108 protein-coding genes, 1 tRNA gene, 1 other RNA gene and 2 riboswitches (1 of these 112 cut by a window edge) are annotated in these 115,343 nt (G+C 43.2%); of the genes, 26 read left to right on the top strand and 84 right to left on the bottom strand.

What is annotated here, in order from left to right:
• Positions 1–60 precede the first annotated feature (60 nt).
• Positions 61–450 carry an LAGLIDADG family homing endonuclease gene (locus tag NYE23_RS22235; RefSeq protein ID WP_341081199.1) on the top strand — a complete coding sequence of 130 codons (390 nt, stop codon included), beginning with the start codon at positions 61–63 and terminating at the stop codon, positions 448–450.
• Positions 451–824: 374 nt separating this feature from the next.
• Here NYE23_RS22235 and NYE23_RS22240 read toward each other — a convergent pair whose 3' ends face one another.
• Both NYE23_RS22240 and NYE23_RS22245 read right to left on the bottom strand, forming a co-directional pair.
• Positions 825–4,340: a DEAD/DEAH box helicase gene (locus tag NYE23_RS22240; RefSeq protein ID WP_341081201.1), complete on the bottom strand. Its 3,516-nt coding sequence runs from the start codon at positions 4,338–4,340 to the stop codon at positions 825–827.
• On the bottom strand, positions 4,333–5,205 hold the full coding sequence (locus NYE23_RS22245; protein WP_341081203.1) for a hypothetical protein: 873 nt from the start codon (positions 5,203–5,205) through the stop codon (positions 4,333–4,335). The genes NYE23_RS22240 and NYE23_RS22245 overlap by 8 nt, the downstream gene beginning before the upstream one ends.
• A 334-nt stretch (positions 5,206–5,539) precedes the next feature.
• On the opposite strand from NYE23_RS22245, the gene NYE23_RS22250 reads away from it, so the two are divergent.
• Positions 5,540–6,127, top strand: coding sequence for a hypothetical protein (locus NYE23_RS22250; RefSeq protein WP_341081205.1), 588 nt, complete (start codon positions 5,540–5,542; stop codon positions 6,125–6,127).
• Between the two features lie 896 nt (positions 6,128–7,023).
• Here NYE23_RS22250 and ssrA read toward each other — a convergent pair.
• From ssrA to secG, 5 genes are all read right to left on the bottom strand, one after another.
• Positions 7,024–7,360, bottom strand: a transfer-messenger RNA (tmRNA) gene (gene ssrA / locus NYE23_RS22255).
• 152 nt (positions 7,361–7,512) lie between these two features.
• A complete protein-coding gene (gene smpB, locus NYE23_RS22260; protein ID WP_009331807.1) occupies positions 7,513–7,980 on the bottom strand; it encodes an SsrA-binding protein SmpB in 468 nt (155 codons plus the stop codon).
• A 149-nt stretch (positions 7,981–8,129) separates the two neighbouring features.
• Positions 8,130–10,454, bottom strand: a complete 2,325-nt coding sequence (rnr, locus tag NYE23_RS22265; protein WP_341081207.1) for a ribonuclease R — start codon at positions 10,452–10,454, stop codon at positions 8,130–8,132.
• A gap of 36 nt (positions 10,455–10,490) precedes the next feature.
• Positions 10,491–11,237, bottom strand: coding sequence for an alpha/beta hydrolase (locus NYE23_RS22270; RefSeq protein ID WP_341081209.1), 747 nt, complete (start codon positions 11,235–11,237; stop codon positions 10,491–10,493).
• A gap of 179 nt (positions 11,238–11,416) precedes the next feature.
• Positions 11,417–11,650, bottom strand: a complete 234-nt coding sequence (gene secG / locus NYE23_RS22275) for a preprotein translocase subunit SecG (RefSeq protein ID WP_035329304.1) — start codon at positions 11,648–11,650, stop codon at positions 11,417–11,419.
• Positions 11,651–11,851: 201 nt separating this feature from the next.
• Here secG and NYE23_RS22280 point away from each other — a divergent pair, with 201 nt between their 5' ends.
• Positions 11,852–12,766, top strand: coding sequence for a nuclease-related domain-containing protein (locus NYE23_RS22280; RefSeq protein ID WP_341081213.1), 915 nt, complete (start codon positions 11,852–11,854; stop codon positions 12,764–12,766).
• Positions 12,767–12,924: 158 nt separating this feature from the next.
• Here the strand turns inward: NYE23_RS22280 and eno are convergent, their stop codons facing one another.
• The 9 genes from eno to NYE23_RS22325 form a co-directional block, all read right to left on the bottom strand.
• A complete protein-coding gene (gene eno / locus NYE23_RS22285; RefSeq protein ID WP_341081214.1) occupies positions 12,925–14,220 on the bottom strand; it encodes a phosphopyruvate hydratase in 1,296 nt (431 codons plus the stop codon).
• A gap of 64 nt (positions 14,221–14,284) precedes the next feature.
• Positions 14,285–15,820 carry a 2,3-bisphosphoglycerate-independent phosphoglycerate mutase gene (gene gpmI / locus NYE23_RS22290; protein ID WP_341081216.1) on the bottom strand — a complete coding sequence of 512 codons (1,536 nt, stop codon included), beginning with the start codon at positions 15,818–15,820 and terminating at the stop codon, positions 14,285–14,287.
• Positions 15,813–16,574 carry a triose-phosphate isomerase gene (tpiA, locus tag NYE23_RS22295; RefSeq protein ID WP_341081217.1) on the bottom strand — a complete coding sequence of 254 codons (762 nt, stop codon included), beginning with the start codon at positions 16,572–16,574 and terminating at the stop codon, positions 15,813–15,815. Before tpiA ends, gpmI begins: the two co-directional genes overlap by 8 nt.
• Before the next feature lie 72 nt (positions 16,575–16,646).
• Positions 16,647–17,831, bottom strand: a complete 1,185-nt coding sequence (locus NYE23_RS22300) for a phosphoglycerate kinase (protein WP_341081219.1) — start codon at positions 17,829–17,831, stop codon at positions 16,647–16,649.
• A 258-nt stretch (positions 17,832–18,089) separates the two neighbouring features.
• Positions 18,090–19,097, bottom strand: a complete 1,008-nt coding sequence (gene gap / locus NYE23_RS22305; RefSeq protein WP_341081221.1) for a type I glyceraldehyde-3-phosphate dehydrogenase — start codon at positions 19,095–19,097, stop codon at positions 18,090–18,092.
• 45 nt (positions 19,098–19,142) lie between these two features.
• Positions 19,143–20,165, bottom strand: coding sequence for a sugar-binding transcriptional regulator (locus NYE23_RS22310; protein WP_341081222.1), 1,023 nt, complete (start codon positions 20,163–20,165; stop codon positions 19,143–19,145).
• 135 nt (positions 20,166–20,300) lie between these two features.
• Complete coding sequence (locus NYE23_RS22315) at positions 20,301–20,549, bottom strand: glutaredoxin family protein (protein WP_341081224.1); 249 nt, start codon at positions 20,547–20,549, stop codon at positions 20,301–20,303.
• Between the two features lie 17 nt (positions 20,550–20,566).
• Positions 20,567–21,898, bottom strand: coding sequence for an RNA polymerase factor sigma-54 (rpoN, locus tag NYE23_RS22320; protein ID WP_341081225.1), 1,332 nt, complete (start codon positions 21,896–21,898; stop codon positions 20,567–20,569).
• 353 nt (positions 21,899–22,251) lie between these two features.
• Positions 22,252–22,323: transfer RNA gene (locus NYE23_RS22325), tRNA-Arg, on the bottom strand.
• A 306-nt stretch (positions 22,324–22,629) separates the two neighbouring features.
• On the opposite strand from NYE23_RS22325, the gene clpP reads away from it, so the two are divergent.
• Positions 22,630–23,235 carry an ATP-dependent Clp endopeptidase proteolytic subunit ClpP gene (gene clpP / locus NYE23_RS22330; protein WP_341081228.1) on the top strand — a complete coding sequence of 202 codons (606 nt, stop codon included), beginning with the start codon at positions 22,630–22,632 and terminating at the stop codon, positions 23,233–23,235.
• Positions 23,236–23,277: 42 nt separating this feature from the next.
• Here clpP and NYE23_RS22335 read toward each other — a convergent pair whose 3' ends face one another.
• The 13 genes from NYE23_RS22335 to NYE23_RS22395 all read right to left on the bottom strand — a co-directional run bounded on the left by NYE23_RS22335 (position 23,278) and on the right by NYE23_RS22395 (position 37,643).
• On the bottom strand, positions 23,278–23,535 hold the full coding sequence (locus NYE23_RS22335) for an HPr family phosphocarrier protein (RefSeq protein WP_009331822.1): 258 nt from the start codon (positions 23,533–23,535) through the stop codon (positions 23,278–23,280).
• 40 nt (positions 23,536–23,575) lie between these two features.
• On the bottom strand, positions 23,576–24,514 hold the full coding sequence (gene whiA, locus NYE23_RS22340; protein WP_341081230.1) for a DNA-binding protein WhiA: 939 nt from the start codon (positions 24,512–24,514) through the stop codon (positions 23,576–23,578).
• 119 nt (positions 24,515–24,633) lie between these two features.
• On the bottom strand, positions 24,634–25,611 hold the full coding sequence (locus tag NYE23_RS22345; RefSeq protein ID WP_341081233.1) for a gluconeogenesis factor YvcK family protein: 978 nt from the start codon (positions 25,609–25,611) through the stop codon (positions 24,634–24,636).
• Entirely contained in the window at positions 25,608–26,501 is an 894-nt protein-coding gene (rapZ, locus tag NYE23_RS22350) for an RNase adapter RapZ (RefSeq protein ID WP_341081235.1), read from the bottom strand. Before rapZ ends, NYE23_RS22345 begins: the two co-directional genes overlap by 4 nt.
• 27 nt (positions 26,502–26,528) lie before the next feature.
• Complete coding sequence (locus NYE23_RS22355) at positions 26,529–26,987, bottom strand: 8-oxo-dGTP diphosphatase (RefSeq protein ID WP_035329286.1); 459 nt, start codon at positions 26,985–26,987, stop codon at positions 26,529–26,531.
• A gap of 348 nt (positions 26,988–27,335) precedes the next feature.
• Positions 27,336–28,286 (bottom strand): thioredoxin-disulfide reductase, encoded by a 951-nt coding sequence (gene trxB / locus NYE23_RS22360; RefSeq protein ID WP_341081239.1) that lies wholly within the window; start codon positions 28,284–28,286, stop codon positions 27,336–27,338.
• A gap of 127 nt (positions 28,287–28,413) precedes the next feature.
• Complete coding sequence (locus tag NYE23_RS22365; RefSeq protein WP_341081241.1) at positions 28,414–29,913, bottom strand: tetratricopeptide repeat protein; 1,500 nt, start codon at positions 29,911–29,913, stop codon at positions 28,414–28,416.
• A gap of 462 nt (positions 29,914–30,375) precedes the next feature.
• Positions 30,376–31,839: an alanine/glycine:cation symporter family protein gene (locus NYE23_RS22370; protein WP_341081244.1), complete on the bottom strand. Its 1,464-nt coding sequence runs from the start codon at positions 31,837–31,839 to the stop codon at positions 30,376–30,378.
• 142 nt (positions 31,840–31,981) lie between these two features.
• Positions 31,982–33,484, bottom strand: coding sequence for an aldehyde dehydrogenase family protein (locus tag NYE23_RS22375; protein ID WP_341081246.1), 1,503 nt, complete (start codon positions 33,482–33,484; stop codon positions 31,982–31,984).
• A gap of 20 nt (positions 33,485–33,504) precedes the next feature.
• Complete coding sequence (dapA, locus tag NYE23_RS22380) at positions 33,505–34,398, bottom strand: 4-hydroxy-tetrahydrodipicolinate synthase (protein ID WP_341081248.1); 894 nt, start codon at positions 34,396–34,398, stop codon at positions 33,505–33,507.
• 31 nt (positions 34,399–34,429) lie between these two features.
• Positions 34,430–35,383: a proline racemase family protein gene (locus NYE23_RS22385; protein ID WP_341081250.1), complete on the bottom strand. Its 954-nt coding sequence runs from the start codon at positions 35,381–35,383 to the stop codon at positions 34,430–34,432.
• On the bottom strand, positions 35,380–36,417 hold the full coding sequence (locus tag NYE23_RS22390; protein ID WP_341081253.1) for a proline racemase family protein: 1,038 nt from the start codon (positions 36,415–36,417) through the stop codon (positions 35,380–35,382). Before NYE23_RS22390 ends, NYE23_RS22385 begins: the two co-directional genes overlap by 4 nt.
• Positions 36,417–37,643 (bottom strand): NAD(P)/FAD-dependent oxidoreductase, encoded by a 1,227-nt coding sequence (locus NYE23_RS22395; protein ID WP_076258971.1) that lies wholly within the window; start codon positions 37,641–37,643, stop codon positions 36,417–36,419. The genes NYE23_RS22390 and NYE23_RS22395 overlap by 1 nt, the downstream gene beginning before the upstream one ends.
• Before the next feature lie 164 nt (positions 37,644–37,807).
• On the opposite strand from NYE23_RS22395, the gene NYE23_RS22400 reads away from it, so the two are divergent.
• From NYE23_RS22400 to NYE23_RS22415, 4 genes are all read left to right on the top strand, one after another.
• Entirely contained in the window at positions 37,808–39,418 is a 1,611-nt protein-coding gene (locus NYE23_RS22400; protein ID WP_341081257.1) for a sigma-54 interaction domain-containing protein, read from the top strand.
• Positions 39,419–39,494: 76 nt separating this feature from the next.
• On the top strand, positions 39,495–39,770 hold the full coding sequence (locus NYE23_RS22405; protein WP_061793390.1) for a (2Fe-2S)-binding protein: 276 nt from the start codon (positions 39,495–39,497) through the stop codon (positions 39,768–39,770).
• Positions 39,763–40,095 carry a (2Fe-2S)-binding protein gene (locus NYE23_RS22410; protein WP_076258977.1) on the top strand — a complete coding sequence of 111 codons (333 nt, stop codon included), beginning with the start codon at positions 39,763–39,765 and terminating at the stop codon, positions 40,093–40,095. The genes NYE23_RS22405 and NYE23_RS22410 overlap by 8 nt, the downstream gene beginning before the upstream one ends.
• The gene (locus NYE23_RS22415) at positions 40,092–41,330 is read left to right on the top strand and encodes an NAD(P)/FAD-dependent oxidoreductase (RefSeq protein WP_341081260.1); all 1,239 of its coding nucleotides are present in this window, start codon (positions 40,092–40,094) and stop codon (positions 41,328–41,330) included. Before NYE23_RS22410 ends, NYE23_RS22415 begins: the two co-directional genes overlap by 4 nt.
• Positions 41,331–41,361: 31 nt before the next feature.
• Here the strand turns inward: NYE23_RS22415 and hisIE are convergent, their stop codons facing one another.
• From hisIE to hprK, 13 genes are all read right to left on the bottom strand, one after another.
• Complete coding sequence (gene hisIE / locus NYE23_RS22420) at positions 41,362–42,003, bottom strand: bifunctional phosphoribosyl-AMP cyclohydrolase/phosphoribosyl-ATP diphosphatase HisIE (RefSeq protein ID WP_341081261.1); 642 nt, start codon at positions 42,001–42,003, stop codon at positions 41,362–41,364.
• Complete coding sequence (gene hisF / locus NYE23_RS22425; RefSeq protein ID WP_206840175.1) at positions 42,000–42,758, bottom strand: imidazole glycerol phosphate synthase subunit HisF; 759 nt, start codon at positions 42,756–42,758, stop codon at positions 42,000–42,002. The genes hisIE and hisF overlap by 4 nt, the downstream gene beginning before the upstream one ends.
• Positions 42,752–43,489, bottom strand: coding sequence for a 1-(5-phosphoribosyl)-5-[(5-phosphoribosylamino)methylideneamino]imidazole-4-carboxamide isomerase (hisA, locus tag NYE23_RS22430; RefSeq protein WP_341081264.1), 738 nt, complete (start codon positions 43,487–43,489; stop codon positions 42,752–42,754). The genes hisF and hisA overlap by 7 nt, the downstream gene beginning before the upstream one ends.
• Positions 43,486–44,124: an imidazole glycerol phosphate synthase subunit HisH gene (hisH, locus tag NYE23_RS22435; RefSeq protein WP_341081266.1), complete on the bottom strand. Its 639-nt coding sequence runs from the start codon at positions 44,122–44,124 to the stop codon at positions 43,486–43,488. Before hisH ends, hisA begins: the two co-directional genes overlap by 4 nt.
• A complete protein-coding gene (gene hisB / locus NYE23_RS22440; RefSeq protein WP_341081269.1) occupies positions 44,125–44,712 on the bottom strand; it encodes an imidazoleglycerol-phosphate dehydratase HisB in 588 nt (195 codons plus the stop codon).
• A 15-nt stretch (positions 44,713–44,727) separates the two neighbouring features.
• The gene (hisD, locus tag NYE23_RS22445; protein WP_341081271.1) at positions 44,728–45,999 is read right to left on the bottom strand and encodes a histidinol dehydrogenase; all 1,272 of its coding nucleotides are present in this window, start codon (positions 45,997–45,999) and stop codon (positions 44,728–44,730) included.
• A gap of 16 nt (positions 46,000–46,015) precedes the next feature.
• The gene (hisG, locus tag NYE23_RS22450) at positions 46,016–46,660 is read right to left on the bottom strand and encodes an ATP phosphoribosyltransferase (protein WP_341081272.1); all 645 of its coding nucleotides are present in this window, start codon (positions 46,658–46,660) and stop codon (positions 46,016–46,018) included.
• Complete coding sequence (locus tag NYE23_RS22455; RefSeq protein WP_341081274.1) at positions 46,657–47,841, bottom strand: ATP phosphoribosyltransferase regulatory subunit; 1,185 nt, start codon at positions 47,839–47,841, stop codon at positions 46,657–46,659. The genes hisG and NYE23_RS22455 overlap by 4 nt, the downstream gene beginning before the upstream one ends.
• A gap of 220 nt (positions 47,842–48,061) precedes the next feature.
• On the bottom strand, positions 48,062–48,613 hold the full coding sequence (locus tag NYE23_RS22460) for an acyltransferase (RefSeq protein ID WP_341081276.1): 552 nt from the start codon (positions 48,611–48,613) through the stop codon (positions 48,062–48,064).
• Positions 48,610–49,257 carry a pyrophosphatase PpaX gene (gene ppaX / locus NYE23_RS22465; protein WP_341081277.1) on the bottom strand — a complete coding sequence of 216 codons (648 nt, stop codon included), beginning with the start codon at positions 49,255–49,257 and terminating at the stop codon, positions 48,610–48,612. Before ppaX ends, NYE23_RS22460 begins: the two co-directional genes overlap by 4 nt.
• Positions 49,247–50,194: a nucleoside recognition domain-containing protein gene (locus NYE23_RS22470; protein WP_341081279.1), complete on the bottom strand. Its 948-nt coding sequence runs from the start codon at positions 50,192–50,194 to the stop codon at positions 49,247–49,249. The genes ppaX and NYE23_RS22470 overlap by 11 nt, the downstream gene beginning before the upstream one ends.
• A 19-nt stretch (positions 50,195–50,213) precedes the next feature.
• Positions 50,214–51,038 carry a prolipoprotein diacylglyceryl transferase gene (lgt, locus tag NYE23_RS22475; protein ID WP_341081281.1) on the bottom strand — a complete coding sequence of 275 codons (825 nt, stop codon included), beginning with the start codon at positions 51,036–51,038 and terminating at the stop codon, positions 50,214–50,216.
• Between the two features lie 123 nt (positions 51,039–51,161).
• The gene (hprK, locus tag NYE23_RS22480; RefSeq protein ID WP_035329270.1) at positions 51,162–52,097 is read right to left on the bottom strand and encodes an HPr(Ser) kinase/phosphatase; all 936 of its coding nucleotides are present in this window, start codon (positions 52,095–52,097) and stop codon (positions 51,162–51,164) included.
• Positions 52,098–52,444: 347 nt separating this feature from the next.
• Here hprK and NYE23_RS22485 point away from each other — a divergent pair, with 347 nt between their 5' ends.
• The 7 genes from NYE23_RS22485 to NYE23_RS22515 all read left to right on the top strand — a co-directional run bounded on the left by NYE23_RS22485 (position 52,445) and on the right by NYE23_RS22515 (position 59,728).
• On the top strand, positions 52,445–53,824 hold the full coding sequence (locus NYE23_RS22485; RefSeq protein WP_341081284.1) for a PTS transporter subunit EIIC: 1,380 nt from the start codon (positions 52,445–52,447) through the stop codon (positions 53,822–53,824).
• Between the two features lie 290 nt (positions 53,825–54,114).
• Complete coding sequence (locus NYE23_RS22490; protein ID WP_341081286.1) at positions 54,115–55,185, top strand: DUF871 domain-containing protein; 1,071 nt, start codon at positions 54,115–54,117, stop codon at positions 55,183–55,185.
• Positions 55,185–56,084 carry an N-acetylmuramic acid 6-phosphate etherase gene (gene murQ / locus NYE23_RS22495; RefSeq protein ID WP_341081287.1) on the top strand — a complete coding sequence of 300 codons (900 nt, stop codon included), beginning with the start codon at positions 55,185–55,187 and terminating at the stop codon, positions 56,082–56,084. The genes NYE23_RS22490 and murQ overlap by 1 nt, the downstream gene beginning before the upstream one ends.
• A 186-nt stretch (positions 56,085–56,270) precedes the next feature.
• On the top strand, positions 56,271–57,461 hold the full coding sequence (gene nagA / locus NYE23_RS22500; RefSeq protein ID WP_341081288.1) for an N-acetylglucosamine-6-phosphate deacetylase: 1,191 nt from the start codon (positions 56,271–56,273) through the stop codon (positions 57,459–57,461).
• The gene (gene nagB / locus NYE23_RS22505; protein ID WP_341081289.1) at positions 57,458–58,192 is read left to right on the top strand and encodes a glucosamine-6-phosphate deaminase; all 735 of its coding nucleotides are present in this window, start codon (positions 57,458–57,460) and stop codon (positions 58,190–58,192) included. Before nagA ends, nagB begins: the two co-directional genes overlap by 4 nt.
• Positions 58,193–58,224: 32 nt before the next feature.
• Positions 58,225–58,956 (top strand): GntR family transcriptional regulator, encoded by a 732-nt coding sequence (locus NYE23_RS22510; protein ID WP_076257478.1) that lies wholly within the window; start codon positions 58,225–58,227, stop codon positions 58,954–58,956.
• 106 nt (positions 58,957–59,062) lie between these two features.
• The gene (locus tag NYE23_RS22515; protein WP_341081292.1) at positions 59,063–59,728 is read left to right on the top strand and encodes an N-acetylmuramoyl-L-alanine amidase; all 666 of its coding nucleotides are present in this window, start codon (positions 59,063–59,065) and stop codon (positions 59,726–59,728) included.
• A 40-nt stretch (positions 59,729–59,768) separates the two neighbouring features.
• Here the strand turns inward: NYE23_RS22515 and NYE23_RS22520 are convergent, their stop codons facing one another.
• The 9 genes from NYE23_RS22520 to NYE23_RS22560 form a co-directional block, all read right to left on the bottom strand.
• Entirely contained in the window at positions 59,769–60,128 is a 360-nt protein-coding gene (locus tag NYE23_RS22520) for a phage holin family protein (protein ID WP_048009336.1), read from the bottom strand.
• Between the two features lie 3 nt (positions 60,129–60,131).
• Positions 60,132–60,326: a PspC domain-containing protein gene (locus NYE23_RS22525; protein WP_341081297.1), complete on the bottom strand. Its 195-nt coding sequence runs from the start codon at positions 60,324–60,326 to the stop codon at positions 60,132–60,134.
• Positions 60,327–60,375: 49 nt separating this feature from the next.
• Positions 60,376–61,485: a DUF4097 family beta strand repeat-containing protein gene (locus NYE23_RS22530; RefSeq protein WP_341081298.1), complete on the bottom strand. Its 1,110-nt coding sequence runs from the start codon at positions 61,483–61,485 to the stop codon at positions 60,376–60,378.
• Between the two features lie 23 nt (positions 61,486–61,508).
• Positions 61,509–61,823: a hypothetical protein gene (locus tag NYE23_RS22535; protein WP_341081300.1), complete on the bottom strand. Its 315-nt coding sequence runs from the start codon at positions 61,821–61,823 to the stop codon at positions 61,509–61,511.
• A 196-nt stretch (positions 61,824–62,019) separates the two neighbouring features.
• Entirely contained in the window at positions 62,020–62,364 is a 345-nt protein-coding gene (locus NYE23_RS22540) for a hypothetical protein (protein ID WP_035329260.1), read from the bottom strand.
• A gap of 306 nt (positions 62,365–62,670) precedes the next feature.
• Positions 62,671–63,384: a DUF459 domain-containing protein gene (locus NYE23_RS22545; RefSeq protein ID WP_341081302.1), complete on the bottom strand. Its 714-nt coding sequence runs from the start codon at positions 63,382–63,384 to the stop codon at positions 62,671–62,673.
• Between the two features lie 133 nt (positions 63,385–63,517).
• Positions 63,518–66,394 carry an excinuclease ABC subunit UvrA gene (gene uvrA, locus NYE23_RS22550; protein ID WP_341081304.1) on the bottom strand — a complete coding sequence of 959 codons (2,877 nt, stop codon included), beginning with the start codon at positions 66,392–66,394 and terminating at the stop codon, positions 63,518–63,520.
• 7 nt (positions 66,395–66,401) lie between these two features.
• On the bottom strand, positions 66,402–68,381 hold the full coding sequence (gene uvrB / locus NYE23_RS22555; RefSeq protein WP_048009341.1) for an excinuclease ABC subunit UvrB: 1,980 nt from the start codon (positions 68,379–68,381) through the stop codon (positions 66,402–66,404).
• A gap of 394 nt (positions 68,382–68,775) precedes the next feature.
• On the bottom strand, positions 68,776–69,012 hold the full coding sequence (locus NYE23_RS22560) for a DUF2198 family protein (protein ID WP_061792326.1): 237 nt from the start codon (positions 69,010–69,012) through the stop codon (positions 68,776–68,778).
• Positions 69,013–69,158: 146 nt separating this feature from the next.
• Between NYE23_RS22560 and NYE23_RS22565 the strand changes: the two genes are divergently transcribed.
• Positions 69,159–69,434, top strand: coding sequence for an alpha/beta-type small acid-soluble spore protein (locus NYE23_RS22565; RefSeq protein ID WP_341081307.1), 276 nt, complete (start codon positions 69,159–69,161; stop codon positions 69,432–69,434).
• A gap of 156 nt (positions 69,435–69,590) precedes the next feature.
• Here the strand turns inward: NYE23_RS22565 and NYE23_RS22570 are convergent, their stop codons facing one another.
• From NYE23_RS22570 to NYE23_RS22590, 5 genes are all read right to left on the bottom strand, one after another.
• Positions 69,591–70,799 (bottom strand): M20 family metallopeptidase, encoded by a 1,209-nt coding sequence (locus NYE23_RS22570; protein WP_341081824.1) that lies wholly within the window; start codon positions 70,797–70,799, stop codon positions 69,591–69,593.
• A 25-nt stretch (positions 70,800–70,824) separates the two neighbouring features.
• Complete coding sequence (locus NYE23_RS22575) at positions 70,825–71,652, bottom strand: MetQ/NlpA family ABC transporter substrate-binding protein (protein ID WP_341081309.1); 828 nt, start codon at positions 71,650–71,652, stop codon at positions 70,825–70,827.
• 18 nt (positions 71,653–71,670) lie between these two features.
• Positions 71,671–72,321 carry a methionine ABC transporter permease gene (locus NYE23_RS22580; RefSeq protein ID WP_035329251.1) on the bottom strand — a complete coding sequence of 217 codons (651 nt, stop codon included), beginning with the start codon at positions 72,319–72,321 and terminating at the stop codon, positions 71,671–71,673.
• Positions 72,311–73,342, bottom strand: coding sequence for a methionine ABC transporter ATP-binding protein (locus NYE23_RS22585; protein ID WP_341081312.1), 1,032 nt, complete (start codon positions 73,340–73,342; stop codon positions 72,311–72,313). The genes NYE23_RS22580 and NYE23_RS22585 overlap by 11 nt, the downstream gene beginning before the upstream one ends.
• A gap of 158 nt (positions 73,343–73,500) precedes the next feature.
• Positions 73,501–73,602, bottom strand: a riboswitch (SAM riboswitch).
• A gap of 102 nt (positions 73,603–73,704) precedes the next feature.
• A riboswitch (SAM riboswitch) is annotated at positions 73,705–73,803 on the bottom strand.
• A gap of 72 nt (positions 73,804–73,875) precedes the next feature.
• Positions 73,876–74,790 carry a DMT family transporter gene (locus NYE23_RS22590; protein ID WP_445662626.1) on the bottom strand — a complete coding sequence of 305 codons (915 nt, stop codon included), beginning with the start codon at positions 74,788–74,790 and terminating at the stop codon, positions 73,876–73,878.
• 132 nt (positions 74,791–74,922) lie between these two features.
• On the opposite strand from NYE23_RS22590, the gene pdxR reads away from it, so the two are divergent.
• Both pdxR and NYE23_RS22600 read left to right on the top strand, forming a co-directional pair.
• The gene (gene pdxR, locus NYE23_RS22595; protein ID WP_341081316.1) at positions 74,923–76,347 is read left to right on the top strand and encodes a MocR-like pyridoxine biosynthesis transcription factor PdxR; all 1,425 of its coding nucleotides are present in this window, start codon (positions 74,923–74,925) and stop codon (positions 76,345–76,347) included.
• A gap of 126 nt (positions 76,348–76,473) precedes the next feature.
• Positions 76,474–77,889 carry a PAS domain S-box protein gene (locus tag NYE23_RS22600; RefSeq protein ID WP_341081317.1) on the top strand — a complete coding sequence of 472 codons (1,416 nt, stop codon included), beginning with the start codon at positions 76,474–76,476 and terminating at the stop codon, positions 77,887–77,889.
• Positions 77,890–77,920: 31 nt separating this feature from the next.
• On the opposite strand, the gene NYE23_RS22605 is transcribed toward NYE23_RS22600, so the two are convergent.
• Together NYE23_RS22605 and NYE23_RS22610 are read right to left on the bottom strand one after the other, a co-directional pair.
• Entirely contained in the window at positions 77,921–78,676 is a 756-nt protein-coding gene (locus NYE23_RS22605) for an NRDE family protein (RefSeq protein WP_341081320.1), read from the bottom strand.
• Positions 78,677–78,776: 100 nt separating this feature from the next.
• A complete protein-coding gene (locus NYE23_RS22610) occupies positions 78,777–79,880 on the bottom strand; it encodes an AI-2E family transporter (protein ID WP_341081324.1) in 1,104 nt (367 codons plus the stop codon).
• 245 nt (positions 79,881–80,125) lie between these two features.
• Here NYE23_RS22610 and NYE23_RS22615 point away from each other — a divergent pair, with 245 nt between their 5' ends.
• Positions 80,126–80,296, top strand: coding sequence for a hypothetical protein (locus NYE23_RS22615; RefSeq protein ID WP_341081326.1), 171 nt, complete (start codon positions 80,126–80,128; stop codon positions 80,294–80,296).
• A 74-nt stretch (positions 80,297–80,370) separates the two neighbouring features.
• Here the strand turns inward: NYE23_RS22615 and NYE23_RS22620 are convergent, their stop codons facing one another.
• On the bottom strand, positions 80,371–80,922 hold the full coding sequence (locus tag NYE23_RS22620; RefSeq protein ID WP_341081327.1) for a hypothetical protein: 552 nt from the start codon (positions 80,920–80,922) through the stop codon (positions 80,371–80,373).
• A gap of 139 nt (positions 80,923–81,061) precedes the next feature.
• On the opposite strand from NYE23_RS22620, the gene NYE23_RS22625 reads away from it, so the two are divergent.
• Both NYE23_RS22625 and NYE23_RS22630 read left to right on the top strand, forming a co-directional pair.
• Positions 81,062–82,165, top strand: a complete 1,104-nt coding sequence (locus tag NYE23_RS22625; RefSeq protein ID WP_341081328.1) for a glycosyltransferase family 4 protein — start codon at positions 81,062–81,064, stop codon at positions 82,163–82,165.
• Between the two features lie 12 nt (positions 82,166–82,177).
• Complete coding sequence (locus tag NYE23_RS22630; RefSeq protein ID WP_341081330.1) at positions 82,178–83,353, top strand: glycosyltransferase family 4 protein; 1,176 nt, start codon at positions 82,178–82,180, stop codon at positions 83,351–83,353.
• Here the strand turns inward: NYE23_RS22630 and NYE23_RS22635 are convergent.
• From NYE23_RS22635 to NYE23_RS22680, 10 genes are all read right to left on the bottom strand, one after another.
• Positions 83,346–84,506, bottom strand: coding sequence for a glycosyltransferase (locus NYE23_RS22635; RefSeq protein ID WP_341081331.1), 1,161 nt, complete (start codon positions 84,504–84,506; stop codon positions 83,346–83,348). The two genes, NYE23_RS22630 and NYE23_RS22635, sit on opposite strands and share 8 nt — an antisense overlap.
• The gene (locus tag NYE23_RS22640) at positions 84,503–85,216 is read right to left on the bottom strand and encodes a glycosyltransferase (RefSeq protein ID WP_341081334.1); all 714 of its coding nucleotides are present in this window, start codon (positions 85,214–85,216) and stop codon (positions 84,503–84,505) included. The genes NYE23_RS22635 and NYE23_RS22640 overlap by 4 nt, the downstream gene beginning before the upstream one ends.
• On the bottom strand, positions 85,123–86,598 hold the full coding sequence (locus tag NYE23_RS22645; RefSeq protein ID WP_341081337.1) for a sugar phosphate nucleotidyltransferase: 1,476 nt from the start codon (positions 86,596–86,598) through the stop codon (positions 85,123–85,125). Before NYE23_RS22645 ends, NYE23_RS22640 begins: the two co-directional genes overlap by 94 nt.
• A gap of 259 nt (positions 86,599–86,857) precedes the next feature.
• Positions 86,858–88,051: a PDZ domain-containing protein gene (locus tag NYE23_RS22650; protein ID WP_341081339.1), complete on the bottom strand. Its 1,194-nt coding sequence runs from the start codon at positions 88,049–88,051 to the stop codon at positions 86,858–86,860.
• Between the two features lie 182 nt (positions 88,052–88,233).
• Entirely contained in the window at positions 88,234–89,685 is a 1,452-nt protein-coding gene (locus tag NYE23_RS22655; protein WP_341081341.1) for a S41 family peptidase, read from the bottom strand.
• A 259-nt stretch (positions 89,686–89,944) separates the two neighbouring features.
• The gene (locus NYE23_RS22660) at positions 89,945–91,312 is read right to left on the bottom strand and encodes a murein hydrolase activator EnvC family protein (protein WP_335686935.1); all 1,368 of its coding nucleotides are present in this window, start codon (positions 91,310–91,312) and stop codon (positions 89,945–89,947) included.
• A 157-nt stretch (positions 91,313–91,469) separates the two neighbouring features.
• Positions 91,470–92,363: a permease-like cell division protein FtsX gene (gene ftsX / locus NYE23_RS22665; protein WP_048009812.1), complete on the bottom strand. Its 894-nt coding sequence runs from the start codon at positions 92,361–92,363 to the stop codon at positions 91,470–91,472.
• Positions 92,353–93,039: a cell division ATP-binding protein FtsE gene (gene ftsE / locus NYE23_RS22670; protein WP_341081347.1), complete on the bottom strand. Its 687-nt coding sequence runs from the start codon at positions 93,037–93,039 to the stop codon at positions 92,353–92,355. The genes ftsX and ftsE overlap by 11 nt, the downstream gene beginning before the upstream one ends.
• Positions 93,040–93,430: 391 nt before the next feature.
• A complete protein-coding gene (gene cccB / locus NYE23_RS22675) occupies positions 93,431–93,784 on the bottom strand; it encodes a cytochrome c551 (RefSeq protein ID WP_048009814.1) in 354 nt (117 codons plus the stop codon).
• 52 nt (positions 93,785–93,836) lie between these two features.
• Positions 93,837–94,703, bottom strand: a complete 867-nt coding sequence (locus NYE23_RS22680; protein WP_335450614.1) for a YitT family protein — start codon at positions 94,701–94,703, stop codon at positions 93,837–93,839.
• Between the two features lie 281 nt (positions 94,704–94,984).
• Here NYE23_RS22680 and NYE23_RS22685 point away from each other — a divergent pair, with 281 nt between their 5' ends.
• Positions 94,985–95,503, top strand: a complete 519-nt coding sequence (locus NYE23_RS22685; RefSeq protein WP_335450611.1) for a hypothetical protein — start codon at positions 94,985–94,987, stop codon at positions 95,501–95,503.
• Positions 95,504–95,592: 89 nt separating this feature from the next.
• Here NYE23_RS22685 and prfB read toward each other — a convergent pair.
• The 7 genes from prfB to NYE23_RS22720 form a co-directional block, all read right to left on the bottom strand.
• A protein-coding gene (gene prfB, locus NYE23_RS22690; RefSeq protein WP_341081361.1) for a peptide chain release factor 2 occupies positions 95,593–96,706 on the bottom strand; the annotation gives its coding sequence in 2 pieces (ribosomal slippage) (positions 95,593–96,633 and positions 96,635–96,706; 1,113 coding nt in all).
• A gap of 126 nt (positions 96,707–96,832) precedes the next feature.
• Positions 96,833–99,346 (bottom strand): preprotein translocase subunit SecA, encoded by a 2,514-nt coding sequence (gene secA / locus NYE23_RS22695; RefSeq protein ID WP_341081362.1) that lies wholly within the window; start codon positions 99,344–99,346, stop codon positions 96,833–96,835.
• A 500-nt stretch (positions 99,347–99,846) separates the two neighbouring features.
• On the bottom strand, positions 99,847–100,902 hold the full coding sequence (locus NYE23_RS22700; RefSeq protein ID WP_341081364.1) for a YecA family protein: 1,056 nt from the start codon (positions 100,900–100,902) through the stop codon (positions 99,847–99,849).
• 328 nt (positions 100,903–101,230) lie between these two features.
• Positions 101,231–102,070, bottom strand: a complete 840-nt coding sequence (locus tag NYE23_RS22705) for a DUF1028 domain-containing protein (protein WP_341081367.1) — start codon at positions 102,068–102,070, stop codon at positions 101,231–101,233.
• A gap of 12 nt (positions 102,071–102,082) precedes the next feature.
• Positions 102,083–102,613: a chromate transporter gene (locus NYE23_RS22710; RefSeq protein WP_163144171.1), complete on the bottom strand. Its 531-nt coding sequence runs from the start codon at positions 102,611–102,613 to the stop codon at positions 102,083–102,085.
• A complete protein-coding gene (locus NYE23_RS22715; RefSeq protein ID WP_335450593.1) occupies positions 102,610–103,185 on the bottom strand; it encodes a chromate transporter in 576 nt (191 codons plus the stop codon). Before NYE23_RS22715 ends, NYE23_RS22710 begins: the two co-directional genes overlap by 4 nt.
• 180 nt (positions 103,186–103,365) lie before the next feature.
• Positions 103,366–104,976, bottom strand: coding sequence for a gamma-glutamyltransferase family protein (locus NYE23_RS22720; RefSeq protein WP_341081371.1), 1,611 nt, complete (start codon positions 104,974–104,976; stop codon positions 103,366–103,368).
• A gap of 477 nt (positions 104,977–105,453) precedes the next feature.
• Here NYE23_RS22720 and NYE23_RS22725 point away from each other — a divergent pair, with 477 nt between their 5' ends.
• The 4 genes from NYE23_RS22725 (at position 105,454) to NYE23_RS22740 (ending at position 109,142) form a co-directional block, all read left to right on the top strand.
• The gene (locus tag NYE23_RS22725; protein ID WP_335450587.1) at positions 105,454–105,843 is read left to right on the top strand and encodes a sporulation protein; all 390 of its coding nucleotides are present in this window, start codon (positions 105,454–105,456) and stop codon (positions 105,841–105,843) included.
• Positions 105,844–106,078: 235 nt separating this feature from the next.
• Positions 106,079–106,357, top strand: coding sequence for a YkvA family protein (locus tag NYE23_RS22730; RefSeq protein WP_341081373.1), 279 nt, complete (start codon positions 106,079–106,081; stop codon positions 106,355–106,357).
• Positions 106,358–106,490: 133 nt separating this feature from the next.
• Positions 106,491–107,465, top strand: coding sequence for a BMP family lipoprotein (locus NYE23_RS22735; RefSeq protein WP_341081376.1), 975 nt, complete (start codon positions 106,491–106,493; stop codon positions 107,463–107,465).
• A 15-nt stretch (positions 107,466–107,480) separates the two neighbouring features.
• Positions 107,481–109,142, top strand: a complete 1,662-nt coding sequence (locus NYE23_RS22740; RefSeq protein ID WP_341081377.1) for a methyl-accepting chemotaxis protein — start codon at positions 107,481–107,483, stop codon at positions 109,140–109,142.
• A 213-nt stretch (positions 109,143–109,355) separates the two neighbouring features.
• Here the strand turns inward: NYE23_RS22740 and hpf are convergent, their stop codons facing one another.
• The 8 genes from hpf to NYE23_RS22780 all read right to left on the bottom strand — a co-directional run.
• Positions 109,356–109,913, bottom strand: coding sequence for a ribosome hibernation-promoting factor, HPF/YfiA family (gene hpf, locus NYE23_RS22745; RefSeq protein ID WP_341081378.1), 558 nt, complete (start codon positions 109,911–109,913; stop codon positions 109,356–109,358).
• Positions 109,914–110,142: 229 nt separating this feature from the next.
• Entirely contained in the window at positions 110,143–110,343 is a 201-nt protein-coding gene (locus NYE23_RS22750) for a YjfB family protein (protein ID WP_341081379.1), read from the bottom strand.
• A gap of 27 nt (positions 110,344–110,370) precedes the next feature.
• The gene (locus NYE23_RS22755) at positions 110,371–110,757 is read right to left on the bottom strand and encodes a hypothetical protein (RefSeq protein WP_341081381.1); all 387 of its coding nucleotides are present in this window, start codon (positions 110,755–110,757) and stop codon (positions 110,371–110,373) included.
• 10 nt (positions 110,758–110,767) lie between these two features.
• Entirely contained in the window at positions 110,768–111,112 is a 345-nt protein-coding gene (locus tag NYE23_RS22760; protein WP_341081383.1) for a flagellar protein FliT, read from the bottom strand.
• Positions 111,112–111,513 (bottom strand): flagellar export chaperone FliS, encoded by a 402-nt coding sequence (gene fliS / locus NYE23_RS22765; protein WP_341081386.1) that lies wholly within the window; start codon positions 111,511–111,513, stop codon positions 111,112–111,114. Before fliS ends, NYE23_RS22760 begins: the two co-directional genes overlap by 1 nt.
• An 18-nt stretch (positions 111,514–111,531) precedes the next feature.
• Positions 111,532–113,655 (bottom strand): flagellar filament capping protein FliD, encoded by a 2,124-nt coding sequence (fliD, locus tag NYE23_RS22770; protein ID WP_341081388.1) that lies wholly within the window; start codon positions 113,653–113,655, stop codon positions 111,532–111,534.
• Between the two features lie 14 nt (positions 113,656–113,669).
• Positions 113,670–114,029 carry a flagellar protein FlaG gene (gene flaG, locus NYE23_RS22775; protein ID WP_341081389.1) on the bottom strand — a complete coding sequence of 120 codons (360 nt, stop codon included), beginning with the start codon at positions 114,027–114,029 and terminating at the stop codon, positions 113,670–113,672.
• Between the two features lie 239 nt (positions 114,030–114,268).
• Positions 114,269–115,343, bottom strand: the 3' portion of a protein-coding gene (locus NYE23_RS22780) for a flagellin (RefSeq protein ID WP_341081826.1). It continues 416 nt past the right edge of the window; only the last 1,075 of its 1,491 coding nucleotides appear in the window; the start codon falls outside the window, past its right edge; the stop codon is at positions 114,269–114,271.

The following is a 115,343-nucleotide window of genomic DNA, read 5'->3' on the forward strand; positions in this document are numbered from 1 at the left end:
AGTTTATGTTATAATCAAAAAAGGGAACGTATATTCTTATTTTACACTGGGGGATGGGAAATGGAAAGTTTTGAAGCAGCTTATATTGCAGGAATTATTGACGGTGAAGGAACAATCACTCTAACCAGGATACATGCGAGTGAGCATCGCCGGCCCTGTATAACAATAGCATCTACTGATAAGGAGCTGTTAGTCTATATACATACATTAACAGGCGGGACAATAATTAATAAAAAGAATTACAAGCCGGGTATTCACAAAAATTCTTTCTCTCTGAATATTAAACAAAAGGAACAAGTTATGTTCGTACTAAAACAAGTATCACCTTATTTAAGAGTGGATAAAAAGAGAAATCGGGCTTTATGGATCCTTGATAATTATGAAAGAGTAACTCCGAGAAATGGTAAATATGATGTAGAGAAGTTAAGACAGAAGATTTTACTTTTTTAAGATATTAAATGACTGTGACGTAAACCATAACCTTTCCACGCTTAGAGCCACTTGACTTGACGACACTTTTCAGGCAAATATTCAATTTCCCTTCATTGAACATTTTCAAGCTTCTAATATTTCAAAGGATATCTTCATCGAAATAATCTCCCCTTAATAACTAATTAATTCATTATATAACAATAAATATACGTGTACTATAACAAGAGGTTCAATTAATTCTAGAAATCAGAAAGTTCCATCACCCTAATCTTATAATGTTCTCATTTAAAATAGCGCTTCCCATCAAGTGGAAAGCGCTTTATCAAAATTGCAAAGTAAATTTACTAAGAACATTAGATAATTCAATTAATTTATTGACTCATTCATATTTTTTATATACTTTTTAATATCATATATGCCGCATCTAATATTTCATTTTCTTCATGTGTAGTGGTTGCAAATTCTAATTGATTATTAAGCCACTCTCTCTTTAATTGAAGTACGTTTTTTCGAGAGGTTTCTTCATCAACAAATTCATCTAATGGAAGAATAGATCCCAATTTATGGGCAACTATTCTATTTCTTAAACCATAACTGTACCAATAAAAGGTAGAGTGATCTTTTAAACCATTTTTGATTACTAATGGGAGAACATTTAAACTAAAAGGAAGTACTTCATCTTTAAATAGACTTTCTTCCAATATTGATACCATTAATCCAGCGTAACTTGCAACAGTCTCGATTTGTTTTTTAACTAGAGATATTGTATCTGGAATTGGCTTCCCAGCCGTTCTTGTATACTCCACCATTCCATCTATATGTAAATAGTTTCTTGCTATTTCAGCGAAGCTCCTGCCTTCCATAAACATCCAAGTAATATATGAAAACTCATCCCAATAACTATCCCAATTGTCAGGCTTATTCCATATCGTATCTTTATCAATGATATTACCAACAGTTTGAGCCATTTTATTAATAAATGTGGGCTTTTGAGTAATGTTATTTGGCAGTAATTTTTTAATAAAATAAGGATGTAAGTTTTTCATACACTCAAATAGAAAGTCCTTCCAATTTCTTATATCCCATTCAAGTATTTCTTCTTTTCTATTATTGTGCAATATACTAGATACAATTCTTATGAAAGAATTGGTTGTAAAGAAATCAAAACCAGCTTTCCTTGCTACATCTATTGCCCATTCAGGTGCATTAGCATTTTTTAGGAATTCATTTCTTATACTATTTATATTATTAGTTGCTACAATTAAATCTTCTTCATCTATTATTTGCCCCATAGTTGAAACTGCATAGGTTTTACTAATTATTTTTTTTGTTTTTTCTATTTCTTCTTGCTCATTATTGAAAGTTAACATTGACATAAGGGTAAGTTCTTCTAAGGAGGCTCTATCAGCTTGTATTGAACCATCAATAACATTATATAAAAATTGACCTAAAGGACTTTTCACTCTTATGGATGCATCATTATCCTTTAGTACATCTATGGCCGAAATTGTTGAGATAATATCGTCATTGACCTGCTTATATAAAATTGGTTCGTTAGGGACAATGATACTAAAGCTTTGGTTGGAAAACCCCGCTCTTCCTGCTCTGCCAATTGCATTCAATATAAGAGCCTTTGATCTTCGTCGAGCTTCAGGAGTATTCGCCTCCCTAATATCACCGATTCTCGTACCCGCAACTACAACAGCAATAGAAGGTAAGTTCAGACCCTGAGCTAGAGTACCTGTAGCAAATAAAAGTTGTATTCTTTGATTTACAAATGCACGTTCTACAGCTTCCTTTTCAGTCTCTAACATATATGAAGTGTGAACTCCAACCCCGTTAATTAAAAAATTCTTCACCTCAGAACTAGTGCCTAATTCCTTTTCTGCTAAGAATAATAGGCTTTTTTCTATCTCATTAAGATTATTAGTCTCTTCATGATTAAGATTAATATCCTTTGCTAATGTAAATGGATAATGCCTATTAGTTGGGATAAATACAAGAGTAGGAATCCCATTTTCTGCAAATGATATTCCCAGTGATCTAGAGGTTGTGTTTACCCAACTTGTTGCTCCAACTCCATATCTCCAAGTATTATTATTATCCTTTGTTCTAGACAGCTTATATTTTGCCTTGAAATTTGTATGCAATAGAGAATAGTCATTATAGTCATTTTTCCATACCCCAGAAAGAGAATACAATATTGATAATGCAGGTTCAAAACTCTCATTTTTCCTATGAGCAGGTAATTCGTTAAGTTTATCTCTTGCCGCTTTTAGTTCAATGTTAAAAGTATTATATTCAACTCCAACCGCCCCTCTTAGGGAACGGGTAGGCTTCCATGAAATAGAACTGATTTTCGAATCCTTACTAGTCACATTTTTTAACCAATCTGAAAGATCACTTGGATTATTTAACATAGCAGACATTAATACAAATTTGATATTATTATTAATTGCAATAATTTGTCCAAGAACCAAATCAACCGTTGCTCCCCTAGTTCCTTCTCCTAGTAAGTGACATTCATCAAAAACACATAATGAACAATTATTAAAAATTTCTGGGGAAATCCTTAACGACATTGCACATTTTTCGGGAGTCATTACAGCTACAAACCTATTTGGATTTTCAATTTCATTTAGTAATTCATTTTCTAGTTTTGTATATTCATCACCACCAACAAAGCTTCTAATATCAACTGATCCATAGAACTGAAGATTTTTTTTTAAATCTCTCTTTATTTGGTGGACCAAAGCATTTGTGGGAGCTAAATATAAAACCCATCCATTTGATAAAGATTGTGTAACTGCAAGCTCTGCAATAAAACTCTTACCACTTCCAGTAGGCTGATTTACTATTGTATGTTTATTAGGTCCGGGCAAACATTCGGCAATGAACTCCTTTGCTGATTCCCAAATAAATGGTCTAGAATTTATTTCATGATTACCTTTTACTCTTCCTTTTAGATATGTTATAAAATCCAAAGGGGCGGTTTGAGGTATTGGTGTGTGATGAAATAAAGATCTCTTTGATGTTTCTTTTATCATTACCATGAGAACCTTTGAAAAGTGATACATTTCTGGGTAAAGTGCATATTTATTTTTATACGAACTGTGATTAATTTTTGTGAGTATCTCTAATGAATTCGTTAAACCTTCTTCCATATCACCTGTTAGCCAATCGATATAATATAAAATCGAATCCCCTATGAGTGAATACATTTGAATTTTATTTTCATAAATTAAATTCCTTAAAGATTTTTTGTAAAGCTTATCCTTAAATATCGGTTTATTACGGTTAATAGACCATAAATTGTTTTTTACCAATGAAAGTAGATTATTAATAAACCACTTCTCAATTTGAAATAACTCGTCTCCATTTTCGTTATTCTGTAAGTTATTTAACCCTTTAACTACTTCATTTATTTCGGTCTGAGCATTAGCATCGTAACCGGAAATTAAATATAACAAAGCTGCCTCAGTTCTTGTATATATGAATTCATTTGAAAACATAAGCCCTATGGTTTGTTCTATTTCTTGGCTTAATAATGTTGCAAGTAATGAAAGGGACTCAGCTGCTACAAATGATGCAGATTTTATACTTTCTTCATCATCAATATTATCAAATATCGCACTGCTCTCTAATGTATCACCTAAACGCCTTAACTCATGATATAACTCGTTATATATACTAGAAGATTCCTGTTCAATTTCCTCTTCAATTTTGTCTATCTCTTCTTCACTTAAAATATCAAAATCTATAGTCTTAAATTCATCTTGAACTAAACCTAATTTTATTTTGATAGAGTATATATATGCTTTTGATAATGTCCTTCTACATTCCTCTATATTAAAATCTGGTAGATCGGGTAAGTTGTTGAATAAATGAAAAGAGTAATTATCAAACATCTGAAAACTCCCCTACAAAATTTCTCATTTCATCCGCTAAGCAATCAAAAAAATCATCAAAACCTTCGATTGCTAAAGGTATAATTAATCTTTTTTCAATTGGGACTCTTAATGATCCTAGAGTTTTATTTCTATTTTTAGACCAATCCTTAATAATAGACTTATCATAAATAGGAGTTGTTAAAAAACATTTTTCATTATTCCAAAATCCATGAGTTGCCAATTCTGATAACTCTTTTGGCAAGAAATTTCTTAATATCTGCACTTGTGATCGAATCCGTTTTCCCGTCTTTCTATTGGTATCAACACCATCAAAGAATTTCATAGCATTAGATATTGCCTTATTAGGATTAAGTTTGTAGGCTTTACATTCCCCTATAGTTAAGCCCAGTGTTCCGGATTGATATAAAGCAGTTAGATCTAACCCTTTATCTTTTGGGTCATCATGAACTAATCCTACAGCTAGAATCTCTCCAACAGGATGTATATTATTAACTTTATTTGATATGAACAACAAAAGATGTATCAAAGCTTCAGCTAACCAAGGGTTTCTTTCATCTTCTTTAAAATCCTGATTAAGATTATTAGTTTCTCCTATTGTATCTAATACACTTTCTACTATCTCTTCAATCCCTACTTCTGTATACTCTATTAAATCTGCTCTAACTTGAAGATTAGCCTCTATTGCATTCGCAATTAGCGCAACCATATATACAGCAATACTTCGAATCACCGTGGGTTCATTTTCTATACCTGTAATCATAATTGCATGATGGGATTTTGTCTTTATGATATTAACACTAATTTTCGAGACAACTAATTCAATTTCAGACTCAACCAATTTTTCTAATTGTTCTTGATTCATAACCTTCTCCTAATATAGTTATTAATTATAGAATTTAGTTATTACTATATATGTCCTTATTTATAATTGTACCATTACAGCGTAATTATTGTTAAGATTTGTAAAAATTCGCGAGTATACGTTACACAGTGAGATCAAAGATTAATAATAGTTTTATAATATAGAATGATCACTTAAATCTTGTTCGAAAAATTTAAAATAAAGTTTGATTTAAATTTTGTTTTTACAGCATTTTTCTTTAACTATAGAGGCAGGCTAATTTAAGAAGGAAACGGTCTATCCACCGTCGAATTTAATTAAATAAAAACTAACTCTTTTATAAAAGGTGGGGCATATGGGTAGAATCGGACCAATTATTGAGAAGGGGAAAAAAGTAGGAAAACTAATTATAGAAAACCGCAAAGAAATTACGGCAACAATAACTGCTTTGAGTGCTGGGGGCAAGGTTATAAAGGAAAATATTGATAAGAAGAAAGAAGCAAACAAAATAGAAGAAAAATTACATCATAGGAAAGTACGTTATAATCAATATAAAAAAATACTAATGGAATTGGATAACAAAAACAGAAACGAGCTTTTTCAATATATACTTGAAGTAGAACAATTTATTCAACAGATAAAAAATGAAGAAAATAAGGAACTCGGAGTAAGAAAGCCTATTCATAAAAATAGAATTAAAAATTGGAATGATATTCTTATTCAAATTAAAGATAAAATGGATGCAAAAGATTATCTCGAATTTATTAAAATTTATAACAACCCAAATTATCATAGTGAATATTTTCAAGGTTTTGAGGGTGTTGCTGAGAAATTTAAAAAACTAAATAATCGAGAAAATTATGATGATTTATTGAAATATATTGCAGAAATAACAAATAGAGGGATTGTACAAATCAAAAAGGATTTTTCACTAACCGACTAAAATAATGGCAGTTTGCTCTTTTTTCAGAAAGGTATATCAATTGACCAATTATTTATAAATTTTTTGCAGCAGTTAAGATAAAGAACCATACAAAATACTAAATAAAACCCGTGAGGCTTTTTCAATTAATAGGGGCATTTCTACAAGAAGGATAATGCTTCTTTGATTGAAGTTATTATTGTAATGAACAGGGTAAATTAAAACAAATTGGATCGATCATATATGGAGGGCATTAAATGGCTATCAAGACATTTACTGATGTATTAAAAATATCTCTTTAATATTATTTTTGACAACGCAAACGGTACAAATTGCACAAGAAAAGTTGTTCCTTTGTCACAGAAGAATGATTACTAGTCATGGGAAGAACGGAAATTATAGCGCATAGAGTATTTTGAGGATATTCGAGATGCTTCCTTAGTCCTTGTAAGTGCCAGAATCAGGAAAAATAGACTAGCTTCATACTGCATTAACGAGTAGCTTTAATTCAACAAGAAATAATAAAGCATAAAATTTCCTAAAAAAAATAAAGTATAAAGTTTCCAAACGGAAATTTTATGCTTTACGTCACAATAACAAATAAAAAACCACCAAATATGTATTTGGTGGAGACGGTGGGACGTGCACTTCCATGCTTTCGACATGGCACTGACTATATCTTGAACCTGTCTTTACAGGTCCTTCGGCGTATTATGCGAAATATAAATTTACCTGATGATCAGGCAGGATTCCGCATCCTAGTACTACCACTTCTGTGGCAGCCTATAAGTCGATACACGGCTGTTGGATTGCTCCACATACCGCTCGGCATTGCCTTATCGCCAGTCAGGCGACTTAGGTTTCACCGATAAAGCCGAATTTTCACTTGTGTGTTGCCACACAAGGCGACTAATAATTAATCGAACCCACGTCCAGAAATATCGGCACTTAAGCTTCTACGAGTGTAGTCGATATATTCGCGATTCGCTGATCCTTATGCCTATCGACGGGCGTCCGGCCAGCTAGCCTGGTTGTTCTCTTCCTTCATCCTCAGGCGGTGGAATCCGGCGTAGCCCACTAAGAGTGAGTCCGCTACCCTACCACATGGGCGATGGAGGGGCGAACCGCTAAAGGCCTATTAGGCAGCTAAAGCGAAGTTGTTTTGAGTTTTGCCAGTTATTGGCTTTGACGTTTTAACGAGGCCGATCCCCTCGACTCGCAACCTAAGCTCGAACTATCCCTGTCGAATCCGTAGCGTCCCCATTATAATAGGTCTGCGCCGAATCTTATTCAGCACGCTGACGTTCGGATAAGCTCGAAATAGATGAGCTAAAGTTTGTGTCACTCGCTGTGACAATTACTATTATAGCACACTGAGCAAATTTTTCAATTGTAAGGTTCTGGATTTACATTTTCTGCCTTTCACGGAAAGCACGCTCAACCTCACGCTTGGCTTCTTTCTTTTTCAGATCTTCACGCTTGTCATATTTCTTTTTACCCCTCGCCAGGCCAATTAAAACTTTTGCATAACCATTCTTGAGGTACATTTTTAATGGAACGATCGAGTAGCCGACTTCCTTCGACTCACCAATCAGCTTGCTGATTTCTTTTCTGTGCAGCAGAAGCTTTCTGGTCCTTAGCGGATCGTGATTGTAGCGGTTACCCTGCTCATAAGGACTGACATGCATGCCGAAAAGATAGATTTCATTGTTTTGAATTCTTGCATATGAGTCCTTCAGATTCACCTTTCCCGCTCGGATCGATTTAATCTCCGTCCCCTGCAGAACAATTCCCGCTTCATATGTTTCTTCTATAGCATAGTCATGATAGGCCTTTTTATTTTGCGCAACCATTTTGCCAGTTCCTTTTGGCATGTTGTATCCCCCTTTGCTCCCCTTTCCTGTTATCAGGAAATGCAGCATCCGTTCTCTAGCGGTTCCTCTATTATAGCAAAATTGCGTGCCCCTCTCAACGCGGAGCCCTGCCGGGAAGGAAAGAGAGAGCCTTTAAGGCCCTCCCGCTTTTACCGCTTCTTTTTCTTCCGCTTTGCTTTTGGCGCATTTTCGTAATGCTTTTTCTCTTTTTTCTTTCTTGGGCCGCCTGAACTGTTTCCTTTGCCCTGATCAGACTTCCCTCTGCGCGGCTTTTTCTCGGTGCTGCCTGTCTTGAACACCTTAGGCGCTTCCCGAGTTTCCCGTCTGCGGGTTCCCTTCATGCCGACGATTTCAAAATCAATTGAGCGTTCGTCTTTGTTTACATTAACGACACGGACTGTAATCTCGTCGCCAATGCGGTAGACATTGCCTGTACGCTCCCCGATCATCGCCATCTGGCGCTCGTCATAGCGGTAATAATCGTCTGTCATATAGCTGACATGGATAAGTCCTTCAATCGTGTTTGGAAGCTCGACAAACATGCCAAAGTTTGTAACAGAGCTGATGATTCCATCATATTCCTCGCCGATTTTATCAGCCATATATTCCGCTTTCTTCAATTCATCTGTTTCGCGTTCTGCTTCAACTGCACGGCGCTCCATATTGGAAGAGTGCTCGGCAATATCAGGCAGCTGTACGTTCCACTTTTCCCTTGTCGCCTGATCCAGCTTACCTTCAATTAGGTAGGTACGGATTAGTCTGTGGACAATTAAGTCCGGGTAACGGCGGATCGGTGATGTGAAGTGTGTGTAAAACTCTGTTGATAACCCGAAGTGCCCAAGACTCTCTTCAAAGTATTTCGCCTGCTGCATAGAGCGCAGCATCACTGTGCTGACAACCATTTCTTCCGGTTTTCCCTGAACCTCTTCAATGATTTCCTGAAGGGCCCGCGGGTGAACGGAATTAGCTGTTCCTTTTACGATATAGCCGAAGTTTGTGATAAACTCGAAAAATCTTCTGAGCTTATCTTCCTTCGGATCTTCATGGATACGGTAAATGAACGGTACATCCATCCAATGGAAGTGCTCAGCAACAGTTTCATTGGCTGCGAGCATAAACTCTTCAATCAGGCGCTCTGCAATCGAGCGTTCGCGCAATGCGATTTCTGTCGGGTTGCCCTCTTCATCCACAATGACCTTCGCTTCTTTAAAATCAAAGTCGATGGCTCCGCGATGCATTCTCTTTTTACGCAGGATCAGAGAAAGCTCCTTCATCAGTTCGAACATCGGCACAAGCGATTGGTACCTGTTGATAAGTTCTTCGTCCTGCTCTTCTAAAATCTTATTCACATCTGAATAAGTCATCCGTTCCGTTGTTTTAATCACACTCTGGAAAATCTCGTGATTCACCACTTCTCCATCCGATGTGATTTCCATCTCACAAGAAAGGGTAAGCCGGTCGACTTTCGGATTCAATGAGCAAATGCCATTTGATAAGCGATGCGGTATCATCGGGATGACCCGGTCCACTAAATACACAGAGGTTGCCCGCTCTTCCGCTTCCCTGTCAATCGGGGAATCCTCACGGACATAGTATGTGACATCGGCAATATGAACGCCAAGCTTGTAATTGCCGTTATCCATTTTTTTAACCATTACTGCATCATCAAGATCCTTTGCATCTGCACCGTCTATTGTGACAATAACTTCATTTCTCAAGTCACGGCGGTTTTCAAGTTCACTTGGATCAATCGTATCCGGCGTTTCCTCAGCCTGCTTAAGCACCTCATCCGGGAACTCAAGCGGAAGGCCATGCTTGTGAATAACAGATAGGATATCCACACCCGGGTCATTTTTATGCCCAAGTATGTCGATAACCTCTCCTTCTGCACTCTTTCTGCCTTCTGGATAAGTGGTCAGTTTTACAACGACCTTATGCCCTTCAACCGCACCTTTTGATGCTGCTTTGGGGATAAAAATATCGCTGGCAAACTTTTTATCATCCGGAATAACAAATCCAAAGTGCTTGCTTTCCGTATAGGTTCCGACAATTTGTGTCACACCGCGCTCTAAGATGCGGACAATCGTACCTTCCCGCCTCTGGCCAGAACTCTCAGACGTCACACGGGCCAGAACAATATCGCCATTTAAGGCGTTGTTAGTTTCATTGGGCGGAATAAATATGTCATCCATTCCCTGCTCTTCCGGAATAACAAAGGCAAATCCCTTTGCATGGCCGGAAAGCTTCCCGCGGATAAGATTCATTTTTTCAGGCAGGCCATAGCGATTGCTTCTCGTTCTGACGACAAGCCCTTTTTCCTCCATGACAACAAGCGCCTTAACGAAATCTTTGAAGCCTGTGGAATCCTCAATTCCAAATGCAGCTTCAAGCTCCTGAACCGTCAATGGCTTATAGGCTTCATCCTTCATATAATGAAGCAGCTTATCGATCAGCTGTTGTATATTATTTTCCATATCTTCATCCCTCCTCAGGGAGATTTTCTTTTGTCATTATTCTTCCCAATCAAGCGTTTCTAAAAACTCATAAACATCTTCATGCAGCTGGTCACGCTCTTTATCCAGAGTTATTACGTGCCCGGATTCTTCGTACCACTTGAGCTGCTTTAAGTCATTCTCCACTTCATTGAATATGATGTTGGCACTATCCGTGTTGATCATATGGTCATGTCGTGCCTGTACCACAAATGTCGGAGAGTAAATCATATCCACATGATTGCGCACATCCGCGATCAGCTCCTGGAGTGCCTTTAATGTATTCATCGGTGTTTTCTGGAACTCTTCCATTTCCTGCTCAATTTGGTCTTCCAGCTTTCCTTCAAGTCTTTTATATTCTCTTGCGTAGCTCAGAATTCCTTCATACATGACTTCTTCACTTTTTATGTACATAGGTGCGCACATCGGGACAATACCCTTTACAGGTACAGTGTAACCCAATTTAAGGGAAAATACGCCGCCAAGTGAAAGTCCGGCCACTGCAATTTCTTTATGTCCCTTGTTTTTTAGAAATTCGTACCCTTCCATCACATCTTTCCACCAGTCTTCCGGGCCTGTATGAACAAGCTCTTCGGGCGGAACCCCATGTCCCTTATATTGCGGTGCATGGCAGGTATAGCCCTTAGTTTCGAGAAACCTTGCCATCATTCTGACATCTGCTGTATTTCCGGTAAAACCATGCAGCAGCAGGACTGCTCTTTTTCCATTTCCAAATGTAAACGGTTTTGGTGCAACAACTCTCATTGATAAAACTCCTTTTACCTTATGATTCCTATAATTTTATTAATCAAACGTTTGATTGAATCTGCATTCCTTATTTTTAGCAAACAGCGGGGGAACATGCCAATAAAAAGCTTTCTTAAGCGAAAACTGCCGAAGAAAAATAAAAGCCTGACCTTCTGAAGGCCAGGCGCTGCGTTCATTTATATCGCAAAATAAGAAACTAAAACAGTAAGTACAAAGAATAAGACAGAAAGAACAACCGTGATGCGGTGAAGAACCAGATCAATACCGCGTGCTTTTTGTTTTCCAAAAAGCTGCTCAGCTCCCCCTGAAATGGCACCGGAAAGACCTGCGCTTTTACCAGACTGAAGGAGTACAACTACAATAAGGCCAATCGAAACAATGACTAAAAGGGTAATCAATAATGTATGCATGAAGCCACCTCCTGAAAACGTACAATCACATTATTCTTAATTTATCACATATTGGTTGTATAAACAATAAGATTTTGGCAGGACCTGTTAGCTGGAAGGACTTTTATAGCAGTTGAGAGAATTTGTATTGTGAAAGGACTGATGCCTGTGATAGTAAAAGAACGAAAGGTTCCTGATTTTATAAGAAGTATGGAGGTACTGTTGAGAAGGCTGCCAGGAACGCATTCGAAAAGAGCATTAATTGAAAATGATCTAATCAAGCGGAGAGCTGGTTTTCGTGGAGAAGAAGCTGTAGATTATTTCTTAAAAGATTTAGCCGGGTTCATAATCCTGAAGGATATTCGGCTTTCCAACGAATACGGCGGCTTCTATCAAATCGATGTGCTACTACTATGTTCAAACTTCCTTATTATCCTCGAAATTAAGAACATCTCCGGCACTATTTATTTTGACCCCACATTTAATCAGCTGATTCAGAGCAAGCATGAGAATGAAAGAGGGTTTCTTGATCCATTGATACAAGCTGAAAGACAGCAAAAGGAACTTGCAAAATTGTTGGCTGATAGAAAGATTCGCACACCGATTGAGTACCTTGTTGTAATCAGCAATCCTTCTACTGTTATCAAGACTTCCTCTTATCACAAAATGGCCTTAGAAAAGGTGCTGCATGCGAGCCATTTGAGAGAAAGGATAGAAAAGCTAAAAGTGAAATATCCAAAAGAGAAATTAACATACAGAGAGATCAGAAAGTTAAGCAGAGCTATTATTAAAGAACACACTCCTGCTAATTACAATGTTCTGAAATACTATGACATTGATATAAAAGAGATTATCACCGGGATTCAATGTTCTGCCTGCAGCAAATTTTCAATGAAAAGGATGCGAGGCACCTGGAAATGCGGCAGTTGCCATTCTGCTGATAAGGAAGCACATATTAGAACCCTCCATGATTACCTTCTTTTAATCAGTTCCTCCATAACGAATCAGCAATTTCGGGAATTCACCCATCTATCCTCCTCAAATATTGCGAAAAAGCTGCTTACTGGGATGAAACTTCCCTATTCAGGTTCATTTAAGGACAGAACCTATCAATTGTCTGCCGATTTTTTTGAATGACTTCATTTTACCGGCCGAAAATGATTGTTTACCGGCCAATATTTAATATTTACCGGCCAAAACTGGAAAAATACCGGCCAAACTGCCCCATTTACCGGCCAAGCCAAAAAGGCCATCAAAAAACAGCCGCCCCACCCGGGACGGCTGCACAAGCAAGATTACTTGCTCAAGTTATAGAAAGATTTTAAGCCATCGTATACAGCTAAATCGCCAAGCTCGTCTTCGATGCGAAGAAGCTGGTTGTATTTTGCGATACGGTCTGTACGGGACATTGAACCAGTTTTGATCTGGCCAGCGTTTGTTGCAACAGCGATGTCAGCGATTGTCGCATCTTCTGTTTCACCGGAACGGTGGGAAACAACTGCAGTGTAGCCGGCACGCTTCGCCATTTCGATTGCTTCGAAAGTTTCTGTTAATGTACCGATTTGGTTTACTTTGATCAGGATTGAGTTGCCTACGCCCTGCTCAATTCCTTGAGCAAGCTTCTTCGTGTTTGTAACGAACAAGTCGTCACCAACAAGCTGAACTTTTCCGCCGATGCGGTCAGTTAATAGCTTATGGCCTTCCCAGTCGTTTTCGTCAAGACCATCTTCAATTGAGATGATTGGGAACTCGTTTACAAGCTCTTCGTAGAAGTTAACCATATCTTCTGAAGATAAACCAGTGCGGCCTTCGCCTGCAAGATCGTATTTGCCAGTTTCTTTGTTATAGAACTCAGAAGAAGCAACGTCCATTGCAAGGTAGATGTCTTTGCCAGCTTCGTAGCCAGCGTTAGAGATCGCTTCGATGATAACTTCAAGAGCTTCACGGTTAGAACCAAGGTTTGGAGCGAATCCGCCTTCGTCACCTACAGCAGTGTTAAGACCTTTGCCAGATAAAACTTTTTTCAATGAATGGAATACTTCAGCACCCATGCGGATGGCTTCCTTGAAAGTAGGCGCTCCTACAGGCATGATCATGAATTCCTGGAAGTCCACGTTATTGTCAGCATGAGATCCGCCGTTGATGATGTTCATCATTGGTGTTGGAAGCTGCTTCGCGTTGAAGCCTCCAAGGTAACGGTATAAAGGTAGTCCTACAGACTCAGCAGCTGCATGTGCACAAGCCATGGATACGCCAAGGATTGCGTTAGCGCCAAGCTTTCCTTTGTTTTCCGTTCCATCTAACGCGATCATTGTGCGGTCGATGCCAACCTGGTCTGTTACGTCCAAGCCGATTACAGCTTCTGCAATCAGGTTGTTCACGTTGTCTACCGCTTTTTGAACACCTTTTCCAAGGTAGCGGGACTTGTCGCCGTCACGAAGTTCTACTGCTTCGTGCTCACCAGTTGATGCTCCAGAAGGAACAATCGCGCGTCCAAAGAATCCTGATTCTGTTAAAACTTCAACTTCAACTGTCGGGTTACCGCGGGAATCCAATACTTCACGTGCATATACTTGTTCGATAAATGGCATAGTAAATCTCTCCTTTTTTATAAAAAATCGCTTTCGACAAAATTCGGGTGGTGCCTGTCACCAGTTATTTTTTCAGTAATGAGGTTCCTGTCATTTCGGCCGGTTTTTCCAGTCCAAGCAGGTCCAGAACAGTTGGAGCAAGGTCTCCTAATATACCGTCTGTACGGAGTTCTGCGCCGTCCTGTGTGACGATGACTGGAACCGGGTTTGTTGTGTGGGCAGTCATCGGACTGCCTTCTAACGTAACAACCTCATCGGCATTTCCGTGGTCAGCTGTGATGATCGCTTTTCCGCCTTTTGAAATAATCAGGTCAACAATTTTGCCAAGGCATTCGTCAACCGTTTCAACCGCCTTGATTGTTGGCTCAAGCATGCCTGAGTGCCCCACCATGTCCGGGTTGGCAAAGTTCAGGATGATCGCATCGAAATTGTCAGCTTCTACTTCCTTCAGCAACGCGTCCGTCACTTCATAAGCACTCATTTCAGGCTTAAGGTCATAGGTAGCTACTTTAGGTGAGTTGATCAGGATCCGTTCTTCACCAGGGAACTTCTCTTCACGCCCGCCGCTCATAAAGAACGTTACGTGAGGGTATTTCTCTGTTTCAGCAATGCGGAGCTGTGTTTTTCCGTTTTGCGCTAAAACCTCACCCAGGGTATTATCAAGGTTCGTCGGTTTAAACGCAACATATCCATCAACCGTTTCACTGAAGTGGGTCAAACAAACGAAGAACAAGTTCTCAGGATGTCCTGGCCCTCTGTCAAAGGAACGGAAGTCTTTGTTTGTAAACGTGTTTGAAATCTGAATTGCCCGGTCCGGACGGAAGTTATAAAAAATAACTGCATCATCCTTCTTAATCGTTGCAACCGGCTTCCCATCTTCTGCAGTAATGACAGATGGAATGACGAACTCATCAAAGATACCATTCTTATAGTTATCTTCAACTAAATCCAAAGGGTTGTTATATGCAGGGCCATCGCCATACACCATGGAACGGTAAGACTTTTCAACACGCTCCCAGCGTTTGTCGCGGTCCATGGAATAATAACGGCCGGAAATCGTCGCAAATTCTCCGACTCCGTATTCTTTCATTTTTTCCTGCGCTTCTTTAATATAGCCTGCTGCGGTTTGCGGGCCAACATCACGTCCATCCAGGAATCCATGAACATAGACATTCTTCACGCCTTCCTCAGCAGCCATGCGAAGCAGCGCAAATAAGTGCTGAATATGGCTGTGAACTCCCCCATCTGAGAGAAGTCCCATCAGATGAAGATCTGTGCCATTTTTTTTTACATGGTCAATCGCAGAACGGAACGTATCGTTTTTCTCAAACTGCCCCTCACGAATAGCCACATTCACTCTTGTCAGGCTCTGATAAACAATCCGGCCTGCGCCGATGTTTAAGTGTCCTACTTCCGAGTTTCCCATTTGCCCTTCCGGAAGACCTACTGCTTCGCCGCTTGCTGTCAGCGTTGCGTTAGGGTAGGTATTCCAGTAGCGTTCGAAGTTTGGCTTCTTTGCCTGGGCAACGGCGTTTCCCATCCGCTCCCCACGCAATGCGAAACCATCTAAGATGATTAATGCAACTGGAGATTTACTCATTCTTGCCTGCCTCCAATAATTGAAGAAAGTCCGTAGGCTGTAAGCTGGCACCGCCAACAAGAGCTCCATCAATATCAGGCTGGCTCATATATTCTTTAATGTTTGCAGGCTTTACGCTGCCGCCGTACTGAATGCGGACTGCATCTGCCGCAGCCTGTGAAAATTGCTTTGCAACAACAGAGCGGATATGTGCACATACCTCATTTGCATCCGCAGATGTTGAAGATTTGCCTGTTCCGATTGCCCAGATTGGCTCATACGCAATAACAGTCTGCTTTACCTGCTCTTCAGTTAAACCATTTAGGGCCTTCTCAACCTGTAAGCCCACAAGATCCATTGTCTCGCCGTTTTCCCGCTGTTCTAAGGATTCACCGACACAAACGATTGGAGTTAAATTATATTTGAAAGCAGCCAATGTCTTTTTATTAACAGACTCGTCTGTCTCATTGAACATCTCACGGCGTTCTGAATGACCGAGGATTACGTATTTCACCCCAAGATCTTCAAGTGCCACCGGGCTGATTTCACCGGTAAAAGCGCCATTTTCTTCAAAGTGCATGTTCTGTGCGCCGATTTCAACATCTGAATCCTTTGAGTTTTCAACCAGGCGCTCCAGGAATAGCGCAGGTGCACATACAACTGTATCTACCTGCTCTTTCCCAGGCACTAAGCCGTTGATTTCTTCAAGAAAGACTTTCGCTTCCGGAAGTGTTTTATGCATTTTCCAGTTTCCTGCGATAATTGGTTTACGCATGTTGCACGTCCTTTCATGCATTATATTAGTGTCATACATTCGACAAAATTCGGGTGGTGCCTGCCACCAAAATTATTTTTCGTTTAAAGCAACTACGCCAGGCAATGCTTTTCCTTCCATAAACTCAAGGGAAGCGCCGCCGCCTGTTGAGATATGGCTCATGCGGTCAGCAAGGTGGAATTTTTCAACTGCAGCTGCAGAATCTCCGCCGCCAATGACTGAATATGTATCGTTTGCTTCTGCTAAAGCCTCAGCCACTGCTCTTGTGCCGCCTGCAAATTTATTCAATTCGAAGACACCCATTGGTCCGTTCCAGATGACAAGCTTTGAATTTTGGATTACATCACTGTAGATATCGCGCGTTTTAGGTCCGATATCAAGTGCTTCCCAGTCAGAAGGGATTTCTTCGATTGCTACTGTTTTAATATTGGCTTCTTCAGAAAAATCGTCTGCTACCACGACATCAACTGGCATGTAGAAGTTTACGCCCTTTTCTTTCGCTTTTTTCATAAACGACTTTGCAAGATCAATTTTATCTTCTTCCAGAAGTGATTTTCCTACTTCATGGCCGTTTGCTTTTACAAATGTATACGCCAGCCCTCCGCCAATGATCAGGTTGTCTACCTTTTCAAGAAGGTTTTCAATTACACCAATCTTATCTTTCACCTTTGCACCGCCGATAATAGCTGTAAATGGGCGTTCAGGATTTGAAAGAGCTTTTCCAAGTACATCAAGTTCTTTTTCCATTAAGAGTCCTGATACGGCAGGAAGATGCTGAGCAATCCCTTCCGTTGAAGCATGGGCACGGTGTGCTGCTCCGAATGCATCATTTACATAAACATCTGCAAGCTCTGCAAATGCCTTTGCTAGCTCAGGATCATTCTTTTCCTCGCCTGAATAGAAACGCACGTTTTCAAGAAGCAGAACATCTCCTTCACTTAACGTGTCAACCATAGCTTTTACAGAATCACCATATGCTTCATCCGCCTTCTTCACCTCTTTGCCAAGAAGCTCGGACAAACGCTTTGCTACTGGTGTTAAACGCAATTCTTCAACAAAGGAACCCTTCGGACGGCCCAAATGGCTGGCTAAAATCACTTTTGCACCCTGGTTCATCAAGTATTCAATCGTTGGAAGAGCTGCTTTGATGCGAGTTTCATCTGTTACTTGTCCCTCTTTCATCGGAACGTTGAAATCAACCCGGCAGAAAACACGCTTACCTTTTAACTCCACATCTTTAACGCTTTTTTTGTTCATAGCAAAAGGACCTCCTTACCAGGAAAAGCGGGAGCACCTTGCCTGACGGCTCATAGACTCAAGCCTCCAGGTTCCGGAGCTAAGCACCATCCCAGTTAAATAGTTTTACTTAAAACAAAAGGGAGAGGGAATGTTTCCCTGCTCCCCTTTTTCCCTTATCCATTATAGACGCTAGCGAATTGAATATCCAACAAGATGAGGAGTTTTTTCAGAGAAAAAATTCAGCTTGTGAATGCTTCGCAAAACGAATATTTTTGATTAAAGTCCCTTTTGAGCGATGTAGTCAACAAGGTCAACTACACGGTTAGAGTAACCAGTTTCGTTGTCATACCAAGAGATTACTTTTACCATGTTGCCTTCCATAACCATTGTAGAAAGTGCATCGATTGTAGAAGATGCAGGGTTTCCGTTGTAGTCGCCAGATACTAATGGCTCTTCGCTGTATGCAAGAATGCCTTTCAGGTCGCCTTCTGCAGCAGCTTTTAGAGCATTGTTCACTTCTTCAGCAGTTACGTCTTTGTCAAGCTCAGCAACAAGGTCAACAAGAGAAACATTTGGAGTTGGAACACGCATAGCTCCACCGTTCAATTTGCCTTTTAGTTCAGGCAATACTAGTGATACTGCTTTTGCAGCTCCAGTAGTTGTAGGAATGATGTTCTCTGCTGCTGCACGTGCACGGCGGTAGTCCTTGTGCGGCAAGTCAAGGATTTGCTGGTCATTTGTGTATGAGTGAACAGTTGTCATCATACCGCGCTTGATGCCGAAGCTGTCGTTCAATACTTTTGCAAATGGAGCCAAGCAGTTTGTTGTACAAGAAGCGTTAGAGATCACATGGTGGTTTGCAGCATCATATTTCTCATGGTTAACACCCATAACAACTGTGATATCTTCGTCAGAGGCAGGAGCTGAGATGATTACTTTTTTAGCACCAGCTTCAAGATGTTTCGCAGCGTCAGCACGCTTTGTGAAACGTCCAGTAGATTCTACTACTACTTCTACGCCAAGATCTCCCCATCCTAATTGAGCAGGATCGCGCTCAGCAATAACTTTTACTTTATGGCCGCCAACAACAAGGTAGTCGCCGTCAACAGTTACTTCTTCATTTAGAGTTCCGTGTACGGAATCATATTTTAAAAGGTGTGCAAGCATGTTTGCATCTGTAAGGTCATTTACTGCTACAACCTCTACGTTAGGGTTTTTAAGAGCTGCACGGAAAACAACGCGCCCGATTCTTCCAAATCCGTTAATACCAACTTTAACTGCCATGAATATTTCCTCCTTGAAAAGGTAGATTTTATATTTGAAAAGGGATTACCCTTTTATCAACTGTTTTGCTGCACCTTCGTCTGTCACTAGTATGGTAGAGGATGGTGCCCGTTTCATATATGCAGCGATGGCCTTAGCCTTTGTGGAGCCGCCTGCCACTGCAATAACATGTTCAATTTGTGATAGGTCATCCAGCTGAAGGCCGATGGTCTGAACCTTATGTACAACCTCTCCGCCTTCGTTGAAGTAATAGCCAAATGATTCACCGACTGCTTTGGCTTGCTTGATTTTAACTAAATCTTTTTCACTGGTTTTGCGGCGTTCCGCCATTGTTATAGCGTCCCCAATCCCGTGCAAAACCATGCTTGCCGATTTGATCTGGGTGATTACTTCTTTAATATTGGGTTCTTTAATAATGCTTTCATACATCTCCCTGCTTACCTGGTCCGGCACATACAGGACACGGTGCCTGGAATCAGTATGATCAGCCATTTTCGCACATATGGTGTTAGCCTGGTTTTTAACATCTTCTCCTATACCGCCACGTGCCGGCACAAACAGCCAATCGCGGTCAGCAAGATCAGGAGTAAGCATCTCCGCTACGGCTGCCATTGTGGATCCGCCGGTAACTGCGATGATATTTTTTCCTTTGAGCCTTGATTTCATACACATTGCTGTGGCTCTGCCAAGCTCCTGCTTCACCCATGGAGATTCATCGCTGTTTCCGGAAACAATGATCGCCTGGCGAATGCCAAGCTTTCGGGATAATTGCTGCTCCATTACGGCTATACCCGAAATATCCCTCATTATGCCTTCAAGAGCTTCGAGTAATTCTTTGCCATCGGAAGAAAGACTCATGCCTGTACTAGAAATACGGATCAGGTTCTGGTCTTTTAAGAATTCAACCTCACTTCTCAGCACTCTTTCCGTCAAGCCCAAACTAACTGCAAGGCTTCTTCTTCCAACCGGCTCCATCAGCCCTATGTAATGAAGAATCCCATAGCGCTTCTGCATAACCGCAAGCATATCAGGCAATAATCTTTTTTGAATATCTATTAGTGAGTACATCCGGAAAGCTCCTTCATCATATGTGGTCATTTTTTGTCCCGCATAGACATATTATGTCCCACTTACCGTAAAAAAAATCACCCTTGCTTCTCCTCAATAATAGCAAGAGTGAGTATTGAAATCAACAGATAAAACTCAGTTTTTTTCTGTAAGCGCTTCACCTACTGTAATGGGGTCAATATGCCCGAACTGCACTTCATGCCCATCAATTTCAACAACCGGAATCATGAGTCCGTACCTCTCAGTCAGTTCATCGCTCTCATCAATATCTTTTTCAATTAAATTAAATTCATATTCTTTCTTTAATTCCACTAACACACTTTTAGCTTTATCACACAGCGGGCATCTGCTGCGTGTATAAAACACTAGCTCTGGCTGTTTCAATCAGCAAATCTCCTTTGTCAGTCATACCTTTTCCGTTTGGATGATGACGGGATGCCAAGCTGATCCCGATATTTTGCAATCGTCCTTCTGCTGACAACCATCCCCTCATTTTCCTTAAGCAGCTTCACAAGCTCCTGATCGGATAAAGGCTTTTGTTTATTTTCTTTTTCTATCATTTTACTAATAATCGTCTTAACCTGCTGTGATGACGTATTCTCTTCAGAAGTCGTTTTGATCGTGCTGGAGAAGAACGATCTCAGTTCATACGTGCCAAATGGTGTTTGCGCATATTTTTCCCGGACAGCCCTGCTCACTGTTGATTCATGAATGTCGAGTTCATCTGATATTTCCTTCATCGTCATCGGCTTCAGATGTGCAGGCCCTTTTATGAAAAAGTCCTGCTGCTTTTCAACGATTTTAAGAGTCACATTTGCTAGAGTCTCTTTCCTTTGCTCGATGCTTCTTATAATCCATTGATAATCCTGCTGCTTTTCCTGCAGGAAGCGGCTGACATTTCGATCACCACTAGCCGAGAACTTTTTATAATAAGGTTCATTAAAACTGATTTTTGGAAGCACTTCATCAAACACACTTACGGAAAAAGAGCTGCCATCCCACTGAATAATCACGTCCGGTGTTATATAAGCGGATTTTTCATTCTGGAAAGATGAAGCCGGCCTTGGATTCAAGGTCTGCACAAGGTCGAATACTGCCTGTATGTCCTTGAGCTCCACACCGAGATTTTTTGCGATTTCTTTCCATTTCTTCTCAGCAAAAAGGGTAAAGTATTCATCTATAATGATTTCAGCCAGTTCATTTTCTTCCGGCAATCTCTTAATCTGCAGGGAAAGGCACTCCTGAAGATTCCTTGCGCCAACGCCTGCAGGCTCGAGATCCTGCAGCTCTTCAAGCATCTGCTCGGCTTTCTCAAGGGGCATCTTAAGAGCATCGGCTGACGCCTTTAGATCCGCGCGGAAGTAACCGTTTTCATCAAGACTGTCAATAAGATGCTCAATCACTTTTTGTTCATCCCTGTTTAATTTCAAATGAAGCTGCGATTTCAAGTATTCACCAAGCAGCATTGTTTTTCCGCAGCCAATCTGCTCGATCCAATTTATTTTATCTTTTTCGGCTTTTATCCTTGTCGGTTTGACACGGTCATAACGGGGATCCATCGTCTGGACATGACCGGACTCTACTTTTAAAAGGGGATTTTCAAGCGCCTTGCTTTCCAGGAAAGCAGAAAGCTCCTGTGTGCTGTATTGCAGAAGGGCAATCGCCTGCGTCAGCTCCTGTGTCATTGTTAATTTCATTGTCTGCTGCTGCCATAACCCAGCTTTCAAATTCATCGTACATTCCCCCTGTCCCCATTTTACAATATTCACGGCAAATGTTGTATGGAAATATCCTGGCAATCGCCAATCGCACCGGCATTCTTTCTGAATACTTCACAATATGCATGGCAGAGGGAAGAATATTCATTTTTCATGGTGAAACCTGCGGATTTACTAGGATTTTTTTAACTTCAGGCTTAAATTTAGGAAGTTTTTCAGATTTTATTTGCGAACAGAGGAATTTTATTTGCGGATAAGGCCCATTTACTTTCGGATAAATTTTTTTATGTACGTATAGGCTGGATTTATTTGCGGATAGCATAAAAAGTAAAAACTCCCTGTCCATATCAGACAAGGAGTTTTGGCAGCGCCCTCGGCAGGAATCGAACCCACATCTTAAGAACCGGAATCTCACGTGCTATCCGTTGCACCACGAGGGCATAGATCAAATTAATTAGCTGACCAAGCGCTCAGCCGCTACGATAACTAATTATATGCTATGTTTATTCACTTTGCAAGCCTCCTTTTAGTTTTAAAAATCGAAACAATGGGTATCATGGAATGAGATAGCTCAGCATAGAAAAAAGTGTCGAACGAATCAGGGGCTATTTCCATGCGATTCGTTTGACCTTAATTGACCATCAGTGTATCATGATAATACATAGGAGTTAAAAAATTTTCTTTACTTGGAAGAACATGCTTGTTCATCATGTATGTTGACCTTATCTTGAAGGAGGAATTGGAAAATGAACTTAATCCCTACAGTTATTGAACAAACAAATCGCGGGGAGCGCGCTTATGATATTTATTCCCGCCTTTTAAAAGACCGCATCATTATGCTCGGAAGCGCAATTGATGATAATGTGGCAAACTCCATTGTTGCCCAGCTGTTATTCCTTGAAGCAGAAAACCCTGAAAAGGACATTTCCATTTACATTAATAGCCCGGGCGGAAGCATTACAGCTGGTATGGCTATTTATGATACGATGCAATTCATCAAGCCAAAGGTGCAAACCATTTGTATCGGTATGGCTGCATCCATGGGTGCATTCCTTCTTGCAGCAGGTGAAAAAGGAAAGCGTTTTGCTCTTCCAAACGCTGAGGTTATGATTCACCAGCCACTTGGCGGTGCACAGGGACAGGCGACTGAAATTGAAATCGCTGCAAAGCGCATTCTTTTCCTACGCGAAAAATTAAACACGATCCTTTCAGAGCGTACTGGACAGCCGCTTGAAGTGATTGCAAAAGACACAGACCGCGATAACTTTATGACAGCTGAACGAGCTCTTGAATACGGTTTGGTTGACCAAATTATTTCCAGAAACTCTCTAGATGAGAAGAAGGATAATTAAAAGACATAAAAAACAACTCGCATCTTCCCGATGCGAGTTGTTTTAGTTTTCCTTCTGAATATAATTTGCCAGCGCTTCGAGAGCTTCGTTTTCGTCGTTCCCCTCAGCCTTCAGGGTAATGACTGATCCTGAGCTTACGGCCAGGCTCATTAGCCCCATAATGCTTTTCGCATTTACCTTCTTTCCATCCTTCTCCAGGAAAATATCCGATGAGAACCGATTGGCCTCTTGTACAAACAATGCTGCCGGACGGGCCTGCAATCCTGTCTTCAGCTTAACTTCTACCTGTTTTTCTGCCATTGTATATCTCCTCCCTGCTGATGCCTCTGTCAGCGAGCATCTATGGTGCTCCTGCTCTGAGTTTCTCAGCGATTTCATCTATTTTTCTTAATCGGTGATTAATGCCTGATTTGCTGATATTTCCGCCTGAGACCATTTCCCCAAGCTCCTTTAAGGTGACATCCTGGTATGCTACACGCAATTCAGCTATTTCCCTCAGTTTGTCAGGCAGAACCTGAAGCCCGACAGTCTGGTCAATAAACCGGATATTCTCCACTTGACGCAAGGCCGCCCCGATTGTTTTGTTTAAGTTCGCTGTTTCACAATTCACGAGTCTATTGACCGAGTTTCTCATATCACGAACAATCCGGATGTCTTCAAATCGGAGCAGGGATGCATGTGCCCCGATAATATTCAGGAACTCCGTTATTTTTTCGGCTTCCTTTAAGTACGTGATATAGCCTTTTTTCCGTTCAAGCGTTTTGCTGTTCAGCCCGAACGTATTCATCAGTTCACAAAGGGAGTCGTTATGCTCCTTGTAAAGTGAAGCGATCTCGAGATGATAGGAAGAGGTTTCCGGATTATTAACCGATCCCCCGGCAAGGAATGCACCGCGCAGATAAGAACGCTTACAGCATTTCTTTTTTATGAGCTCTTTGGAGATATCGTGTGTAAATACGAATCCCTCACTTAAAATTTTCAGGTCATCAAGAATCATGCTGGCCTGTTCCGACAGCCTGACAATATATACATTGTTCTTCTTCAGCCGCATTTTTTTCCGGACCAGCAGCTCGACCTGAACGCTGTAATTCCTTTTAATCAGTGTGTAAATCCTTCTTGCAATGGCTGCATTCTCCGTCTGAATATCTACGATCAATTTCCGGCTGGAAAAAGAAAGTGAACCATTCATCCGGATCAAGGCGGACAATTCCGCTTTGCCGCAGCAGTCTTTTAATTCCAGGTTCGTCAATTCTTTTTTCGTTTCCGAAGCGAAAGACATCCCTTCACCCCCTATCCGTAAAAGTGCTAAGCCAGAGACATATAAAAAGATATTCTTCGCTGAGCAAACGTATGCACAGTTTATTTTTTTACTGTCAAAAGCCCTTTTACATCTTTATATTACGCGTTAAAACGCCTATTGGTTTCATGTAAAATTAAATTATAAAGCATTTGGGCAACTTCTTTTGTATCATGGCGAATGATCCCGCCTTCGTGGCTGACAATTTCACCGTGCATAATATCAAGGCCCAATTCCGCAAGAGCACCTGTATCATACACAACAGGCCTTGCCATTTCCTCGCTGTACCGCTCCTGAATATGGGCAGGGATTTCTTCATTATTTACCAGGATGGTATTGATAAAAGCACAGCTCATATGATCATACAGTGCTTTTACATGATCGCTTGCTGTATAATCGAGCGTCTCGCCTGCCTGTGTCATTAAATTGCATATATACACCTTTTTGGCTTTCGAATGACAGACTTCCCTTCCCAGCTTAGGAACAAGCAGATTCGGAAGAATACTGGTATATAAACTTCCAGGTCCAATAATGATCATATCAGCCTGTCTGATTGCCTGCAGTGATTCAGGCAGGGCTTTAATATTTTTAGGAGTTAAAAACACCCGCTTAATTTTTTTGCCGGAATAAGGAATCTTTGATTCTCCCGATACGATGGTCCCGTCTTCCATTTCAGCATGAAGGACCACACTCTGGTTTGCAGCCGGCAGCACCTTTCCCCTTACATTCAACACCTTGCTCATTTCCTGAATCGCATGAACAAAGTTTCCTGTAATCGAGGTCATTGCCGCGAGAATTAAATTGCCAAGCGAGTGCCCGGACAATTCATTTGATGTCGCAAAGCGGTGCTGGAACATCTCCTCAATGAGCGGCTCTACGTCTGAAAGAGCAGCCAGCACATTGCGGATGTCTCCGGGCGGCGGGATATGAAGGTCATTGCGCAATCTTCCTGAGCTGCCGCCATCATCGGCTACTGTCACAATGGCAGTAATATCAACTGGGTACTGCTTCAGTCCCCTTAAGAGGACAGGCAGCCCCGTTCCTCCGCCGATGATGACGATTCTTGGCTGTCGGTTCATTTGATGTTTTCCTTTCTCCTGTCGATGTCACGGTGGGTAATTGCCGTATTGTAATCCTTGCTGAAGTAGTCTGCAATATATTCCGTCAGCGCTACCGAACGGTGCTGGCCTCCCGTACATCCAATTGCCACCACCAATTGAGCCTTCCCTTCCCGCTTATAATGCGGAAGCATAAAGCTCAGCAGCTCCGTAACCTTCTCAAGAAATTTACTGGTTTCAGTCCATTTCAGCACATAGCCTGATACCTCTTCATCTAATCCTGTCTTCGGCCTCATATGCTCAATATAATGGGGATTCGGAAGGAACCGGACATCGAAAACCAGGTCGGCATCAATGGGAATGCCATGCTTAAAGCCAAAAGACATGACGTTAACCGTAAATATGGTTTTTTTATTCAATGAGAATTCCGTAAGAATTTTCTCGCGCAATTCCCTCGGTTTCATTTGTGACGTATTATAAATCAGCCGGGCCCTGCCTTTTAGTTCCTCGAGCAGCTCCCGCTCAAGCTTGATGCCTTCAAGAGGCAATCCTGATGGTGCAAGGGGATGGAATCGTCTTGTTTCTTTATATCTTCTGACGAGTGTCGAATCATCCGCATCAAGATATAAAATCTGCGGAGAGACCCAGGATGTCTCCGACAATTCATCGAGCGCTTTAAACAGGTGATCAAAAAACTCTCGGCCGCGCAAATCCATCACCAATGCCACCTTATTCATCTTATTCCCGGATTCCTTCATAAGTTCAAGGAATTTAGGAAGCAGCGTCGGCGGCAAATTGTCTACACAGAAGAAGCCAAGATCTTCAAAGCTTTGGATAGCTACTGTTTTCCCTGCCCCTGACATACCCGTAATAATCACCATTTGAGTATCATTAACTGCACCCGTACTCATTTTTATTTCCCCCTGTATCTGTCAAATTCAGCTTGGATCCAGCCTGTAACTAAGCAATTCAAAATCCGGCGTATACGTAAATGTTCCATAAATCATTCCCTGGCCATGAATCATATACTCCAAAATATGCGAATCACCGGCAGCCATCGGCAAATTCTTTATCTCTGAAAACGGATGCCAGCGAAGCTTGCCTTCCTCTGATTCATCCAGGTTCAGCCCATCAGAAGCTGTAGCCAGAAAAGTAAACATCATCCACTCCTGTACAACCTTTTCGCCATCCTTCATGATGAACGTAAAAATGCCCTTAATATTCGGATTGCGCAGATAGATGCCTGTTTCCTCTCTGAACTCACGGATGCAGGAGTCCCTCACTGATTCACCCGGCTCCATCTTTCCGCCCGGGGCCACCCACCAGCCTCTTCTAGGCTTTTGTAAAAGCAATACTTTATCGTCTTTCAGTAACACACAGTTCGTGACTCGCTGCAACACATTTCACCTCTAATTTCCAAAATCATACCGCTGCCGCCTTTTTCGTGTAATCGCTTTAAAGTAAAGGCTGGCTAACGTACTTTTCTTATTCATTTCATTATACTATTTTTGTCTTAGAGCCACAATGAATACAGATTTCTAAAAAACTTCTTCAAAACATACTGTATTTACGCAAAAAAAGAGCACAGGCATGGGCCTGTGCTTTAAAAAGGATTATATCTTTAAAAGGGGGTCAATTTCTATTCCTATACTACCCGAATTTTATTTCATCAAGGTTACAGAAGAATTAAAACCACATGACTTTTTGTAAATCTTTTCAACCGGTGGCTTTTTTTTCTAATAAAATTAATTCTTCGCTTTCAGGCTTTCCATTAATTCTTCCACATAGTGCTGGGCGCTTTGGGCAGCGATGCTCCCATCACCTGTAGCTGTAACTATTTGACGAAGAGATTTTTCGCGGATATCTCCTGCTGCAAAAATGCCTTCCACCTTTGTTTCCATTCTTTCGTTTGTTTCGATGTAGCCATTGCTGTTCGTGATGCCAAGGCTTTCAAATGGCTTTGAAAGTGGAACCATGCCGATATAGATGAATACACCATCTGCCTTGAATTCTCTTTCTTCGCCAGTTTCAGCAGAAACAAGCGTCACACTGCCTACCTTGCCGTCCTTATCATTGACTTCCTTCACTGTCGTGTTCCAGATAAAGTCGATTTTGTCATTGTCGAACGCACGCTGCTGCAGAATCGCCTGCGCACGAAGCTGATCCCGTCTATGAACGATTGTCACTTTAGAGGCGAAACGCGTCAAATATACGCCTTCCTCAACAGCAGAGTCACCGCCGCCGACAACCACAAGCTCTTTGCCTTTAAAGAATGCTCCATCACAGACTGCACAATAGGAGACACCGCGTCCGCCAAGCTCTTTTTCACCAGGAATGCCAAGCTTTTTGTACTCGGCACCAGTAGAAATAATGACTGAGCGTGTTTTATATTGTTTTGATCCGGCAACAACCGTTTTATATTCTTCGCCATCAATGATTTCTTTAATATCTCCATATGCATATTCAGCGCCAAATTTCTTTGCATGGTCGAACATTTTGGTGGATAAATCCGGCCCTAAAATATGGTCAAAACCAGGATAGTTTTCCACTTCTTCTGTATTGGCCATTTGTCCGCCCGGAACACCGCGCTCAATCATTAAAGTAGATAAATTTGCACGAGAAGTATATACAGCAGCAGTCATCCCTGCCGGTCCTGCACCAGCAATAATGACATCATAAATTTTTTCTTCAGTCACAGCGATCCACTCCTTCAGTAATCAGAAATCCAGTAATTAATAAAACGCTTTATAAGTACGCATATTATAGTATGACCTTCTTACTGTTATCCTATAAAATTGGCACGTCTTTCGTCCAAATATCTGCTCACTGAAGGCGGTCGTTCACCGATTTTACATATTTGCCCATCGTCGAAGCAGAAATGCCGTATCTTCCTGCAATCTTTGACTGGGAAACCTTTTCGTTCCGAAGCTTATGCCAGACATACTCAATGGCTGCAGCCCAGGCATTTTTGTTTTTAATATTCTGCCGGTTATTTGTCAATTCTGCAAAAATAGTAAACCACATTAAATAAAGTCCGGCTTCCACCGTGCCGATCGGGTGGAAGTTTTCATAAAACAGCTGGGCTGTTTCGTGCGCAGCCTGAACCTGGGCAGGCGCTTCCTGCTCAGTTTTAACGTAAGAAAGATAATCCTTCTCCATAGCTGAAAACTTATTGTTTCGTACAATTGCTTCAGAGATGAGTATTTCATCCCTTCTGCTGGATACGGATGTTAGGAAGAGGCCGAATAACCGCTCTTCAATATAGTCGCTTTCCAGCTTTTTCAATATGGAAGAGTAATGGTCTTCAAAGCCGCTGCTGGTTACTTTTTCATCGTTCCATGGCTCGAAGCCTTCTTTTTCCGGATTGATTTCAATTGCCTTCTTCCATGCTGATTTCGCCAGCTCTTCACGCCCTGTGAAATAGGCGGAATAGGATAGCCAGTAATAAAATGGTCCATCCCCTTCAAAGCCTTTCTTCTGAAGCTTGCGAAGCCATGCAAAGGAAGCCTCATACTCGCCGGTCAGAGCGAAAGTGGCACCCAGCTTGAATTGGTGTTCAACTGAAAGCGGCTTAATTTTTTTCAGGGCCTCTTTTAACAGGCGCACCTGCCGGAAATCCCGCTCGTAAAAAGCAAAAACCAGCTTGTTGCAAAGCGCATGGAGATTGCCCGGATTTTCTTCCAGTACCTTCTCTAAAATATCTGACGCCTTTTGCACTTCTCCCAGGTAAAAATACGCCAGGGCCAAATTATTGTATGCGGACCAATACTCCGGATACTCATCAATTACAGAGTTCAGAATCTCAACCGCTTTTGGAAAATGGCCGGACTCCAGCAATTCCCGTGCATGTTCCTGCTTCGTAATCAAATCATCCTGCTCGTACAGCTCGTCATCCAAATCATCCGCTTCAAGCGTAAGAAGCTCCAGCAGATCCTCTGTATCTTCCGTAAACTCTCCGTCCCGATCCAAATCCAGATACGTATTGGCATGCGTGTAAGCATCTTTGAAAAGGCCCATATGAGCATAGTTGTTGGCAAGGAAATAATGGCATTCCGACATATCCTCATCAAGCTCTTCCAATATCATATGGAGCAGCTGATTCGATTCCTGATACTCACCCATTTCTGAATGAACAATCGCAAGCTGGCAGACAATCATCGGTTCACCCGGCTCAAGCTGCATAGCCCGCATTAAATATTTCTTCGCTTTATGAAAATCCCTGCGGTGGTACGCCTTAATCCCTTTGGAAAAATAGTACTCACCATTCGGGATAAATGACAGTAACTTTCCCTTTTGGTGTCTAGCTTTAGAGTCTTTACTCATGAAATCCTCCATAAATGTTAGTAACTAAAGTAGTATATCACACGAACCAGCCTATGGAGAAGGGAAGAAATGACAATACTATTTCCAAGCTGAATTTTTTATTGGAAATCTTATCACGGTTATGTTTTAAAGGGTTATTGCGTTGATTTAGCGGTAATGGTGTTTAATTCGGAGATTAAGCGGCAATTTGGCTGAGGAAATCTAATAATCGTCTGGATATAATGAGGAGACCTCTTTTTATTTATAAGAGTTTAAGCTATCAAGCTTTTCTGAGTACCTTTTTATGCCCCATCTTTAAGTGAGGATTGGGGATCCAGCTGCTGAAATAAACATGGTGACAGCCTGGAGGACTGGCGGTTCCCAACTTGGGCTCCAGCAGTTAGCAGTGAGGCTGCCACCACGTGCAATAAGAATTTTAGAATTGAAAATGGAATGTGTTCTCTGTTTCCGGCTGTATTTCTCTTATATTGCCTTCTTGCCTTTTGAATTCCTTTCTTTCGCTTTCTCCTCCCAGAAATCCGCACCTTTAATGCCAAGTTTAACAGGATCGAAGACTGGTTCAATGCCTGCTTTCCTTTGTTCTTCATAATCTTTAAATACTTTTAAGGCAGTTTTAGTCAGGAATAGAATAGCGACTAAGTTTAGCCAGGCCATACTTCCGAATCCAAAATCTCCGAGCGCCCATAATAGGGATGCATTTTCGACACTTCCCAAGTAGATCATTCCTAAGAAAACAATCATCAAGCCTGCTTTAAGCCCTTTTAGCTTTCTCTTTCTGCCAAGGTAAACAAGGGTTGTTTCAGAAATATAGTAGTAAGCCATCAGAGTTGTAAAGGCAAAGAAGAAGATAGCAATTGCAACAAACAAACCGCCAAATCCAGGGATAACGCTCTCAACGGCCGCCTGTGTCCACATTGGTCCAGCTTCTACACCCTGGATATTTTCAACAATTGGCTGCTTTCCTTCTGGTGTGACGCTGTACATACCGGTAATTAAAATCATAAGTGCAGTAGCTGTACAAACAATGATGGTATCAATATAAACAGAGAACGCTTGAACAAGACCTTGTTTTGCCGGATGGGATACATCTGCTGCGGCTGAACTATAAGTTCCTTCCCCTACACCAGCAACGTTAGAGAATACAGCTCTCTTAACGCCCCATGCAATCGCTGCACCGATAATACCCCCAAACATTTCGTTTGCACCAAATGCACTGGAAATAATCAGCCAAAGCATTGCTGGAATTTCTGCTGCATTTGCAAGCAAAAGAACGAAGGTGATAACGACATACCCTAAGGCCATAAAAGGGACCACTTTTTCCGCAACATTGGCAATTCGCTTAACGCCGCCAAAAATAATGATGCCAAGTAATACAACAAGAATGATTCCAGTAATGCTTTTATTGAGACCAATGGTATTTTCAAATCCAACAGCAATCGTATTGGCCTGAATACCTGGAACTAAAATTCCGTAGCAGAGGGTAACAACAATCGCCACAAACACTGCGAACCATTTCATATTTAAACCTTTTTCAATAAAATAAGGAGTTCCGCCCCGGTATTGATTACCATCTTTTACTTTATAGATCTGAGCAAGAGTGGATTCAATAAAGGCACTTGCTCCACCTAATAAAGCCATGATCCACATCCAGAAAACCGCTCCCGGACCGCCAAATGCAATCGCAGTAGCAACCCCAGCGATATTTCCAATACCGACACGGCCGGCTAAAGCCATTGAAAACGCCTGGAAAGAGGACACACCGGATTCCGGGTTACCCTTTTCAAAAAGAAGTTTAATCATTTCCTTAAAATATCTGAATTGCACAAAGCGTGTCATAATGGAAAAGAACAATCCAGCACCAAGCGCGAAAGCTACCAATCCAAGACTCCAAACCATCCCCGACGCTTTATTCACTAATTCCTCCATCTTATCCCACCTTTTAAACTTAAATAGATAGTTTCATCTCTTCAAATCTGTAATATTAGTAATATTCAGATAAATACAGGCGGAATGGGACAAAACGCTGTCCCACTCCCATCAATCAGTGCACAGTTTGTCCCATTGGTCCTTATAAAAACTCATCATGCTTGATGTTAACAAATACACTTTTCACTTCCGTATAGTTTTGCAGTCCATACTCTCCACCCATTTCACGGCCGATTCCTGATTGTTTGTAGCCGCCGAAAGGCATTGTTTCCCATTCAAGTCCAAAATCATTAATCCAGACTGTACCTGATTGCAGCTTGCTTGCAATGTAATGACCCTTTTTCATACTTTCTGTCCAGACACTTGCAGCTAAACCATAGTCACTATCGTTCGCCCGTTTAATGACCTCATCAATCGTATCAAAAACGAAAATGGACATGACCGGACCAAAGATTTCTTCACGTGCAATAACCATATGATCCTGTACGTCAGCAAAAATAGTTGGCTGTACAAAATATCCTTTTTCAAATCCTTTATTGCCGCCTGTCACGAGTCGCGCACCTTCTTCCTTCCCTTGTTCTATATAATTAAGAACAGTTTGATGCTGTTTCGCTGACACAAGCGGGCCCATATCCGTTTCGGGGTTCATTCCATCCCCCAGCTTCATTGCTTTCGCCCGTTCTGCTAAGGCTTTTACTACATGATCATATATGTTTCTCTGGACAAATACACGTGTACAGGCACTGCAGTTTTGCCCATGATTGTACATCGTTCCGTTAAATACCCCTTCAATTGCTTCCTCAAGATTAGCATCTTCTAAAACAATGGCTGGCGATTTTCCGCCAAGCTCCAGCGTAACACCTTTAATTTGATCTGCAGCTTTTTTCATTACTTCTTTTCCGACAGCCGTTGAGCCTGTGAACGCTATTTTATCGACATCTTTATGTGCAGTAATCGCTTCTCCCGCAATCCTGCCCGTTCCCGGCACAATATTCACAACACCATCCGGAAACCCTGCTTCTTTGAATAGCTTTCCTGCATAGAGAAGAGATAATGGTGTCTCAGTTGCCGGTTTAATCACAACCGTACAGCCGACTGCAAGTGCAGATCCGAGCTTCCAGGCAGCCATGGCGAGCGGGAAGTTCCATGGAATAATTTGGCCTACAACCCCAACCGGTTCGTGTACCGTATAGGTTACATAATTCTTTGAAACCTGAGTTGTCTTACCAAATATTTTTGTGGCCCAGCCTGCGTAATATCTAAAATGCTGGATTGTCCCGTCAACATCATCTGCCAAAGCAACCCTGCAGGGCTTTCCGTTATCCAATGATTCCAGTTGAGCGAGTTCTTCCCGATTTTCTTCTAAGAGATCCGCAAATTTATAGATTAGATGAGAGCGTTCAGCGGCATCCATCTTTGTCCATTCGCCTTCATCGAATGCTTTTCTTGCAGCAGCTACCGCAGCGTTAATATCTTCCTCTTGCGCTTCACTTACTTCTGCAATGACCTCTTCGTTTGCAGGATTAATGACGGGAAACGTTTTACCACTAATCGCCGGTACATAGTTACCGTTAATGTATAATCCTTTCACACCTTCCAGGAATTCTTGAACTTTTGGTTTCAGATTGTAATTTGTCGCTTGCATGTTCTCACTCCTTCACTAATTTAGTTTTTTACTGTCTCTAAACTTGCAAGCAGGTCTTTTAGCTTTTGATCTTCCTCCGGTGATAGGCCTAAACGAGGGTACCGCGCAGGCCCGCCAGCCTGGCCAGTCAATTCCATGGCTCTCTTCACAATTTGTACATACTTTCCAGATCCTTCAAGGAACGCGCACAGTGGTAAAATACGATCATTGATGGACCAAGCTTCTTCAAACTCTCCTTTTTGGAAATGGTTATACATATCTGTAACCAGCTTTGGCACGATATTTCCTGCAACAGAAATCCACCCAGTTGCCCCAACTAAGTAAGACTCCATTACAAGCTCTTCAGCACCGCAGAATACTTCAAAGTCTCCTTTTCCTTTTCTTGCAAGATCTCTTACCTTGCCAATTTCACCGCTTGATTCCTTAATGTGAGTCACATTTTCACAATCCCTGCCAATCTGAAGCATTAAATCTGCGCTCATATTAACGCCAGAAGTAAATGGGTTGTTATAAAGCATGATTGGAAGATTGACACTACTAGATACTTCTTTGAAATGATGGTAGATTTCATTTTCCTTTGGCTTCATGTAATAAGGGTTAATGATTAGAGCACCATCCGCTCCGTGTACTTCAGCTTGCTTTATATACTCGATTGTTTCCCTTGTTGTTTCAGCGGCAGTACCCACAATAACAGGGATGCGGCCGCCTGCTTCCTTCATAACAGTTTCTACCATCTGGTATTTTTCTTCTCTTGACAGACTGACAAATTCACCAGTACTCCCATTGATGACGATACCTGCCACACCTTGATCGACAAAGTAATTGACATTATTCTTTACTCCGCCCCAATCAATTTCCTGTTCCTGTGTCATTGGTGTAATTAATACTGGATAAGCTCCTCTAATTGCAGTCATTTTAATTTTCCTCCCTATTTTTAATAGTTTCTTATTTTAATAAAAACCCTGCGAATAATGGATCTGCCGGGTCTAATACATATGTCTGCATACCCGTAATAAATCCCCGGGCTGAAAAACTAAACTCGTAACCTGCTGCAAATTGTGCTGAAAGCTCGGCTGTCAATTTGCCGTTGAAAATGCTTTCATTTTCAATTGGGCTATCAGAAGGTATATCCCCATTTTCTATTAAATAGCTGCAACAGGCAGCTAGAGTTCCAAATCCTGGAGAACGCACAATATAACAATCCGGACGGAAGGTTACCGTTTTGATTTTGCCTTCATTTTTTTGCGAGTGATCCATCAAGATCACTCTGCTGAAGGCATGTTTGCCTTCTAAGGCTTCAATCGCCTTTTGCCCCCATTGATTTATGACTGGAAGGTCCTCCATCTCAATCTCAAAAGGCAGCTCTGCTTTATCAAAAATCGCATAAAGATGATCGGCTTGGACTAGAGATACTTCTGTCCTTAAATCTAAATAAGACACTGGCACATTGGTTTGCACAACCTGGCATGGCTCGTTTTTTAATTTAACTAATTTCACTTCATCATCTTTCATAGTTGCAGCGACACTAATAACACCGCTGATTGTTTCAAGTCTGTATTCACCTGAAGACTTGGCCTTTAGTTGGCCACACTCTAACAATGCGGTTATGACAGCAGTGATTCCGCCATATTGCATCGGAACGGTTCCGTTATGGTCGAAAAAAACAACAGCGGCATCGGCTTCGCTTATAAAAGGCGGAACGACCAGACAACCCATCAGTCCAGCAAATCCGCGGGGCTCATTTAAAAGAAAATTAATTTCCTCCTCATAGGCAATCCGAAATTGCTCATTTAGCTCCTGTATACTTGTATAATGAATAAGTGGGCCATCCTTAATAATTCGATATGCCTCACCTGCTACGTGTACATCAGTTGCTGTGTAAGACTTTTGAATTTTCATTTCACATCCTCCATTTCATGTTCCATTGGGGGAATAAGTAAAAAGCCTTCTTTCAGCGGGTCTTCCTCGTTATAAAAGAACCGGTGCATTCCCATTAGCCAGGCTGAACCAGTGATTCTTGTAATAACAGCCTCTACACCCTGAACATCTGCTGTTTCAAGGATTTCTCCGCGGAATAAAGAGCCGACAATACTCTCATGTACAAATTCTTCATTAATACCTATCTCCTTTTTGGAATAGAGGACAGATAATTTAGCCGAAGTGCCTGTACCGCATGGTGAACGATCAATCCCGCCAGGAGGGACAACAACCGTATTTTTCACATCTGCTTCTTCATGGGTTGGCTCAGTGAAAAACTCAATATGGGTCAGACTGCGAATAAATGGATATTGCGGATGAACGACATCCGTTTTTTCGTTAATTGTATTTCTAATTTTGATAGCCTTTTCAATGATTTTTGAAGAATTCTCCGGTGTCAGTTCTAATCCAACAGATTGGGCATCAATGATTCCATAGAAGTTGCCTCCATAAGCAATATCTGCCTCAACGATTCCAATTCCCTCAACATCAACAGAGACACTCTTTAACAGGAAGGCCGGGACATTACAGAAGGAAACCTCTTTTGCTTTTCCGTTCTCTACCTTAATCTCTGCCTTAACAAGGCCGGCTGGTGTATCAATTTTTATCGCAGTTACTGGCTCTAGAACAGGTATTAGCCCCGCTTCAACCAATGCTGTACAAACACCGATTGTGTCATGTCCGCACATTGGCAAATATCCGCCGGTTTCGATATATATAACACCGATATCTGCTTCCGGATGACATGGATCTGTCAAGAGTACTCCTGACATGACGTCATGTCCTCTTGGTTCATTCATCAGGAGCTTGCGGATCCAGTCATATTCCTTTTGCATATGAAGCATTTTTTCGGACATTGTCGCTCCTTTTAGCTCTGGGAGTCCACTAATCAATGTCCTCGTGGGGTTTCCGCCCGTGTGTGTATCAATGGTTGTAAAAACTCGATTTGCTTTCATCAGGTACTCACCCTTTCCTTAAATCGAGAAAATCTCAGCGGCTCAATTGGGATGCAAGTTTCCTTTTCATTAAGCATTTCCTCTATTACTTTTCCAGTAACAGCGGCAAGGCTAATTCCGTCTCCCTCATGACCTGCTGCAATATAATAGTTTGGAATCCCCTCTACTTCTGACACAATTGGCAAGTGATCCTCCGTCCAGGGCCGCAAACCAGCATAGGAACGTATGACCATCATGTCAGCCATTTTCGGATAAAATCGAATGGCCCGATTGGCAATGCATTTAATAATTTCATTGTTGATCTTTGTATTAAACCCAACAAATTCCCGGCTGCTTCCAATCAGGAAGTTTTGACTTTCAGTTGGTTCAAAAACAAGGGCTACTCCGTATTTTTCAGTAATGGGGTCAACCTGGCGCCTGCCGCCAAATTTTGATATTAAGTAGCCAAATTCCATCACTTTTCTCGGTCCTACAAATTCCTGGCGTGATGCGACAATTATGTGGCCTTTTCTTGGTTTAATTGGAATAGACAAGTCCAGCATCTCTCCGATATATGGAGCCCATACACCTGCAGCATTAATAACATAGTTCGCGGTGAAAGTGCCATTAGATGTTTCAACGGTAAATGTACCGTCCGGCTCCCTTCTCATTCCAGTAACCTCAGTTTGTTTATGGGCCTTAGCGCCCATCTCCTTTGCCCCCTCAAGAAGGTTAAAGGCAAGAAGGTATGGATTAACAGTTGAATCTGTTGCACATTCTAAGCCGCCTAATAAATCATCAGCAAAATACTTTGAATCCTGGCGAATGTCCTGTCTGTCCAGCATCCTGAACGGCAAGCCGGCCTCCTTTTGCCGGTCAACCCACTTTTGTGCGGCTTCCATTTCTTCTTCTGTCTCACAGACAAGGATGCTTCCAGGTGCACGATATTCAAAAGGCTGCTTCAAATCTCTGCTTAATTCATCTACTAACTTCTGACTGACAAGTGACATTTGACTATCAAAGCCAGGATCTTTATCGATAGCTAAAATATTCCCGTCACAGCGGGATGACGTGCCACTGACAAATTCACCTTTTTCGATAACTGTTACATTTCTTCCTGATTTAGAAGTATAATAGGCAATTGCACAGCCTATGATTCCCCCGCCTATAACCAGAACGTCACAATGATTTCTCACAAAACCAACTTCCCTTCGTCTTGTTACATCATTTTTTAATGCAAATAACATGCCAACTTTTATAACCTTACTCAGAAATAAGAATCTTCTAATAATTATCCTTCTAGCCCAAACAGAGATTTTTTTGTTTTGTTCTTAATTGTCAAAAAATTTGATAAAATAGTGTATAAAATATTAAACAGTGTATAAGAAAATTTACACACTAGGAGGCTGTCATGTTTGAATTACCTTCAGTCAAAGAAATAATTGAAAATAATTTCATCTGTCTTAACACAGATAATGAAAGTGCCTTAGTCAGTGTTTATTTAGATGATACCTTTGCTTCATTAGCTGATGCCTGCAAGCGTCATGCAGCCGTTGCCGTTGTAAATTCAAGCGGTCAAGTACTCGGCTCCATCACAAATGAACAAATCATTGATTTTTTGCATGATTCCTACAACCAATTAAAGGCTTTCTATGAAGCTGTCATCCATACATCGGACGCTTCAGTCACAGTGATTGATGCTGATGAACGTGTCCGCACATGGACAGAGGGAGCCGAAAAAATCTTCTCTGTAAAAAAAGATGAGATTGTGGGCAAACCAATAATAGAATTCTTTGAACATCAGAATCTGCAAATCCTGGAATCCTTGTACAAAGGAAAAAGAATCCGGGGAAAGCATCACCAGCCAAGATCTGATCTATTTGTCTTAATAAATTCAAACCCTGTTCACTTTAATGGACGAATTATCGGGGCTGTTGTATCGGAAACTGATGTGACAAGCCAGGTGGTTCTTAATGAGAAATTATTTAATATGTCGACTGAGGTTCACCGTTTAGAACAGGAGATGGCGAAATACAGACCTTCAGATCCCTTTAGATACATTAAAGGGAAAAGCGCGGTGATGGAAAAGACTGTAGAAATGGCGAAAAAGGTGTGCTCTGTCCGGTCAACTGTATTGATTTTAGGAGAAAGCGGAGTCGGCAAGGAGGTCTTTGCCAAATCCATTCATGAGGCAACTGAAGGACCTGAAGCACCATTTATATCAATTAATTGCGGTGCTATTCCAGCTTCATTATTTGAAAGCGAATTATTTGGCTATGAACGCGGGGCCTTTTCGGGTGCAGATCATAGAGGAAAAAAAGGAAAAATTGAGCTTGCTAGAGGGGGAACTCTTTTCCTGGATGAAATTGGCGAAATGCCTTTGGAAATGCAGGTCAAGATGCTTCGTGTGCTTCAAGAAAGAAAATATTACAAGGTTGGCGGTGAAAAAGAGATTGAAGCAAATTTCCGGGTAATTGCTGCAACCAATAGGGATTTAAAAGAATTAATAAACGAAGGCCAATTTCGGGAGGATTTATATTATCGGCTGAATGTTGTCAGTTTAAAAATCCCTCCGTTAAAAGAACGCTGTGAGGATATCGTTGAACTCATTCATTACTTTTTAAATGATTTTTCACTGCGCTATCAGCGGCCGATCCATCATTTTTCACAGGAAGTTATGCAGGAAATGCTTCAATATGATTGGCCGGGCAATGTTCGGGAACTGCGTAATGTGGTTGAACGGCTGGTTGTTTTTGCAACAGATGGAGTCATTCGAAAAGAATATTTGCCATTCCACTCAGCAATGAGCTACCCAGCTGCATCTGATATGGATCTTCAGGAAAACAGCATAGAAATAAAAACGGGCATTGTGCCGCTTCAGGAAGAAATGGATCGGCATGAAAAGCAAGTGCTCGAAAAAGCATTGGCATTAACCGGCGGCAATAAATTAGAATGCTCGAAAAAACTGGGAATCACCCGAGCGACTCTTTACAATCGTCTCAAACGTCTTGGCTTAAGCTGATTTAATATCCAGGCTTCAAAGTTGGTACGATTTTTGCATTGTATTTTTGCATATACCTGAAGAGGAGGATTTCCAAATGAGTAACAATGAGGCACTTGTGATCTGCCGCTGTGAAGAGGTTACCTATGGGCAGGTTTTCGCAACTGCAAAAGAACATCAGTGTACATCCAGGGAATTGAAGCTTAGAACAAGAGCTGGAATGGGATTTTGTGGAGGACGCACTTGCAGGGTCATGGTCGATCGGATTATTGAAAGTATCGTCCCTAATACAGGCGAAGGTGAAATTCCCTTAAAATATCAGCCTCCAATTCGCCCTGTAACTTTTGGAACGGCAGGTGATAATAATGGCTAGAATTATAGATCATCCGGTTTTAGGCAAATTAGATGATAGAAAAAAGATTCCATTCACCTTTGATGGAAAAGAATATGAAGCATATGAAACTGAAACAATCGCGGCAGCTCTGCTGGCAAACGGTGTGAGAACACTGCGGGTTCATGAGGAGAGTGGAACACCAAGAGGGTTTTATTGCAATATCGGCCACTGTATGGAATGCCGTGTACATGTTAATGGGCAGGCCAATATAAGAGCCTGTTTAACGGTTGTGAAGGAAAAAATGGCTGTTGAAAGAGGAAAGCATCATCCTAATCTAGTTAAAAGGATGGTGGAGAATCAATGACAGATGTAATCGTAATTGGAGCTGGGCCAGCCGGTTTAGCTGGTGCCATAGCCTGTGCTGAGTATGGCTTAAAAGTAACCGTCATTGATGAATTTGTCAGACCAGGCGGAAGATTAATCGGCCAATTGCACCAAGAACCATCTGGAGAATGGTGGAATGGAATAAAAGAATCAACTCGTCTGCACAACGAAGCACTGAAACTATCAGTAGATATCCGCTGCGGCGTTTCTGTATATAACCTTGAAAAAGATAAGGATTGCTGGAATGTTCATACTAATACAGGAACACTGATAGCTCCTTATATACTGGTAGCAACTGGTGCAGCTGAGTTCCCAATTCCTGTGCCAGGCTGGACTCTTCCAGGTGTTATGTCCATCGGGGCTGCTCAGGTCATGACGAATGTTCATCGGGTCGAGGTTGGGAAAAAAGGCATCATTATTGGTGCAAACATTCTAGCATTTGCAATTTTAAACGAGCTCCAATTAGCCGGAATTAATGTGGAACATATTGTGCTGCCTGAAAAGAGTCCGCTTAGCCAAAATGCCGGAGAACCAGAGGAAGTCTTGAAGTCACTTCTAAATGCGGCCCATCTTGCCCCGTCACCAATCTTGCGTTTCGGCAGCCGCTTTATGAAAAATAGAGGTTTCCGCAAATTAGGAATGAAATTTTACCCTAAAAGCGGCGTGAAGGTGAATGGAACACCATTGCAGCTAAGAAAAGCAGCACTTGAAATTCTTGGTAAGGATCAGGTGGAAGGCGTCCTCACTGCAGATATTGATGCGAATGGTAACGTAATCAAAGGTACGGAAAAAATATACGAAGCAGATTTCGTGTGTATCGCAGGTGGCTTGTATCCGTTAGCAGAGCTTACAGCAGTTGCCGGCTGCCCATTCCATTACGTACCAGAACTTGGGGGACATGTTCCGCTTCATTCTGAAAAAATGGAAACTCCGCTCGAAGGATTATTTGTTGCCGGGAATATCACTGGCATTGAAAGCGGAAAAATCGCCATGGCCCAGGGAACAGCAGCAGGGATTTCGATTGCTAAATACGCTGGAAAAGGCAGCACTGACATCACCAAGAAGCTTGAACAGGCACTGAGAAACATTCATACAGTCCGTCAAAATGCTGCCATCCAATTCAACCCTGAAATTGCAAACGGCCGGAGGAAGATCTATGAACTTTGGGACGATCTTTATGGGAAAGAACAGGATTCTTTACAGGAGATAGGATGAAATGATAATCATACGTAAAAAACCGCCCTCCCTATTCGGAGGCCGGTTCTTTCTTGTCATGCCGTTTATTAAGCACTTTTAAGACTTCGCTAAAAGGCAGGTCCTGCTCCCGGAGCAGCACCATCAAATGATAAATCAGGTCAGCCGCTTCCCATTTCAGTTCGTCCTTATCACGGTTTTTTGCAGCGATGATGACTTCTGCGGATTCTTCGCCGACCTTCTTCAGGATTTTATCCACGCCTTTTTCAAAAAGATAGGTCGTGTAGGCTCCTTCTGGGCGTGTCTTTTCGCGTTCTTCAATGACGTTTTCAAGAGTATTAAGGATTTCGTAATCAGATAAACCGCCTGATTCTTCCCCGTATACTCTTTCCTCAAAGCAGCTGACTGTTCCCTTGTGGCAGGCAGGTCCAGCTGGTTCAGCCAATACCACAATGGCATCCTGGTCACAGTCAAGCTTCATTTCTACAATTTTCTGCTTGTTTCCGCTTGTTGCCCCTTTGTGCCAGAGCTCATTGCGGGAACGGCTGAAAAACCAGGTCTCCCCTGTTTCCGCTGATTTTAAAAGAGATTCCCGATTCATATAGGCTAACGTTAATACCTCTTTTGTTTTCGCATCTTGCACAACAGCAGGGATCAGTCCCTTCTCATCAAACTTCACACTCTCGATATTCATCGGACAACCACCCCTTTTTCCTTAATATAGGATTTCACTTCTGCCACAGATGTTTCTTTATAGTGAAAAATAGATGCTGCCAGTGCGGCATCCGCTTTCCCATCAATAAATGCTTCAGCGAAGTGATCGGCATTTCCTGCGCCGCCAGAAGCGATTACCGGAATCGAAACCGCCTCGCTGACTGCTTTTGTCAGCTTGATATCAAAGCCTTTTTTCTCTCCGTCCGAGTCCATGCTTGTGAGTAAAATTTCTCCGGCGCCGCGCTCAGCCGCTTCACGGGCCCAGGCAATGACTTCAAGATCAGTTGGTGTCCGGCCGCCATGTGTGTACACACGCCAGGAACCGAGCTCTTCATCATATTTAGCATCAATCGCCACAACGATACACTGTGACCCGAAGAAATTTGCCCCTTCTGTAATTAAATCAGGATTGTTTACGGCAGCTGTATTAAGAGAAACCTTATCAGCCCCCGCCCGCAAAATTCGTTTCATATCTTCCAGCGCGTTAATCCCTCCGCCGACTGTAAAGGGAATGGCCAGCTCAGATGCAACAGCCTTCACAACTTCAACCATTGTTTTCCGTCCTTCATGAGAAGCGGAGATATCGAGGAAAACCAGCTCGTCAGCTCCCTGCCCATCATAAAAGCGGGCAAGTTCAACCGGGTCACCTGCATCACGCAGCTGCACGAATTGCACCCCTTTTACTACACGGCCGTCCTTTACATCGAGACAGGGTACGATGCGCTTCGTCAGCATGATTCCTTCACCTCTTTCAGGGCTTCCGATACGGTAAATCGGCCTTCATATATTGCCTTTCCGACGATGGCCCCGGCAACACCTTCAGATGCATATTCCTGAAGTTCCGCCAAATCAGCCAGCTGACTGACCCCGCCGGAGGCAATTACACTTTTGCCGCTTTCCCGCGCAAGCAGGCGAACGGCTTCAACGTTAGGACCTGAAAGCATGCCGTCTGTTGCAATATCCGTAAAAATAAATGTCTCAGCACCAGCATCAGCAAACCTTTTCCCAAGGTCAACCGCCTTGACTTCAGATGTCTCAAGCCAGCCATGTGTAGCCACATAGCCATTTTTCGCATCAAGTCCGACCGCTATGGCTTTGCCGTATTTACGGATCATGTCAATAGCAAACTCAGGATTGGAGACGGCGATGCTTCCAATGATTACGCGTGTTACACCATTATCAAGGTAATGAAGGATGTCTTCTTCTGTACGGATTCCCCCGCCAATCTGGACAGAGGCGCCAAGTTCACGGGCAGCCTGGATAACATACTGATCATTAACCCGCTTCCCATCCTTTGCTCCGTCAAGATCGACCATATGAATCCAGTCTGCTCCTTCTTCAGCAAACTTTTTAGCCATATCAAATGGGGAGTCGCCATACACCGTTTCCTTATCGTAATCCCCCTGCAGGAGCCGGACGCACTTGCCGCCTCTCATATCGATTGCCGGATAGATGGTAAAACTCATTTCACAGACATCCTTTCTTCAGCCAGCTCGGTAAAATTGCGTAAAAGCGCCATGCCGAGCGAACTGCTTTTTTCAGGGTGGAACTGCATGCCGAACACATTGCCTCTGCCAACCACTGCCGGCACTTCTACATCATACAAACTCCTGCTGATAACTACTTCTTTATCATCTGTATCTACAAAATAAGAATGGACGAAATAGACATAATTTTCATCAAGCCCTTTTAAAATCTGCGAACCCTGCAGGAATTCAAGACGGTTCCAGCCCATATGCGGAACTTTGTACGTTTCACCTTCTGCTGTTGCACCGGGAAACCGCCTCACATGGCCAGGCAGAAGCTGCAACCCTTCTGTCAGTCCATTTTCTTCACTGCTTTCAAATAAAAGCTGCATGCCAAGACAAATGCCAAGGAGCGGCTTGCCTGTATCAGCGAACTCCTTAACCAGATCTGCCAGGCCAGTAGAATTTAAGATACTCATTGCATCTTTGAAAGAGCCGACACCCGGTAAAATTAAAGCGTCTGCTTTCAGGAGCTCGGCTTTATTTTCAGAGAGGAAATAAGGGACTTCCAAACGTTCAAGTGCTTTACTGACACTGAACAAATTCCCCATTCCGTAATCGATGATGCCGATCATTTACAACATCCCTTTCGTTGAGGGAACTCCCTTAATCCGCGGATCAATCGTCGTTGCTTCATCCAGCGCACGAGCTAGCGCTTTGAAAATCGCCTCAATGATGTGGTGTGTATTCTGTCCATAATGAACGATGACATGCAGGTTCATTCTCGCTTCAAGCGCAAGTTTCCAGAGAAACTCATGCACTAGCTCTGTATCAAATGTCCCAACCTTTTGGCTCGGGAACTCGGCACGCATCTCCAGGTGAGGGCGGTTGCTGAGGTCAACAACCACTTGAGCCAGCGCTTCGTCCATCGGAACAAAAGCATTTCCATAGCGCTTAATGCCTTTCTTATCTCCTAAAGCATCTTTAAGTACTTGGCCAAGGCAGATGCCAATGTCCTCTGTTGTGTGGTGATCATCAACGTCTGTATCGCCATTTGCAAGGATGTTCAAGTCAAATTGCCCGTGCTTGGCAAACAGGTCCAGCATATGTGTCATAAAAGGCACGCCTGTTTCCAGATCGCTTTTGCCTTCTCCGTCTATATTTAAGGATAGAGTGATATTCGTTTCATTGGTTTTACGTGAAATTTCGGCAGTTCTGGCCATGATTATTCCTCCAGCTTATTTTCTTAGTCTTGTTTCAATCGATCTGGCATGGGCTTCAAGGCCTTCCAGACGCGCAAAAGCCGCAATTTTTTCCCCATTATCCTTTAATGATTTTTCACTGTATAAAAGAATGCTTGATTTCTTTTGAAAATCCTCCACATTAAGCGGGCTTGAGAAACGGGCTGTCCCGTTTGTCGGGAGGACGTGGTTTGGACCGGCAAAATAGTCGCCAACCGGTTCAGGGCTGAATCTTCCGAGGAAGATCGCTCCTGCATGACGTATCTGTCCGAGAAGCTCCATCGGATTCTGTGTTAAAATTTCAAGGTGTTCCGGAGCGAGACTGTTAACCGTTTCAACCGCTTCATCCATGCTTTCCGTTACATAAATAGCTCCGTAATTCCTGATGGATTGAACGGCAATTTCCTTGCGGGGCAGCTCGGCAAGCTGGCGTTCAACTTCTGCTGACACCGCTTCTGCTAAAGCAGATGATGGTGTCACAAGGACTGCACTTGCCATCGGGTCGTGCTCAGCCTGCGATAACAGATCTGCCGCTACTTCATCCGCATAGGCTGTTTCATCTGCCAATATAGCGATTTCACTTGGACCTGCAATCATGTCTATATCGACATCCCCAAATACTTCGCGCTTTGCAAGGGCAACGTAGATGTTTCCTGGACCTGTAATTTTGTCGACAGGCCGGATCGATTCAGTTCCATATGCCAATGCAGCGATTGCCTGCGCTCCGCCAGCTTTATAGATCTCTTCTGCCCCAGCAATTTGAGCAGCAGCAAGGACCGCAGGAGGCAGCTTTCCAGTCTTTTTATCAGGAGGAGAGGTAATTACAATCCTTTTAACCCCCGCAACCTTTGCCGGGATCACATTCATAAGGACAGAAGATGGATATGCAGCCGTTCCACCCGGTACGTATAAGCCGACAGAATCGAGGGGTGTTATTTTTTGCCCCAGGATCGAGCCGTTCTCTTCTGTTGTCATCCAGGAAGGACGAAGCTGTTTTTCATGAAAAGACCGGATGTTTTCGGCAGCTTCTTTAATGATCTCAAGGATCTTTCCATCCACTTGATTCAAAGCTTCTACTATTTCAGCCTGTGGAACCTTTAATTCATCCAGAGAGATGCCATCAAACTTTTCCGTGTACTCTTTTAAAGCCCGATCTCCGTTTTGGCGGACTGTTTCAATTATATTTTTTACAATCGTCCGCTGTTCTTCTGTTCCGTTATCAACAGACCGTTTAATTGAAATTTGGTCATCAATTTTTAAAATTTTCATAGGCTTCTACATCCTTTTAAGAGCTTATTTCTTCTCCTGAAATAACTTCTGTCAGCCGGTCAACCAGCTCGCTGATGCGTTCATCCTTTATGCGGTAGCTGACAGGATTGACGATCAATCTGGAAGTGATTCCAACAATGGTTTCATATTCAACGAGCCCGTTCTCTTTCAGCGTTCGTCCGGTTGATACGATATCAACGATCCGGTCCGCCAGCCCGATCATCGGAGCAAGCTCTATGGAGCCGTTCAGTTTAATGATTTCCACTTGCTCTCCCTGCTCACGGAAATAGGCTGCTGCAATCTGCGGATACTTTGTCGCAATTTTAGGAGCAACATCATTCAGTCTGGTATTTGGCAGTCCCGCAACAGCTAGATAGCAGGCACTGATTTTTAAGTCCAGAAGCTCGTAGACATCCCGCTCTTCTTCAAGCATTACGTCCTTTCCGGCAATCCCAAGGTCTGCAACACCATGCTCCACATAGGTTGGCACATCCATCGGCTTTGCCAGGATAAAGCGGAAATTCTCTTCCGGCACATCGATTATTAATTTTCGTGAATCATCAAATTCCGGCGGCAATTGAAAGCCTGCACGGCGGAGCAGTTCAGCTGCTTCCTCAAAAATGCGGCCCTTTGGCATCGCAATCGTTAAAACGTCACTCATTTTATGTTCTCCTTTCCAGCTTTTCCGACTAAAAAGGTAATATCCTCGTACTGGCTTGTGCAGGCATCGATGTCCTTAACACCGCTGATATCCTGCAGGACCACTTTCTTTCCGGCAGAACGTTCTTCCTTCGCAAAATCGAATGCCTCTTTGCGGCGTTCCGGACTGTATAAAATGCAGTAAACAGGTTCAGCCTCATTGCTGTCTTCCAGCGCTTCAAGCAGGCGGTCCAATCTGATGGCAAAGCCGGTTGCTCCCGTATCTTTTCCGAATTTTTGGAGCAGCAAATCATAGCGGCCGCCATTTCCGATCGGGAAACCAACATTACCTGCATATACTTCAAAAAGAATCCCCGTATAGTAGCTCATATGGCTGACGAGCGTTAAATCAAATTTAACTGTGCCTTCCTGGCCGTAGTCCCGCATAATGCTCCAAAGCTGTTCAAGCTCAGTTAATGCCTTTTTTCCTGTGCCGTTTTCCAGAAGGCCATAGGCAATCTCAATGACTTCTTCCCCGCCCCTTAATTTGAGGAAATCAAGAAGCCTTTGTTTATCAATGGACGAAAGAGCCAGACTCTTTACATGTTCCCTGTACCCTACATAATTTTTCTCATATAAAAATCTTGTCAGGTTTTCCACTCTTTCTTCCGTTCCTAAAATCTGCTGGAAGAAGTCACGGACAAAACCGATGTGGCCGGCTGAAAGCTGAAAGTCCTGAAGCCCTGCTTCTTTAAGAGCAGAGATCATGAGTGCCATTCCTTCGCCATCCGCACTGATTGTATGATCGCCAATGCATTCTACACCGATTTGCTCAAACTCAGCCGGCCTGCCGCCCTCCCGCTGCTGTGCACGGTATACATTGGCAGAATAGGCAAGCCTGATCGGCAGCTCGTCTTTTAAGAGTCGGGATGCTGCTACCCTTGCAATCGGCGCTGTCATATCCGGCCGGAGCACCAGCGTATGGCCCTGCTGATCAAGCAGCTTGAACAGCTGCTGATCCAATATCGCTGAAGCCGCCCCGACTGTTTCGTAATATTCAAGTGCAGGCGTTTCGATAAACTGATAGCCCCAGCGTTTCATTTCCTCCTGGATGGATGAACGGACTGCAGCTTTTCTTTCGTATAGATCAGGTAATGTATCTCTCATACCTAACGGCTTTTCAAACATAAATAATCGGCTCAAACGTAATCACCTCTATGACTTAAAAATTCCGAATCCTTTAGTTCGCTAATATGGTAGTAGATTGAAGTTATATGTAGTTTAACGCGCATTCACCACGCCGTCAACCAAAAGAGACAGAAAAATAAAAAAGACTCCTTTTTTTAAAAAGGAGCTTTCTTATATAGTTTGTTCTTTTTTCGACAGGTTATTTGAAGTTATTGATTAGAAAAACTCCGCCAGCCTAAGCAAGCGGAGTTTTCTTTTTATCTGCACCATATATCGGATCGTCCGCCCAGCGAGCGGCAAGCTCTTCTTTTGTATAGATGACACGCATCGGGTTGCCGCCAGCGAAAGCTCCAGCAGGGACATCTTTATGGACAAGCGTTCCCGCTGAAATAATCGCACCATCACCGATTATGACACCCGGCAGTATAGTTGAATTAGCGCCAATCATGACTTCACTGCCAATTTCAACCCGGCCGAGGCGGTATTCCTTGATCAGATATTCATGAGCGAGGATTGTCGTGTTGTAGCCGATGACCGTGTTGCGGCCGACACTTATTTTTTCCGGGAACATGACATCCAGCATGACCATGAGTGCAAATGAAGTCTGGTCCCCCACCTTCATTCTCAGGAAATTACGGTAGAGCCAATTCTTCATGCCCAGAAATGGCGTATAGCGCGCAAGCTGAATCACAATAAAGTTTTTGACAACCTTCAGGAACGGAACTGTTTTATACACATGCCAGAGAGAATTGCCTCCCTCTACCGGAAAACGCTCCGTTTTTCTCATTGGTTTTCTGCCTCAAGGATATCGAGCAGGTCAGCCATATTGTCCAGCATATAATCCGGTTCAAAGCGCGCGAGGAATTCACGGCCTTTCGCTGTCCAGGCTACCCCAGCCGTTTTCGTGCCGGCGTTTTTTCCGCCATCGATATCGTGTGAATTATCGCCGACCATAATGGCTTCCTCCGGCTTCGCATCCAGCAGGCTCAGCGCCTTCAAGATTGGCTCAGGATCCGGCTTTGGCTTCTCCACATGATCCAGCGTGACAACCACATCGAAAAACTGATCAAGATTTGTCAGCTTTAAGCCCTTTTCAACTACATTGGAAACTTTCGTCGTAACAATGCCCAGTTTATATCCTGATTCTTTTAAAGTCCGAACCGTTTCAAACACGCCGGCAAACTCCTTCACAAGCACGTCGTGGTTCTTAATATTGTACTCCCGGTAAACCGAGATCATTTCCTCCACTTTTTCAGGGTTGATGGTCTCAAATGTTTCATGAAGGGTAGGCCCCATGAACGGAAGTACATCTTCCCGCTGATAGCGGTCGGGATAATATTTTCCGAGAGTATGCAAAAATGAAGAAATAATCAGTTCGTTTGTGTCAATCAGTGTTCCATCTAAGTCAAATAATAATGTGTTAATGCTCATATGTTGCTTCCTTTCTTTTTGCCAAATCAGCACGGTTCCAAATCATCGCCACCACCAGTGTCAGAATGATTGCCACACCCAGGCGGATCAGCAGAAGCGGCAAGACCGGAATGCCAAGCGGCACAAAAATCAAAGTATCTTCAACGACCGCGTGGCAGGCTACAAGGAAAATAAATGCGATCGTTACATCTTTTTTGCTGACGCCATCTTCCTCTACAGCCTGGATCATGACACCCGCCCCATAGGCAAGGCCAATCAGCAATCCAGCTGCAAGGGTTGTAGACGTATTTTCTTTCATTCCAAGTGCCCTGGTCACAGGCGCCATCCATCTTGAAAAGACAGCAAGCCATTGCTTATCTTTTAAAATCTGAATAATGATCATCAGCGGGATGACGATGATGGCAAGCTGGAGAATGCCGAGCAAAGCAGTCTGCAGTGCATCTAGCACGATTGGCAATGCCCCGGATACCTGCTCTTCTTTTGCCGGAATAAATCCGTACTTAGCCGTTTCGGATCCACCCTGCCAAACAAGGTTGATAACAATGGCGCTTAACAGCGCCAATCCGAAACGGACGGTAAGAACGACCCAAAGCTTAACGCCAACCTTCAAAGCGACTCCTGTTTCAATCAGCATATTATGTGAAAACGACAGCATGACGGCAATAATAAACACTTCTTTAACCGTTAGATCGAGCGTTAAGATCGCTCCGATCCCGGCATACAAATTCAAGAAGTTCCCCAAAACAAGCGGTATGGCTGCATCTCCTGACAGCCCGATCAGATTCATAAGGGGCGTGATCAGCTTGATAACCCATGGAAGCACTGGCGTATGCTGAAGGAGTGCCACAATCAGCGTAACCGGGAATATGACTTTCCCGAGTGTCCATGTTGTTTTTAAGCCGGCCATCAGCCCCCTTTTGGATGATTCAAACAGCATTTCAACTCTCCCCTGTGTGTTATTTCCCCTCGGCTTTATCCAAATAACGGGCTTTGGCAAGACCTTCTGCTCTTCTATAAAAAATCAGAACCAGCGCCACTATAATAAGTACAATAGATATCGTCTGAGCAATCCTCAAATTTTCAGTAAGCATCAGGCTGTCGGTACGGAGGCCTTCTACGAAGAAACGCCCGATCGAATACCAGATAACATACGAAAGGAAAAGCTCCCCGCGCCTTAAGTTTGCTCTTCTTAATAATATAAGAATGATAAATCCGATGATATTCCAGATGGATTCATATAAAAACGTCGGATGATAGTAAGCTCCGTTAATATACATCTGGTTAATGATAAATTCAGGCAGATGCATATTTTCAAGGAATGCCCGGCTGACTTCCCTTCCGTGCGCCTCCTGATTCATGAAGTTTCCCCAGCGTCCGATTGCCTGCCCCAAAATGATGCTTGGCGCTGCAATATCAGCAAGCTTCCAGAACGATATTTTCTTTTTCTTTGCAAAAACATAAGCGGTGATGACAGAACCAATCAAGGCTCCATGAATGGCAATTCCGCCATTCCATATTTTGATGATTTCACCCGGATTCTGCGAGTAAAAATCCCATTGAAATATAACATAATAGATCCTGGCGGAAATAATAGCAATGGGAATGGCCCACAGCATTAAATCAGCAAAGATGTCTTTAGGAAGTCCCCTTCTTTCCCCTTCTCTCATCGCGATAATGAGAGCCAATGCAATGCCAAGGCCGATAATCAGGCCATACCAGTGGACCTGTATCGGTCCAAGGGAAATGGCAATCGGATCTAACGGCTGAATACTATTTTCCATAATCACTTCTCCTTCATCGAAAAGCGCAATGCGCCCCTTTATCTATTCTTTTTTAAAGCCTGATAAAGATTAACAGCGTTCAATCAAACGTTTGATTGAAAACGAATGAACAGTTCTCAGAGCTTAACGATCATCATGGTCTCCGTCCTCAATCACATCAGACAGACGGTTCGTGAACTGCTCCGCTGCATTCATCCCCATTCTCTTTAAGCGGAAATTCATTGCTGCCACTTCTATGATGACAGCGAGATTTCGTCCGGGTCTTACCGGAATGGTCAGCTTCGTAATCTCCGTATCGATGATTTTCATTTTTTCTTCATCAAGGCCGAGACGATCATACTGTTTTTTCGGATCCCACAGCTCCAAATTCATAACCACAGAGATTTTTTTATAGCTGCGGACAGCTCCAGCACCGAACAATGTCATAACATTGATAATGCCAAGACCGCGGATCTCAAGCAGATGTTCGATCAATTCCGGTGAATTACCTACCAGATAATCCTCATCTTCCTGCCTGATCTCCACGCAGTCATCCGCAACCAGACGGTGTCCGCGCTTTACCAGTTCGAGTGCCGTCTCGCTTTTACCTACTCCACTTTTACCTGTTATCAGTACCCCCACCCCATAAATATCAACAAGCACGCCGTGAACAGCTGTTGTTGGAGCAAGCTTGCTTTCCAGAAAGTTTGTCAGCAAGCTGGAGAAACGCGTCGTTTTTTGCTTGGATCGAAGCAGCGGAACTGATTCTCTCTCGGCTGCTTCAATCAGTTCTTCAGGTATATCAAGCCCTCTCGTTACGATTATGCCGGGCGTAATATCTGTACAGAGCCGTTCAAGCCGGATCTCCCGCTCAGAATTAGTTAGCGTTTCAACGAAAGAAAGTTCCGTTTTTCCAATTAATTGAATGCGTTCAGCCGGATAATAATCAAAATAACCTGCCATCTCCAGGCCAGGACGAGAAATATCACTCGTTGTGATCGGCCGGTTAATGCCTTCCTCTCCGGCAATCAATTCGAGCCCAAATTTTTCAATAATATCTTTCGTGCGCACTTTTACCAAAATAGGTTCCTCCTTAATGCTGGCGGTTCGGATGATCTCTTTATATGTAACTCTTTAATTCTTTAAGTTCATGAAGTTTTACTCTATTTTAGCACTTTTTAACCCAGAACCAAATTTCTGAAATCGATTTTTTCAAAATTAACACTAGGCCCATATGCTTAATCCTGCTTGAAAGGGACAATTTTCTTCAATGTTGTGCGTATAAATATGATGACATGCCCTTATAAAATATTCAAATGGTATAGACAACTATACTTAACCTTGGTAATATGGGTATGTAAGCGGATTCATTTATTTTTTAGCTCTTATTACGTTCATTCATTTAAAAAAAGAGGGGGAAAAAGCTCATGCGTAAAGAAGAACGCTTGGCGAAAGAGATTACGGAGCAGTTGGGCGGCACCGGCAATATTGCGGAACTGGCCTCCTGCATGACCCGTCTTCGCGTGAAGCCGGTCGATGAAAGCAAAGTCAACCTGAATGGCATCAAGGATATTGACGGCGTTATGGGTGTTGTGGAAGCAGAAACTCTCCAAATCATTCTCGGGCCAGGCATCGTCACCAAGGTAGCTGACGAAGTTTCCAGAATGACAGGCAAAAATGTTTCTTCCGTTGATGATGATGAAGAGATTGATACTTCATTGGAAGGACTGGCAGCCCGGACGAAAGCCGGACTCAATGAGAAAAACGCTACTCCTTTCAAGCTGTTTTTACGAAAAATTGCAAGTATCTTCATCCCGCTGATTCCAGCTATTGTTGCTTCCGGTTTGATTGCAGGGATCAACAATGTAATCATCAAATCAGGCGGAGATCCGGAATCTGCGCTTGTGCAAATGCTTGATCTGATTGGCTGGGGTTTATTCGGTTACCTGGGCGTATTTGTTGGTATTAACACGGCAAAGGAATTTGGAGGATCTCCTGCTCTTGGAGGTGCGGCCGGTATTCTATTAATCAACCCTGGCCTAGCCAATATCACTCTTTTTGGTGAAGCACTTGTCCCTGGCCGCGGAGGACTTATTGGAGTCATGCTCGCTGCGGCATTGGTGGCCTTTTTGGAAAAGAGAATCCGCAGAGTCGTTCCTTCAGCTATTGATATAATCGTAACACCGACACTTGCGTTATTAATTACAGGCTTTGCAACATTCTTCATTCTGCAGCCTGTTGGCGGATTCCTATCAGATATTATTACTAAAGGCCTGCTTGGCATACTTGATGTCGGCGGCATACTGGCTGGTTTAGTACTTGCCGGAACATTCCTTCCTCTAGTTGTAACTGGTTTGCATCAAGGTTTAACACCAGTTCACATGGAATTGATTAACTCAATCGGCGATGACCCGCTGCTGCCAATTCTTGCAATGGGCGGTGCCGGCCAGGTAGGTGCGGCATTCGCCATTTATTTCAAAACAAAGAATGCCCGTCTGAAGAGAGTGATTAAAGGCGGACTTCCGGTTGGAATGCTCGGCATAGGCGAGCCGCTTATTTTCGGGGTTACCCTGCCGCTGGGGCGCCCGTTCCTGACAGCATGTCTCGGAGCTGCTGTGGGCGGTGCTTTCCAGGCATTCTTCAAAATTGCTACAGTAGCCATCGGAGTTTCCGGCATACCGCTTGCCTTCCTCGTTCACACCAATCAAATCATACTGTATCTGATTGGCCTATTAATTGCCTATGCTTTCGGCTTCCTGTTCACATGGCTGTTCGGATTCAAAGAGGAAATGGCTAAGAATATATAAAAGCGGAAGCGCCTTGTCCACCCCCGACAAGCACAAGACGAGCCTCTCGAAAAAGCGTTCTTTGCCTTTTTGGGAGGAGCGGCTTGTGACCTCGAGGGGGTAGGCGCTCCTCCTAAAAGCTAACGTTTTTAGTCGTGCGATGATGATGCTGTCGAAGCGTTCCTTGTGGAGCTAGACAGTTATCTATATTCAAGATTTATATTATCTAATTTAGAGAAGGAGGAGCATTCCTCCTTCTTTACTTATGAGTCCTCATTTTTACAAAATTCAGATTTATAGAGGTGATCAGGATGCTTGGAATATCAGTTTATTTATCAGAAGAGCGGCAGGATCGAAATGCGGAATGGATAGAAAAGGCGGCTTCACACGGCCTCACATCCATTTTCACATCCCTCCACATTCCCGAAGATGACCACAGCACTTATAAACATTTGCTTCAGAATCTTGGGGCCTTGGCAAAGCAGCATCATATGGAACTCCTCGCAGATGTTTCCCCTCAATCATTGGGCCATTTAGGATTGAGCTGGGATTCGATTGATACACTTCTCGAATGGGGCCTTAACGGAATACGGGCTGATTACGGCTTCACTTCTGAACAGATTGTTGAACTCTCAAAAAAAATGAAACTTGGAATCAATGCCAGCACCATCTCTGCTGAAGAATTGCATGAGTGGATGGAACTGGGATTAAAAACCAATAATATAGAAGCCTGGCATAACTTTTACCCGCGGCCAGAAACCGGTTTGGATAAAGACTTCTTAATAGAGCGAAATAAGCTCCTAAAAGGTACGGGAATAACTACCATGGCATTTGTGCCTGGTGACGGGGAGCTTCGCGGTCCCATTTTTGCCGGTTTGCCTACTCTAGAAAAACACCGGGGCTCAACACCTGCTGCTGCTGCGGTCGAACTGATGAACAGCTGCTGGACAGACAAGGTATTGATTGGTGACCATTCTGTAAAAGACGGGACTCTTGTACAGCTGGCGAAAATCGCGGAAGGTGCCGTGCCTCTCCGGGTCGAGCTGATCGGCGGACAAATCTATGAGGATCTTTTTAATAAACCACATACAAACCGGATGGATCCTGCCCGAGATGTTGCAAGGTCTGTTGAATCAAGATCATATGCCGGGCAGGGATTAAAAAAATGGGAACCTGTGAACCAGCTGGAACGTGATAAAGGCAGTGTTACAGTCGATAATATTCTATACGGCCGATACGCAGGAGAGATGCAAATTACGTTAGCAGATCTCCCTCGGGACGAACGCGTGAATGTAATCGCCAGAGTAATAGAAGAAGATATGCCCCTGCTGGATCAGATTAAGGCAGGAACTAAATTTCAATTACTAGTGAGGGATAAATAATGAATATAACAAAGCTGAATACAGAGCAGCGAAACCCAAAAACAATGGAAATTGATTTAATGACAACAGAAGAAATTATTACAATCATAAATCAGGAGGATACAATTGTTCCTAATGCCATCGCAAGAGAAATCCCTCACATTGTAAAAGTGGTGGATGAAATTACAGAGAGTTTTAAAAAAGGGGGCCGCTTAATTTACGTTGGAGCCGGCACCTCAGGACGCCTTGGCATTATCGATGCTTCAGAATGTCCGCCGACATATGGAACAGACCCTGAAATGGTTGTCGGCATTATCGCCGGCGGCAAGGAAGCCATGACTGAGGCGGTTGAAGGCGCTGAGGATGACAGGGAGCAGGGACGCAAGGATGTTGCAGATATTCAATTATCGGACAAGGATGTGCTTGTCGGCATTGCGGCGAGCGGCCGTACACCGTACACAATCGGAGCTCTTCAATACGGAAATGAAGTCGGTGCGGTTACTGTTGCTGTTGCCTGCACGAAAGACTCTGAAATGGGAAAAATCTCTAAATATACGATAGCACCCATCACAGGTCCTGAGGTTGTTACAGGCTCTACAAGAATGAAGGCCGGAACTGCACAAAAGCTGGTCCTGAACATGCTTACGACAGCTTCCATGATCAAACTGGGAAAAGTGTACGGCAATTTGATGGTAGATGTGCAGATGACAAATGAGAAGCTGTTTAAACGTGCTGAAAATATCGTCAAAATGGCTACAGGTGCATCTGATGAAGAGGCCCGGTCCGCACTTAAAGAACAAAACTATCATACGAAGGCCGCGATTCTTCAGATTTTAACAGGATTAAAAGGTGAAGCAGCCGCCGAGCTTCTGAAAAAGCATAATGGCTATTTACGGGAAGCAGCTGCAGATACAAAATAATCATTTTTTGTATGTATTTCTCCTAAAACTCAAATAAATAGGATAGAAAGCGTCCGATCACCTTCTATCCTATTTATAGTTGTATAGACCAAAAAGTGTCAGAAAGTTAAATCCTCTAACTGGTATAGACATCTAAACACAAACCTTTTATAATAAAAGTATCATTCAAACGGAGATGAACTGAAAATGAGCCGTCTATTACTGAAAAATGCCAGAATCCTTCTGGAAAACAGCACGATTGATAAAGGTTTTATCTTAATAGAAAATGAACAAATCCTGCAGACTGGAACCTTGGAGGAGCTTCCTGCCACCGGCCAGGATACAGAAATTATAGAACTTTCCCCTAAGCACACAATCAGTCCGGGGTTTATTGATGTCCACATACATGGCGCTGGCGGTTCTGATACGATGGATGCTACATTTGAAGCGCTGAACACGATGGCCGGCGTTTTGCCTGAAGAAGGGACTACAAGCTTCCTGGCCACAACCATCACACAGGAAAAAGAAAAAATAGAAGCGGCACTGATCAATGCGGCCCACTTTCAAAAAGACCAAAATACTCCCGGCAAGGCGGAAGTAATCGGAATCCACCTTGAGGGACCGTTTATTAACGAAGCAAGAGGCGGAGCCCAGCCGAAGGATCATATCCTTGAGCCTGATATTGAACTCTTTAAGCGCTGGCAGGAAGCTGCGGACGGGACTATCAAGCTGATCACACTAGCACCAGAAAAGGCAAATGGCTATGAATTTATCCGCTATTTAAGTGAAAATGGCGTTGTCCCTTCAATCGGCCATAGTGATGCCATTTTTACCGAAATGGAAAAGGCTGTTCAGGCTGGAGCTAAACAGGTGACCCACCTGTTTAACGGAATGAGAGGCATGCATCACCGTGAACCTGGTGTTGCCGGCGCTTCGCTTTTATTTAAGGAATTGATCGTTGAAATGATCGCTGACGGCATCCATGTCCGGCCAGAGATGATCAAGCTTGCACTAAACGCCAAAGGCGCTGATGGCATGATCCTGATAACAGATTCGATGAGAGCCAAATGCCTGAAAAATGGCCATTATGATCTTGGCGGACAGGATGTAAAGGTCGAAAATGGCCAGGCACTGCTTGCTGACGGCACATTGGCTGGAAGCATTTTAAAAATGAAAGACTCCATAAAAAATATGATTGACTTTACAGATATACAGCTGCATGAAGCTGTCCAGCTTGCGAGCAGCAACCCGGCCAGACAGCTCAATATTTTCGACCGGAAAGGCAGCATTTCAGAAGGCAAGGATGCGGACCTGGTTGTACTTGATGAGAACCTTGAGGTTGCCATGACCTTCTGCCGAGGCGTCAAAGCCTTTGAACGTGAGGTGAAAGGGAATTGAAAATCATTCGAACAGCCGATTATCACGATATGAGCCGAAAAGCTGCCGAGCTGATGATTGATAAAGTCCGCCGGCAGCCTGATATGACATTAGGGCTTGCAACCGGAAGTACACCAAAAGGAGTTTATGCCGAACTGATTAAAGATCATCAGAAAAATGGCACTTCTTATGCAAAAGTCACGACGATTAATTTGGACGAGTATATCGGCCTGCCCCCAACTGATCCTAATAGCTACAGGCATTTCATGAATAGCGAACTATTTGATCATCTGGACATCCAGCTCGAAAACACGCATCTTCCCAATGGAGCCGCAGAAGATATTTCCAGGGAATGCGAACGGTATGAACGGCTGATCAAGGATCTGGTGGATATTGATCTGCAGGTGCTGGGAATCGGACGCAACGGACATATCGGGTTCAATGAACCGGGCACTGCCTTTAACAGCCGTACGCATGTCGTGGACCTTGCGGAAAGCACGCGTAAGGCTAACGCAAGATTTTTCAGGTTTATAGAAGACGTTCCAGCCCAAGCCATTACAATGGGAATCGCTTCGATTCTAGATAGCCGGGAAATCATCCTGCTCGCATCAGGACCAGCCAAAGCAGAAGCCATCAGACAATTGGTTAACGAAGAGCCTGATGAACAGTTTCCCGCGTCAGCCTTGAAGCTTCATCCGAATGTAACCATCATCGCAGATGAAGAAGCACTTAGCCTCGTCAGGCAGGACTGATGATCAGTACTAATAGTGATAGGAGAATTTCCATGATCGATAAGCAATCACCCATCCCGATATATCACCAATTGGAAGAGTATATTAAACATTTAATAGAAAACGGCAAGTTAAAGCCTGATGAAGCCATTCCTTCTGAGCGCGAGTATTCGGAGCAATATCAGATTAGCCGAATGACAGTCAGACAGGCATTAAATAACCTTGTCAATGATGGCTATTTATACAGGCAAAAAGGACGCGGAACTTTTGTCAACAAGCAGAAAGTCGAACAAAAGCTTCAGGGATTGACCAGCTTTACGGAAGATATGAAAGAGCGCGGCATGGTGCCGAGCAGCCGCCTAATATCCTTTGAAATCATTCCGGCCGAGCCGCAGCTGGCGAGAAAGCTTGATATAAAAGAAAACACACCGGTATATGAAATTAAACGGGTGCGGATGGCAGATAACCTGCCAATGGCGCTGGAAACCACCTACTTGCCTGCTAATCTCGTTAAAGGGCTTACGGAAGAAATCATCAACAAGTCACTTTATCAGCATATTGAAGAAAAACTGTCCCTTACCATCAGGGAAGCCACTCAGCAGATTGAAGCCTCAATCGCTAAGGAAACGGAGGTAAACCACCTGCAGGTAGACCCTGGATCTCCTGTACTCCTTATCGCCCGCACTTCCTTTTTAGAGGACGGCACACCTTTTGAGCTTGTAAAATCAGCATACCGTGCAGACCGCTACAAATTTGTTCATACGATGCAGCGCGCTGCAAAATAGGAGAAAGCCCTTAGGGTTTTCTCCTATTTTCATTTTACCATGTCCTTTTGGAGGGTTTGTCCATATTATATATATGAAGATATTGTTTTCAGAAAGGAGCAATCAGATGAAGATCATATTGGATGCCGGACATGGATATAGCACCCCCGGCAAACGTGGCCCTGATGGAATGAGAGAATATGAATTCAACCGTGCAGTCGCCAGCCTTGCAAAGGAGATGCTGGGAAAGTATCAGAATACAGAGGTTTTCTTTGCCCACTCCGATGAACGGGACGTGCCGCTTGTCGAAAGGACCTCCCTGGCAAATACTCAAAACGCTGACTGCTATGTGTCCATCCATGCCAATGCGTACGGAACAGGCGAATGGAACAGCGCAGGCGGAATTGAAACATATGTCTACCCTTCCAAGCCTAGAGAAGCATTGGCATTAGCCCAAAAGATCCAGCGAAACTTAATCAGTTCTACAGGCTTGCGGGACCGGGGAGTTAAAACAGCTGATTTCCATGTGCTGCGTGAGACAAAAATGACTGCAGTTCTTGTGGAATGCGGTTTTATGACTAATAAAGAGGAAGCCTCCCTTCTCCGGACTCCCATCTACCGAAAACGCTGTGCACAGGCTATTGTAAAAGCAATTGCCGAACAATATGGCTTAAGAAAGCATGATAGAATCAAACAATACAAAGTTCAAGTTGCCTTTTCCGAAAAGCAGCTCGCCGAGAAGCTTGCCGGAAATCTGCAGAAGGATGGCTTTAATGCGACCATTGTTGAATAGGAAAAAAGCCAGCATAACGGATGCTGGCTTTTTATCGCATTTACTTTTCCCTCGCCGGTTCCAGGATTGCTTTTTGAATGATCAGGTTAACGATAGACATAATCACCGATACAAGAATCGCTGTGCCAAACCCGGCAATTTCAAAAGAATCACCCATAAATCCATCCGTTATCATAAGCGTGACAGCATTGATGACGAATAGGAACAAACCGAGCGTTAAAACAGTAACGGGAAGAGTTAAAATAATCAGGATTGGTTTCACAAGAATGTTCAGGATAGAAAGCATGAAGCTGGCACCAACGGCAGCCCCAAATCCCGACAAGTAAAACGAATCCTTAAAAAAACCTGCGATCGCTACAAACAGGACCGCATTTATCAAGATTCCCAGGATCCATCTCATGTCCTAAAGCACCTCTTCATTCGGAAGCATAAACACAAGCAGAGCATAAACGAGTGTCATCGGAAAAACGCCAGTTGTAAATAATAAAACAATGAAAATCACCCTGAGTATGGTAGCGTCTATTCCAATCGTTTTTGATAAGCCGCCCAATACCCCCGCTAATTTCCGGTTGCTGCGGGAGCGAATTAATTTGTTCATTAAAAATCCCTCCTATCAAGAAAAGCGGAAGGCGCCCTTTCCACCCTGTTTACCAGGCTGTTGACCGCTTGATTGTAATTGCACCTGTCTTAGAGTCAGCCCGCAGCTTAAGACCGCTGCCGCCTTCTTTCACAGACTTAAAGCGAATCATTTTCTGGATCACTTCGCTCTTTTCTTCTATTACTTCAATACCCTCAATGTCAGGATGGAAACTGCCCAGATTGGTGCGTAGCTCTCCGCTGACAGCAGCGAAATCCGGAACAAACAGATCGATGCTGCCCGTCGCTGCCTTAGCTTCGATCCATTCGCAGCGCTCATTTTCTGCCCTGCACGTTACATTTCCATTAAAGGATTGCAATTCAGCTTTTTGGAAGTCTCCCTCAGCCAGAATGGCGCCATTTAACGTTTCGGCTTCCACATGATCGATCCGGCTTTTTTGAATGGTAATTTGCCCGTTGGCTGTTTCAGCTTCTACATTTCGGCTGTTCAAATCACTAACCGTTATCTTTCCATTGGCCGTTTTCGCTTTAAAGTTTTCCACTGATAAGTTTTGGCTTTCAATCGGCCCATTAAACATGCGGATTTTCACATTTTCATATTCAGACTTTGGAATATAGATGACTGCTTCAAGCTTCATCCATTTTTGCTGAGTCGAGAATCTCAGCCTCTGCCCTTCAATGGCAAAAATAACATCCTTCAAAAAATTCCTGCGGGCTTCATCCTGATTATCCACACGATAGACCTTGGCTTTGCATTCAACGCGGACATCACTTTGCTCCCACGGAATTACCTTAACTGTTCCATTGGCAACATCAATGTCCAGATCTTTTAAGTATGCGTCTGCATGCTGAAATATATGAGAGATTTCAACACTTTTCCCAAAATTAAAGTCAAGATCCAAATCCTTCACTTTCTTAAATGCTGAATCTACAAAATCAATGATTTTCTCCTTGGCACTTTGTTGCTTTGAGCTATATGGCTCACCTTTTTTAGCTTCTTCAAACTTTACCTCAGCAGATAGCTCCTTAATTAAGTCCTCCTGCTTCTGCTCCATCGTCTGATTTGTTTGTTCAAGCTGTTCCAGCAGAGTTAAAGCTTCATCAACTGTAAGCTTTCCATCCTCGACCATTTTCAAAATACGTTTGCGTTCCTCTTTCATTTTCTGGCCCTCCTCTATTAGTTCTATTCCTGTATCAGGACTTTTACCCCTTTAATGATATTCCATATAAATACAATTAATAGCAGAATGATTGTGATGCCGACAGCTGCAAGAAAAAATACCGGAATTTCCTGATCATAAACTGTAAACTGAGTTACCGCTGCAAAAACAATGAATGGAACAGGAATCAGCGGGATCAAATGTGATAAGAATGCACTCCTGGCATGCCGCTTCACTTCCCTGTCTTCTGAAGCAAAAAATACAATAAGCGGAAAAATAAATCCTGCGAACATAATACTAAAATAGCTTAAAGCAGACAGAACCTTTCTTGTTTCCAATGTTCTCAGCTCCTTTATCTGTGTCATACGGAAATGGAGCGTTAAAAGTTTCAGCTTCCTCTTCATTATAGAAAATCAACGGGGCATTTACCTCCATATTTTTAAAAATACATCTGCAGGCTGATGGGCTCCATGGCCTCAAGTCTCATAGCCTTACCTAAAAAAAACCGCCTTTTTTTCAAAGACGGTTTTATGGCTATTTATAGGCAGCTGCCAGGTCGGTGCGCGGCGCTTCCTTCTTTTTCACTTCATCGATTTTATTGACAAACATTTGGAATACTTTTCGTTTTTCATCCAAATCACGTATGTACTCTTTCAACTCGTTATATTTCTCTTCAAAAGGCTTATGATACATTTCACGGATATTATCAATAATCTCTTCGTTTACAGTAGATTGGATAACCTGTTTTGTAATTCCGTATTTGTAGGAATATACTTTCAGTTCTTTTTTAACATCCTCGTATTCATTGTTAATCTGGTCCAAAACTTCAGAAATATCTTCTTTCCATTCTTCCAGTGACTTCGCTAAATAATCCTCCATAATGACCTCCCCTTCTGTTTCCAGACAATAGTTTCCCTTATATAGGAGTATAACGCTGCTTGGTTACACCGATTTTGCTGGAACATTACATTGTGTTATCAAATGACCAGAAAGGAAGGAACTTAAAACGGTTCTTTGATTTGGCCTGTTGATTTCCGCTCCAGGCAATCGCTTTCCGCGGGCGGCCCGGGAGCCTCCTCGCCGCATTTGCGTCTGCGGGGTCTCCCGTTGACACGCATCTCCCGCAGGATTCGATTGCCTTCCGCTCCAATCAACAGGTTGCAGATCAGCAAACTTTAAAGCTTATTAAAAAGAATATCCCTCCATAATTTTATCAGCAATCAGCTCATATCCCTTTCCGTTCGGATGAAGGGAATCAGCGAAGTATTGTTTTTTGTTTTTTCCCTTGAACAGTTCATTGGTGGAAATGTAGGTGATATGTTTATCTTCTGCTGCTTTTTTTCTAATAGATTTGTTCCAATGGTCAATATATTTTTCAATTTGGTCGCCGTCAGGATAAGGATTATATAGTCCAATCAGGATAACAGGTGCATCACTGTTGGCGGTTTCCAGTGTTTCCAGAATTCCATTCAGTTTATCTTCATATATGTCTTTAGCTTCAACAAGATTTTCGTGATGGAGCGGATACAGATCCCCGCCGTTGCTTTTCAGCAAATCGTTGGTGCCAATATATACAATAAACATATCTGCATTTTTAATATCTTCTGCCACTTTCGGTTTGAGCATTTGCTGAAGAACATCAGAAGATTTATAGCCATACACTCCATGATTTAAAATATTGTAATTTTTATTCTGAAATGCCTTATCAAGTTTTCTCTGCAGCCTCCCTACATACCCCTCTTCTGTTTCATCTCCATATCCATAGGTAAGTGAATCTCCAAAAGCAACAATCGTTTGACTGCTTTCTGCCTTTTTTTCATCTCCAAGGAATGTGATGGAAAGATAGATGCCGAGCCCCAGCAGGATAATGCCTGCTAAAAGGTAGATTTTATTTTTCATAGTGTATGTTCCTTTCTTGGTTGAGATAAGTGATGGCTGCTGCAGACGCATGTTCTTTACCCCGTATACCAGTTATCTAATCTCATTTCCAAAAAAAAGAAGCCGCACCAAAAACGGCACTGCTTCCTGTTAATTAAGCGTTTGTCACGCCTTCTTTTTCTTCAAATTGCTGTTTCATCCTCAGGCGGTCTCTTTCCAAAATCGGTTTAAGATATTTACCTGTATAGGATTCCGGAACTTCGACAATTTTTTCCGGCGTACCTGCTGCTAAAATGGTACCGCCCTTATCTCCGCCCTCAGGTCCAAGATCGACGATATAGTCGGCGGCCTTGATGACATCGAGATTATGCTCGATAACCAGTACGGTATCTCCATTCTCAACCAGACGCTGAAGGACCACGAGCAATCGTGAGATATCATCAACATGAAGACCTGTTGTCGGTTCATCAAGAATATATAGTGAGCGGCCCGTTGAACGGCGGTGCAATTCGGAAGCAAGCTTGACACGCTGCGCTTCACCCCCGGACAATGTTGTCGCAGGCTGCCCCAATGTGATGTAGCCCAGGCCAACATCAAAAATCGTCTGCAGCTTGCGGCGGATTTTAGGAATATTTTCGAAAAACTCCAGTGCATCTTCCACTGTCATATCAAGAATTTCCGAAATATTCTTCCCTTTATATTTAACTTCAAGTGTTTCCCTGTTATAGCGCTTGCCATGACAGACTTCACATGGAACATACACATCAGGCAGGAAATGCATTTCAATCTTAATGATTCCGTCCCCGCGGCATGCTTCACATCGTCCGCCTTTTACATTGAAGCTGAAGCGGCCCTTTTTGTAGCCGCGTACTTTTGCTTCATTGGTTGAAGCAAACACATCACGAATATCATCAAACACTCCTGTATAGGTTGCCGGGTTGGAACGTGGTGTCCGCCCGATTGGAGACTGGTCGATATCAATGACTTTATCCAGGTGATCAATACCTTTTATCTCTTTATGCTCACCCGGCTTCGCTTTGGCTCTATGAAGCTTCTGGGCAAGCCCTTTATGAAGAATCTCATTGATTAACGTACTTTTTCCTGAACCGGATACACCCGTAACAGAAATAAAAGTGCCGAGCGGGAACTTAACATTTACATTTTTAAGATTGTTTTCTTTAGCCCCTTTAATTTCGATAAAGCGTCCGTCGTTTTTGCGGCGCTCAATTGGAAGCGGAATGAATTTCTTGCCTGACAGATATTGACCTGTCAGGGAGTTTGGATCGTCCATAACCTCCTGAGGCGTACCCGCTGAGACGATTTGTCCTCCATGAACTCCTGCTCCCGGGCCCACATCAATTAAATAGTCGGCAGCCACCATTGTATCTTCATCGTGTTCCACCACGATCAGGGTGTTGCCGATATCACGCATATTTTTGAGCGTATCAATCAACCGGTCATTATCACGCTGATGGAGACCAATGGAAGGCTCATCCAGAATGTAGAGTACACCCGTCAGGCGCGAACCGATTTGTGTTGCCAGACGAATACGCTGGGCTTCACCGCCGGATAAAGTTCCCGCTGCCCTGCTTAATGTCAGGTAATCAAGCCCGACATTGATGAGGAAGCCCAGCCTTTCCTTAATCTCACGGAAAATAAGATTGGCAATCTTCATTTCTTTTTCAGACAGTGTCAGATTCTCAAAGAAGCTGAATGCTTCTTCAATCGAATATTCTGTTACATGGCCGATATGCTTTCCGGAGACAAGCACTGCAAGAGTTTCCGGCTTCAGACGGTAGCCCTTGCAGGAAGGACATGGATGCTGGGCCATGTATTTCTCCATTTGCTCCCGGATATAATCAGAGCTTGTTTCTTTATAGCGGCGCTCCACATTGCGGATGACACCTTCAAAACGAATATAATTCTCCCTTACCTGACCAAAGTCGTTTTCATATCGGAAATAGATGCTATCCTTGGCGGATCCATATAAAACTTTATCTAGCAAGTGTTCAGGAATATCCTTAACCGGCATATCCATATCAATCCCATAATGATTGCAGACTGCCTCCAGCAGCTGAGGATAATATTGAGAGCTTGTCGGTTCCCATGGCGCAATGGCATTCTGTTTTAATGAGAGATCCTTATTGGGTATGACCAGATCGACATCTACCTCAAGCTTAGAGCCCAATCCGTCACATTCCGCACAGGCACCAAACGGACTATTAAAAGAGAACATTCTTGGCTCAAGCTCACCGATTGAAAATCCGCATTGAGGGCAGGCATGGTTCTCGCTGAACAGCAGTTCTTCTTCCCCAATGACATCCACAAGCACCTTGCCATTGCCAAGATTCAAAGCAGTTTCCAATGAATCTGCAAGCCTTGGCGCTACGCCTTCTTTTACGACAATCCGGTCGATTACTACTTCTATAGAATGTTTTTTGTTTTTTTCCAGCTCAATTTCATCACCGAGATCCATCATTTCTCCGTCGACCCGGACGCGGACAAACCCCTGTTTTTTGACATCCTCGAACACCTTTACATGTGTCCCTTTTCGGCCGGAAACAAGGGGAGCCATAACCTGGAGCTTTGTTCGCTCAGGGTATTCCATAATCCGGTCAACCATTTGTTCAATGGTCTGTGAGGAGATTTCGATATTGTGAATCGGACAGGTGGGACGCCCCACCCGTGCAAATAATAATCGCAGATAATCATAAATTTCTGTCACGGTTCCCACTGTGGAACGAGGATTTCGGCTTGTCGTCTTTTGGTCAATTGAAATGGCAGGTGACAGACCTTCAATCGCATCCACGTCAGGCTTATCCATCTGGCCGAGGAATTGCCGCGCGTAAGCAGATAATGATTCCACATAACGGCGCTGCCCTTCTGCATAAATCGTATCAAAGGCCAGAGAGGACTTTCCTGAACCTGAAAGTCCTGTCAGGACGACAAGCTTATCTCTTGGAATGGTGACATCTATATTTTTCAGATTATGGGCTCTGGCACCCTTTACAATCAGTTTATCCATCGCCATTTTTACGTCATCCTTCCGCTTTCAGCTCTAATATTAAATCACGAAGCTCGGCAGCCCTTTCGAAATTGAGGGATTTGGCCGCTTCCTTCATTTCTTTTTCCATATCGCCGATCAGCTTCTCGCGCTCTTTTTTGTTCAGCTTGCCGAGCTTTGCTGACGGCTGGTATTCTTCCTGCTCTTCTGCCGCATGGGTTGCACGAATAGAATCGCGTATATCCTTCTGGATAGTCATTGGCGTGATGCCATGCTTTTCATTGTACTCTTCCTGAATAGAGCGGCGGCGCTTTGTTTCGCTGATGGCTTTTTCCATGCTGTCCGTAATCCGGTCTGCATACATGATGACATGGCCGTTTGCATTACGTGCTGCACGCCCAATCGTCTGGATGAGTGAACGTTCTGATCGGAGGAAACCTTCTTTATCAGCGTCAAGTATGGTAACAAGGGATACTTCAGGAATATCAAGTCCCTCCCGCAGAAGGTTGATCCCGACCAGCACATCGTACTTGCCAAGACGAAGCTCCCGGATAATCTCAATCCGCTCAAGCGTTTTAACCTCTGAGTGCAGGTACTGCACTTTAATGCCGATTTCCTTTAAATAGTCTGTTAAATCCTCAGACATTTTCTTCGTTAAAGTGGTAACAAGCACACGTTCGTTTTTCTCAACACGATCCTGGATTTCGCCAATGAGGTCATCAATTTGGCCTTCGATTGGACGGACATCAATAGTAGGATCAAGCAAACCGGTTGGGCGGATAATTTGCTCAATCATTTCCGGTGTATGCTCAAGCTCATAAGGGCCAGGTGTTGCCGAAACAAAGACAGCCTGCTTCACATGCTTTTCGAATTCGGTAAACGTAAGCGGCCTGTTATCCATCGCTGAAGGCAAACGGAAACCATGGTCCACAAGCACAGACTTTCTTGCCTGGTCACCATTGAACATGCCGCGGATTTGCGGCAGTGTTACGTGCGACTCATCAATCACAATAAGGAAGTCTTCCGGAAAATAATCCAGCAGCGTATACGGTGTTGAACCCGGCGGTCTTAATGTAAGGTGGCGGGAGTAGTTTTCAATGCCGGAACAAAAACCCATTTCCCTCATCATTTCAAGGTCATAGCGGGTCCGCTGCTCGAGGCGCTGAGCTTCAAGAAGTTTATCGTTTTCTCTTAATTCAGCAAGGCGCACTTCCAGTTCCTTTTCAATGTTCTGGATGGCGATTCTCATTTTTTCTTCACGCGTTACGAAGTGGGATGCCGGGAAAATCGCAACATGCTCACGTTCACCCATTATTTCACCTGTGAGGGCATCCACTTCACGGATCCGGTCTATCTCATCTCCGAAAAATTCTACACGGATACAATGCTCATCCCGTGATGCCGGAAAAATCTCGACAACATCTCCGCGTACACGGAAGGTACCGCGCTGGAAGTCAATATCATTGCGTTCATACTGGATGTCAACGAGCCTGTGAAGCAGCTGGTTCCTTTCAATCTCCATTCCGGTTCTGAGGGACAGCACCATTTCACGGTATTCTTCAGGTGAACCCAAACCATATATGCAGGAGACACTGGCAATAATAATGACATCATTCCGCTCAAATAGAGAGGAAGTCGCCGAGTGGCGAAGCTTATCAATTTCATCATTGATGCTGGCATCTTTTTCAATAAAAGTATCTGTAGAAGGCACATACGCCTCAGGCTGATAGTAGTCATAATAACTGACAAAATACTCAACCGCATTGTTTGGAAAAAAGTCCTTGAATTCACTGTATAGCTGTCCTGCGAGTGTTTTATTATGTGCAATAACAAGCGTTGGCTTGTTTACTTCTTTTATGACATTCGAAATCGTGAAGGTCTTACCCGTTCCTGTCGCACCCAGAAGTGTCTGGTGTTTCTTGCCGGAATTGATTCCCTTCACAATTTCTTTAATCGCCCCGGGCTGGTCGCCCTGTGGGGAATATTTTGAGACTAATTCAAATTGATCCTTCACCTAAAAGCCTCCCGTTCAAATTACTTTTATCTATATATTAATCACAAACCAGCATTGAAATAATTTAAGACCCGGGATGCACCGCTGATTTGTCAGTTTTTTACTCAAAACTCATATCATCATTCTACCACAAAGAGCCTAAAACAAACCAATAATATGCGAACGGATATTCGTTTTTGTGTTTTTACTAAGAATATATTGCTTGGGAAATATGCCGAATTATTGAGGGAATTGTCGAAGAAAGGTTAATCAAACGTTTGATTGATTTCATTGAGTTTAATCAAACGTTTGATTGAACTCCATTAAAAGCTGATATAACGTATGCCTAATTACAGCTTTTGACTCATTAAATAAAGAACCTGTCGATAGGTTTGTTCGACAGGCTCTGCAAAATTTATTCCGCACTTGGCTTTATTTTCGGCTTCAATTTTTGGGCATACCAAAACCCGACAGTCAGCGAAAGTGCGTCTATAACGATTAAGGCAAATGAATTGGTGTAGCCTTTATATACAGAAGCAGCAATAAGTCCCACCGTCAACACCAGCCCGATTACACGATTATAGCTGACTCTCGTAAAAAACAGCACCAGCAGTCCAGGAAGCAGAAGAGCTGACAAGTATTTTAATGCCATTTAAAACACCTTCTCTTGGTTTTTCAAAAAAATTCAAGGTTTCTTCCATTAGAATAGCTTTTCACAGGTGGATGTACAAGTTTTTTCAGTGTTATTCCAAGCGTTCTTTCACATAATAAGAAAAAGGACTTATGGAGGAATGCATCATGGCCAGAAGAAAAAGACGTCCGCTAGTGCCGGAATCAAGAGGAGCATTGGACCAGCTGAAAAATAAGGTAATGGCAAACCAGGGATATCATGTTGACAGAGAAAATCCTGACGGTGTGAAATATGAAGTTGCTGAGGAGGCAGGTGTGCCTTTGAAGCAAGGCTATAATGGCAGGCTTACATCCAAACAGGCAGGAACAGTTGGCGGAAAGATTGGCGGCAGCATGGTGAAGGAGCTTGTCCGGATGGCACAGGAACGGATGAAGGAGCAGTAGGTAAATGTGAACTTCGGGAAAAGGATGGGAAAATTGGGGAAACGAACACTTAATTTGAGGAAAACACTCAGCAAATTAGGGAAACAACTCTCCAATATGAGGAAAACACTCACAAAAAGGAGGAAAAGCTATCCCGCAAAAGGATAGCTTTTGTTCCTATACAGCTGCTTTTCGCTCTTTAAATTCCTGTTTAATGGATTTAAGCAACTCCGGGTCCGTTATCAGCTGGAAGGCAGTGAGTGCCAGTCCTTTCGCTCCCGTAAGCAGAGCTTCGTCTCCTTTGGCAGATGCGGCGGCTTCCCGGAACGGAACTGTATGAGCAACAAGATCATCCGCACCAATTTTAATATAAGGGTGAATGGCTGGCACCACCTGGCTGATATTGCCGGCATCTGTCGAACCGATTCCATCCCGGTCCCCTTCCACTACGGTTTCTCCCAAGTCTTCAATCACCTCTTTAAACACCTGGTCATATGTCTTGTTTAACAGCAGATTATCTACTTCGTTTTGAAAAGCAATCACATTCAGCTTTGCTCCTGTTGCCAGTGCGGCGCCTTCAGCGACAGCTTTAACCTTCCGTGTTACCTCATTTAAACTTGTTCTGGTTGAAGCACGGATGAAGAATCTGGCTTTTGCATAATCAGGGATAATATTCGGCGCATCCCCACCGTGAGTAATAATTCCATGAATCCGCACATCATCCTTCAATTGCTGACGGAGGGCATTTATTCCGTTGAACAGCTGAATAACTGCATCCAGAGCATTGATTCCTTCCTCCGGTGAAGCTGCTGCATGGGCAGGCTTTCCGATAAATTCGAAGTCAAGCGGATCAACTGCCAGTGATGAACTGGTCAGACGGGTATGGTTTGACGGGTGAACCATGAGGGCGGCATCAATGCCTTCAAGCAAGCCATGCTTCACAAAGCTTCCTTTTGCACTTCCATTTGGCCCGCCTTCTTCTGCCGGGGTTCCAAGCACTACTGCTTCTCCTCCGGTCTCATCAATAACCTTGCTCAATGCAATGGCTGCTGCCACACTTGTCGTGCCTATAATATTGTGGCCGCATCCATGGCCCAATCCGGGAAGGGCATCATATTCTGCAAGGAATGCAATGGACGGCCCCGGTTTATCGGATTTTTTCCGGGCCAGGAAAGCTGTTTCATGCCCGGCCACTCCCCGCTCTACTTCAAATCCTTCCTTCTCAAGAATGCCTGAAAGCAAGCCTGAGGCAAAAAACTCCTCATTTCCTATTTCCGGGTTTGCATGGATCTGGTGGCTTGCTGAAAGGTAAAGTTCCTTGTTATCATCAACATTCTTCCTGATCGCTTCTTTCAGTTCGGATAGTGCTTTTACAGGTGCCGTCATCATTGTTCCTCCTTTTTTAAATTAATTACCAGCCAATATCACTTAATGGAATGAAAGTCGGGATCATGCTTCCGTCATATTCTTTCGTGATGAAATCAGCTACATCATCTTCCTGGTAAAGTTCAGCAATTCTCTTAAGCGTTTTGTTATCTTTGTCTTCTGTTCTGACAGCAATGATATTTACATACGGAGTAGCGGTTTCGCTTTCAATAAAAACTGAATCCTTAGTTGGGTTAAAGCCTGCATCTACAGCAATACCGTTATTGATGACAGAAGCAGAGACATCCGGAAGAGCGCGCGGCGTCTGCGCTGAGACCATTTCTACAAATTCAAGGTTCTTCTTGTTTTCAACGATTTTATTCAAGTCCAGGTTTCCGTCATAGTCTTCAGATAATTTGATCAGGCCGGCTTCCTCCAGTAAAAGAAGGGCTCTTCCGCCGTTTGAAGCATCATTTGGAATGGCAATTTTGCCGCCTTCCGGAATGTCTTCCACAGATTCTACTTTTTCAGAATAAAGACCCATTGGTGCTAAAACCGTTGTCGCAATTGGTGTAAGATCCATATTATGCTCTTTAATAAAAGTGTCGAAATAGGCGACTGTCTGGAATGCATTTACATCAAGATCACCTTCTGCCAGGGCAACATTTGGCTGCACATAGTCAGAGAATGTCACAACCTCAATTTCAATGCCTTCCTTTTCAGCCTTTTCGGCAATAAAGTCCCAGATGCGTGTATCTGATCCGCTGACACCCAATTTAACTTTCTTTGTTTCTTCTCCGCCAGTTGTGCTAGAGCATGCCGCAGTGAACACAGCCAATGCTAAAATAATGAATGATAAAAATAGTTTTTTCATGATGTGTTTCCTCCTAAGTTATCTTCTTCTGATTTTTTTGGATAAGATATTTCCGAATGACTGCAGGCCTTGAACCATGACCACTAAGATTGCAACGGTAATCAGCATGACGGTTGTATCGAATCGCTGATAGCCGTATGTAATGGCAAGGTCACCAAGGCCTCCGCCTCCGACTGCCCCAGCCATGGCTGATGCTCCGACCAGACCGATTGTCGCAATGGTAAAGCCTAATACCAGTGAACTGAGTGCTTCCGGAATCAGGAATTTAAGGATAATCTGCCCCGGCGTCGCTCCCATTGCTTCTGCCGCTTCAATGACTCCCGGATCAACCTCAAGCAATGAATTCTCTATTAATCTCGCAATGTAGGGTCCTGCGTAAAAGACGAGCGGCACTACGGCTGCAGCGGTTCCAATCGATGTCCCGACAATCATCCGGGTGATTGGGATGATGGCTACCATTAAAATGATGAAAGGCACTGATCTGAAAATATTAATAATGCTGTTTATGATGTTAAAAACAACTGTGTTTTCCAAAAGATGCCCTTTCCTTGTCACGACAAGCAATATGCCAAGCGGCAGTCCGATAAGTGCTGAAAACAGCAATGAGAATGCAACCATTTGGACCGTTTCGATTAGGGCTTCGATGATTTTTTCCTGGTTAACTAGCACGTGAAGTCACTTCCTTTATTGAAACTTTTTCCTGGCTGATGTACTGAATAGCACGTCTGATTTCACTGTCCGGACCCTGAAACTCAACAATCAGATTGCCAAAAGGTATTCCCTGCAGTTCAGTAATATTTCCAAACAGGACGTTGAAGTCGATATTAAACTTTTTGGCAACCTGCGAGAGCAGCGGCTGTCCGGCAGAGTTTCCGACAAAATTGATTCTGAATACCTTTTGAAGCCCCTGCTGTTTTTCAATCACTTCTTTAATGGAGTCAGGTATTTGATCATTCATGACTGTGCTGACAAAGTTTTTCGCTGTTGGGGTTTTTGGTGAAGAAAAGACATTAAAGACGGTTCCTTCTTCAATAATTTTTCCTGCTTCGATGACAGCAACACGGTCACAGATCTCCCTGATTACAGACATTTCATGGGTAATGATCAGAATGGTAATATTGTATTCTTTATTTATTTTTTTCAGCAGCTGCAGGATCGAGCTGGTTGTCTGCGGATCCAGAGCGGAAGTTGCTTCATCACATAATAGAATGGAAGGCTGAGTTGCCAGCGCCCTGGCGATTCCAATCCGCTGCTTTTGCCCGCCTGACAGCTGATCCGGATAACTGTTCGCCTTGTCGGCAAGCCCCACGAAGTCTAATAATTCATGGACACGCTTTTTTATTTCATCCTTAGGAATCTTAGCCAGTGTGAGCGGCATCGCCACATTGGCAAACACGGTTTTCGAGTTTAAAAGATTGAAATGCTGAAAGACCATACCGATGTTTCTTTTCACTTCGCGAATTTCTTTTACAGATAAAGCCGTCAAATCATGCCCGCTGACAATGACCTTTCCTGAAGTCGGCTTCTCCAGCCAATTGACACAGCGGATCAAAGAGCTCTTTCCCGCACCACTGAAGCCGATCACCCCGAAAATCTCACCCTTATTAATCTTTAAATCTATTCCATCCAGAGCAGCTACCTGCTGACCTCCGCTTTTATAGACCTTCTTTAAATTTTGAAACTCTATCATGCAGCATCTCTCCTTTGGTGGTGACAGGCACCTATACCACTTGAATGAACTGGTATAGATACCTGTCACCTTTTATTTTCTTATTATTCCTATGTGAAAACTAAGAATTATATCCTGAAATTTACCCCTTCCGTCAGAAGAGGTTTTTTGAAATCCTCTCCTTATCTTCCAGGCTTTTCGCCTGCTGGATTTGGCACAGTGCGTTCTGCCTGCTGCCGAAGCTTCATTGGGCCAGGTCCCTCTGCTTCTCTCGATAAGAAATATTCATATGTTCATGAATAGAATCTTGATGCATTTTTTCTGTGTAATACAAAAACCCTCTTCTAAAAGAAAGAAGAGGGCAGCATTTATCAATGGTCCTCTTCTTATCTTTCAAGCAATGCTTGCTGGATTTGGCACGGTACATGCTGTCCGCTGCCGAGGTGTCATAGGGCCAGTCCCTCAACCTCTCTTGATAAGAAGATTTTTATTATGCGGTTGTTAATATGCTTATTACTTTACCACCTTAAAGAAAAGGATGTCAATCATATTTTTCAAATATTTTTACTTGACCCATTTTCATAAATTTCTGTAACTTTAATAGCGTTTTCTTTTCGGTGAATAATCACCACACCTGCTAGAGCGATCATCCCACCCACAATGGATGACATAGCCGGCACCTCCCCCAGCCAAACCCACGCAATGACAAACGCCATTACTGGAGTCAGATAAAGAGAGCTCACCGCTTCAGACGCTCCCCCTATGGATGCAAGAAAAGCGAGGGCAATATATGGGATTACCGTTGGAAAAACCCCCAAATAGAGGACACTTAATGTAGATTCGGCTGACGCATGAAAGATCTCATTGCCAAGGCCAGGAAGATAAATCAGCATAAAAATGGTCCCTGCCCATACCGTATAGGCTGTAAATGCCAAAAATCCGTATTTATCGAAATACTTAGTCTGGAATACGAAAAAGATGCTTTCAGAAATGGAAGCAAGCAGGATGAATAAAATACCGGATTGGAGTTCAAACCCGCCTCCCGTACCTAATGAAATAAGTGCAACACCTGCAAAACTGACACCGGAACCAGTCCATCTTACCCTTCCAAATCTTTCCCTTAGAAATAGAGCAGCCAAAGCAGCGGAAAAGATCGGAGTCATGGAGACAATCAAGCTTGCCGGCCCGGCGCTTACTGATTTTTCCCCAATGTTGAGTGCTGTATGATAAACCGTAAAACCAAGAAATCCAAGCATAAAAATAGCAGGAAGATCCCTTATATCCGGCATGCGCATCTTCTTCAGCAGTGCAAGGACGCCAAGTGCAGCGGAGCCAATTAAAAGCCGAAAAAGCGCTAGGTGCTCCGGGGAGTATGATTCAAGCCCTGCCCGTATTCCCGGGAATGCGGATGCCCAGAGAATGATAATAGCACTATGAGCCCCTATAACCATAAATTTTTTTCCAGCCAACTTCATCCCCCTTATCAGCATTACCAGCCATTATCTGTGCTGCTTTTCATGATAGTCAATAACTGATACAATGTCCTCAACCAATGGAGAAAGAATTTTACCAGCCAATTTTCACTGAAGGCGGTTAGATGGATGGATACAAAACAATTGCCAAAATATCAGCAAGTTATGGAGGCCATTAAAGGAAAGATTTCCAAAGGCGAATGGCCAATCGGAAGTAAAATTCCAAGTCAAAGGAAACTGGCGGAGGAGTTCGGAGTAAACCGAAGCACCATTATCACTGCTCTGGAAGAACTTGCTGCAGATGGATTAATAGAAGGGAAAACTGGGATTGGCACCAAGGTTATTAATAATACTTGGACCTTGCTCGCTTCAAGGCAGCATGCCAATTGGAGTGAATATATCGATACAGGGATACACAGAGCCAGCGAGCAAATCGTTCAGGAAATTAACGAGTTGGAAATGGACCCTGCATTTATACAGCTTAGCAAAGGTGAGCTTTCCCCTGAGATTTTTCCGGTGCAAACGATGCAGAGTGTTCTAAAGGATGCCGCGGATGAATTGAGTGAACTCGGTTATGAGGAACCAAAGGGGTATTTGCCATTAAGACAGGCAGTCAGTGCATATTTAGCAGCTTCCGGAATTGCCGCTTCTCCTTCCTCCATACTTATTGTTTCTGGAGGCTTGCAGGCTCTTCAGCTTGTTTCACTGGGTCTTTTGCAGAGAGGGGCACCTGTATTTCTGGAAAAACCCTCTTACTTATATTCATTGCAGCTTTTCCGGTCATCAGGCATGAATTTAAAAGGTTTGCCAATGGATAAGGAAGGGATTATCCCTGAAAGCATATCGCTGAAGAAATTTGAAAAAGGGAAATCAATTTTATATACGATTCCCTCCTATCACAATCCTACTGGAATTTTAATGACCGAAAAAAGACGGAGTGACCTGCTTGATATTTGCAGAATAGAACAGCTGCCGATCGTGGAAGACGATATTTACCGGGAGCTATGGCTTGATGAGATGCCTCCTCCCCCATTAAAAGCAATGGATAAAAACGGCCTGGTCCTGTATATGGGAAGCTTATCGAAAACATTGAGTCCCGGACTTCGAATAGGCTGGGTAGCAGCACCTGAACCTGTTATCGACCGGCTTGCAGATCTTAAAATGCAGACTGACTATGGGTCAAGTTCACTTTCACAAAGGGTAGCTGAAAAGTGGCTGTCCACCGGTCTCTATCAAAAACATATGGAAAATGTGCGTGAGCAGCTGAGAATCCGCCGTAAGACGGCACTAAATGCATTGGATGCCCACTTGTCCGGGATAGCAAAATGGAATTCTCCCGAAGGAGGTTTTTTTATATGGCTGAAAGTACCGTCCAATATTCCAATTCGAAGCCTCTATCGGCAGGCTATTTCAAGAAAGCTGCTTATAAATCCCGGGAGCATGTACAGTGACGGGCCGAATCATTTTATTCGAATTTCATATGCTTATGCTTCGCTGGAAGAGTTGCAGGAAGGCATATTCATCCTTGGAGAGGAAATTAGAAAGCTCTTATGAGCATAGTACCTGGCAAGGCATCCATTTCCCAGATGGCATAGAGTGAAATTTATCCTATATGTCAATCTAAACTTGTATTGTATAATGATGGAAAAGTGCCATTTCCCCAAAAAGGAGGGAACAAAAATGATTATGACCGAGAATCCGGCAGATTTATTCGCGGACAAAGTCGAAGCGAGGAATCTGCAGCTGGCCATTCAGCATTCCAGCGATGTGATTGCAAGAGTGACAAAAGAAGGCATTGCTATATATGTCTCCCCTTCCTGCTTGCCGATGCTGGGATATTCGCAGCAGGACATTTACCGGAGCAGCCTTTATACATACTGCCACCCAAATGACCGGGATCTTCTAAGAGAGGCATTGGCCGAGCTCGAACAGCTTCCGCATAAACGGGTGACCTTTCGCTTCAGGCATAATGAGGGGCATTATCTTTGGCTGGAAGCCAATTTTTCAGTCATTAATGACGATAAAGAAATGATGTGCATCATCCGGGATATGACACAGAGAATTATCATGGAAGAGGAAATTCTTGAGACACAGGAAAAGTACCGTTTTCTGGTGGAGTACTCCAAGGATACGATCGGAATGGTGACTCAAAAGGGGATTTGGACCTATATCAATAATGAAGGGAAGAAGCTCTTCGGGTATACGAGCATCAAAGAGATGATCGGCACCTCCCTCCACGACTACACTCCTCCTTCAGAACATTCCACCCTCGATGATTTTCTGCAAACAAAGCTAAGCGTGAATTTTGAGCTTAATTTGATCCGGACTGACGGACAAATAAGAAAAGCCGAAGTCCAGCTGATCCCAACCACTTTTAAGAACAGAAAGGTCTACCAAATCATTATCAAAGATGTAACCGGACAAAAGAAGACCGAGGAAAAACTGCAGAATGCTGAAAAACTATCCGTTGTCGGTCAGCTTGCAGCAGGCATTGCCCATGAAATCCGCAACCCGCTTACAGCCATAAAAGGCTTTACACAGCTATTATACGAAGAACATAAAGACAATTTCGCGGAGGTCATTCTAAATGAGCTGGAGCGGATTGAAGGCATCGTCAATGACCTGCTCGTTCTCGCCAAACCTCAGATAACTGAAATGGAAAAAACCTGCCTGACAAACGTAGTAAAAAGTGTGATTACTCTTTTAAACAGCCAGGCAGTCATGGAAAATATCCTGATCGAATTAACTCAGGCACCCGGCAAGTTCTTTGTGGAATGTGAAAAAGATAAAATTAAACAGGTGCTGATTAACATCATCAAGAACTCGATGGAAGCCATGCCCATGGGCGGCAAAATCAACGTCGATATCCGCCAGGAGGACCATTCTGTGATCATCACTGTCGAGGATGAAGGGATCGGCATACCGGAAGAACGCCTCGCCAAACTGGGAGAGCCGTTTTATAGCACAAAAGAAAAAGGCACAGGCCTTGGCATTATGATCTGCAAAAAAATCATTAAAAACCACGGCGGAAACCTATACATCCACAGCAGGGAAAATGAAGGCACAACGGTCCGGATTACACTGCCGCTTGCCTGAATAAAAGAAGCCAGATGACTGAGCTGGCTTCTTACTTTTTAAGGATGAACTCCTGTTCCTGCCTATCCTCCCCAATATGAACCCTTTCCTTGTAAAAAATCTCATCCTTTGACATCAGCAGCACAGTTGAACTCCTGGTTCCGTAGGCATCGCCTTTAATAAATAATGGAGACAGAATCCGTTCCCATTCAAGAGAAACTCCTGTTTTCGGAAGCCTATCATCCGGGGCGGGGTCTGCATTAAGGAGAAGTGTGAACAGGTCTTCTGTTAAGTTCCCGGCTGGATTATCTATTATTTTAGATAAGCCCTCCTTCCCCTTTTTCACCTTCGGCCACTCGGTATTCAGCACATGATTGCTGACCCCGTATACCCCCGGCTGAAGCTGCTCTATTCGATCCTCCACGTTCGAATAATAAAAGAGTTCCTCCAAGTTTCCCGCCAGCAGATTGTAGCCGGGATAGCTGCCGCGATGTTCAGATGCCCTGTTCATAAAGTCAGCAGGCGAAGCACCGCCCTTCAAAAAATCTGCCGCCAGATCCCCTCTTGACCTCTTGCCTTCTGTCACTTCATTCGGATCGCGGTAATTTGTCAGAGCTGCAAATCGTCCATTCTTAGTAACACCCATCCATGTCCCCATCTTCCTTAAATCCCGGCCAGCAAGAATGTGGGGGTGGTCCTTCCAAAAATGCGCCGAGGCAGTCGGACGTTCGTAAAATTCGTCGCGATTGGCTGCCACTATCAGCTTGTATTTCGGGTGGACTTTGTATGCGAAGAGGATTAGACACATTGGGATCACTGCTTTCGTTTTTACTATTATTTTAACTTTACATAACGAAAAATAATACCAATTAGAAAAAGCCCCTCTCTGCAAAGGAGCTTTCCCATCTTTACGTAACCGTGTCCCCGAGCCGAGCTGCCTTCCTGGCCCTTAAAAATCTCACTGTATTCAAAACAATTGTTTTGGTCACAGCATAGGTAGGAATCGCCAGAATCATGCCAAGGATGCCTGCAAGATTGCCGGCAACCAGCAATAAGATGATGATGGTGGCCGGATGTGTGTTTAATGTCTTTCCGAGAATCAGCGGAGACAGCACATTCCCTTCAATCTGCTGGGCAATCACAATGACCACGACAACCAGAAAGGCTTTTGTAGGTGAGTCAAAAAGAGCGACAATAACAGCAGGTGCACCGCCAAGAAACGGGCCGACATAAGGAATAATATTGGTGATGGCCACAATCAGTGCCATAACCAGCGCATAAGGCAGGTCGATGATTAAATAGCCGATAAATGAAAGTGTCCCCACGAATAATGCTACTGTAATCTGTCCCTGAATATATGAAGAAAGTGTCTCCCCTGTTTCCTTAAGCGTTTTAACCCCTTCTTCTCTGTATGAAGCAGGAAGAAACTTCGAAACTGCTGCAGGAAACTTATCTCCATCTTTAAACATGTAGAATAAGAGGAATGGCACGGTTACAATTGTAATCGCAATATTGGTGACCAGGCTGACAATGCCTGCTACTCCCTGTGTCAAACGGCTTGGGAGAGTATTGGCATAATCCATAATGCGGGCTTCAATTTCCTGTATTGATATGTAGTCCTGTGCTAAAAACCACTTAAACTCTTCAGTATTAGACATTGAATTAACAAAGTCTCTGGTCGTTTTCGCATATTCCGGCAGATCGTTGAATAATTCAGTAACCTGTCTGCTGATGAGCGGAGCAATGTTGCCAATGACGAGCATTACTAAACCGATTACCGCTGCATAGATGATTAAAATCGCTGCCGTTCTTGGCACCTTATAGCGCTGCAGCAATCTGACCAGCGGGTTCAATAAGAAATACAGAAATCCCGATATGATGATTGGGAAAAATAGAGTAGATACAAAAATGCCGACTGGTTCAAACAGAAAAGAAATTTTTGTTGAAACATAGATAATGGTTAAGATAATCAGCAATTGCAAAGTCCAGTACTGCAATTTTTTCTTTGCCACAATGTCACCTTTTTCTTTGAATGGATTAACTAAAGGATATCATATTCGCGTATTAACTCCTAAGAAGATGCTACTTCTATTACGATTAGCAATTGAAAAGGTTTCGGAAAAAATAAGAAATTTCAGCTGAACAATTAAGTCTCCGCACTTAGAAATATCACTTGCAAAATTCTCGGATTTTGGTTTATAACTGCCAGAAAAAAGGGTATAAAGAACTATATATTAAACCAGGAGTGAACAGACATATGAGCACATTAGACATTTTTAAAAAAGAGCTCAATCTGCTGGCAGCTGAAATGCAGCGCTGTAATAATTCAAAAATAAAAAACCAAATTCTTAGTGATATTCTTCTCATCCAGAATGCAGTTATAGACATACTCAGAACTGCTGAGCGAGCTATTCATAAAAAAATTTAACAGAGCCCGAAAATTAAAAGAGCCGCTCAGCAGCTCTCTATTCTTTGCCATTAATTATATAGAACCAGAAACCTTTAACACCAGCAATCCTCACCTTCGCACACTACAAAATCATGATACCGGAACAATGTGACCGGATCCGCCTGCTCAAGCCCCGATACACCGGGATTATAGATACTTCCGCCTACGACGGATATTTCCAGAAGGCCGCATGCCGGTTTACAATCATGGCCGCACAATAGAAAATCTCCCTTTGCTAATACACGAAGCACCGCATTCCCCTCATTGCTTCCCAAGCTGCACACTTCTGGAATATCGCATTCAATTCTGGTGCATGTATGGGGCTTTAACTCAAATAACCCCAAATTAAATTCTTTTTCCGGCAGGTTTTTGATTACACAGATTCCATCCTTTTTTAGCGCAGGTGTGTAAGGCTGGACGCATACTCCCAGTTTTACAGATGCCTTCAACTTTCTTCCTGTTGGGTTGCTGATGATTATAACAATCCTTTCATTCTCCCTTCCAACCTGATATTCACAATCGGTTTCCAAAGGAACAAGAAACGGTCCCGTTGTTATGACTGCCTTATCCGCTTGCTGGTGCCTTTCTTTGTAATTATTTAACATAATTAAACTCCTTTACTATTTTTTGAGTGAAAAGCGCTATTCTCCTTTTTATTATTAAATTCAATGTGATGGTAAATGGAGTAGGCGAATAGTATAAATTATCAATAAAAAGGCGATTTTCTTCTAAGGAGGCTGAAGCATGAGGATCGGAATTAATCTGCTCACTCTCACACAAGAACGTTTTGGAGGTGTAGAACAGTATATAAAGAATTTGATTGCCCATCTCGCTGACAGCGGGGAAAATCTTACATTATTCCTTTTTCTGAGTACAAATATAAAGAACATTTTTCCCTATCATGAAAAAATCCAAATCCGAATGTTAAAAGACCCGGCTCAAATTCATGAATCCATCCGGCAATGCCAGCTGGACCTCTGGTTTTGTCCGATGCACAGTTCGTATATATCAGATGTTCGTGTACCCTGCATTGTAACGATTCATGATGTTCTTCATACTGCCTATCCCCACTTTGTGCAGGGAGGGCTGGAAGAAAATAACCGATACTATCATCGATTTGCACCTTCTTTTAGAAAAGTGATTACAGTCTCGGCCTTTTCCAGGAATGCCATTGCTAATCAGCTCTCTATCCCAAAAGAAAAGATTCATGCCATTCACCTCAGTGCACCAGCTATATTTGATAAAGCTCCTGCAGATGTGATAAGAAAAAAGGTGAAACAAAAATATCAGCTGCCTGATACATATGCCATCTATCCTTCCAGTTTTAATCCGCACAAAAACCATCAAAATCTCCTAAAAGCCATTCTTATACTTCGGGAAAAACATAATACTGCCTTGCCGCTTATCCTGACTGGTTATGCAAATAAGAGAAATAGAATTTATCAGTCTGTATTGCGGTTTATAGAAGAACACTCATTAGAAAATCAAGTCCGGGTATTAGGGTATGTAAAACCGGATGAAATGCCATCTCTTTATTGGAATTCCAGCTTTTTAGTCTTCCCCTCCTTATATGAAGGTTTTGGCATCCCCCTGGTGGAAGCACTTAAGGCCCAGAGACCGATCGCCTGTTCAAACAAGGGGAGCATACCGGAAGTCGCAGGTGATGCAGCCCTTTATTTTAACCCGGAAAGGCCTGAGGAAATGGCGTTGAGAATGAAAGAGATGTTAAACCCTTTAACAAGAAAAAAGCTCTGGGAAGAAGGCAAACTTCGATCACAGCATTTTTCCTGGAAAAAGACTGCCGAAGAAACGCTGCACGTTTTTCGAAGTGTGATCAAGAAACGTTGAGAGGAGAAGAGAATGACGAGAAAATTACTTGTCCTAAATATTTTCCCAACGGTTTTTCCGCCTGCAAGCGGAGGCACATTGAGGTATTTTCATATATATCACGAATTAAGCCATTATTATGATATTACTTTATTATCCCAATCGAACAATAAAAAAGGCAGCGTTATTGAATACTCCCCAAGTTTTCGCGAGTACTTAGCAGAAAGGGATCCACTCTATCTGAAAATAAGGCAGCCGCTCCATGTTGCCGCACGTTCCTATGAACTTCCTTTAATTATGAGTTTGGAGCTTGCCAATCATCCCGCTTTGTACAAAAGGTATTTTAAAAAGCTTTATCATACAAGCGATATCATCATTCATGAATCCCCCTATTTGCTGGATTATGACATATATTTTAACCAGGATAAGAAGCCAAGAATTTTTAATAGCCATAACCATGAATACGCATTGGCGAAGCAGATTTGGAAGGATGAAAAGGCAATCGAATACCTTCCCAGGCTTTATGAAGCAGAACAGAGATTATCTTCATATGCTGATTTGGTTTTTGCTACTTCCGGGGAGCAGAGAGAGGAATTTATTCGTTCTTATGGACTGGATTCTCAAAAAGTAAAGCTTGCTCCTAACGGAATTAATACGAATGAATGGCTCCCACGCACAAAGAAGGCTGCCGGAAGGCCAAAAGCTTTGTTTATCGGTGCCCATTACCCACCCAATATTCAGGCAGTAAAGTTTATCATTGACCAGCTTGCCGACAAGTGCCCGAATATTGATTTTATCATTGCAGGAGGATGCTGCAGTCCTTTTCGAAAGCACAGGAAGGGGAATGTGAAATTTCTGGGCTCTGTTCAGCACAAACAAAAATTATCATTATTCACTGAAGCTGATATCGCCATTAACCCAGTTATAGCTGGTTCAGGAGTGAATATAAAAACACTTGAATTTCTATCTGCAGGAATTCCCCTATTTTCCACGTTATGTGGTGTACGGGGATTAGAGCTCGTTGATCAAAAACATTATATTCACGCAGAGCATGAAGACTTTGCGGATATATTGAATAGGTTTGTTGGCAGGCACGAACTATTGAACGTGGTGGCGGCAAACGGGCAGAATTTTATCAACAGCCGTTTTTCATGGAAAAGCATAGCGGGGAAAATCTACGATGCTATAGAAGAGACACTTTCTACTTAAGAAGAGTCTCTTCTATAGCTCTTTTCATTGAGTTTCCAGCCTTATCCCATGTAAGGTTCAGCATATCCAGTCTCCCTTTATTCCCCTTCTGTTTACAAAGAAGCGGGTTCTCATAAGCTAATCTCATCTGTCTTTTTGTATCATCCAAATCAGCTTCAGCCCAAAGCTGGCCACCCTGCCCAAATAAACGGTGATATTGCCTTGATATGGCACTTCCGCTGTACATGCTTTTCCTTGGATCCTCAAGCTTGTAGTCAATTAGGAAGGAATTTTGTTCATTTAGAAAATCCATTTGTCCGCCCCAGCCTGTAGCAATGACCGGTATTCCACTCGATAAAGCTTCCATATACGGCAAACCTACCCCTTCCCCTCTTGTAGGAAGAATAAAGGCATTGCTCACTGTATATAAGCCTTTAAGCTGTTCCTCCGGCAGAATGCCGGTTAATACAAGCAAAGGGGCCGTTCCGCCAGTAAACCCAAGCCTTCTCTTATAATTGGAAATAGAGTTTACTATTTTCCTGCGGCTGCTCCCATAGGTTTTAATAATCATCAGCACATTGTCCCTGGAAGTGAACTCACTCCAATATGCTTTTAACAAGGTTTCGGGATTCTTCCTATGCTGAAAATCAAAGATCGAAACAAAAACAAACTTATCTCTTGCTTCTTTAAATGTGAGCTTTTTATTTTCAGGGTTAAATGTTTGTGTGTCTGCTCCATGGGGAACCAGAAACACAGGAGTTTTCACACCGCTTTTATTCAGGGCATCTACATTCTGAGAGCATGGGACGCATATCCCATCACAGGCATTTATAACAGGCAGCCAGGAACCTGGAATCCCTGCTGTTTCCCACACTGTATTTAATAGAATCCGCTCATATATTTTTCTATCATTTTCAATATCTTTAATATTCCCAGGCGGACAATGATAGATTAAAATTTTTTGTCTGTTTTCTTTGTATGGGTTGTTTATTAATTGCAATAGTCTCTCTTTCTTGTTTTGATCGTTAAACTCGTAGGGGAAATTCCATGTATATGGCTGGATCTTAAGATCAACACCAAAACGGGCCAAAGCAAGAACATATTCTCTGCTTGCAATTCCGTATCCGCTCGCATCAAGAACCGGGCCTTTCCAAATGACTTGATAATCAGTCACATCTTCCCCTCCCTATCATCGCTGACAATTTGCTGTACCAGATTAAAGTCGGTCGTTCTGCTGACCGGAACAGACTTTTTTAGAAGCTTGGCGTTATTTACAGCCCAGGTATGGTGTCCTGGCTGTGAGATCCTTAAACATGCATAATTGTTTTTATCACCTGAGTATATTTTTAAGTTCTGTTTGCTGCAAAGCTTTAAGAAGAAGGTATCTTCCCCCAGATTCCTTTTGGGAAATTGGACGATATTCATAATTTCCTTCTTGAATACCATTGTAGCCCCCTTTATCCCGATTCTGACGTACTGATTTTCCTTTCCCGGCTTATGGATTGCAAGCATCTCCTCTTCTTGAAAGTACATATACACGGTTCTTTTGCCCACAAGATCAGCAGATGATTTTTTCAGAGCAAGGATAGACTGAGTCAGATAATATGGAGCATAAAAATCGTCATCATCAAATTTCGCGATTAAATCATACCGTGATTTCTGAACAGCAAAATTTATGCATTCTCCGAGTGTGATTTCTTCAGGTAATTGAAAAACAGCTACATTGGGATACTGTTGAGCCCTCTTTTGCCATGCGGATAGATTCATCTCATCATTATTTAATATAATGATTAATTCTTTTTCCTTCCAAACCTGGTTTTCATAGTTTTTAAACACGTTTTCCATATAGTTCTGGCGCATTGTACAGCAAATGATAGAGACCATCTTTTCCGCTCCTTTTTACTATGTTCAACGATATCCTTCCAGGAATCTGCTATACGGTTAATATCCTCTTCCATCAGCTTTTCTCCCAACTGGACTTCTATGATGTCAAGGGGGGTAATAGCCTTTACCGCATGCCTTGTTCCCATAGGAATTTGAAGGACCTCCCCAGCTTTTATATATAAAAGCCGGCCGTCCATTATAAATTCCCCTTCTCCGGCTATGACTGTCCAAGTCTCCTGTCTGAACTGATGAGTCTGGTAGCTGATATTTTTGCCGGGATTTATTTTGAGCAGCTTAGTAAGTGATTGCATTCCTTCGTTTGTACTGGTAAAATCCAGAACCTTATAGGTCCCCCATCTTTTTTCTTCACACATAGGCCGGGCAATTTCCGCTATTAGCTTGATAGCGTTGCTCTTTTGCTTATCTGCTACCAAAATTCCATCCGGACTGGCAGCAATGATGCTATTAGAGATAGAAATAGCGTGAATCGGGATGGACAACTCATTGACAATCTGTGTATTTCGGGAATCCTCTGACAGGGTACCTTTCCCAAAAATTGAATTTGCCAGCTGGCCGGTTAATGCTTCCCAGCTCCCAAGATCCTTCCATTGTCCAGAGCAGGGTATGACAATGGACTTGCTATTCTTCTCGGCAACCTGATAATCAAAACTGATTCCAGGCAGATGATCATAACTTTTCAGCAGCCGGCTGTAAGAAGTGGGAAACTCCATATTTTTTAAATAATCAAGCATAAAATTCATGGAAAAACCAAATACTCCACAATTCCAGAGAGCATTTCTTCCGATTAGCAGCCGCGCTGTGTCAGAACTTGGTTTTTCTATAAATTGATCGATTGTAAGGTAATCCATTTCCTCTTTCTGTGCCGGCTTTGGTACGATATATCCAAACTGCTCTGACGGAAACTGGGGCACAGCACCAATAAGAGCAAGTTCAGCCTGCGATTTCTCGAGAATATCCGGAACAGATTGCAGCAGTTCAAAAAACGGCGGTTCCACATAAGAATCCACTGGAAGTACACAAATGGTTTCGTTAACACTGATATGATCATTGGAATGGAGATAAGCACAGGCCAAAGCGATGGAAGGAAATGTACCTCTTTGCCTAGGCTCGCAGATAACGGGGATATGATTGTCTACTTGGTTATAAATCATATCCAATTGACTCTCACTGGTAATAATATATGTTGAAGGTAAAAGTCCGGCATTATCAAGCTGCCGGCAGACCCGCTGAATCATCGATTCATAATCTCCGTGTTCCCTTTTCAAAAGCTTCAAGAACTGTTTTGAACGGACCGAATTGGATAAAGGCCAAAGCCTCTTGCCCATGCCTCCTGATAATAGCAAGATTCTCAGACTCTTCACCTCCCTATTTCAAGTACGGATTCTTTTTTACTATTGTATGGGATTGAGTGTATTCGGCTATGGTCTTTTAAACTTATGCATTTGAAAAAAAGGTTTTTGTTAGACCTTCCGGCAGTCAATAATACACATTCAGTGGAAACTTTATCTTCTTGATCTTTTATATATTTCTGGCCCCTTAGCGCAAAAAGAAAAAGGCTCACCAATTGGTAAGCCTTTTTTATATCCTCACTTAGAAAAAATTAAGGAAGTCTTTGAACAATTAAACCGCTTCACTATCCCACTTTTTCTCATCCTGTACAAACAGCAGCCCAAGTTCATGATGGTCACCTTCATAAAGAGCACGCTGAACGAAACGAACCTGTCCGTTCACATCAAAGACCTCGAGTTTACAGTGCGCCCCGTTCTTTTGCAGGGCTTCATAGAAGCCTTTCTCATCATGGATTTTTACGCCATTGACTTTTGTAACAACCTCTCCCACTCCAAGAGACATTTTATCAGCTGGTGAATCGGGGACTACTCCGAGTACCATGATTCCCTGATTACGCTTGGAGAAATAAAACGGCGCCTGATCCTCTGCCATTCTCTGGCGGAGCGAGATGAATTCACGCCCGATGATCGCAAGTGCAGCTGCACCCACAGCAGCAAGCGGATACCAGTAGCCTGCAGAAGAAATCAGCAAAAGAAGTATGCCAAAAACGCTGATTCTTTGTCCAAGCAGCGCTGTTGCCTCTTTAGGAAGCGTACCTTGGATTCGCTGATGAAACCCTATTGAAAAGGGGACAAGAATGAGTGAATACGTTTCACCGCCAATCGGTATCATTGGCCACCACTCAAACGGCAGCTGCAGGACCTCTCCCGGAATCAATAGAAACACTGGCACCATCCAGATTCTTCTGGACTCGTGAATGCCTATAGTTTGTCCCCGTTTACTTTTTACAAGTCTGGGAGATGTCCCTTTCCGGCCGTTTCTTATAATCAGGAAGCCTTCCGTGATAACAAGAAGGGCAAGGAGAACAGCGATGGATGGGAAGATGGACGCGTCAAGATCTGCTGCTGACTGGGCGAATGACGGCAATGGCCATTGCTGTTCAAAAGCAAACATTGTGGCGAAAAAGGCAAAGCCCAGCGTATAAACAGGAGCCATCCATCTCACTTTTGCCGTTAAGCTCCACAGGAATGTTAGAGCAGCAGTAAGCACAATCGTCTCCAATGGCAGAACAAGTCCCGCTCCCACCATCACCACGCTCACGGCAAGACCAGCCAGAATCCCCAGGGGAAGAAGCTGCCTCAGCTCAAAATAAGCATTTTCAGCGCGGACCGAAAAGTCCTTTCGCTCGCGCTTTACACGGGAAATGCCTAAAAAGGCTGCCACAAAAAACAGGTAATAAAATACCGGATTCAACAGCAGCTTTCCCGTTCCTTTAAAAAACTCAAAAATCCACTCCTCTATCAAAATTGCCACCAGCCTCTATTAATAAATTCTCATGAATTATGTAAACAACAGAAAACTCTATTACTCTATATTCTACCAAAAGCACCTTACAAAACCTATTACAATCTCGCTTTAAATAAAAAATAGCAGAAGGAAAAATCCTCCTGCTTAATTCGACAAAATTCGAGTGGTGCCTGTCACCTCTATTTGGCTATATATCTCAAAGCCGTCTGCAGCTGAAGATCGTTCTGCTCTTTTTTCATTTCTTCGAGGGCGGCCTGTTCAAGCGCTGCTGCGGTTTTCTTGTCTATCCAGCCGGTTGCTTCAAGCTTTTTTTGCTGCTGAAAGACTTTCACTGCTGCTTCAGTGGAATCATTGAAATAGCCATCTGTCCGGCCCGGGGCATATCCAAGCCCGGCCAGAATTTCCTGTGCATTCTTCACCATTTCATTATTCATATCGATTATCAAAGGCTTCTCCACCTGCAAAGGATGAGTTTGATAGATGTCCGGCTGTTTTACCTCAAGGGTAGGTTTGATACCTTTGTTATGAATCCAGTTTCCGTCTGGCGTTAGCCATTTAAATAAAGTGAGCTTGATATTGCTGCCGTCACCCATCGGAACAGGCTGCTGAACAGTCCCCTTTCCAAATGATTTCTCACCGATAATGGCATAACCCTCCGCTTCCTTTAGGGCGCCGGCCAGAATCTCCGATGCAGAGGCGCTTCCTTTATCCACAAGAACGGCAATCGGATAGCTTTTTGGCTTTTCAAGTGTGGAAAAATACCTCATCTTCTCCCCATTTCGCTTTTCAATCTGCAAATATGGTTTGTCAGCCGTAACTAATTCCTTCAGGATTTCCTGAACAGAGGTCAGGAGGCCGCCAGGATTTCCGCGCACATCAATGACAAGCCCTTCGATCCCTTCCTGCTCCATTTCACTCAGCTGTTTCGCAAATTCTTTGGATGTATCTTCAGAAAAGGAGGTGATCTCCAGATACCCAACCTCTTTTCCTCTTTCCTTCTTGATTTCTGAGTAAACAGTAACTTGAGGAATTTCATCTCTTTTTACTTCTACCTTTAAAGGCTCCTTTAGTCCCTGGCGCGCAACTTCAAGCTTTACCTTTGTGCCTTTTTTTCCGCGGATCTTCATGGTCGCTTTATATAAATCAAGACCCTTCACACTTTCCCCATCTACTTTTAAGATTTCATCTTTTGGCTTGAGCCCCGCTTTTTCAGCCGGTGAATCCTTAAAAGGCGCCACAATAATGATTTTCCCGTCCACCATGCTGACTTCAGCCCCGATTCCTTCAAAAGAAGATTCCAATGTATCACTGAATTGTTTGGCCGTTTCTTCATCCATATAAACAGAGTATGGGTCCTCGAGGGTTGCAAGCATGCCCTGGATGGCTCCCTCCACGAGCTGCTTTTCCTCTACTTTTTCCACATAGCTATTCAAAATCAGCTGATAGGCCGTTTCCATCTTTTCAACCTTCTCTTGATCTAACTGTTTTCCGTTTTCCTTGGAATCTAGTAATTGATTTGGGGCTACTGTCTGCGGAGCTTCCTTTGCCAGCCACTGCATGCCTGCATATGTACCGCCAGCCCCTGTCAGCAATGATCCCGTCATCAGGACAGCGATCCACTTTCTGCTCATCGTCATCTCCCTTTCCAGTTTGCTGTGTTTCCTGTATATTTTCAGCGTCTGCGGCCTTCCCCGATTTTTAAGTAAATAAAAACAACCCGCAAAGGGAGCGGGATGTCTTCGCATATTTCATCCTATGTATGGAATGGACGAGTTATGATTTGTTTTGTTTGAGACTATTTTAAAAACAGACTTCTTGTAGGATTAAAGACCCTCTTTTCGGGTAAAAGAAAAGTGGAAGAAGCTATACTCCTTCCACTTTACGCTATTTTTATAGAGGCACAATGCCTACAGGATTAATCGCATTTGATTTTGCTGCATTCCAAGAACCTCTGTGAAGTTCAAAGTGCAGATGCTGGCCGTAAGATTGTCCAGTATTGCCCATGATACCGATTTGCTGGCCTTTAGAAACTGTCTGGCCAGAGCCGACAGAACGGCTTCTCATGTGAGCATATACAGTAGTATACGTTTGTCCGCCTACAGAGTGAGCAATAAAAATCGCATTTCCGTAGCTGCTGGAGTAATATGAACGGATGACAACACCATCTGCTGCAGCCACAATTGGAACTGTTCCGCCTGCAGCAATATCTACTCCAAAATGATCGCCTAATGAACGGCTGCCGAAACCGGAAGAAAGTCTTCCTGATGCTGGTCTTGTCCAGGCTCCGCTTGCTACAGAAGGTGCAGATACCTGCGGGCTGCTTGATGATCCGCTGTCAGATGATGAGCTGCTTCCCGCTGATGAACTGCTTCCCGCTGATGAAGAGCTCTTCTTAGCCGCTTCTGCTGCAGCCTTTTGTCTTGCCAGTTCAGCTTGTTTTGCTGCCTCTGCTTGTCTTGCTGCCTCTGCTTGTCTTTCCTGCTCTAGCTTGATCGCTTTTTGAATTGCCGCTTCCTGGGCTGCAAGAATCTCATTTTCTTCAGCTAGTTCAAGCTTATGGGCATGCATTTCCTCTTCTTCATGCTTTAAGGATGCAAGCAGCTTATCTTTCTCTGCTTTTTGAGCGTTTAAGCTCTTTTTCATGCTTTCAAGCTCGGCACGCATTGTTTCTAAAGAGGCAAGCTCTTCTTTTACCTGATTCTGTTTTTTCTCAAGCTCGTCTTTATCCGCCTGATGCGCTTGTAAAATTTCCTGGTCAGCTTCTACGATTGTTGCAACTGCTCCAACCCGTTCAACAAAATCTCCAAAGCTCTGCGCACCCATTAAAACATCAATATAGCTCACCATTCCGCCAGTTTCCTGGTAGTTGCGTGCACGGTCTTTTAATAGTTCATTACGCTTTTTGATGCGCTCTACTAATACTTTAATTTCTGCTTCAAGTTTCTCAATTTCCTTTTTAGTATCTGCAATCTCTTGATTCTTTTCTTCAATTTTAGCTAAAGCATCACTGATCGCTTTATCCAGACGCTCAATCTCACTTTGTACAGATTGCTGCTCGCCCTGGTTTTCGCTAAGCTGTTTATCTGTATCGTTAATTTTCGACTCTACTCCGGAACGCTGCTGGTTTATTTTGTCTTTTTGGCTGTTTAACTCATTTATTTTATTTGCTGCAGACGCCTTCTCAATAGGCATCCCAACTGTTATGCTGCCAAAACCCAGAACGGCAGCTAATGATAAGGTGATGATGGATTTCTTCAATTTCCGATTTCTCCTTTCAATGAACACCATATGTACAGGTTAATCGTTCTATATTTCATCCAAGTCTGAAACATTTAGCTTTTCTGAATCGTCTAATATAATGAAGCTTGAAGGCGCCTGGACAGGTTCCCCCCACCGCAGGGCCTTCTAAGCTTGTTTATACTTTCAGGAACTTTCTGACTGACATTAAGCTTCCCCATACACCAATGAGAGCACCCATCAGGATAAGAAGTCCGGAAATCTGATAGACAAACGGACTGAACTCCAGCAGCTTGACAAAATGTCCTTCAAGCTTTGGCGCCAAATAATCATAGGCGTAATAGTATGCTGATGAAACAAGCGCAATTGGAATAATGGATCCGAGCAGCCCAAGCCATAACCCTTCAAGGAAGAATGGCCATCTGATGAACGAGTTGGTTGCTCCTACCAATCTCATAATCTCAATTTCTTTTCTACGTGACATAATCGTAATCTTAATAGTATTGGAAATCAGGAACATGGCAGTGAATAATAAGCCGATAATCAGCACAAGGCCTACGTTTCGTCCGGCATTGATAAAGTTGAATAGTTTTTCAACCTGTCCCTGCCCATATTTTACTTTTGCCGCATATTCCATTTTTTCAATCTGCTTTGCAGCTTTCATCGTGTCTGCCGGGTTTTTCGTCTTTACGATAAATACATCGTTCAGCGGATTATCCTGTTCAAACAGTTTGAAGGCTTCGCCTTCTTCACCAAGGCTGTTTATTAAGCTATCAAGCTCTTTTTCCTTAGTTGAGTATTCAACTGTTTTGACTTCGGGTATTCCTTCGATTTTTTGCCGTAAAACTTCCTGATCCTGCTCATTTGCAGCGACATCGATGTGAACGCGGATTTCCACGTCCTCTTCAATGGTTGTAGCCACCTTGTTGAGATTCATCATAATGACGAAAAATACACCAACTAAAATGAGGGTTACCGTCACCGCACTTGCCGAAGCAAATGTCATCCAGCCGTTTCGCCCGAGACTTTTAAAACTTTCGCGGAAGTGCCGGCCCAATGTTCTAGCTTTCATAGCCGTAATCACCTCTTTGCTCGTCACGCACAATTCTTCCGCCTTCAATGGCAATAACGCGGTGCTTAATCGTGTTAACAATTTCTTTATTATGAGTTGCCATGACCACAGTCGTTCCTCTCGTGTTGATTTCATCGAAGATGTTCATGATTTCCCATGAGGTATCCGGGTCAAGGTTTCCTGTAGGCTCGTCCGCTATTACGACCTTTGGAGAGTTTACAATTGATCTGGCGATGGAAACACGCTGCTGCTCCCCGCCTGATAATTCGGTCGGAAGCATCCTTGCTTTATGTTTTAAACCTACAAGGTCCAATGTTTCCATAACTTGTTTTTTAATGTTCTTCGGATGCTCTTCAATTACCTCAAGAGCAAAAGCGACATTTTCATAGACAGTCAGTGTCTGCAGGAGTTTAAAGTCCTGGAAAACGACACCGATTTTACGGCGCATAAGCGGCACCTTTGCATTCTTCAATGAAGCCAGATTCACTCCGTCAATGGTGATCGTTCCGCTCGAAGGCTTTTCTTCCCGGTACATCATTTTGATAAAAGTGGATTTACCGGCACCACTTGGCCCTACTACATAAACAAACTCACCTTGCTTAATATGGATATCTATCCCGCTGGCAGCTGTAACGCCATTGGGGTATCTCTTATATACGTCTTTCATTTCGATCATATATATCACCTAGCATCTAGTGTGTATTAAGAATTTAAATAACAGACGGCTTGTTTCGCTAAAAAACGACATCTTTTCGACATAGAGGATGACAAAATACTTGTAAATACTGCCTAATTAGCCATCTAAAATTCTCACACAACCCATTATAACATCATAAGTTGTCAAAATAACGGAAAAAATTATTACAGTTTCTTTTCAATCCCAATACTTTTGTTACTTTTTTCCTGAATTTCTTTAATATTCTACTGTATTATTTTCTTAATCGTCTGATTTTTACTTCTTTTTTCATATTGCATTTACTCGATATTTGTCGCAGATTGTTCAATCTCCTTAAATATAAGAAAAAATAAAAACACCCTGCTAAACAGAGCGTTTTTATTTGATCCTATTATTTCTTGCCCGCTAGCCAAGATGCTACAGCAGAAGCTTCTTCTCCCTGAAGCAATCCTTTAGGCATTGCTCCTTTACCGTTAGCTATCGTGTTTTCAATATCTTCCTGTGATAGGTTTGCACCGATTTTATCAAGTGCAGGCCCTACACCGCCTTCAAGGTTTGCACCGTGGCAGCTTGAACATTTCTGTTCATAAAGCTTTTGTGCATCGCCAGCGTCAGCCGTATCAGTTGTTGTTTCACCGCCGCCGTTTGTAGAAGTGTCCTTGTCTTCAGCAGCATCGTCTCCGCCGCCGCAGGCTGCAAGAACTAAAGATGTACCCATTAGTAATGCTAATAGCTTCTTTTTCACCTATAATTCCCCCTCAGGAAAAAATACTAAGTACAGCTATATTATACCAACACTACGCTCGTTTGAAACCCTCGCCCAACACCTCAGAAGCATCCGTAACAATGATAAATGCAGTAGGATCAATGGTTTGAACCAGTTGTTTCAATTTTGTGAACTCTGTCTGATCCACCACACACATCAGGACCGGACGTTCATGGTCGGTATAACCACCGTATGCTGATAGTTTTGTCACACCGCGGTCAATTTTATTCAAAATTCCTTCACGAACTTCACTTTGTTTTTCAGTAATGATTAAAGCCATCTTTGTCCGGCTGAAACCAAGCTGGATCAGGTCAATTGTTTTACTTGTTACATATAAAGCAATTAAGGCATACAGCCCCTGCTCTATGTCAAAAATAATCGCAGCCGACAATACGATCAAACCATCGATTATCGCAACACAAGTGCCAAGAGACAAACCTGTATACTTGTTAATAATCTGTGCTGCAAGGTCTGTCCCTCCTGTAGATGCTTTACCCCTGAAAACAATTCCTAAACCAAGACCGACGCCAATTCCGCCAAAAAGCGATGCGAGCAGCGGATCAGATGTCCATGGCTCATATTCCTTTGTCAGAAAAACAACAAACGGCAGGAAGATTGTCCCGGCCAGAGTCTTTGCCCCAAATTGTTTTCCAAGCAGCAGCACACCAGCAATAAATAGCGGTATATTAAATGCCCACTGTACATAAGCAGGCTCCCAGCCAAAAACTGCATCCAGGATCGTACTGATCCCGCTTACCCCGCCTGATGCAATCCGATTGGGCAGCAAGAACACATTAAACGCGACCGCTACAATACCTGACCCTATCAAAACGTATAAATACTCCAGCAATCTCTCCGCTTTTGTACTATAAGTATATCCTCTTCTATATTTGCCCATTTCTTCTCCCTCCGGTGTCCCGATCTATGCAGAATCTGATATTCCATTTTTACCGTCAGTGAGTATAGCATGGAGTTTGAGGCCTGTAAATGCCATTGAACTGCCGTATTAAAGGACTATGCTCTGCCTTTTCATTATGGTGCGATAAAATCGTTCAATTTATCATGCAATATTAAGTGTGAAATGTTTATGAACTTTTTGGAAGAATGCTCCGAGGCCGCCTTCTCATCAGCATGAAATGCAGTGGCATGTGGTATAATGTCGAAAAAGAGGTGAGAAAATTGGAGAAGATTCTTAATGAAATTTTAAGTACATTGAAGGACCATTCAAAGAGGTTTGATGGAATTGATGAGAAGTTCGATTCGATTGATAAAAGATTCGACTCTATAGACCAGAAATTTGATTCGATTGACCAGAGATTTGAATCGATAGATCAGAAATTTGATACGATTGATAAAAAGTTTGATTTGATTGATCAGAGGTTTGATTCAATAGATAAGAGGTTTGATTCGATTGACCATGAAATCTCAGATGTTAAAAGCAGACTTGGAAATGTTGAGAACAGACTTGGGAATGTTGAGAACAGCGTTGAAAGACTTTCTGAACAGGTTGAAAACAATGCGGCCGAATTCAGAAGCCATTTTAAGCATATTGAAACAAAGCTGGATCAGCATGAAGAGACTTTTAACGTCATCTCTGACGCAATAAAAGGCACAAAAATTGATATCGTTCACCTCAGTGAAAAGAGCGGGGTTCAAGAAATGGAAATTAACCAGCTCAAAAAGCGTATCCACTCCTAAAGCACTCCCCATTCACCGGCTAGCTCAGTTAAATTCCATAGAAAAAATAAGCCTATGCCGGTAATATGCCAGCATAGGCTTTTTTGCATTTAATCCTGTGGCAAAATTAATTTTGACCGCAAGTATGCGTTAATAAACATATCCAGATCTCCGTCCATAACTCCCTGAACATTACCTGCCTCCGTGTTAGTGCGGTGGTCTTTCACCATGGAATATGGGTGGAAAACATAGGAACGGATCTGGCTTCCCCAGCCGATGTCTTTTTGCTCACCGCGGATTTCAGCCAATTCTGCTTCCTGTTCCTCGATTTTCTTTTGATAAAGCTTGGCTTGGAGCATCTTCATGGCACGTTCGCGGTTTTTGATCTGGGAACGCTCTGTCTGGCAGGTTACCACGACATTTGTCGGCAAGTGGGTGATACGGACAGCAGAGTCAGTTGTGTTGATATGCTGACCGCCGGCGCCGCTTGCACGGTATGTGTCGATTTTGAGATCTTCGGTACGGATATCGATTTCAATTTCATCATTGAATTCCGGCATCACTTCACAGGAAACGAATGAAGTATGACGGCGGCCTGATGAATCAAATGGAGAAATCCTGACAAGGCGGTGCACGCCTTTTTCTGCCTTCAAGTAGCCATAAGCATTATGTCCCTTGATGCTAAGTGTAACACTCTTGATCCCCGCTTCATCTCCCGGCAGGTAATCAAGGGTTTCCACTTTGAAGCCTTTCTTTTCAGCCCAGCGTGTGTACATGCGAAGCAGCATACTGCCCCAGTCCTGTGACTCGGTACCGCCTGCACCCGGATGCAGTTCAAGAATGGCATTGTTTTTATCATATTCTTCGCTTAAAAGAAGCTGAAGCTCGAAATCATTCAGGCGCTTCACTAAATCCTTAAGCTCTTCCTCAAGATCGGCCTGCAATTCTGCGTCGCTCTCTTCTTTTACGAGTTCATAAGTTAATTCCAGATTCTCAAACGCTTCGTATAAATCGTGGAATTCAACCACCTGGTCTTTCAGTGAGTTTGATTCGCTGATCACAATCTGTGCCGCCTGCTGGTCATCCCAGAATCCAGGCTGCAGCATGACATCGTCAAGCTCAGCGATGCGTGCCTCTTTGTTTTCTAAGTCAAAGAGACCCCCTAAAGTCCGCTAAAATCTTAGCTGTTTTTTCAAGTTCATTGCGAATATCTGCTAATTCCATTTTGGTCACCTCAAAGAATATTTTTTCCTATTATAGCGTGATTATCTGTAAAAGCCTATATCAGCATATGCCTATAAAAGCTTTTTCCAAAGAGAGAAGCCGGCAAAGCTGTTGCCGGCTCTCTTTTTATTTCTCTGCACCACAGCAGTTTTTATATTTCTTTCCGCTGCCGCAGATGCATTGGTCGTTTCGTCCAACGTCCATCTGCTTGACGACAGGTTTTTTCTTAACCTTTTCACCGTCTTCTTTAGGGTTGACGGCCTGGCCTTTGGCCACTTCCTGGCGCTCGAGGTTGTTGCGGATTTCAGCTTTCATGATGTACTTGGCCACATCCTCTTCAATGGATGCAATCATGTTTTCAAACATGGCAAAGCCTTCTCCCTGGTACTCACGAAGCGGATCGGTCTGGCCATACGCACGCAGGTGGATTCCCTGACGCAGCTGATCCATTGCGTCGATGTGGTCCATCCATTTGGAGTCAACGGCACGAAGCACGATAACTTTTTCAAATTCACGCATCTGTTCAGGGCTAAGCATTTCTTCTTTTTCATTATAGCGTTCTTTAACCTTGGCAAAAATGGTCTCGGCGATTTCCTCCGCATCTTTGCCGCGGATGTCATTTACAGTAAGGTCGCCTTCATTAAGAAGGTTTCCATTTACATAGTCAATGATACCCTGCAGGTTCCAGTTTTCCTCATCTTCATGTCCTGGTGCATATCCTTCTACATTGCGCTGGATGCTGGTCATGATCATCTTTTCAACAATCTCTCTCAAGTTCTCAGACTCCAGAACTTCGTTGCGCTGACCGTAAAGAATCTCACGCTGCTGACGGAGAACATCGTCGTAAGAAAGAAGCTGCTTACGTGCATCGAAGTTATTGCCCTCAACGCGTTTTTGCGCAGATTCAACGGCTCTGGAAACCATTTTACTCTGGATCGGCTGAGTGTCATCCATTCCAAGGCGTTCCATCATTGATTTCATATTGTCAGAACCGAAACGGCGCATCAATTCATCTTCCATGGAAAGATAGAACTGCGTGACACCAGGGTCGCCCTGACGCCCGGAACGTCCGCGGAGCTGGTTATCGATACGTCTGCTTTCATGACGCTCTGTTCCAATAACGCAAAGACCGCCTAGTTCCTTTACACCTTCGCCGAGCTTGATATCCGTACCGCGTCCTGCCATGTTTGTGGCAATTGTCACGGCACCCTGCTTGCCGGCATCCAGGATAATTTCCGCTTCACGGCCGTGGTTCTTCGCATTTAGGACGTTATGCGGAACCCCTTTTTTGCTCAGGTATTTAGAGATGATTTCAGATGTTTCGATCGCCACTGTACCGACGAGTACAGGCTGTCCTTTTTTATGACGCTCGGCAATATCTTCTACGACAGCACGGAATTTGCCATCCATTGTTGCATAAATTAAATCAGCACGGTCATCACGGGCGATCGGACGGTTTGTCGGAATCACCACAACGTTCATATTGTAGATATTGCGGAATTCCTCTTCTTCCGTTTTCGCCGTACCCGTCATACCGGCAAGCTTTTCGTACATACGGAAATAGTTCTGGAAAGTAATAGTAGCAAGGGTCATGCTCTCGTTCTGGATTTCCAGGCCTTCCTTCGCTTCGATCGCCTGGTGAAGCCCATCGCTGTAACGGCGGCCCTTCATCAGACGGCCGGTAAATTGGTCAACGATGACGATTTCATCGTCCTGAACGACATAATCAACATCCAGGTGCATGCTGGAATGTGCTTTTAGTGCCTGTGTAATATGGTGGTTAAGTGCGACATGTGAAATGTCGAAAAGGTTGTCGATTCCAAAAGCCTTCTCTGCTTTCGTCATCCCTTCTTCAGTAAGCTGCACGCCTTTTGTTTTTTCATCATACGTGAAATCTTCGTCTTTTTTCAGGCGGCTGACAAACGCATTTGCCTGAATATAAAGCTGTGTGGACTTTTGGGCTGAACCGGAAATGATCAGCGGTGTACGCGCTTCGTCAATAAGGATGGAGTCAACTTCATCAATTACGGCATAGTGAAGAGGACGCTGAACCTTCTGTTCTTTGTAAAGAACCATGTTATCGCGAAGGTAATCAAATCCAAGCTCATTGTTTGTGCTGTATGTGATATCAGCCGCATAGGCAGCCTGCTTTTCTTCTTTGGAAAGTCCGTTTAAGTTAAGGCCAACAGTCAGGCCCAGGAATTCATAAAGCAGACCCATTTCAGTGGCGTCACGGCTTGCAAGGTATTCGTTGACTGTAACAACGTGTACACCTTTTCCTGTCAAGGCATTGAGGTAAACCGGCATGGTTGCAGTGAGGGTTTTACCTTCACCGGTTTTCATCTCGGAAATGTTGCCGTCATGAAGGGAAATCCCCCCCATTAACTGAACCGGATATGGATATAAGCCAAGAACACGCTTCGCTGCTTCACGGACAACCGCAAAGGCTTCAGTCAGCAGATCATCAACGGTTTCTCCCTTTTGGTAGCGGGCTTTGAATTCTTCCGTTTTCTCGCGCAGCTGCTCGTCCGATAATTTTTCCATATCAGATGCAAGGGCATCGATTTCTTCTGCCATTTTGGTGAGGCGTTTTATTTCGCGTTTATTTTGATCAAACACTTTATTTAAAATCCCAAGCATAAAAACGCTCCTTTATGTTGGATATGACAGCTCTTTATTCAGGGCTGGACATATCTGATTTCATAGTTAATATCATTGCACAGGTAGTAATAGATTCGCTATTTCCCGGCAGAATCCTCCCATGAAAATTCACATTATTTCTTATTAATATTACCACTTTGAGAGGGGGGTGACAACTTATGCCGCATGTGGGCTTAATCGAGATCGTTAGTTTGATGATAATGAAGTTGGTTTCCGTTCGGGGACTGGGTGGCTTTTTGGGGTTTGGTCCGAAGTTGGCTGGGGTTCGGACTCAGAATGGCTTTTTATCGGGGGCTGTGTCCGAAGTTGGACTGGGTTCAGACTCAGGATGACATTTTCCAGGGTCTTGTGTCCGAAGTTGGACTGGGTTCGGACTCAGGATGACATTTTCCAGGGTCTTGTGTCCGAAGCTGGCTCCGGTTAGATTCGGATCAACATTCCCCCTTAAATAAAAACAGAGAGCAGCGATGCTCTCCATTTTACGAATTCGACGATTCAATCAGTTCAATAATAGTTTTCTCAACTGCGTCATAAATCTCGCCATAATAATTGGAAACCCGGTTCGCATTGATGCCGTATAACTCTCCGAATTCTTTCTGAGTGAGATTTTCCTTTACAGGAGCTATTGTGCTTACAAGGTATCTCAGGCCGGCAACATAGTTATCAGGTTTTTTAACCTGTTTGCCGGTTTTCCCGATGTACTCCATCCAAAGTGAAATTCCCATGCCAATCAGCCATGGCTCTTCATCAGCTTTTATCATATCGTCCCGGAACATGTTGGCAACCTGCTCTGCACCCTTGGTAGGCCAGTCGAAATTGTCCATATTTGGACCAGCTAATGATTTCGGCGTGTCATTCATAAGATCAATGAGGAACTCAGCCATGTATTCTTCAGGATTCTCATATTCAGATTCTTCGAAGGAATAATGGATGTAATCTGCAAACTGCGCAGCATTATCTCCCGGCAGGTCAAATATTGCAGGAAATGCCACAAACTCTTCTCCATAAGGAAGCAGCATAGCAAAGGCAAAGTTCCCTTCATTAACTTCCATATCACCAAATAGGGAGACATTGTAAATCTTCCCGGTCAGACAATCCTCGATAACTGCTTTGTCTTCAGTCACTTCAATTAATTTCCCGGCAGCAGCCTTGCTATCCTCCCATGACTTCAAAATGCTTTTTAAGCGAGGGCGCGCAACGGCTGGCAGCTTAGAATAAATGAACTCATCCATTACGGATTCCACATCATCCAGCGTTCCAAAAAGAATATACCAGAATGAGTGCACAAATTCATAAAACTCTTTTTCCTGCGGTTCAATGTCTTCAAGTATTTCCAGAAGATCTTTGAAATCCTCTTTCATGTCATCCTCAAAATGAGTAAATGCAAAGACTCTTGCTTCCTTTTGAAGCTCCAGAACTTCGTGATTCAATACATCCTTAATCGAAACAGCATCCCTGCTGCCGCAGCACTTTTTATATTTTTTTCCGCTCCCGCATGGGCACGGCTCGTTTCTGCTTACTTTTACTGTTGACATCTTATAAATCTCTCCTACCAAATTCGTTTAACTCTACTATCCTAACATTTATCAGCCGTTTAGGCATTAATCAAAAGGATTTTAACATTTGGCAGGTTAAGGAAGCCGGAATTGCATGCAGAATTAGCTGATTTCGGTCACTTCATCAGTCTTATCGGTCAGTTTTTTATTTTATCGGTCACTGTCCAGATATATCGGTCACATTTTTCTTTTTATCGGTCAGTTTTCCAATATATCGGTCAGTTCGCGTCCTGACAGCTTTCCAGCAGCAAACCAATAGTAAAAACAAAAAAACGCGAAGAGCATCACACTCTCCGCATTTCCATTTTCATTTCTTTTTCATATATGCCAAAACATCCAAATCAATCTTCCCCGCTTCCTGCTCGCGGGCTTCGAAGTTTTCGGTATGTATGAAGGCAGTTAATGCTTTCAATAGCTGTTCATCACCCTGACCGATCTTTAAATAATCGAGCCGAGTTAATTCCCGGACAAGCTCCTCTTTTAACTCACCTTCAATTGCCCTAATCCGTTCAGCCTTTGACGGAGCAAAATAGAGCTGCTGCAGATGATAAATCCGAATCAGGTCAGCAATCGGCTCCGGATGGTCATCGACCCGCAAGTCGATGTAGCGGTCATTAAATCCTCCGTATCCGCCGGCTTCTTTCACTACAAGAAGAGCTGCGGATTGCTGGCCCCGGCTGTCACCGCCGGCTGCCTGACCGGCATTTAAGGCAGCGAGCAGGCGCTCAGCCAAAGTGCCGTCAGTACTGATAAACGTCTGGCCCATTGCCTCAACCGTTTTTTCATCCACCAGGATATTGCCCTGAGCGGCAAAGTGAGGACCTGTAATGCCTCCAGCCCAATTATAGCAGCCTTCCCCTGTGAACGTTGCCGGGTTTCCCATGCTATCCAGCAGTCCGACCTGGCGGAGCTCTTTTTCGGGATCATCTTTAGTAATGATATCAAGTGCTTCCTCGGCAGTTTTCCCCTCTTCCATCAATTGCAACGCACGCGGTCCATATGAAGTATTGGCGTATGACTGAGTCGCAACTGCTCCAATACCCTCTTTTGCAAAGGGCACTACTGCACCAACCCCGAGAAATTTCGATTGAACCGCGATTCCCCATTCTTTCTCTTTCGGATCATATCCGATTATGGAAAATGTCATATAAACCCTCCTCTATCCTAAAACAAGTCCTCCGTAAACGAGCGCTCCAGCGATAACATAAGCCGGATGAACCTTAAGCCTTTCCATTAAAAAGAAGCTAACCAGCCCGATGAAAAGTGTCTGCCAGATTCCCGCACCTTCATATGCAGAGAAAAAGAAGTCATACGTCATAATGCCAAGCAGGACCGCTATCACCGGCCGGATATAAGTAGTCATGCGCTTCACACGCGGCGATTCCTTATATTTCATAAGAAGTCCGAGGAGCGCGATCATCAGAATCAGCGATGGAGCTACAGTGGCGAATACCCCCACGATGGCTCCGAGGATTCCTCCCTGTTCATATCCGATATAACCGGCCATTTTTGTGGCAATCGGGCCGGGCAGAGCATTGCCCATCGCCAGCATTTCACTGAATTCATTTGTTGTGAGCCAGCCATAATGGTCGACCACTTCATTCTCAACCAGCGGAATGGATGCCGGTCCCCCGCCGTATCCAAGAATCCCCGGAATAAAGAATGCCAAGAATATCTGAACGTAAATCATGCGAGATTCCTCTCCTTTTTTGCCTCATTTTTATCCGCTTTATCTTTTTTCAGGAGAGCCGCTGTCAGCAACACAAATATGATAATCGCAGGATGAATATTAACGAATTCAAGAAGAACTAAGCTTACGGCTGTAAAAAGGAGTGTCCAGCCCCAGCCGAGTGACGATTTCGATGACTTTTTAATAAAGTCCCAAGTGAGTGTTGCCAGCATCACGGCCACAACTGGGACGACTGCCTTTGTCATGCCGGCTACCCATGGCTGGTCTTTAAATGTATTTAATGCAGTAAGAAGAATAATCATAAGGAAAATTGTTGGTACCATTGTTGCTGCAAGTGCAGTGACCATGCCAAGAATGCCGCCAACACGATAACCTATATAGCCGGCCATTTTTGTGGCAATCGGGCCAGGGAGTGCATTGCCCAGCGCCAGCACATCGCCGAATTCATCCGTATCCATCCATTTATATTTATCAACAACCTCTTTATGGACAAGCGGAATCGACGACGGGCCGCCGCCATAGCCGAGGATTCCTACTCTAAAAAAAGCCATAAAGATGTCAGCCTGCTTCATGATGCTACCACCTCTTTTCGTTGTTTCGGTACCAGGTACCTATATCACTACTAGACCAGTTTGGTATCCCTGCCTCAGCGTCCGGAAAAAGCAGATGAAGGAGCGGCCATTTTTTCCGCTCCCCAGTATCTTTTATATGGTTATTTTACTCCTATATGCGTGCTGCTTCCTCACTTTTTATTACCAGGCTGCAATCGATCCGTCAGTTCGCGCTTCGGTTCCTCCCAAAAGCACGCCTGTTTTAGGATCACGCCAGATAATCTGGCCTCGGCCAAATCCGCCTGTATCAACGGTTACCTCAATTTGATGTCCTTTGCGCACCAGTGCCTGCGCAATGTGATTAGGGAAATGAGGCTCCACCTGAACCTTTTTTCCTTCAATCCACTGCCATCTTGGCGCATCAAGGGCTGCCTGCGGGTTCAAGTGGAAGTCCACCGTATTCATGACCACCTGCATATGCCCCTGCGGCTGCATATAGCCGCCCATCACACCGAACGGTCCAATCGCTTCTCCGTCTTTTGTCAGGAATCCAGGAATAATTGTGTGATATGTTTTCTTGCCCGGCTTCAGTGCATTATGGTGCTCCGGATCAAGCGAGAAATCGTGACCGCGATTCTGAAGGGCAATGCCTGTGCCCGGAACAACAAGCCCTGAGCCGAATCCCATATAATTGCTTTGGATGAAGGAAACCATATTGCCTTCGCTGTCAGCTGCCGCAAGATAAACAGTACCTCCGCGCGGCGGCTGATATGGCTCAGGTGTTACGGCCTCCTCGGCAATTTCGCTGCGGCGGGATTCACCGTACTCCTCTGAAAGCAATTCTTCCACTGTCACTCTCATTTCCGCCGGATCTGTAATAAATGCCTTCCCGTCAGTAAAAGCTAACTTCATCGCTTCAATTTGTTTGTGATAGGTGTCAGCTGTTTCTTTATCTCCGAAATCAAAGCCTTTAGCGATATTTAACCCTAAGAGAGCTACAAGCCCCTGGCCGTTCGGCGGGATTTCCCATACATCATAGCCGCGGTAGTTTACTTTGATGGGAGCTACCCATTCCGCCTTGTAATCAGCAAGATCTTCTTTTGATAAAAAGGCATTGTATTTTTTTGAAAAAGCATCAATTTTTTCAGCGATCTCCCCGCGGTAAAAGCTTTCGCCGTCTGTTTCGCCAATGGCTCTTAAAGTGGCTGCATGGCCTTCAGAACGCCAGACCTCGCCAATTTCAGGAGCCCGTCCATCCGGAGCAAAGGTTTCAAACCAATGCTGGAATTCATCGTCCGTCAGAATCTGTTTGAACTTTTTATACGCATACTGCCAGTACTTGCCGAGGATCGGTGTTAACGGATAACCTTTTTCCGCATAATCAATAGCGGGCTGAAGGACTTCTTTTAACGGAAGCCTGCCGAATCGCCTGGAAAGCTCAGCCCACGCAGATGGAGCACCAGGCACCGTAACCGGCATCCAGCCGTGCATCGGCATTTTTTCGATGCCTCTTTCCTTTAAAGCTTCTAAGCTAATGGACTTTGGTGCAGGGCCGCTTGCATTCAATCCATGCAGTTCCCCTTTCGTCCAGACGAGTGCAAATGCGTCGCCGCCGATTCCGTTTGATGTCGGTTCAACGACCGTAAGAGCAGCGGCTGTTGCAATCGCTGCATCTATGGCATTTCCGCCTTTTTTCATCATATCTAATCCAGCCTGTGCTGCAAGCGGCTGGGAAGTAGCCACCATGCCGTTACTCGCCATCACGGTCGTCCGCTGTGATGGGTATGGGTGGCTGTGGAAATCAAAGTTCATGGAGTTCACCTCTGTATTAAAGTGTTAAAATGGTTAATTCTGATTATAACAAATTATTTAAATATTATGTTAGTGTTTATTTCGGAATACTAAACTACTTTTGATATTGACATAGCATAAAAAATCCACTATGATGTAGCTATAAATTGAATAGTTTCTCCTAAAGGGGAGTAGCTTTTACAGCAGAGTCGTCATTACGGAGCATGCGCTCTCGGCTTTGTTGGCAATCTTAACAATTGTTAGCAAGACCTTTACCAAATATGGTAGAGGTCTTTATTTATGGGCCTTTACCACCGCGGTAAAGGCCCTTTTTGTATACGAGCCCGCACCGCAGAACGTTTGACTTTATAAAATGGAGGAATAGGTAGAAGGAAAATTGCCTGAAACTTTATCATTATTAGCACGTATAGAAGGAAACAGCAAAACGTGGTGTGAGCGAGCAGCTCCCCCTATATAAAATTAGAGGAGAGATCTTTGTTGATTTTACGAAAATACATGTCAATGCTTGGAATAGGCTCTGCGAAAATTGATCTGCAGCTGCCAAAGCTTCAATATACACCGGGAGAAAATGTGAGCGGAATCTTCCTAATTGAAGGAGGAACCATTGAACAGCAGATTAAGCGGATTGAGTGTGACCTGGTCATGACATCACCTGAGAATGAGAAGGAGGAAGTGATCGGGACAGCGACCATTCTGTCCACCAAAGTCATTGAATCAGAAGAAACCAACAAAATGGACTTTAACTTCCAGCTGCCTGAAGACATTCCCTGCTCTGCGCCTGATCGGATTTTTCAATTTAAAACAAGATTGATTTTTAACGAAGGCGTTAAAAGCGCTGATCTGGATAAAATTACGATAATTCAATAACCCTTTCCAAGGAGGAAAAAACGAGTGTAAACTATCCCCTCTTAACCCATAAAAAATATAAAAAGAGGAGATTCTTACCTAATTGAACACTTTGCAAAAGTGGCTAATTCTATTTACTTTTTGAAGCATACTTGAAACAAGCTATCTATCAGCTGCCACACTTGAGGTGAAAAACCCGCCGCGCATTCAGGTGGCAGCTTCCATTCAGCGAATGAACTAGAAAAAGGTGAACGAAATGAAGTTTCTCAAACGCATCAAATTTGTATTTAAATTTTGGAAGTTTCTGCCCTTCCTGAGGGATTACTTTCTCTCAAAGGAAGTATCAGCCGGCAAAAAGCTCTTTCCTGTTGCAGCCGGACTTCTCTATATCCTTTTGCCGCTCGACCTTGTTCCAGACTTCCTGTCGATCTTCGGATTTACGGATGATATTGTCATTACATCGTTTGTCCTTCAGCAGATGGTGAAGATGGCTCCGGAGTCATTGAAGGAGAAATATAAGGTTCTTGAGGAGTGATGCTTTTGAAGCCTGTGTTATGCAGGCTTTTTTATTTTGCTATTTTTTCAAGAAAGGTCTGACTTCATACTTAAGACCTCCTTCTTTCTGCCGATAATATGTAAGGCGAAATATTACAACATGGAGGTTTACCTTGAAAAAACTATTACCCTTCCTGCTGATGTTCAGCTTACTTCTGGCAGCCTGCTCTGCCTCTGAACAAAGCACAAACCAGCATAAAGAATATAAAATTGGCATTCTATTATCGGACACCGGACTTGGAGATGAGTCTTTTAACGACTCTGCATTCCGGGGCCTGGAAAAAGCACGTGATGAGCTGGGCATTCTGTTTGATTACAAAGAAGCGCCTGACGGAAATTTTGAAAAGCCGCTTGAAGAGCTGGTCAAAGAAGATCATGACCTGATCATCGGTCTGGGTTTCACAGCACAGGAAGCACTTGAAAAAACGGCGAAGAAATATCCTGACAAGCAATTTTTGCTGATTGATGCTGTATCCGAGCTTGATAATGTTGTTTCACTTACGTTTAAGGAGCATGAAGGCAGCTTCCTTGTCGGAATGCTCGCGGCTATGACAAGCAAAACAGGCAAGCTGGGTTTTATCGGCGGTGTTGATGTGCCTGTCATCCACCATTTTGAAAATGGATTTGTGCAAGGAGCTAAGCATTTCAACCCGAAAATTGAAGTTCTGACTGAATACGCCGGAAGTTTTGGAGATGCCGCTCTCGGCGGGAAAATTGCCGAGAAGCAAATTGCTGCAGGTGCAGATTTTATCTACCCTGCTGCCGGTTTCACCGGTTTTGGCGCACTGAAAAAAGCCGAAGAAGAAGGTGTGCTTGCCGGCGGTGTCGATTCCGACCAATATTTTGTTGCAGAAAAAGCCGTTGCCACATCGATGGTCAAAAACATCGATATTGCTGTTTTTAACCTGGCGAAGGAATTGACGGAAAACGGAAAAATCGAAGCTTCCTCCTATGAATGGGGACTGGCAGAAAACGGTGTCGGCCTTTCTGAGATCCGCGTAATTTCCTTAACAGAGGAACAGAAAGCGGCATTAAAAAAAGCAGCCGACGACATAATCGCTGGAAAAATCACAGTAAAAGCTGAATAAAGGAGCTCTTCAAAGATGACATTACGAAAACGCCTCATTATTGTCACGCTGATCCCGCTCGCACTCTCGGTCAGCATGATTGGCTTTATCATACTACAGACTTTAAACATTCAAAGCTCCGCTAAAGATGATGTGGATCTTCTGCTGAAAGTGAAGGACCTGGAGCAAAGCCTGGTGGTGACAAGTCAGTCGCTTGCCAATTACACGTACAATTCAAGTGACGCCAACAAGGACCAGGCACTGACCATGATGACAGAAGTTCAGGAAAGCCTGGCTTCCCTCTCTTCGGTTGCCACAGTTCCTGAGCATAAAAAGATCATCGGCAGCATTGAAGGAAAGTATGCAGAGCTATCGAAAGTTTCAACTGAAGCCTTCAACAAGGGAAACAAAGCGGAAATCAAGCGTCAGAGCATACGAATTTCCGGCATCTTAAATGATATGCACCTTTTAAAGAAGCGCACAAATGAATGGTATGAAGGCATTTTGCAGGAAACCAGCCAGAAAATCGCCTTTATCACGAATTCTTCCCTCATAGGAAGCGCGCTGCTTATTCTTTTATCAGCTGTATTCTCATGGATGGCAGCCCGAGGAATTACAAAGCCAATCAATACGATTGTGGAAAAAGCAGAGAAAATTTCAGAGGGCGATTTAACGGCAGACTTATCACAGCTCATCTTTAAAGAAAACAGCCGCTATGAAATGGATAAACTAACGGAAGCTTTTTCTAAAATGGTAGTGAACCTGAAAGGAACCGTGCAATCCATAGAAAAGGTCAGCCAAAATGTAAAAGGATTTGCCGGGGATGTGGCTTCCTATATGCACAGCTTAAATGAAAGCAGCAGCCAGGTGGCAGTTTCAACGGATGAATTGGCGAGAGGAAGCCAGGCCATTTCGGAAGATGTTCAGGCAACTGCCGAGTTAATGAGCGTGATGGGTGAGCAATTTTCCGCTGTCCACCAGTCGAGTGCCGAGAGTGCTGTGCAAAGCACGCAGGCATTGGAATCTGTTCATCAAGGACGGGTGTCTCTGGAAAAGCAAATGAAACTTGCGGAAGAGATCTCCAGTTCGTCTAACCATATTAGAAGTTCAGTCAGTGAATTCGCCCAGTTCACCAAGGAAATTGAAGGGGCAGCTAACACGGTTAAAGATATTGCCGATCAGACAAATCTGCTGGCATTAAACGCAGCGATTGAAGCAGCCCGTGCCGGTGAAGCCGGTAAAGGATTTGCTGTTGTGGCAGAAGAAGTACGGAAGCTTGCTGATTCCTCTTCCAAAGCAACCGATCTGATCGCCTCAATGGTCAGCAACATCCAAAACGGAATAAGCAATATCTACACAGCAACCGAACAGGGACATGCCCTTTCAAAAGAACAATCCCAGTCGATGAGCGAGACAGAACAGGTCTTTGCAACCATCTCTGAACATGTTTCCGGCATCCACAGCCATTTGGAGAAATTAGTTGAAGATATGAAGAGTTCCAGTGATATGAGCCAGCAGGTCATTAGCGCTGTGGAAAACATTTCAGCGGTAACTGAAGAAACAGCTGCCGGGACTGAGGAAATCTCCGCTTCTACGGAGGAGCAGCTTCGTGCGTTTGAGCAGGTTATGGTGAAGGTGGAGCAGCTGGAGGAAATGACCGTGGTTATGGAGAGGGAATTGGAGAAGTTTACGGTTTAGGCTGGTTTTTGGCAGTGTCGTTTTACTGAAAATGTGGACGTTGCAAATAGATCGGGAAAACCTGCAAATAGAAAAGCGATTTTCGCAAATAGAGCCTGATATCTGCAAATAAAACAGCAAATTTGCAAATAGCAGGCCAATTCCTGCAAATAGCCCAGGAGCGAGCCCAAACAAACGAAAACCCCGCCTCAGCAGCGGGGTTTTCACGTGTTATTATTGTGCTTCAATCAGACCATAGCGGCCGTCTTTACGCTTGTACACTACATTCGTTAAATTAGACTCTGCATTTGTGAACACGTAGAAGCTGTGGCCCAGCATGTTCATTTGCAGGATCGCCTCTTCACTGTCCATCGGCTTCAGATCGAAGCTCTTTTGGCGGACAACTTCAAGATCGTTATCCTCCTCATCCAGTTCAGGTGCCTCTGTCTCATTTTCCAATGCTGCAAACACAGCTGTCAGATTGCCCTTCTCGCGGAATTTGCGGTTCACTTTTGTTTTATGTTTGCGGATTTGGCGCTCCAATTTATCTGTAATCAGATCAATCGCTGCATACATATCATCATGATCTTCCTCTGCACGAAGAACCAGGTTCGGCATCGGAATCGTTACTTCCACTTTAGAACGGTTATTGTTATACGTTTTTAAATTTACATGTACATTTGCATCAGGAGTTTCAGTAAAATACCTTTCTAACTTCGCAATTTTCTTCTCTACGTACTCTCTAATTGCTGGAGTTACCTCAATGTTTTCACCACGAATGTTGTAATTCATACGTGAACTCCTCCTTCTCATTATACAATGACAGCCTTTTCATTAGCTTTTACCGTGAAAACCACCAGTAATGTCTGAAAAGGAAATGCCTAGTCTTAAAAGTATATTAAGACTATATATTTATATTTCTATTTTACCCCTAAAAACTCCTGCTGAAACTGGTAAAAAGATTGAGAATATTTGTCGAATTGGTGACTTATATAAAAAAATGAGCAGCTGATTTCACTGCTCATCCTTTTATATCAATATGGCCGCCCAAGTGGGGCTGGGCTGTGTGCTGGAGGGCCTGTACATGAGACCCGCTCATCATCTTATTAATGAATTCCGCATTTCCTTCTGCCTGGTCCATGGCTTTTTTCATAACTGAGATGGATGCTTGCTGCTGGACCTGGCCTTGGGATAAGACCATAGACATTAAGGGGATATCCAATTGTACACCTCCGAGACTTTACCTTACTCAAGATTGAATATATGGATTTAACTCCTGCTGAATATTTTTATGCCACTCTGCAAATGCAGGATAGAGCTTTTTCGAAATGATCTCCTGTCTAACAGGCAGATCCTCGAAATTCTGAATAAGCAGTTCAGCCTGATCCGCTACTGTACTGATATCAGCGATAGCTTTAAGCATGGGCTGATTGTCTTGAACAAGCTGGCTAAGCTGCTCATGGGCTGCAGCAACTTGAGGAAATGCCTGAAAAATATCATCGAGAAGCCGCTCTCCCTCTGTTTTACTGAAATCGCTAAAGCTTTTTACGATATAATCGAATGCTTCATCTATGGTATATAAAAGATCGCTGTATTCCTTCAGGAAAAGGTATTGCTCTTCGGTCAAAGTCAACAATGTTAGTCACCTATTTTCTTTTATCATAAAACATGCCATCAGTTGCTATGGATTGATAGGGATTAGCATATTTTCCGGTTGATTCCTTTTTAACGCTTAAATCTTTGATGTCTTTTTGGATAAACAGCTTTTCCCTTGTCATGAGCTGGGTGACTTTTGCATTTAGGCTTATGAGCCTGGCTCCCAAGTCTTTTTCGGCGTCTGAATATGGAGGAGCCATGCCAGCCATTGCCTGCTGGCGGTTTTCAAGCAAACATTCAACCTGACTGATTTTCGCATCACGGTCAAGCCCGGTATCTTCAAGTAATGCTATCAGCTTTTGTGTGGCATCATAGAAGGTTTGTACCGAACTCACTAAACTGTACCGCCCTGCGAGAACTGCTTCTGGCGGTTCACCTGGATGACTTCCTTCCACGTATCCCGGAACTCGGTGACCATGTCTTCCACCTCAGCCAATATGGAAGCATCATTTTTAATGTTAGCTTCCATTAATCTGCGATTCATGAAATCATATAAAGACATCATATTTTTAGAAACTTCGATGTCCATATTTAATGTGACCATCAGCTCCTGAATAATAGATTGAGCCTTTTGGATATTGGTATTTTTCATTTCAATATTCTTTTCTTCAATGGCTTTCTTCGCCTGATGAATAAACTTAAGGCACCCATTATACAGCATCAGTGTCAGCTCTCCAGGAGATGCGGTATTCACTGAGTTTTGCTGATAGGATTGATATGGATTGCTTACTGCCATTTGTAACACTCCTTTTTCTTACATGCCCCCGCTAAATTGGTTCATAAGGAACATGGACTGCTCATTGGAACGCTGGATCGCTTTTTCCATGGCGGTGAATTGGCGCCAGTAACGGTCTTCAACCTGCTTTAATTTATTTTCAAAACTATCAATCCGCTTACCTACATCATTCAGTTCCCTGCCGATGGTAAACTGCTGATTGGTTGAGAAGCTGTTTCCCGCTTTTGTCTTCAATTTATCCATCGCAGCGTTCACGGTATCATATAGCCTGTGGGCAATCCCTCTTTGCCCGTCTGTCTGCCCTTCCCCTCGAAAAAGATTCTCAACAGACACAGGATCATCTTCGATTGCTTTTTTCAGGGCAGCTTCATCAATTTCAAGCTTACCGCCTTCTAAATAATTGCTGGTCGTTTTAATGCCAATACTGGCCAGCTGATTATAAAGCGGAGAAACAAGATCATTCGATACAGGCTGGTAAAAGTTCATCCGCATCCCTGATAAAACAGACTGAAGCGTAGAATCCTTGCGCAGGAGACCGCTTTTAGCCCGCTCTTCCCATTGCTCCTGCTGCTTGTCCGAAAGCTGCTCACGCTGTTCATCGGTTAATGGGGTATAGCTTCTATAACGCTCTTCACCCGTTTTTTTCTGGATTTTATCAATCATTTCATTGTATTTATCCACAAATGCCTTGATATTATCAAAAACCTTTGTGGAATCATTGCTGACATTGATGCTGACCGGCTTATCTTCAAACGTCTGCTTAAGCGTAAAGGTGACACCATTTATTTCAAACGTATTTGAGCTCCGATTAGTAGCCAATCCGTTTATCACAAATTCAGCGTTTCTTCCTTCTTCTTTGACCGCAGCCCCTTTAAAGCGCAGAACATCATTCAGTAAGCTTCCGCTTGTCGTGATCTCTGCCCCGCCTTTATTAAAATCACCCGTCTCTGTGCGGGTCATCGTCATTTGACCAGTAGCACTGTCAAAAAACATATTGACACCGGCGCTTGAAGCATTGACTTTACTGATAACATTATTCAGAGACTCACTGCCTGAAATCAGGAAAGAGTCATGACGCTCCCCTTTAGAAGTTGAGGTATCTACGGAAAAAGCAGTGTATTTGTGGTCATAAGCAATCTCCAGACTCATCGTTGTACTAGATCCCTCTGCCGGTTTTTGCATATCAGCATTAAACGTGATTTTTCCTGTTTCATAGTTAAGGGTGCCTACCACTTTATTGGCATCATCGAGTATTTCTCTTTCTCCATTCACGATATTGCCCATTGATAAAGTTTTCTCAGTGGACGTTCCAGACGTTGTTTCCTTTATCTTAATGCTTTTCACTTCGTTCAAGGCACCTTGTGGCAATTGAATGGAAGAAGTGCTGCTTGAAATAGCGTGTGAACCCGTCCGTTCAGTGGCCACATAATCAATCTTAATGACACTTCCCTTTGCAGGTTCCTTGCCGAATTGCATTGTTCCATCTTCTTTTACCAGCACTTCATTCTCTTTTAAGGGACGGTTTGCCGCTGTTAATTCTGCCTCACTCAGCGCATTAAAACCTACTCCATTAACCTTTACACTCCAGGAGCTAAGTTCACTTAGATCCACTTTGGACATATCACCGAAGCTAATAGCAGCTGGATCGGTCACATTAATATTTTTATTCAACACTGCACCATTTTTCCAAGCACCGGGAACAGTGTTTCCATTTGAATCTGTATGGCTGCCTTGATACACAAAATTGCTTTCCTGTGCATACAGTCCTTTTGTTGTGTCTATGTTTTTTCCGCTGGCTGAAATGCTGCCGCCATTTACTCGAGTCTCTGCGCTAGCTAAATGTGTAACTTTTGAAATCGAATAAGACGCCTGAGCAGCTGTACTGCTCACCGTGGCCGTTACCGAGGCTTCATTTGAAGAGGCTGCCAGCCTGGCACGATAACTAGTAGTTAGTTTCATCTTTGTTAATTCACTTCTAAAATCCAAAAGCAATGAATTCATTGCCCGGTAATCATCCCGCTGCCATTCTAAAACCTGCTTTTTTTGTTTCAATTTATCTAATGGCATCCGTTCTGCCTTCATTAGATCTGATACAAGCTGCTCAATATCCATTCCGCTCGCCAGACCTCCGATTCTTACCATTGTGAATTCCTCCTTTAAATCTTCTTATCTACCATCAGTCCAACAAATTCCGTCATGGCTGCGTACATATCCAGCATTTTCTTTGAGGGGATTTCCTTTACTACTTCCTGGGTTATGTCATCAACTAATGTTACGTAATACTCATTTAACTCTTCATGAAGAACAAATTTTATCGATGTATGGGAAGCCTGTAAGAACTCGTTCATGCTGTCGACTACTTCAGTCAACTGTTCTTCCTTAATTTGGCCGTTGAGTTTTGGCTGAATAGGCTTTTCTATATTCACTTCATTAATTCGAAACTCGCTCGAATTTTCATTTGTATGTACTGATCTAGATGTAAGAGAGATATTTTGAGATGATAAACGCTCTATCATTGTAATCTCCTACCTATATGGAATAAGTGCTTTATTTTTTATATCGGTAATATTTTAGTGTTGTTAAGAGAATGTTTTATATGGAAGAATTAAATATTTTAGATTTCAGGAAAATGTTCTTAATTTTCTCACCACCAAAAACAGTTCCTCTAATATATATATCCATATATCATTCCTTCAGATTGACATATCAAAAAGGACCCTAGCAAAGCTAGAGTCCATTTTTATTTAACCTATTATTATCTAAGGAGCTGTAGAACACCTTGTGGTTGTTGATTTGCTTGAGCCAGCATTGCTTGTGCTGCTTGAGAAAGAATTGAATTCTTTGTTTGATTCATCATTTCTTTCGCCATATCAACGTCACGGATACGAGATTCCGCAGCTGTTAAGTTTTCAGACGATGTATTCAAGTTATTGATGGTATGTTCTAAACGGTTTTGAACAGCACCTAGTTTAGAACGTTCAGATGATACTGATTTAATTGCTTTATCCAAGCTTTCAAGAGCATTGGAAGCTCCAGCTTGTGTTGAAACATCTACACCAGAGATTCCAAGAGCAGTTGAACGCATATCGTTAATTCCAAAACTAATAGTTTGGCCTTTGTTAGCACCAATTTGGAATGTCATACCACCATTACCTGATGCTTCTGTTTGAGCCTTAGATAAACCCAGATCACTTACAGATGTTTTCCCTGCTAAATCCGCTAAGCTTACTGCACCAGATTGACTTACAATTTCAAGACGGCCATCTTTAGTGGCATTTACCTTAATTTCTTCAATGAATCCTTCATCTCCAGATGACTTTCCTTGAAGTGTATTATACGCATCAACTGCTGCTTTAATATCAGTTTGTAATTGAGTAGCGGTAGCCGACATAGAAGTTGTTCCACTAGTAATAGCACCTGAAGTTGTTACTTGTAATGCGATATCTCCAACTTTAATATCAAATTTCTCTCCACTTGCAACTGTAGTTCCATTATAGATTGCAGTACCATTTGTTGGAACATCAGTACCCATAACTTGTTGCAATACTCCTGCACCTGCAGAAATATCAATCTTAGAATCAACACCCTTTGAACCACTTTGAAGTACTAATTTACCAGCATCTAAATAACCAGAAACATGTTCAACATTAGCTCCTGAAGCATCAATTGCTTCATTAATTTTGCTAACAATTAAATCTTTTGCGGCATTTCTTGAAGCACTATCTGTTCCTACACTAGTTAAAACAGCTTGCTCTTCACTAGTAAGGTTTTGCCAATTAACTTCAATTTCAGTACCATCTATAGTAATTTTTTCACTTACAAAATCTGCT

It is taken from the genome of Cytobacillus sp. FSL H8-0458 (genome assembly GCF_038002165.1).
In the GTDB taxonomy this organism is placed as follows: Bacteria; Bacillota; Bacilli; order Bacillales; family Cytobacillaceae; genus Cytobacillus.

What these genes read in the sequence shown, in the direction of transcription:
- NYE23_RS22410 (WP_076258977.1), top strand. Translation starts at nt 39,763, where the DNA reads ATGGCTAGAATTATAGATCATCCGGTTTTAGGCAAATTAGATGATAGA.
- hisA (WP_341081264.1), bottom strand. Translation starts at nt 43,489, where the DNA reads ATGAGTTTTACCATCTATCCGGCAATCGATATGAGAGGCGGCAAGTGC.
- whiA (WP_341081230.1), bottom strand. Translation starts at nt 24,514, where the DNA reads ATGTCTTTCGCTTCGGAAACGAAAAAAGAATTGACGAACCTGGAATTA.
- NYE23_RS22235 (WP_341081199.1), top strand. Translation starts at nt 61, where the DNA reads ATGGAAAGTTTTGAAGCAGCTTATATTGCAGGAATTATTGACGGTGAA.
- NYE23_RS22715 (WP_335450593.1), bottom strand. Translation starts at nt 103,185, where the DNA reads ATGAAGCAGGCTGACATCTTTATGGCTTTTTTTAGAGTAGGAATCCTC.
- fliS (WP_341081386.1), bottom strand. Translation starts at nt 111,513, where the DNA reads ATGGCAGTAAGCAATCCATATCAATCCTATCAGCAAAACTCAGTGAAT.
- NYE23_RS22515 (WP_341081292.1), top strand. Translation starts at nt 59,063, where the DNA reads ATGAAGATCATATTGGATGCCGGACATGGATATAGCACCCCCGGCAAA.
- NYE23_RS22570 (WP_341081824.1), bottom strand. Translation starts at nt 70,799, where the DNA reads ATGACGGCACCTGTAAAAGCACTATCCGAACTGAAAGAAGCGATCAGG.
- NYE23_RS22630 (WP_341081330.1), top strand. Translation starts at nt 82,178, where the DNA reads ATGACGAGAAAATTACTTGTCCTAAATATTTTCCCAACGGTTTTTCCG.
- smpB (WP_009331807.1), bottom strand. Translation starts at nt 7,980, where the DNA reads ATGCCAAAAGGAACTGGCAAAATGGTTGCGCAAAATAAAAAGGCCTAT.
- NYE23_RS22335 (WP_009331822.1), bottom strand. Translation starts at nt 23,535, where the DNA reads ATGGCAGAAAAACAGGTAGAAGTTAAGCTGAAGACAGGATTGCAGGCC.
- NYE23_RS22520 (WP_048009336.1), bottom strand. Translation starts at nt 60,128, where the DNA reads ATGAGATGGATCCTGGGAATCTTGATAAATGCGGTCCTGTTTGTAGCG.
- lgt (WP_341081281.1), bottom strand. Translation starts at nt 51,038, where the DNA reads ATGGAAAATAGTATTCAGCCGTTAGATCCGATTGCCATTTCCCTTGGA.
- NYE23_RS22365 (WP_341081241.1), bottom strand. Translation starts at nt 29,913, where the DNA reads ATGAGTAAAGACTCTAAAGCTAGACACCAAAAGGGAAAGTTACTGTCA.
- NYE23_RS22385 (WP_341081250.1), bottom strand. Translation starts at nt 35,383, where the DNA reads ATGAAAATTCAAAAGTCTTACACAGCAACTGATGTACACGTAGCAGGT.
- fliD (WP_341081388.1), bottom strand. Translation starts at nt 113,655, where the DNA reads ATGGTAAGAATCGGAGGTCTGGCGAGCGGAATGGATATTGAGCAGCTT.
- NYE23_RS22720 (WP_341081371.1), bottom strand. Translation starts at nt 104,976, where the DNA reads ATGAACTTTGATTTCCACAGCCACCCATACCCATCACAGCGGACGACC.
- NYE23_RS22395 (WP_076258971.1), bottom strand. Translation starts at nt 37,643, where the DNA reads ATGTTATTTGCATTAAAAAATGATGTAACAAGACGAAGGGAAGTTGGT.
- NYE23_RS22375 (WP_341081246.1), bottom strand. Translation starts at nt 33,484, where the DNA reads ATGCAAGCGACAAATTACAATCTGAAACCAAAAGTTCAAGAATTCCTG.
- hisIE (WP_341081261.1), bottom strand. Translation starts at nt 42,003, where the DNA reads ATGAATATCGAGAGTGTGAAGTTTGATGAGAAGGGACTGATCCCTGCT.
- NYE23_RS22390 (WP_341081253.1), bottom strand. Translation starts at nt 36,417, where the DNA reads ATGAAAGCAAATCGAGTTTTTACAACCATTGATACACACACGGGCGGA.
- NYE23_RS22625 (WP_341081328.1), top strand. Translation starts at nt 81,062, where the DNA reads ATGAGGATCGGAATTAATCTGCTCACTCTCACACAAGAACGTTTTGGA.
- secA (WP_341081362.1), bottom strand. Translation starts at nt 99,346, where the DNA reads ATGCTTGGGATTTTAAATAAAGTGTTTGATCAAAATAAACGCGAAATA.
- NYE23_RS22680 (WP_335450614.1), bottom strand. Translation starts at nt 94,703, where the DNA reads ATGGGCAAATATAGAAGAGGATATACTTATAGTACAAAAGCGGAGAGA.
- NYE23_RS22485 (WP_341081284.1), top strand. Translation starts at nt 52,445, where the DNA reads ATGCGTAAAGAAGAACGCTTGGCGAAAGAGATTACGGAGCAGTTGGGC.
- NYE23_RS22510 (WP_076257478.1), top strand. Translation starts at nt 58,225, where the DNA reads ATGATCGATAAGCAATCACCCATCCCGATATATCACCAATTGGAAGAG.
- nagA (WP_341081288.1), top strand. Translation starts at nt 56,271, where the DNA reads ATGAGCCGTCTATTACTGAAAAATGCCAGAATCCTTCTGGAAAACAGC.
- murQ (WP_341081287.1), top strand. Translation starts at nt 55,185, where the DNA reads ATGAATATAACAAAGCTGAATACAGAGCAGCGAAACCCAAAAACAATG.
- NYE23_RS22605 (WP_341081320.1), bottom strand. Translation starts at nt 78,676, where the DNA reads ATGTGTCTAATCCTCTTCGCATACAAAGTCCACCCGAAATACAAGCTG.
- eno (WP_341081214.1), bottom strand. Translation starts at nt 14,220, where the DNA reads ATGCCATTTATCGAACAAGTATATGCACGTGAAGTATTGGATTCCCGC.
- NYE23_RS22460 (WP_341081276.1), bottom strand. Translation starts at nt 48,613, where the DNA reads ATGAGAAAAACGGAGCGTTTTCCGGTAGAGGGAGGCAATTCTCTCTGG.
- NYE23_RS22415 (WP_341081260.1), top strand. Translation starts at nt 40,092, where the DNA reads ATGACAGATGTAATCGTAATTGGAGCTGGGCCAGCCGGTTTAGCTGGT.
- NYE23_RS22525 (WP_341081297.1), bottom strand. Translation starts at nt 60,326, where the DNA reads ATGAACAAATTAATTCGCTCCCGCAGCAACCGGAAATTAGCGGGGGTA.
- gap (WP_341081221.1), bottom strand. Translation starts at nt 19,097, where the DNA reads ATGGCAGTTAAAGTTGGTATTAACGGATTTGGAAGAATCGGGCGCGTT.
- NYE23_RS22405 (WP_061793390.1), top strand. Translation starts at nt 39,495, where the DNA reads ATGAGTAACAATGAGGCACTTGTGATCTGCCGCTGTGAAGAGGTTACC.
- secG (WP_035329304.1), bottom strand. Translation starts at nt 11,650, where the DNA reads ATGCATACATTATTGATTACCCTTTTAGTCATTGTTTCGATTGGCCTT.
- NYE23_RS22400 (WP_341081257.1), top strand. Translation starts at nt 37,808, where the DNA reads ATGTTTGAATTACCTTCAGTCAAAGAAATAATTGAAAATAATTTCATC.
- NYE23_RS22565 (WP_341081307.1), top strand. Translation starts at nt 69,159, where the DNA reads ATGGCCAGAAGAAAAAGACGTCCGCTAGTGCCGGAATCAAGAGGAGCA.
- ftsX (WP_048009812.1), bottom strand. Translation starts at nt 92,363, where the DNA reads ATGAAAGCTAGAACATTGGGCCGGCACTTCCGCGAAAGTTTTAAAAGT.
- NYE23_RS22310 (WP_341081222.1), bottom strand. Translation starts at nt 20,165, where the DNA reads ATGTACTCACTAATAGATATTCAAAAAAGATTATTGCCTGATATGCTT.
- NYE23_RS22585 (WP_341081312.1), bottom strand. Translation starts at nt 73,342, where the DNA reads ATGATAGAGTTTCAAAATTTAAAGAAGGTCTATAAAAGCGGAGGTCAG.
- NYE23_RS22730 (WP_341081373.1), top strand. Translation starts at nt 106,079, where the DNA reads ATGAAGTTTCTCAAACGCATCAAATTTGTATTTAAATTTTGGAAGTTT.
- hisG (WP_341081272.1), bottom strand. Translation starts at nt 46,660, where the DNA reads ATGAGTGACGTTTTAACGATTGCGATGCCAAAGGGCCGCATTTTTGAG.
- hisD (WP_341081271.1), bottom strand. Translation starts at nt 45,999, where the DNA reads ATGAAAATTTTAAAAATTGATGACCAAATTTCAATTAAACGGTCTGTT.
- NYE23_RS22540 (WP_035329260.1), bottom strand. Translation starts at nt 62,364, where the DNA reads ATGGAGGATTATTTAGCGAAGTCACTGGAAGAATGGAAAGAAGATATT.
- flaG (WP_341081389.1), bottom strand. Translation starts at nt 114,029, where the DNA reads ATGATAGAGCGTTTATCATCTCAAAATATCTCTCTTACATCTAGATCA.
- NYE23_RS22530 (WP_341081298.1), bottom strand. Translation starts at nt 61,485, where the DNA reads ATGAAAGAGGAACGCAAACGTATTTTGAAAATGGTCGAGGATGGAAAG.
- ftsE (WP_341081347.1), bottom strand. Translation starts at nt 93,039, where the DNA reads ATGATCGAAATGAAAGACGTATATAAGAGATACCCCAATGGCGTTACA.
- NYE23_RS22345 (WP_341081233.1), bottom strand. Translation starts at nt 25,611, where the DNA reads ATGAACCGACAGCCAAGAATCGTCATCATCGGCGGAGGAACGGGGCTG.
- hpf (WP_341081378.1), bottom strand. Translation starts at nt 109,913, where the DNA reads ATGAATTACAACATTCGTGGTGAAAACATTGAGGTAACTCCAGCAATT.
- rpoN (WP_341081225.1), bottom strand. Translation starts at nt 21,898, where the DNA reads ATGAATTTGAAAGCTGGGTTATGGCAGCAGCAGACAATGAAATTAACA.
- NYE23_RS22490 (WP_341081286.1), top strand. Translation starts at nt 54,115, where the DNA reads ATGCTTGGAATATCAGTTTATTTATCAGAAGAGCGGCAGGATCGAAAT.
- NYE23_RS22705 (WP_341081367.1), bottom strand. Translation starts at nt 102,070, where the DNA reads ATGACATTTTCCATAATCGGATATGATCCGAAAGAGAAAGAATGGGGA.
- NYE23_RS22560 (WP_061792326.1), bottom strand. Translation starts at nt 69,012, where the DNA reads ATGGCATTAAAATACTTGTCAGCTCTTCTGCTTCCTGGACTGCTGGTG.
- clpP (WP_341081228.1), top strand. Translation starts at nt 22,630, where the DNA reads ATGAACTTAATCCCTACAGTTATTGAACAAACAAATCGCGGGGAGCGC.
- NYE23_RS22615 (WP_341081326.1), top strand. Translation starts at nt 80,126, where the DNA reads ATGAGCACATTAGACATTTTTAAAAAAGAGCTCAATCTGCTGGCAGCT.
- NYE23_RS22640 (WP_341081334.1), bottom strand. Translation starts at nt 85,216, where the DNA reads ATGGTCTCTATCATTTGCTGTACAATGCGCCAGAACTATATGGAAAAC.
- NYE23_RS22470 (WP_341081279.1), bottom strand. Translation starts at nt 50,194, where the DNA reads ATGCTGTTTGAATCATCCAAAAGGGGGCTGATGGCCGGCTTAAAAACA.
- NYE23_RS22240 (WP_341081201.1), bottom strand. Translation starts at nt 4,340, where the DNA reads ATGTTTGATAATTACTCTTTTCATTTATTCAACAACTTACCCGATCTA.
- rapZ (WP_341081235.1), bottom strand. Translation starts at nt 26,501, where the DNA reads ATGAGTACGGGTGCAGTTAATGATACTCAAATGGTGATTATTACGGGT.
- hisF (WP_206840175.1), bottom strand. Translation starts at nt 42,758, where the DNA reads ATGCTGACGAAGCGCATCGTACCCTGTCTCGATGTAAAGGACGGCCGT.
- NYE23_RS22700 (WP_341081364.1), bottom strand. Translation starts at nt 100,902, where the DNA reads ATGTCAACAGTAAAAGTAAGCAGAAACGAGCCGTGCCCATGCGGGAGC.
- NYE23_RS22575 (WP_341081309.1), bottom strand. Translation starts at nt 71,652, where the DNA reads ATGAAAAAACTATTTTTATCATTCATTATTTTAGCATTGGCTGTGTTC.
- NYE23_RS22655 (WP_341081341.1), bottom strand. Translation starts at nt 89,685, where the DNA reads ATGAGCAGAAAGTGGATCGCTGTCCTGATGACGGGATCATTGCTGACA.
- ppaX (WP_341081277.1), bottom strand. Translation starts at nt 49,257, where the DNA reads ATGAGCATTAACACATTATTATTTGACTTAGATGGAACACTGATTGAC.
- NYE23_RS22545 (WP_341081302.1), bottom strand. Translation starts at nt 63,384, where the DNA reads ATGAAAAATAAAATCTACCTTTTAGCAGGCATTATCCTGCTGGGGCTC.
- NYE23_RS22370 (WP_341081244.1), bottom strand. Translation starts at nt 31,839, where the DNA reads ATGGAGGAATTAGTGAATAAAGCGTCGGGGATGGTTTGGAGTCTTGGA.
- NYE23_RS22300 (WP_341081219.1), bottom strand. Translation starts at nt 17,831, where the DNA reads ATGAACAAAAAAAGCGTTAAAGATGTGGAGTTAAAAGGTAAGCGTGTT.
- tpiA (WP_341081217.1), bottom strand. Translation starts at nt 16,574, where the DNA reads ATGCGTAAACCAATTATCGCAGGAAACTGGAAAATGCATAAAACACTT.
- gpmI (WP_341081216.1), bottom strand. Translation starts at nt 15,820, where the DNA reads ATGAGTAAATCTCCAGTTGCATTAATCATCTTAGATGGTTTCGCATTG.
- NYE23_RS22710 (WP_163144171.1), bottom strand. Translation starts at nt 102,613, where the DNA reads ATGATTTACGTTCAGATATTCTTGGCATTCTTTATTCCGGGGATTCTT.
- NYE23_RS22270 (WP_341081209.1), bottom strand. Translation starts at nt 11,237, where the DNA reads ATGAGAGTTGTTGCACCAAAACCGTTTACATTTGGAAATGGAAAAAGA.
- rnr (WP_341081207.1), bottom strand. Translation starts at nt 10,454, where the DNA reads ATGGAAAATAATATACAACAGCTGATCGATAAGCTGCTTCATTATATG.
- uvrA (WP_341081304.1), bottom strand. Translation starts at nt 66,394, where the DNA reads ATGGCGATGGATAAACTGATTGTAAAGGGTGCCAGAGCCCATAATCTG.
- pdxR (WP_341081316.1), top strand. Translation starts at nt 74,923, where the DNA reads ATGGATACAAAACAATTGCCAAAATATCAGCAAGTTATGGAGGCCATT.
- hisH (WP_341081266.1), bottom strand. Translation starts at nt 44,124, where the DNA reads ATGATCGGCATCATCGATTACGGAATGGGGAATTTGTTCAGTGTCAGT.
- dapA (WP_341081248.1), bottom strand. Translation starts at nt 34,398, where the DNA reads ATGACTGCAATTAGAGGAGCTTATCCAGTATTAATTACACCAATGACA.
- NYE23_RS22245 (WP_341081203.1), bottom strand. Translation starts at nt 5,205, where the DNA reads ATGAATCAAGAACAATTAGAAAAATTGGTTGAGTCTGAAATTGAATTA.
- NYE23_RS22740 (WP_341081377.1), top strand. Translation starts at nt 107,481, where the DNA reads ATGACATTACGAAAACGCCTCATTATTGTCACGCTGATCCCGCTCGCA.
- NYE23_RS22250 (WP_341081205.1), top strand. Translation starts at nt 5,540, where the DNA reads ATGGGTAGAATCGGACCAATTATTGAGAAGGGGAAAAAAGTAGGAAAA.
- NYE23_RS22600 (WP_341081317.1), top strand. Translation starts at nt 76,474, where the DNA reads ATGATTATGACCGAGAATCCGGCAGATTTATTCGCGGACAAAGTCGAA.
- hisB (WP_341081269.1), bottom strand. Translation starts at nt 44,712, where the DNA reads ATGGCCAGAACTGCCGAAATTTCACGTAAAACCAATGAAACGAATATC.
- NYE23_RS22620 (WP_341081327.1), bottom strand. Translation starts at nt 80,922, where the DNA reads ATGTTAAATAATTACAAAGAAAGGCACCAGCAAGCGGATAAGGCAGTC.